The 114,450-nt window shown below is 59.1% G+C and carries 106 protein-coding genes, 1 tRNA gene and 6 pseudogenes (2 of these 113 only partly in view); 64 read left to right on the top strand and 49 right to left on the bottom strand.

Annotation, left to right across the window (positions count from 1 at the left end; translation table 11 throughout):
* Positions 1–158: the 3' portion of an HD domain-containing phosphohydrolase gene (locus tag GR198_RS01315; protein WP_164067017.1), read on the top strand. It extends 904 nt beyond the left edge of the window; only the last 158 of its 1,062 coding nucleotides appear in the window; the start codon falls outside the window, past its left edge; its stop codon occupies positions 156–158.
* Positions 159–236: 78 nt separating this feature from the next.
* Here the strand turns inward: GR198_RS01315 and araD are convergent, their stop codons facing one another.
* The 6 genes from araD to chvE all read right to left on the bottom strand — a co-directional run bounded on the left by araD (position 237) and on the right by chvE (position 8,551).
* A complete protein-coding gene (gene araD, locus GR198_RS01310) occupies positions 237–1,976 on the bottom strand; it encodes an L-arabinonate dehydratase (RefSeq protein WP_138330295.1) in 1,740 nt (579 codons plus the stop codon).
* A 61-nt stretch (positions 1,977–2,037) separates the two neighbouring features.
* A complete protein-coding gene (locus tag GR198_RS01305; RefSeq protein ID WP_164067015.1) occupies positions 2,038–3,471 on the bottom strand; it encodes an aldehyde dehydrogenase family protein in 1,434 nt (477 codons plus the stop codon).
* A gap of 68 nt (positions 3,472–3,539) precedes the next feature.
* The gene (araD1, locus tag GR198_RS01300) at positions 3,540–4,535 is read right to left on the bottom strand and encodes an AraD1 family protein (RefSeq protein ID WP_164052684.1); all 996 of its coding nucleotides are present in this window, start codon (positions 4,533–4,535) and stop codon (positions 3,540–3,542) included.
* Positions 4,536–4,653: 118 nt separating this feature from the next.
* Positions 4,654–5,859 carry a multiple monosaccharide ABC transporter permease gene (gene mmsB / locus GR198_RS01295; RefSeq protein WP_011653085.1) on the bottom strand — a complete coding sequence of 402 codons (1,206 nt, stop codon included), beginning with the start codon at positions 5,857–5,859 and terminating at the stop codon, positions 4,654–4,656.
* The gene (mmsA, locus tag GR198_RS01290; protein ID WP_029872334.1) at positions 5,856–7,394 is read right to left on the bottom strand and encodes a multiple monosaccharide ABC transporter ATP-binding protein; all 1,539 of its coding nucleotides are present in this window, start codon (positions 7,392–7,394) and stop codon (positions 5,856–5,858) included. Before mmsA ends, mmsB begins: the two co-directional genes overlap by 4 nt.
* A gap of 92 nt (positions 7,395–7,486) precedes the next feature.
* Positions 7,487–8,551 carry a multiple monosaccharide ABC transporter substrate-binding protein gene (gene chvE, locus GR198_RS01285; RefSeq protein WP_029872335.1) on the bottom strand — a complete coding sequence of 355 codons (1,065 nt, stop codon included), beginning with the start codon at positions 8,549–8,551 and terminating at the stop codon, positions 7,487–7,489.
* A gap of 271 nt (positions 8,552–8,822) precedes the next feature.
* On the opposite strand from chvE, the gene GR198_RS01280 reads away from it, so the two are divergent.
* The 3 genes from GR198_RS01280 (at position 8,823) to GR198_RS01270 (ending at position 11,554) form a co-directional block, all read left to right on the top strand.
* Positions 8,823–9,827 (top strand): LysR family transcriptional regulator, encoded by a 1,005-nt coding sequence (locus GR198_RS01280; RefSeq protein ID WP_003542037.1) that lies wholly within the window; start codon positions 8,823–8,825, stop codon positions 9,825–9,827.
* 63 nt (positions 9,828–9,890) lie between these two features.
* Complete coding sequence (locus GR198_RS01275; protein WP_164067013.1) at positions 9,891–10,364, top strand: hypothetical protein; 474 nt, start codon at positions 9,891–9,893, stop codon at positions 10,362–10,364.
* A 311-nt stretch (positions 10,365–10,675) separates the two neighbouring features.
* Positions 10,676–11,554: a Hint domain-containing protein gene (locus tag GR198_RS01270; RefSeq protein WP_164067011.1), complete on the top strand. Its 879-nt coding sequence runs from the start codon at positions 10,676–10,678 to the stop codon at positions 11,552–11,554.
* A gap of 361 nt (positions 11,555–11,915) precedes the next feature.
* Here the strand turns inward: GR198_RS01270 and GR198_RS01265 are convergent, their stop codons facing one another.
* The gene (locus GR198_RS01265; protein ID WP_164067009.1) at positions 11,916–12,197 is read right to left on the bottom strand and encodes a hypothetical protein; all 282 of its coding nucleotides are present in this window, start codon (positions 12,195–12,197) and stop codon (positions 11,916–11,918) included.
* A 279-nt stretch (positions 12,198–12,476) separates the two neighbouring features.
* On the opposite strand from GR198_RS01265, the gene iolG reads away from it, so the two are divergent.
* Positions 12,477–13,469 (top strand): inositol 2-dehydrogenase, encoded by a 993-nt coding sequence (gene iolG, locus GR198_RS01260; RefSeq protein ID WP_029872339.1) that lies wholly within the window; start codon positions 12,477–12,479, stop codon positions 13,467–13,469.
* Between the two features lie 343 nt (positions 13,470–13,812).
* Here iolG and GR198_RS01255 read toward each other — a convergent pair whose 3' ends face one another.
* The gene (locus GR198_RS01255; RefSeq protein WP_029872340.1) at positions 13,813–15,063 is read right to left on the bottom strand and encodes an ROK family transcriptional regulator; all 1,251 of its coding nucleotides are present in this window, start codon (positions 15,061–15,063) and stop codon (positions 13,813–13,815) included.
* Between the two features lie 227 nt (positions 15,064–15,290).
* On the opposite strand from GR198_RS01255, the gene xylF reads away from it, so the two are divergent.
* The 4 genes from xylF (at position 15,291) to GR198_RS01235 (ending at position 18,989) form a co-directional block, all read left to right on the top strand.
* Positions 15,291–16,331 (top strand): D-xylose ABC transporter substrate-binding protein, encoded by a 1,041-nt coding sequence (gene xylF, locus GR198_RS01250; protein ID WP_003542055.1) that lies wholly within the window; start codon positions 15,291–15,293, stop codon positions 16,329–16,331.
* A gap of 265 nt (positions 16,332–16,596) precedes the next feature.
* On the top strand, positions 16,597–17,910 hold the full coding sequence (locus tag GR198_RS01245) for a sugar ABC transporter permease (protein WP_029872341.1): 1,314 nt from the start codon (positions 16,597–16,599) through the stop codon (positions 17,908–17,910).
* 14 nt (positions 17,911–17,924) lie between these two features.
* Positions 17,925–18,707 carry an ATP-binding cassette domain-containing protein gene (locus tag GR198_RS01240; protein WP_003542059.1) on the top strand — a complete coding sequence of 261 codons (783 nt, stop codon included), beginning with the start codon at positions 17,925–17,927 and terminating at the stop codon, positions 18,705–18,707.
* A gap of 205 nt (positions 18,708–18,912) precedes the next feature.
* Positions 18,913–18,989 (top strand) — tRNA-Arg (locus GR198_RS01235).
* A gap of 207 nt (positions 18,990–19,196) precedes the next feature.
* Here GR198_RS01235 and GR198_RS36325 read toward each other — a convergent pair.
* From GR198_RS36325 to GR198_RS36320, 4 pseudogenes are all read right to left on the bottom strand, one after another.
* A pseudogene (locus GR198_RS36325) lies at positions 19,197–19,283 on the bottom strand (transposase domain-containing protein); the annotation flags it as partial.
* Positions 19,284–19,693: 410 nt separating this feature from the next.
* A pseudogene (locus tag GR198_RS01230) lies at positions 19,694–19,849 on the bottom strand (transposase domain-containing protein); the annotation flags it as partial.
* Positions 19,850–19,910: 61 nt separating this feature from the next.
* Positions 19,911–20,361: pseudogene (locus GR198_RS01225) on the bottom strand (hypothetical protein).
* Between the two features lie 162 nt (positions 20,362–20,523).
* Positions 20,524–20,751 (bottom strand): annotated as a pseudogene (locus tag GR198_RS36320) (IS481 family transposase); the annotation flags it as partial.
* A 190-nt stretch (positions 20,752–20,941) separates the two neighbouring features.
* Between GR198_RS36320 and GR198_RS01215 the strand changes: the two are divergent.
* From GR198_RS01215 to GR198_RS01180, 8 genes are all read left to right on the top strand, one after another.
* The gene (locus GR198_RS01215) at positions 20,942–22,312 is read left to right on the top strand and encodes a DUF882 domain-containing protein (RefSeq protein ID WP_029872345.1); all 1,371 of its coding nucleotides are present in this window, start codon (positions 20,942–20,944) and stop codon (positions 22,310–22,312) included.
* Between the two features lie 796 nt (positions 22,313–23,108).
* A complete protein-coding gene (locus GR198_RS01210; protein ID WP_029872346.1) occupies positions 23,109–24,062 on the top strand; it encodes an NAD-dependent epimerase/dehydratase family protein in 954 nt (317 codons plus the stop codon).
* Between the two features lie 30 nt (positions 24,063–24,092).
* On the top strand, positions 24,093–25,313 hold the full coding sequence (locus tag GR198_RS01205) for a glycosyltransferase family 2 protein (protein WP_164046876.1): 1,221 nt from the start codon (positions 24,093–24,095) through the stop codon (positions 25,311–25,313).
* Positions 25,307–28,309, top strand: coding sequence for a trifunctional glycosyltransferase/class I SAM-dependent methyltransferase/polysaccharide deacetylase (locus GR198_RS01200; protein WP_029872348.1), 3,003 nt, complete (start codon positions 25,307–25,309; stop codon positions 28,307–28,309). Before GR198_RS01205 ends, GR198_RS01200 begins: the two co-directional genes overlap by 7 nt.
* A gap of 7 nt (positions 28,310–28,316) precedes the next feature.
* A complete protein-coding gene (locus GR198_RS01195; RefSeq protein ID WP_029872349.1) occupies positions 28,317–29,393 on the top strand; it encodes a glycosyltransferase family 2 protein in 1,077 nt (358 codons plus the stop codon).
* A complete protein-coding gene (locus GR198_RS01190; protein WP_164067007.1) occupies positions 29,386–31,140 on the top strand; it encodes an ABC transporter ATP-binding protein in 1,755 nt (584 codons plus the stop codon). Before GR198_RS01195 ends, GR198_RS01190 begins: the two co-directional genes overlap by 8 nt.
* Positions 31,137–32,261, top strand: coding sequence for a glycosyltransferase family 2 protein (locus GR198_RS01185; RefSeq protein ID WP_029872351.1), 1,125 nt, complete (start codon positions 31,137–31,139; stop codon positions 32,259–32,261). The genes GR198_RS01190 and GR198_RS01185 overlap by 4 nt, the downstream gene beginning before the upstream one ends.
* A 1,315-nt stretch (positions 32,262–33,576) precedes the next feature.
* Positions 33,577–33,783, top strand: a complete 207-nt coding sequence (locus tag GR198_RS01180; protein ID WP_003542083.1) for a hypothetical protein — start codon at positions 33,577–33,579, stop codon at positions 33,781–33,783.
* A 471-nt stretch (positions 33,784–34,254) separates the two neighbouring features.
* Here GR198_RS01180 and GR198_RS01175 read toward each other — a convergent pair whose 3' ends face one another.
* From GR198_RS01175 to GR198_RS01145, 7 genes and pseudogenes are all read right to left on the bottom strand, one after another.
* On the bottom strand, positions 34,255–34,503 hold the full coding sequence (locus GR198_RS01175) for a hypothetical protein (RefSeq protein WP_003542090.1): 249 nt from the start codon (positions 34,501–34,503) through the stop codon (positions 34,255–34,257).
* Positions 34,504–34,606: 103 nt separating this feature from the next.
* Positions 34,607–35,314 (bottom strand): TfuA-like protein, encoded by a 708-nt coding sequence (locus GR198_RS01170; protein WP_029872352.1) that lies wholly within the window; start codon positions 35,312–35,314, stop codon positions 34,607–34,609.
* Positions 35,311–36,519 carry a YcaO-like family protein gene (locus tag GR198_RS01165; protein ID WP_164067005.1) on the bottom strand — a complete coding sequence of 403 codons (1,209 nt, stop codon included), beginning with the start codon at positions 36,517–36,519 and terminating at the stop codon, positions 35,311–35,313. Before GR198_RS01165 ends, GR198_RS01170 begins: the two co-directional genes overlap by 4 nt.
* 42 nt (positions 36,520–36,561) lie before the next feature.
* Complete coding sequence (locus tag GR198_RS01160; protein WP_029872354.1) at positions 36,562–36,774, bottom strand: hypothetical protein; 213 nt, start codon at positions 36,772–36,774, stop codon at positions 36,562–36,564.
* Positions 36,775–36,794: 20 nt separating this feature from the next.
* A complete protein-coding gene (locus tag GR198_RS01155) occupies positions 36,795–38,642 on the bottom strand; it encodes a peptide antibiotic resistance protein (protein WP_164067003.1) in 1,848 nt (615 codons plus the stop codon).
* Between the two features lie 9 nt (positions 38,643–38,651).
* Entirely contained in the window at positions 38,652–39,077 is a 426-nt protein-coding gene (locus tag GR198_RS01150) for a helix-turn-helix domain-containing protein (RefSeq protein WP_003542102.1), read from the bottom strand.
* Positions 39,078–39,248: 171 nt separating this feature from the next.
* A pseudogene (locus tag GR198_RS01145) lies at positions 39,249–39,449 on the bottom strand (class I SAM-dependent methyltransferase); the annotation flags it as partial.
* 124 nt (positions 39,450–39,573) lie between these two features.
* Here GR198_RS01145 and GR198_RS01140 point away from each other — a divergent pair.
* On the top strand, positions 39,574–40,464 hold the full coding sequence (locus tag GR198_RS01140; protein ID WP_029872357.1) for a DUF6030 family protein: 891 nt from the start codon (positions 39,574–39,576) through the stop codon (positions 40,462–40,464).
* Positions 40,465–40,494: 30 nt separating this feature from the next.
* On the opposite strand, the gene GR198_RS01135 is transcribed toward GR198_RS01140, so the two are convergent.
* Entirely contained in the window at positions 40,495–40,935 is a 441-nt protein-coding gene (locus GR198_RS01135) for a hypothetical protein (RefSeq protein WP_029872358.1), read from the bottom strand.
* A 139-nt stretch (positions 40,936–41,074) separates the two neighbouring features.
* Between GR198_RS01135 and GR198_RS01130 the strand changes: the two genes are divergently transcribed.
* The 14 genes from GR198_RS01130 (at position 41,075) to GR198_RS01065 (ending at position 54,523) form a co-directional block, all read left to right on the top strand.
* Positions 41,075–42,148 carry an endo-1,4-beta-xylanase gene (locus GR198_RS01130; protein ID WP_029872359.1) on the top strand — a complete coding sequence of 358 codons (1,074 nt, stop codon included), beginning with the start codon at positions 41,075–41,077 and terminating at the stop codon, positions 42,146–42,148.
* Positions 42,149–42,179: 31 nt separating this feature from the next.
* A complete protein-coding gene (locus GR198_RS01125; protein WP_029872360.1) occupies positions 42,180–43,331 on the top strand; it encodes a glycosyltransferase in 1,152 nt (383 codons plus the stop codon).
* A complete protein-coding gene (locus GR198_RS01120) occupies positions 43,331–43,837 on the top strand; it encodes an acyltransferase (protein WP_003542119.1) in 507 nt (168 codons plus the stop codon). Before GR198_RS01125 ends, GR198_RS01120 begins: the two co-directional genes overlap by 1 nt.
* Positions 43,834–44,736 (top strand): exopolysaccharide glucosyl ketal-pyruvate-transferase, encoded by a 903-nt coding sequence (gene pssM / locus GR198_RS01115; RefSeq protein ID WP_011653111.1) that lies wholly within the window; start codon positions 43,834–43,836, stop codon positions 44,734–44,736. The genes GR198_RS01120 and pssM overlap by 4 nt, the downstream gene beginning before the upstream one ends.
* Positions 44,737–44,887: 151 nt before the next feature.
* Complete coding sequence (locus GR198_RS01110) at positions 44,888–46,390, top strand: lipopolysaccharide biosynthesis protein (RefSeq protein ID WP_029872361.1); 1,503 nt, start codon at positions 44,888–44,890, stop codon at positions 46,388–46,390.
* Between the two features lie 32 nt (positions 46,391–46,422).
* On the top strand, positions 46,423–47,427 hold the full coding sequence (locus GR198_RS01105; protein ID WP_003542122.1) for a polysaccharide pyruvyl transferase family protein: 1,005 nt from the start codon (positions 46,423–46,425) through the stop codon (positions 47,425–47,427).
* Positions 47,428–47,466: 39 nt separating this feature from the next.
* The gene (locus tag GR198_RS01100; protein ID WP_029872362.1) at positions 47,467–48,288 is read left to right on the top strand and encodes a hypothetical protein; all 822 of its coding nucleotides are present in this window, start codon (positions 47,467–47,469) and stop codon (positions 48,286–48,288) included.
* 83 nt (positions 48,289–48,371) lie between these two features.
* Positions 48,372–49,316 carry a glycosyltransferase gene (locus GR198_RS01095; protein ID WP_003542124.1) on the top strand — a complete coding sequence of 315 codons (945 nt, stop codon included), beginning with the start codon at positions 48,372–48,374 and terminating at the stop codon, positions 49,314–49,316.
* A 171-nt stretch (positions 49,317–49,487) separates the two neighbouring features.
* Positions 49,488–50,456 (top strand): glycosyltransferase, encoded by a 969-nt coding sequence (locus GR198_RS01090; RefSeq protein WP_029872363.1) that lies wholly within the window; start codon positions 49,488–49,490, stop codon positions 50,454–50,456.
* Positions 50,457–50,547: 91 nt separating this feature from the next.
* Positions 50,548–51,522: a glycosyltransferase gene (locus tag GR198_RS01085; protein WP_029872364.1), complete on the top strand. Its 975-nt coding sequence runs from the start codon at positions 50,548–50,550 to the stop codon at positions 51,520–51,522.
* On the top strand, positions 51,519–52,403 hold the full coding sequence (locus GR198_RS01080) for a glycosyltransferase family 2 protein (RefSeq protein WP_029872365.1): 885 nt from the start codon (positions 51,519–51,521) through the stop codon (positions 52,401–52,403). The genes GR198_RS01085 and GR198_RS01080 overlap by 4 nt, the downstream gene beginning before the upstream one ends.
* Positions 52,400–53,380, top strand: a complete 981-nt coding sequence (locus GR198_RS01075) for a glycosyltransferase family A protein (RefSeq protein ID WP_029872366.1) — start codon at positions 52,400–52,402, stop codon at positions 53,378–53,380. Before GR198_RS01080 ends, GR198_RS01075 begins: the two co-directional genes overlap by 4 nt.
* 211 nt (positions 53,381–53,591) lie before the next feature.
* A complete protein-coding gene (locus GR198_RS01070; protein WP_011653119.1) occupies positions 53,592–54,050 on the top strand; it encodes a glucuronosyltransferase in 459 nt (152 codons plus the stop codon).
* On the top strand, positions 54,047–54,523 hold the full coding sequence (locus GR198_RS01065) for a glycosyltransferase (protein WP_029872367.1): 477 nt from the start codon (positions 54,047–54,049) through the stop codon (positions 54,521–54,523). The genes GR198_RS01070 and GR198_RS01065 overlap by 4 nt, the downstream gene beginning before the upstream one ends.
* A gap of 41 nt (positions 54,524–54,564) precedes the next feature.
* On the opposite strand, the gene GR198_RS01060 is transcribed toward GR198_RS01065, so the two are convergent.
* The 4 genes from GR198_RS01060 to GR198_RS01045 all read right to left on the bottom strand — a co-directional run bounded on the left by GR198_RS01060 (position 54,565) and on the right by GR198_RS01045 (position 60,591).
* The gene (locus GR198_RS01060) at positions 54,565–55,260 is read right to left on the bottom strand and encodes an SGNH/GDSL hydrolase family protein (protein WP_029872368.1); all 696 of its coding nucleotides are present in this window, start codon (positions 55,258–55,260) and stop codon (positions 54,565–54,567) included.
* A 150-nt stretch (positions 55,261–55,410) separates the two neighbouring features.
* Positions 55,411–56,718, bottom strand: a complete 1,308-nt coding sequence (locus GR198_RS01055) for an HlyD family type I secretion periplasmic adaptor subunit (protein ID WP_029872369.1) — start codon at positions 56,716–56,718, stop codon at positions 55,411–55,413.
* Between the two features lie 15 nt (positions 56,719–56,733).
* On the bottom strand, positions 56,734–58,500 hold the full coding sequence (locus tag GR198_RS01050) for a type I secretion system permease/ATPase (protein ID WP_029872370.1): 1,767 nt from the start codon (positions 58,498–58,500) through the stop codon (positions 56,734–56,736).
* Between the two features lie 477 nt (positions 58,501–58,977).
* Positions 58,978–60,591 carry a right-handed parallel beta-helix repeat-containing protein gene (locus GR198_RS01045; RefSeq protein WP_029872371.1) on the bottom strand — a complete coding sequence of 538 codons (1,614 nt, stop codon included), beginning with the start codon at positions 60,589–60,591 and terminating at the stop codon, positions 58,978–58,980.
* 688 nt (positions 60,592–61,279) lie between these two features.
* Between GR198_RS01045 and GR198_RS01040 the strand changes: the two genes are divergently transcribed.
* Positions 61,280–61,978 (top strand): Ig-like domain-containing protein, encoded by a 699-nt coding sequence (locus GR198_RS01040; protein WP_029872372.1) that lies wholly within the window; start codon positions 61,280–61,282, stop codon positions 61,976–61,978.
* A gap of 144 nt (positions 61,979–62,122) precedes the next feature.
* On the opposite strand, the gene GR198_RS01035 is transcribed toward GR198_RS01040, so the two are convergent.
* From GR198_RS01035 to GR198_RS01015, 5 genes are all read right to left on the bottom strand, one after another.
* A complete protein-coding gene (locus GR198_RS01035; RefSeq protein WP_029872373.1) occupies positions 62,123–62,827 on the bottom strand; it encodes a hypothetical protein in 705 nt (234 codons plus the stop codon).
* Positions 62,827–65,103, bottom strand: a complete 2,277-nt coding sequence (locus GR198_RS01030; RefSeq protein ID WP_029872374.1) for a polysaccharide biosynthesis tyrosine autokinase — start codon at positions 65,101–65,103, stop codon at positions 62,827–62,829. The genes GR198_RS01035 and GR198_RS01030 overlap by 1 nt, the downstream gene beginning before the upstream one ends.
* 51 nt (positions 65,104–65,154) lie before the next feature.
* Entirely contained in the window at positions 65,155–65,868 is a 714-nt protein-coding gene (locus tag GR198_RS01025; RefSeq protein WP_029872375.1) for a hypothetical protein, read from the bottom strand.
* 74 nt (positions 65,869–65,942) lie between these two features.
* Positions 65,943–67,154 carry a polysaccharide biosynthesis/export family protein gene (locus GR198_RS01020; protein ID WP_050573674.1) on the bottom strand — a complete coding sequence of 404 codons (1,212 nt, stop codon included), beginning with the start codon at positions 67,152–67,154 and terminating at the stop codon, positions 65,943–65,945.
* Positions 67,155–67,443: 289 nt separating this feature from the next.
* A complete protein-coding gene (locus GR198_RS01015; protein ID WP_029872377.1) occupies positions 67,444–68,868 on the bottom strand; it encodes an O-antigen ligase family protein in 1,425 nt (474 codons plus the stop codon).
* Positions 68,869–69,172: 304 nt separating this feature from the next.
* On the opposite strand from GR198_RS01015, the gene GR198_RS01010 reads away from it, so the two are divergent.
* Both GR198_RS01010 and GR198_RS01005 read left to right on the top strand, forming a co-directional pair.
* Positions 69,173–69,772 (top strand): transglutaminase-like cysteine peptidase, encoded by a 600-nt coding sequence (locus GR198_RS01010; RefSeq protein WP_029872378.1) that lies wholly within the window; start codon positions 69,173–69,175, stop codon positions 69,770–69,772.
* Positions 69,773–70,040: 268 nt separating this feature from the next.
* Entirely contained in the window at positions 70,041–71,369 is a 1,329-nt protein-coding gene (locus tag GR198_RS01005; RefSeq protein WP_029872379.1) for a UDP-glucose dehydrogenase family protein, read from the top strand.
* Positions 71,370–71,485: 116 nt separating this feature from the next.
* On the opposite strand, the gene GR198_RS01000 is transcribed toward GR198_RS01005, so the two are convergent.
* On the bottom strand, positions 71,486–72,277 hold the full coding sequence (locus tag GR198_RS01000) for a metallophosphoesterase family protein (protein WP_029872380.1): 792 nt from the start codon (positions 72,275–72,277) through the stop codon (positions 71,486–71,488).
* Positions 72,278–72,350: 73 nt separating this feature from the next.
* Positions 72,351–72,593: pseudogene (locus tag GR198_RS35625) on the bottom strand (TolC family protein); the annotation flags it as partial.
* Positions 72,594–72,951: 358 nt separating this feature from the next.
* On the opposite strand from GR198_RS35625, the gene GR198_RS00990 reads away from it, so the two are divergent.
* Complete coding sequence (locus tag GR198_RS00990; RefSeq protein ID WP_003542164.1) at positions 72,952–73,194, top strand: KTSC domain-containing protein; 243 nt, start codon at positions 72,952–72,954, stop codon at positions 73,192–73,194.
* Positions 73,195–73,298: 104 nt separating this feature from the next.
* Here GR198_RS00990 and GR198_RS00985 read toward each other — a convergent pair whose 3' ends face one another.
* From GR198_RS00985 to ung, 3 genes are all read right to left on the bottom strand, one after another.
* Entirely contained in the window at positions 73,299–73,904 is a 606-nt protein-coding gene (locus tag GR198_RS00985; RefSeq protein ID WP_029872381.1) for an alpha/beta hydrolase, read from the bottom strand.
* An 11-nt stretch (positions 73,905–73,915) separates the two neighbouring features.
* Positions 73,916–74,848, bottom strand: coding sequence for a VOC family protein (locus GR198_RS00980; protein WP_029872382.1), 933 nt, complete (start codon positions 74,846–74,848; stop codon positions 73,916–73,918).
* A 237-nt stretch (positions 74,849–75,085) separates the two neighbouring features.
* A complete protein-coding gene (gene ung / locus GR198_RS00975) occupies positions 75,086–75,787 on the bottom strand; it encodes a uracil-DNA glycosylase (protein ID WP_029872383.1) in 702 nt (233 codons plus the stop codon).
* A 239-nt stretch (positions 75,788–76,026) separates the two neighbouring features.
* Between ung and GR198_RS35250 the strand changes: the two genes are divergently transcribed.
* The 3 genes from GR198_RS35250 to GR198_RS00965 all read left to right on the top strand — a co-directional run bounded on the left by GR198_RS35250 (position 76,027) and on the right by GR198_RS00965 (position 79,343).
* Positions 76,027–77,451: a phosphomannomutase gene (locus GR198_RS35250; protein ID WP_029872384.1), complete on the top strand. Its 1,425-nt coding sequence runs from the start codon at positions 76,027–76,029 to the stop codon at positions 77,449–77,451.
* Between the two features lie 39 nt (positions 77,452–77,490).
* A complete protein-coding gene (locus GR198_RS35245) occupies positions 77,491–78,918 on the top strand; it encodes a mannose-1-phosphate guanylyltransferase/mannose-6-phosphate isomerase (protein WP_062943550.1) in 1,428 nt (475 codons plus the stop codon).
* Between the two features lie 119 nt (positions 78,919–79,037).
* A complete protein-coding gene (locus GR198_RS00965; RefSeq protein ID WP_029872386.1) occupies positions 79,038–79,343 on the top strand; it encodes a hypothetical protein in 306 nt (101 codons plus the stop codon).
* 38 nt (positions 79,344–79,381) lie between these two features.
* Here the strand turns inward: GR198_RS00965 and GR198_RS00960 are convergent, their stop codons facing one another.
* The gene (locus GR198_RS00960) at positions 79,382–80,338 is read right to left on the bottom strand and encodes an endonuclease/exonuclease/phosphatase family protein (protein WP_029872387.1); all 957 of its coding nucleotides are present in this window, start codon (positions 80,336–80,338) and stop codon (positions 79,382–79,384) included.
* Between the two features lie 281 nt (positions 80,339–80,619).
* On the opposite strand from GR198_RS00960, the gene GR198_RS00955 reads away from it, so the two are divergent.
* Positions 80,620–81,636 (top strand): NAD-dependent epimerase, encoded by a 1,017-nt coding sequence (locus tag GR198_RS00955; RefSeq protein WP_029872388.1) that lies wholly within the window; start codon positions 80,620–80,622, stop codon positions 81,634–81,636.
* Positions 81,637–81,681: 45 nt separating this feature from the next.
* Here GR198_RS00955 and GR198_RS00950 read toward each other — a convergent pair whose 3' ends face one another.
* A complete protein-coding gene (locus GR198_RS00950; RefSeq protein WP_029872389.1) occupies positions 81,682–81,996 on the bottom strand; it encodes a hypothetical protein in 315 nt (104 codons plus the stop codon).
* A gap of 229 nt (positions 81,997–82,225) precedes the next feature.
* Here GR198_RS00950 and GR198_RS00945 point away from each other — a divergent pair, with 229 nt between their 5' ends.
* From GR198_RS00945 to GR198_RS00915, 7 genes are all read left to right on the top strand, one after another.
* A complete protein-coding gene (locus GR198_RS00945; protein ID WP_164066927.1) occupies positions 82,226–82,555 on the top strand; it encodes a hypothetical protein in 330 nt (109 codons plus the stop codon).
* Between the two features lie 285 nt (positions 82,556–82,840).
* Positions 82,841–83,542, top strand: a complete 702-nt coding sequence (locus tag GR198_RS00940) for a CerR family C-terminal domain-containing protein (RefSeq protein WP_029872390.1) — start codon at positions 82,841–82,843, stop codon at positions 83,540–83,542.
* Positions 83,539–84,552: a secretion protein HlyD gene (gene hlyD, locus GR198_RS00935; RefSeq protein WP_029872391.1), complete on the top strand. Its 1,014-nt coding sequence runs from the start codon at positions 83,539–83,541 to the stop codon at positions 84,550–84,552. Before GR198_RS00940 ends, hlyD begins: the two co-directional genes overlap by 4 nt.
* Complete coding sequence (locus GR198_RS00930) at positions 84,549–86,294, top strand: ATP-binding cassette domain-containing protein (RefSeq protein WP_164067001.1); 1,746 nt, start codon at positions 84,549–84,551, stop codon at positions 86,292–86,294. The genes hlyD and GR198_RS00930 overlap by 4 nt, the downstream gene beginning before the upstream one ends.
* Positions 86,291–87,418 carry an ABC transporter permease gene (locus GR198_RS00925; protein ID WP_164066999.1) on the top strand — a complete coding sequence of 376 codons (1,128 nt, stop codon included), beginning with the start codon at positions 86,291–86,293 and terminating at the stop codon, positions 87,416–87,418. The genes GR198_RS00930 and GR198_RS00925 overlap by 4 nt, the downstream gene beginning before the upstream one ends.
* A 1-nt stretch (position 87,419) precedes the next feature.
* Positions 87,420–88,529, top strand: coding sequence for an ABC transporter permease (locus tag GR198_RS00920; RefSeq protein ID WP_029872393.1), 1,110 nt, complete (start codon positions 87,420–87,422; stop codon positions 88,527–88,529).
* Between the two features lie 120 nt (positions 88,530–88,649).
* On the top strand, positions 88,650–89,045 hold the full coding sequence (locus tag GR198_RS00915; protein ID WP_003542187.1) for a DUF1236 domain-containing protein: 396 nt from the start codon (positions 88,650–88,652) through the stop codon (positions 89,043–89,045).
* A gap of 93 nt (positions 89,046–89,138) precedes the next feature.
* Here GR198_RS00915 and GR198_RS00910 read toward each other — a convergent pair whose 3' ends face one another.
* From GR198_RS00910 to GR198_RS00895, 4 genes are all read right to left on the bottom strand, one after another.
* Positions 89,139–90,182 (bottom strand): Gfo/Idh/MocA family protein, encoded by a 1,044-nt coding sequence (locus GR198_RS00910; protein ID WP_003542190.1) that lies wholly within the window; start codon positions 90,180–90,182, stop codon positions 89,139–89,141.
* A gap of 9 nt (positions 90,183–90,191) precedes the next feature.
* Positions 90,192–90,977, bottom strand: a complete 786-nt coding sequence (locus tag GR198_RS00905; protein ID WP_029872394.1) for a ThuA domain-containing protein — start codon at positions 90,975–90,977, stop codon at positions 90,192–90,194.
* A gap of 191 nt (positions 90,978–91,168) precedes the next feature.
* On the bottom strand, positions 91,169–91,510 hold the full coding sequence (locus tag GR198_RS00900; RefSeq protein WP_003542195.1) for an SMR family transporter: 342 nt from the start codon (positions 91,508–91,510) through the stop codon (positions 91,169–91,171).
* A gap of 18 nt (positions 91,511–91,528) precedes the next feature.
* Positions 91,529–92,092 carry a TetR/AcrR family transcriptional regulator gene (locus GR198_RS00895; RefSeq protein WP_029872395.1) on the bottom strand — a complete coding sequence of 188 codons (564 nt, stop codon included), beginning with the start codon at positions 92,090–92,092 and terminating at the stop codon, positions 91,529–91,531.
* Between the two features lie 167 nt (positions 92,093–92,259).
* On the opposite strand from GR198_RS00895, the gene GR198_RS00890 reads away from it, so the two are divergent.
* Both GR198_RS00890 and GR198_RS00885 read left to right on the top strand, forming a co-directional pair.
* Positions 92,260–92,670, top strand: coding sequence for a group II truncated hemoglobin (locus GR198_RS00890; RefSeq protein WP_029872396.1), 411 nt, complete (start codon positions 92,260–92,262; stop codon positions 92,668–92,670).
* Complete coding sequence (locus tag GR198_RS00885) at positions 92,667–93,038, top strand: DUF423 domain-containing protein (RefSeq protein ID WP_012758644.1); 372 nt, start codon at positions 92,667–92,669, stop codon at positions 93,036–93,038. Before GR198_RS00890 ends, GR198_RS00885 begins: the two co-directional genes overlap by 4 nt.
* Positions 93,039–93,374: 336 nt before the next feature.
* Here GR198_RS00885 and GR198_RS00880 read toward each other — a convergent pair whose 3' ends face one another.
* The 5 genes from GR198_RS00880 to GR198_RS00860 all read right to left on the bottom strand — a co-directional run bounded on the left by GR198_RS00880 (position 93,375) and on the right by GR198_RS00860 (position 96,305).
* On the bottom strand, positions 93,375–93,689 hold the full coding sequence (locus GR198_RS00880) for an antibiotic biosynthesis monooxygenase family protein (protein ID WP_029872397.1): 315 nt from the start codon (positions 93,687–93,689) through the stop codon (positions 93,375–93,377).
* Between the two features lie 9 nt (positions 93,690–93,698).
* Positions 93,699–93,971 carry a hypothetical protein gene (locus GR198_RS00875; protein ID WP_003542206.1) on the bottom strand — a complete coding sequence of 91 codons (273 nt, stop codon included), beginning with the start codon at positions 93,969–93,971 and terminating at the stop codon, positions 93,699–93,701.
* The gene (locus tag GR198_RS00870; protein WP_029872398.1) at positions 93,968–94,375 is read right to left on the bottom strand and encodes a DUF2325 domain-containing protein; all 408 of its coding nucleotides are present in this window, start codon (positions 94,373–94,375) and stop codon (positions 93,968–93,970) included. The genes GR198_RS00875 and GR198_RS00870 overlap by 4 nt, the downstream gene beginning before the upstream one ends.
* Before the next feature lie 109 nt (positions 94,376–94,484).
* The gene (locus GR198_RS00865) at positions 94,485–95,828 is read right to left on the bottom strand and encodes an energy transducer TonB family protein (protein WP_003542210.1); all 1,344 of its coding nucleotides are present in this window, start codon (positions 95,826–95,828) and stop codon (positions 94,485–94,487) included.
* Positions 95,829–95,882: 54 nt separating this feature from the next.
* Positions 95,883–96,305, bottom strand: coding sequence for a hypothetical protein (locus GR198_RS00860; RefSeq protein WP_164053733.1), 423 nt, complete (start codon positions 96,303–96,305; stop codon positions 95,883–95,885).
* Positions 96,306–96,481: 176 nt separating this feature from the next.
* Here GR198_RS00860 and hemP point away from each other — a divergent pair, with 176 nt between their 5' ends.
* From hemP to GR198_RS00825, 7 genes are all read left to right on the top strand, one after another.
* Positions 96,482–96,664, top strand: coding sequence for a hemin uptake protein HemP (hemP, locus tag GR198_RS00855; RefSeq protein ID WP_012758649.1), 183 nt, complete (start codon positions 96,482–96,484; stop codon positions 96,662–96,664).
* Positions 96,665–96,672: 8 nt separating this feature from the next.
* Entirely contained in the window at positions 96,673–97,722 is a 1,050-nt protein-coding gene (locus GR198_RS00850; RefSeq protein ID WP_130750152.1) for a hemin-degrading factor, read from the top strand.
* Between the two features lie 11 nt (positions 97,723–97,733).
* The gene (locus GR198_RS00845; protein ID WP_062943527.1) at positions 97,734–98,663 is read left to right on the top strand and encodes a heme/hemin ABC transporter substrate-binding protein; all 930 of its coding nucleotides are present in this window, start codon (positions 97,734–97,736) and stop codon (positions 98,661–98,663) included.
* Positions 98,664–98,665: 2 nt separating this feature from the next.
* Complete coding sequence (locus GR198_RS00840) at positions 98,666–99,778, top strand: FecCD family ABC transporter permease (protein WP_164066997.1); 1,113 nt, start codon at positions 98,666–98,668, stop codon at positions 99,776–99,778.
* 37 nt (positions 99,779–99,815) lie between these two features.
* Complete coding sequence (locus tag GR198_RS00835; protein WP_164067618.1) at positions 99,816–100,610, top strand: heme ABC transporter ATP-binding protein; 795 nt, start codon at positions 99,816–99,818, stop codon at positions 100,608–100,610.
* Between the two features lie 147 nt (positions 100,611–100,757).
* Positions 100,758–101,102 (top strand): DUF883 family protein, encoded by a 345-nt coding sequence (locus GR198_RS00830; RefSeq protein WP_012758654.1) that lies wholly within the window; start codon positions 100,758–100,760, stop codon positions 101,100–101,102.
* 9 nt (positions 101,103–101,111) lie between these two features.
* A complete protein-coding gene (locus GR198_RS00825) occupies positions 101,112–101,513 on the top strand; it encodes a hypothetical protein (protein WP_164066995.1) in 402 nt (133 codons plus the stop codon).
* Positions 101,514–101,771: 258 nt separating this feature from the next.
* Here the strand turns inward: GR198_RS00825 and GR198_RS00820 are convergent, their stop codons facing one another.
* On the bottom strand, positions 101,772–102,329 hold the full coding sequence (locus GR198_RS00820) for an RNA polymerase sigma factor (protein WP_003542247.1): 558 nt from the start codon (positions 102,327–102,329) through the stop codon (positions 101,772–101,774).
* Positions 102,330–102,338: 9 nt separating this feature from the next.
* Positions 102,339–102,545: a NepR family anti-sigma factor gene (locus tag GR198_RS00815; RefSeq protein WP_003542250.1), complete on the bottom strand. Its 207-nt coding sequence runs from the start codon at positions 102,543–102,545 to the stop codon at positions 102,339–102,341.
* Between the two features lie 257 nt (positions 102,546–102,802).
* On the opposite strand from GR198_RS00815, the gene GR198_RS00810 reads away from it, so the two are divergent.
* From GR198_RS00810 to preA, 4 genes are all read left to right on the top strand, one after another.
* The gene (locus GR198_RS00810; RefSeq protein ID WP_003542253.1) at positions 102,803–103,597 is read left to right on the top strand and encodes a response regulator; all 795 of its coding nucleotides are present in this window, start codon (positions 102,803–102,805) and stop codon (positions 103,595–103,597) included.
* A gap of 192 nt (positions 103,598–103,789) precedes the next feature.
* Positions 103,790–104,785, top strand: a complete 996-nt coding sequence (locus tag GR198_RS00805; protein WP_029872405.1) for a sensor histidine kinase — start codon at positions 103,790–103,792, stop codon at positions 104,783–104,785.
* A gap of 407 nt (positions 104,786–105,192) precedes the next feature.
* Positions 105,193–106,554: an NAD(P)-dependent oxidoreductase gene (locus GR198_RS00800; RefSeq protein ID WP_029872406.1), complete on the top strand. Its 1,362-nt coding sequence runs from the start codon at positions 105,193–105,195 to the stop codon at positions 106,552–106,554.
* 15 nt (positions 106,555–106,569) lie between these two features.
* Complete coding sequence (preA, locus tag GR198_RS00795) at positions 106,570–107,883, top strand: NAD-dependent dihydropyrimidine dehydrogenase subunit PreA (RefSeq protein WP_003542260.1); 1,314 nt, start codon at positions 106,570–106,572, stop codon at positions 107,881–107,883.
* Between the two features lie 75 nt (positions 107,884–107,958).
* Here the strand turns inward: preA and ftrA are convergent, their stop codons facing one another.
* Positions 107,959–108,960: a transcriptional regulator FtrA gene (gene ftrA, locus GR198_RS00790; RefSeq protein WP_164066993.1), complete on the bottom strand. Its 1,002-nt coding sequence runs from the start codon at positions 108,958–108,960 to the stop codon at positions 107,959–107,961.
* A 68-nt stretch (positions 108,961–109,028) separates the two neighbouring features.
* Here ftrA and GR198_RS00785 point away from each other — a divergent pair, with 68 nt between their 5' ends.
* Positions 109,029–109,439 carry a rhodanese-like domain-containing protein gene (locus GR198_RS00785; RefSeq protein ID WP_029872408.1) on the top strand — a complete coding sequence of 137 codons (411 nt, stop codon included), beginning with the start codon at positions 109,029–109,031 and terminating at the stop codon, positions 109,437–109,439.
* 58 nt (positions 109,440–109,497) lie between these two features.
* Here GR198_RS00785 and GR198_RS00780 read toward each other — a convergent pair whose 3' ends face one another.
* The gene (locus tag GR198_RS00780; protein WP_029872409.1) at positions 109,498–110,520 is read right to left on the bottom strand and encodes a zinc-dependent alcohol dehydrogenase family protein; all 1,023 of its coding nucleotides are present in this window, start codon (positions 110,518–110,520) and stop codon (positions 109,498–109,500) included.
* Between the two features lie 101 nt (positions 110,521–110,621).
* Between GR198_RS00780 and GR198_RS00775 the strand changes: the two genes are divergently transcribed.
* The 3 genes from GR198_RS00775 to GR198_RS00765 all read left to right on the top strand — a co-directional run.
* Positions 110,622–111,521, top strand: a complete 900-nt coding sequence (locus tag GR198_RS00775) for a LysR family transcriptional regulator (RefSeq protein WP_164066991.1) — start codon at positions 110,622–110,624, stop codon at positions 111,519–111,521.
* A gap of 140 nt (positions 111,522–111,661) precedes the next feature.
* Positions 111,662–112,198, top strand: a complete 537-nt coding sequence (locus GR198_RS00770; protein WP_164066989.1) for a biliverdin-producing heme oxygenase — start codon at positions 111,662–111,664, stop codon at positions 112,196–112,198.
* Positions 112,195–114,450, top strand: partial view of an HWE histidine kinase domain-containing protein gene (locus GR198_RS00765; RefSeq protein ID WP_164066987.1) — the 5' portion only. 312 nt of this gene lie beyond the right edge of the window; 2,256 of the gene's 2,568 nt are visible here — the first part of the coding sequence; it begins with the start codon at positions 112,195–112,197; its stop codon lies off the right edge, out of view. The genes GR198_RS00770 and GR198_RS00765 overlap by 4 nt, the downstream gene beginning before the upstream one ends.

Below are 114,450 nucleotides of genomic sequence, written 5' to 3'. Positions count from 1 at the left end.
GGCCTATCGAACAGGCCTACGAGGAAATCATCGCCTGCAGCGGATCGCATTTCGACCCCGCCTGCGTCGCCGCGTTCCGCCGCAAATGGCCGGCGATCCGCGCACTCTTCGAACATGACGCCGGCGAGGATCACAGCATGGCGGTCTCAAACGGCTGATTGGCGTTAGTCCAAAAAGCCGGCGGACAAGAAAAAAGCGGGGTGATGCCCCGCCTTTTCCAATCTTGGCTAACCCTGTTAGTGGCTGTCCTTGCCGACGGCGTTTCCACGACATCCCTTGAGGAAGTCGAGATCGGCGCCGGTATCTGCCCCTTCGACATGCTGCTGATGCAAGAAGGCATAGCCGGATTTGGGCAGATCATGGTTCGGCTGCCATTCGGCGAGCCGCCTTGCCAGTTCTTCCTCGGAAATGTCGAGATGCAGACGACGGTTCGGCACATCCAGCTCGATCATGTCGCCGTTTTTCACGACCGCCAGCGGCCCGCCGACCGCCGCTTCCGGCGATGTGTGCAGCACGACGGTACCGTAGGCCGTTCCGGACATGCGGGCGTCGGAAATGCGCACCATATCGAGGATGCCCTTCTTCAGCACCTTCGGCGGCAGCCCCATATTGCCGACCTCGGCCATCCCGGGATAACCCTTCGGCCCACAGTTCTTCATGACCATGATGCAGGTTTCGTCGATGTCGAGGTTATCGTCGTTGATCTTGGCCTTGTAGTCGTCGATGTCCTCGAAGACAACAGCCCTGCCCTTGTGCACCAGCAGATGCGGCGAAGCCGCCGAAGGCTTCAACACCGCGCCCTTCGGCGCGAGATTGCCGCGCAGCACGACGATGCCGCCCGAAGCTGTCAGCGCCTTTTCGGCCGGCAGGATAACGTCTTCGTTCCAGTTGACGACGTCCTTGACCTCGTCCCAGACGGTTTCGCCGGATACCGTCAGCGCATCCTTGTGCAGGAGGCCAGCTTCGCCGAGGCGCTTCAGCACGACAGGCAGGCCACCAGCATAGAAGAACTCCTCCATCAGGTACTTGCCCGACGGCATCAGGTTGACGATGGTCGGGACATCACGGCCACAGCGATCCCAGTCGTCAAGCGAAAGATCGATGCCGACACGGCCGGCGATGGCGAGCAGGTGGATGACGGCGTTGGTCGATCCACCTATGGCCGCGTTGGTGCGGATGGCATTCTCGAAGGCTTGCTTCGTCATGATCTCGGAGGGCTTCAGGTCATCCTTGACCATCTGCACGATACGCCGGCCGGTCAGCTGCGCCATGACCTTGCGGCGGGAATCGACGCCCGGGATCGCGGCGTTGCCGGAGAGCGCCATGCCGAGCGCCTCGGCCATGGAAGCCATGGTGGAGGCGGTGCCCATGGTGTTGCAGGTGCCCGACGAACGGCTCATCGAGGCTTCTGCCTCGAGGAATTCGGCCTGCGTCATCTCGCCGGCCTTTACCATTTCGGAAAACTTCCACAGATGCGTGCCCGAGCCGACGCGTTCACCGCGGAAATAACCGTTCAGCATCGGGCCGCCTGTGACGACGATCGAAGGCAAGTCGCACGAAGCTGCCCCCATGATAAGCGACGGCGTGGTCTTGTCGCAGCCCACCAGCAATACGCAGCCATCCATCGGCTGGCCGCGGATCGCCTCTTCCACCGCCAGCGCGGCAAGGTTGCGGTACATCATCGCGGTCGGGCGGAAGGTGTTTTCGGATGCCGAGAACACCGGCACCTCAAGCGGGAAGCCGCCGGCTTCCCATACGCCCGCCTTCACCTTCTCGGCTAGCTCTCTGAGATGACCGTTGCACGGGGTCATATCCGACCAGGTGTTGAGGATGCCGATCACCGGGCGGCCGTCGAACAGGTCGTGCGGATAACCCTGGTTTTTAAGCCAGCCGCGGTGATAAATCACGTCGCGGCTCGTACCGCCGTACCATTCCTGCGACCTCAGCCTGCGCGGCCATTCCGCTTTCTTTTTCATCGTCTCTATCCTTCAGGATATCGCCGGACCGCCTCGTACGGCCCGGGTTATCGCACTTGTCTCAAGCCAGGGTGTAGGCGGTCTTGACGGTTGTGTAGAATTCGGCGGCGTACTTGCCCTGCTCGCGCGGGCCGTAGGACGAGCCTTTGCGGCCGCCGAACGGCACGTGGAAATCGACACCTGCCGTCGGCAGGTTGACCATCACCATGCCGGCCTCGGAATTGCGCTTGAAGTGCGTGGCATGCTTCAGGCTGGTCGTGGCGATGCCGGCCGAAAGGCCGAACGGCGTGTCGTTGGCGATGGCAAGCGCCTCGTCGTAATCCTTCGCCCGGATCACCGAGACCACAGGCCCGAAGATCTCCTCGCGCGAAATGCGCATCTGGTTGGTCGCTTCGGTAAACAGCGTCGGCTGCAGGTAGAAGCCGGGCGTGTCGCGCGAGATAACCTCGCCGCCGAAGGCGAGCTTGGCGCCTTCCGACTTGCCGATCTCGATATAGTCAGTATCGGTCTTCAACTGCCGCTCATCGACGACGGGGCCGATATGAGTGCCGGCCTTCAGCGCGTTGTCGACGACCAGCGTCTTCAGCTTGTCGGTGAGTGCTGCGACGAACTTGTCGTGAATGCCTTCGGTAACGATCAGTCGCGAGGAGGCGGTGCAGCGCTGGCCGGTCGAGAAGAAGCCGGAATTGGCCGCGGCCTCGATGGCGACGTTGAGATCGGCATCATCAAGCACGACCATCGGGTTCTTACCGCCCATTTCCAGCTGGAACTTGCGGTTATGCTCGATGGAGGCGGCGGCGACACGTCTGCCGGTACCGGTGGAACCAGTGAAGGTGATGCCGTGAACGTCGGGGCTTTCGAGCATGGCCTGGCCGACGACCGAGCCTTTGCCCATGACGAGGTTCAGCACGCCCTTCGGCAGGCCGGCGCGGTTGAGGATATCGACGATCGCCCAGGAACAGGCGGGCACCAGTTCGGCGGGCTTGAAGACGATGGTGTTGCCGTAGCAGAGCGCCGGCGCGATCTTCCAGGCGGGAATGGCGATCGGGAAGTTCCACGGCGTGATGATGCCGATGACACCGAGGGCCTCGCGGGTGATCTCGACGCCGATATTCGGGCGAACCGACGGAATGACTTCACCGGCCAGCCTCAGCGCCTCACCGGCGAAGAATTCGAAAATCTGCGACGCGCGGATCACCTCGCCGGTGGCTTCCGGCAGCGTCTTGCCCTCTTCGCGGGCAAGCAGCGCGCCCAGTTCGTCCTTGCGCGCCATGATCTCGTCGCCCGTCTTCTTCAGGATGACGTGGCGCTCCCAGATGCCGGAGCGCGACCAGGCCGGGAAGGCGGCCTTGGCGGCGGCAATGGCGTTTCTCGTGTCATCAGCGCTGCCGTCGGCATAGAGGCCAACGACTTCATTCGTATCCGACGGGTTGATGTTCTTCGTTGCGTTCGAGCCGACCCATTCGCCGGCGATCAGGTTTTGATAAATGGTCATGGGCTTAAAAGCCTCCTTTACCGTTTACGAGCAAAGAGCCGGCCGCCGAATGCGGCCAGGTCTTGAATTCAGAGCTGCCTGACGGCGATCTCTTCCTCGGCGGCGACCTTCAGCGGGTTGCGGAGCGCCAGGCCGAATTCGGCAACTTCGATCTCGAAGACGTCGCCCTCTTCGGTCTTGACGCCGTCGGCAAAGGAAAGGGTCGCCGTGCCGAACATATGGACATGCACATCGCCTGGAGCACGGAAGAGGCCATATTTGAAATGGTGATATTCCAGATTGGCGAAGGTGTGCGACATGTTCGCCTCACCTGATAGGAACGGCTTTTCGAAGATCACCTTGTCGCCGCGCTTGATGCGCGAGGTGCCGCGAATATCGTCAGGCGCCGCGCCGACGCGGATTTCCGGGCCGAAGCTCGCCGGGCGCAGCTTCGAATGGGCGAGATAGAGATAGTTGATCCGCTCGGTGACGTGATCGGAAAATTCGTTCGACAGCGCAAAGCCGATGCGGAAGGGCGAGCCGTCCTTGGCAATCACGTAGATGCCGGCCATCTCCGGCTCTTCGCCGCCGTCGAGCGCGAAGGAGGGCGAGATGAGCGGGGCGCCGGGGGCTGCGGCGCCATGGCCGTTGCCCTTGTAGAACCATTCGGGCTGGACGCCCTTTTCGCCGGCCTTCGGCTTGCCGTTCTCAAGGCCCATCTTGAACATCTTCATCGAGTCCGTCAGGGTTTCCTCGGCGGCTTCGGTGGTCTTCTTGTGCATGGAGTCGCGCGTTGCCGCCGAGCCCAAATGCGTCAGGCCGGTGCCGGTCAGATGCAGGTGCGCGGCATCTGGATGGGTGATCGGCGAAAGGAAGCGGCCTTCCGCATAGGCCTTTTCAAGATCGACGGCATCGCCGTAGCCATGCGCTTCGATGACCGAGGCAAGAGACTTGCCGCCGTCTGCGGCTTCCATCGCCAGCGCATAGACGCTGACGGCGTTTTTGACCGACCTTGCAGCGCCGCCCTGCTCACGCACGGCGACGATGATCTCTCCGTTTGCACCCTTGATCTGTGAAATAAGCACGTCTTCGATCCTTCTCGTTTCGGCGAAGACAGGAAAAAGCTCCGCCTGTCCGGCTCCATCAGGAGCCGGAATCAATCATTCATAGGACTGCGAATGCCTGGCTGGCGCCTTGAGGCGCTCAGCCCTTGTTCTTGTTGTAAACGTCGAAGAACACTGCGGCGAGAAGCACGAGGCCCTTCACCATCTGCTGGAAGTCGATGCCGAGCCCGACGATCGACATACCGTTATTCATGACGCCCATGATGAACGCGCCGATGACCGCACCGGTGATCTTGCCGACGCCGCCGGACGCCGAGGCGCCGCCGATGAAGCAGGCCGCAATGACGTCGAGTTCGAAACCGACGCCGGCCTTCGGCGTTGCCGAGTTCAGACGCAGCGCGATGATCATGCCGGCAAGGCCTGCAAGCACGCCCATATTGACGAAGGTGTAGAAGCTCAACCGCTCGGTATTGATGCCCGAAAGCTTGGTCGCCTTCGAATTGCCGCCCATCGCATAAATGCGACGGCCGATCGTCGTCCGGCGGGTGATGAAGGCGTAGATCGCAATCAGCACCAGCATGACGACGAGAACGTTCGGCAGGCCCTTATAGGTGGAGAGCAGATAGCCGATCCACAGGATGGCGAGCGAAACGACCAGGTTCTGGACGATGAAGAAGCCCATCGGTTCGACATCGATCCCGTGGTCTTCGTTCACCTTGCGGCGGCGCCAGGCGAGGTAGAAGAGGATGACAGGCAGGATCACGGTCAGGATCAGCGAGGTCGACTGCACGGGTGTGCCGGCAATGTCGATCATATCGCCCGGCAGGAAGCCGGTGCTGATAACCTGGAACTCCTTCGGGAACGGACCGATATTCTTGCCGTTCAGAACCGTCAGCGTCAGGCCGCGGAAAACAAGCATGCCGGCAAGCGTCACGATGAACGACGGAATGCGGTGATAGGCGATGAAATAGCCCTGCGCCGCGCCGATGATGCCGCCCACGATCAGGCAGATCAGGCCGGCAAGCCAGAAGTTCATGCCCCATGACACGGTGAAGATCGCCGCGAGCGCGCCGACGAAGGCGACGATCGAGCCCACCGACAGGTCGATATGGCCGGCGACGATGACGAGCAGCATGCCGAGCGCCATGATGACGATGAAGGAGTTCTGCAGAACAAGGTTCGTCAGATTGACCGGCTTGAAGAGAATGCCGCCGGTATAGAACTGGAAGAACACCATGATCGCGACGAGTGCGATGAGCATGCCGTATTCACGAATATTGCCGCGGATATAATCGGCAACGGAAACGACGTTGCTATGCTCGGTTGTCGGGTTGACCGGAGTCATTGTCTCTTCTCCCCTGAGCGCATGATAGCGCGCATGATAGTTTCCTGGCTTGCTTCTCCCTTCGGCAGTTCCGCGACGATGCGTCCTTCGTTCATCACGTAGATGCGGTCACATGTGCCAAGCAGTTCGGGCATTTCCGATGAGATCATCAGAACGCCCTTTCCATCGGCGGCAAGCTGGTTGATGATAGTATAGATTTCGTACTTTGCGCCAACGTCGATGCCGCGGGTCGGCTCGTCGAGGATCAAAATATCGGGATCGGAAAACAGCCACTTCGACAGCACGACCTTCTGCTGGTTGCCGCCCGAAAGATTGACCGTTTCCTGGAAGACGCCAGAGGAGCGGATGCGCAGCTTCGACCGGTAATCGGTCGCGACCCTCATCTCCTTGATGTCGTCGATGACGCTATTGCTGGAAATCCCATTGAGGTTGGCAAGCGTCGTATTGTGCAGGATGCTGTCGCTGAGCACGAGACCGAGTTGCTTGCGGTCCTCGGTGACATAGGCAAGACCGGCGTCGATCGCCTTGCGCACAGTGCTGACATCGACAGCCTTGCCATTGACGAAGACCTCGCCGCTGACTTTGTGGCCATAGGATTTGCCGAAAACGCTCATGGCGAATTCGGTGCGGCCAGCCCCCATGAGACCGGCAATGCCGACGACCTCGCCCTTGCGGACGTTTACGTTGATGTCGTGCAGCACTTGGCGGTCGCGGTGCTGCTGGTGATAGGCGTTCCAGTTCTTCACTTCGAAGATCGTCTCGCCGATCGGCACGGAGCGCGGCGGATAACGGTCGGCGAGATCTCGGCCCACCATGTTCTTGATGATGATGTCTTCGCTGATCTCGTCCGTGTGACAGTCGAGCGTCTTGACGGTCATGCCGTCGCGCAGGACCGTGATCTGGTCGGCGACCTTACGGATCTCGTTCAGCTTGTGGGAAATGATGATCGAAGTGATGCCCTGGTTGCGGAACTCGATCAGCAGATTGAGCAGCGCGTCCGAGTCCTTTTCATTGAGCGAGGCGGTAGGCTCGTCGAGGATGAGCAGCTTGACGCTCTTCGACAGTGCCTTGGCGATCTCGACGAGCTGCTGCTTGCCGACGCCGATGTCGGTGACCAGCGTGTTCGGAGATTCCCGCAGGCCCACCTTGGTGAGCAGCTTCTTCGTGCGGTTGAACGTCTCTTCCCAGCTGATGACGCCGTTCTTGGCATTCTCGTTACCGAGGAAGATGTTTTCGCCGATCGACAGCAGCGGCACGAGCGCCAGCTCCTGGTGGATGATGACGATGCCGATTTCTTCGGAGTCCTTCAGGACCTTGAAGTTGCGCGTCTCGCCTTCATAGACGATGTCGCCTTCATAGCTTCCTGTCGGATAGACGCCCGATAGCACTTTCATCAGGGTCGATTTGCCGGCCCCGTTTTCGCCCACCAATGCGTGGATCTCACCCTGGCGAACCTTGAGGTTCACATTCTCCAGCGCCTTGACGCCCGGGAACGTCTTGGTGATGCTCCGCATTTCGAGGATGGTATTGTCCATAGTCAAAGTTCCAGCGCCTCCAGCCGTCGTGCGGCTAGGCGATCATAAAATCGAAGACCGGAACCCGCAAGCGCGGGTTCCGGTCCCTCTCATTACTTCAGCTTGTCTTCGGTGTAGTAACCGCCGTCGACGAGGATCTGCTTGTAGTTGGTCTTGTCGACAGCAACCGGCTTCAGCAGATAGGACGGAACGATCTTGACGCCGTTGTCGTAGGTCTTCGTGTCGTTGACCTCGGGCTCCTTGCCGGACATGACGGCATCGACCATGGCAACGGTGACCTTGGCGAGTTCGCGGGTGTCCTTGAAGACCGTCGAGTGCTGTTCGCCAGCGATGATCGACTTGACCGACGGAACTTCAGCGTCCTGACCGGAAACAACCGGAAGCGGCTGGTCCGGAGTGCCGTAGCCGACGCCCTTCAGCGACGAAATGATACCGATCGACAGACCGTCATAGGGAGACAGGACGGCATTGACCTTGGCGTCGGTGTAGTTCGCCGAGAGCAGGTTGTCCATGCGGGCCTGGGCCGTTGCAGCGTCCCAACGCAGCGTGCCGACCTTGTCCATGCCGGTCTGGCCGGACTTCACGACAAGCTTGCCGCTGTCGATGTAGGGCTGCAGGACCGACATTGCGCCGTCATAAAAGAAGAAAGCGTTGTTGTCGTCCGGCGAGCCGCCGAATAGTTCGATGTTGAACGGGCCCTTGCCGTCCTTGACGCCGAGGGCGTCAACGATGGAACCAGCCTGCAGAACGCCGACCTGGAAGTTGTCGAAGGTTGCGTAGTAGTCGACGTTGGCCGAGTCGCGGATCAGACGGTCATAGGCGATGACCTTGATGTTGGCGTCATGAGCCTTCTGGAGAACGTCGGAAAGCGTCGTGCCGTCGATCGAAGCGATGACGAGAACCTTGGCACCCTTGGTGACCATGTTTTCGATCTGCGAAAGCTGGTTCGGAATATCGTCGTCAGCATACTGCAGGTCGGTCTTGTAGCCAGCGGCCTCGAGCTGCTTGACGATGTTGTTACCGTCGTCGATCCAGCGAGCCGAAGACTTCGTCGGCATTGCGATACCGACAAGCCCCTTGTCCTGCGCCATTGCCGGCATAACGAACGAAGCGACGCCGAAGGCAGCCGCAGCCATCAATGAGATAATGGATTTCATTTCTCTCTCCCTTGTTAATAGAGCAGCGGACGAAAAATCGCCCGCCCCGAAACTGTGGCAGGTTCCGTATTGGATAGTTACTTCAGATGGTGAGAAACGAAGTAGGTCTCCTCCACGATCTCACACGTGTTGAGTGCCAACCAGCACACGGCGGCAAACTGGTATGGATTCCTATAACTGTCAAATAGAATAAGTGGTAATATGCATAACAATTTTGGTATATCGTTAAAAAGTATTACTTTTGATGGAACGCAGTGAGGAGGCTGCAACCATGACGATTGTTTCCGAGCCATTTTCGATGGATCATGTCGATATCCACAGCGATAATTTCGGCGATGACAGCCTTTTACGTGCAGGACTTAAGCTGAATCACCTGCGCATGATCGTCGCAATCGAAGATAGCGGACAGATTTCCGCCGCAGCCGAGGTTCTGAACATTTCGCAGCCCGCCGCATCGCGGATGTTGTCCGAAATGGAATCGATTACCAAGACGTCGCTCTATGAGCGGGTGGCGCGCGGCGTGGTGCTGACGACCTTCGGCGCAGCGCTTGCCCGCAGGGCTCGGAAGATCCTCCTGGAGCTGCGCGAGGCGAGCCGCGAGATCGGTGAATTGAAAAGCGGCAAGGGCGGCTCGGTCTTCATCGGCGCGGTGACGGCGCCGGCCATGAGCCTCGTCGTGCCGGCGATCAACAAGGTGCGCAAGGCCTATCCCGGCATCGAGATCAACATCCAGGTGGAGACGAGCAACGTGCTTGCCCGCGAGCTGCTCGCCGCCCGCCATGACTTCATCATCGGCCGCATTCCCGATGATCTTAATCCGCGCCTGTTCGAGGTGACGGAGATCGGCATCGAGCGTGCTTGCCTGATCGTGCGCAGCAGCCATCCGCTTATGAAGCAGAAGACGAGCAGCCTCGCCGACGTCAGGGATTACGACTGGGTGTTCCAGCCGCCGGGCACGCTGCTGCGCCGCACGATCGAGGACGTTTTCCTGTCGCGTGGCGTGGCGCTGCCCGAAAACATCGTCAACACCTCCTCGCTGTTGCTCACCTGCGCCATCATCTGCGAAACCGATGCGATCGCTCCCGTCGCCGTCGACGTCGCCCAGTTCCTTGCCAGCCAGGGCTCGAATGCCTCTGATGTGCGCATGCTGCCGATCGATTTCGACATCAACGTCAAGCCCTACAGCATGATCACGGCCAGGGAACGGGCGCTGCCGCCGAGTGCAAGGCTGCTCTACGACATCATCCTCGAGGAGAGCCGCAAGCAGGCCGGCTGACGACAGCCGCAAGCCCTGCGCCATCTTGCTCTCTTTTAATGCGCGTTTCGAAAGGAAGGCGGGATGCTGTTCGGGCAGTCGGTATTTCAATCGGTCCTCGAGCGACTGAAGGCGGAGGACGAGACGGACGAAGACGCCGAGGCGCGGGCGGCCCATCGGGTGCCCGGCCTTGCCACCGGGCTTGCCTTTGATGTCATGGAAGGTGTCTCGGCCGCCTCACAACGCGTCGGCCAGGCCTATTTCGACAATCTGGAACTCGATCCCGCCGCCGCGATCGCGGAGGAACCGACGGCTGCGCCTCCACCCGAGCCCGTCATGCCGGACCATCTCGCCCGCATCGCTCCGGAAGAGATCGCTGCGGAACTGGCGATCGCTGCCGCCGATACCCAACAGACGCTGAACGAGAAGCGGCGCGCCTTTGCCAAGGCCAATCATCCTGATGGCGTCGCGGAGCTTTTCCGCGACAATGCCAACAGGCGCATGATGATCGCCAATCTGCTGATCGACGAGGCGATGCGCCGCCTGCCGCATAGCTGAAGCTTTCTCGCGAATGCAGGCAAACGTTCCAAAGCTTTGGAAGAGCCGCCGTTTCCGGCTCGATTCGCGAGCTCCATATGGGCTGTTTTTTCGGCGTTTCAACCGGTGATCATGGTGCTCAGTCTGATTTTTTCGCGCTCGGGTAGCAGAGAAATATGCTGCTTTTTACTACCGACAATAGCGTATTTCGGGACCCCCGTAGACCCTGCCTACGCCCTTGTCGGTAGGACCTAGCGCAATTTAGCGAAATTGAATGCGATGCAACCCAGTGTAACATAGGGCGGTGTAAATGTTTTCAGGAGAGCGCCGACATGTCATCTACGGAAGATCCGAAGCTACCACGCAACACTGCGCGCAGACATTTTCTAGGTGTAGCCGCAGCCGCCGGAGCTCGTCTTGCCGCCGTGGCCGCCTTGGCCACAGCAATTACCACCTCTCCGGCCAACGCGCTGGGGCGGCTTTGGGGACGGGGCGGCTCCGATGGAGGCTCTGGCGGGAGCGGTGGCTCAGGCGGAAGTGGTGGCTCCAGTGGCGGTGGCGGCAGCGGGAGCGGCCCACAATGTTTCCTGCGGGGAACGGCGATCCTCACGGATTGCGGTGAGAAGCCTGTCGAGGATCTGCGCATCGGCGATCGCGTTGCCCTTCCTGACGGTAGCACCCGTCCGGTAAAGTGGGTCGGCCGCCAAAGCTTCAAGAAGAGCGGCGCGCGCTGGCAGAAGGACGTCGTGCCTATCCGGGTTTCACGCCACGCACTCGACGGGCACACACCCCATTCGGATCTCTATCTCTCGCCTGGCCATGCGCTGTACCTGAACGGCATTCTGATCCAGGTGAAGGACCTCGTGAACGGCAAGACGATTGCATCGGTCACTCCCGCCGCCGACGTATCGATCGAGTACTATGCCGTCATGCTCGATACGCACGAAGCTATCCTTGCCGAAGGCGCTAAGGCCGAGTCCTTCCATCTGAAGAACAGCAATCACGAGAACTTCTGCAATTTTCCAGAGTACGAGCGTCTCTATGGCAAGGAACGCATCGTGATGACATCCTTTGCGCCGTTGCTGGGAGGTGGCTGGTCACATTTGAAAGCGCTTCTCCTGCTCGGTGTTTCGCCGCTGGTACCGATGCACGATCCATTCGGGGATGCCTGCGAAAAGATCGACGCGAAAGCCAAGGAACTGTCACTTTGACAGGACGGGAATGCGCCGGGGATCGGGCTGGCTGCACGCGAAGCCGTGCGTCGGTTTTGCGATAGTATCAAACAAAAACGTCAAGCGTGGCGCGCATCGGAAAGATCGCGCCACGCTTCGACTATTCGGCCCTCTTCTCTTCGTCACCTGCCGGCTCGTCCCCGTCATCGGGGCTGACGACTGCCGCCGTCTCCGGCGGCTTCGGATCGAAGGCCCAGATCAGCATATAGCCAGATCAGCATATTGAAGGAATAGACACCCGCATCGCCGGCCAGCACGCCCGCGCCAATCCCCCCGACAGTGTTGCCCTGCCTGCCCTTCGCGACAATGCGACGAAGCGCTGCGGCGAATCGCCCGCTAATTATTCCGCCTGCCCGTCCTTGGAAGGCTTTTCAGCGGTCGCCGCAGGCCCCTCTTCTTCCTCGGCGTCAGGCTGCGCAGCCGGCTCGGTGGCCGGCGGCTGCGGCTTGAAGGTCCAGAACAATATATAGAAGGAATAGGCACCCGCCCCGCCCGCGAGCACGCCCCAGAACGGATCGCCGGTGACGAACTCGACCAAGGCCCAGCCGAAGCAAACGGCAACGATGACAACTCGCACCCAGAGGCGCCGGTATGCCGGATGGTTCGGATCGATCAGCTGCATCTTTACCCCGCGGTCGGATATGTCGCACTGCCCTCGGCCTGTGCCGCGCTTGTCTCTAAAGCCTTTCCTGGCCAGATTAAAGTATTCTGTTGGCTCAAACGGTATCGAATGTTCGAGAAGCCGGCTCCAGCAGAACGCTTCAATCCGAGCCGGATGCTCTGGTTCGAATCTTGCAAATGTGAAAGATCCGAGGCCTTGACGCGACGCAGAGAAGGTGGAATGAAAATTCCAGAAATTTGACAATTCGGTTTATTTGTTCCGAATTCAAGGGAGGTTGGAATGACAGTGAGATTTGGTCTTCTCGGCGCCGGCCGCATCGGCAAGGTTCATGCGAAGGCTGTCAGCGGCGACGCCAATGCAAAGCTCGTCGCGGTCGCCGACGCCTTTCCGCAGGCAGCCGAAGCCATCGCCTCCGGCTATGGCTGCGAGGTCCGCACCATCGAGGCGATCGAGGCAGCCAAGGATATCGACGCCGTCGTCATCTGCACGCCGACGGATACCCATGCCGATCTGATCGAGCGCTTCGCCCGCGCCGGCAAGGCGATCTTCTGCGAAAAGCCGATCGATCTCGACGTCGCCCGCGTCAAGGCCTGCATCAAGGTGGTGGAAGAGACCGGCGCCAAGCTGATGGTCGGCTTCAACCGCCGCTTCGATCCGCATTTCATGGCTGTCCGCAAGGTCATCGACGACGGCAAGATCGGCGATGTCGAGATGGTGACGATCACCTCGCGCGATCCCGGCGCCCCGCCGGTGGATTACATCAAGCGCTCGGGCGGTATCTTCCGCGACATGACGATTCACGATTTCGATATGGCCCGCTTCCTGCTCGGCGAGGAGCCGGTCTCGGTGCTGGCGACCGCCGCCGTCCTCGTCGACAAGGCGATCGGCGAAGCCGGCGACTATGACAGCGTCTCGGTGATCCTGCAGACGAAATCCGGCAAGCAGGCCGTCATCTCGAACTCCCGCCGCGCCACCTATGGCTATGACCAGCGCATCGAGGTGCATGGTTCCAGGGGCCTCGTCTCGGCCGAGAACCAACGTCCTCTTTCGATCGAAGTCGCAAACGGCGACGGCTATACCCGCCCGCCGCTGCATGATTTCTTCATGACCCGCTACACCGAAGCCTATGCCAACGAGATTGCCGGCTTCATCGCAGCGATCGAGAAGGGCTCGAAGATCTCTCCATCAGGCGCCGATGGTCTCGCAGCGCTGGCACTCGCCGATGCCGCGGTTCAGTCCGTCAAGGAAGGCAAGCTCATCAAGATCGGCTGACGGCCCTCTCCCGACCGGAAGCCATGCATGAGATGGCCGGGCGCCCGCCCGGCCATTTCGCGTTTGAGAGATCTTTTGGTGAACGGCGTGCCGCGGTCGCCCTGCCGGGCATCTCCCCCACAGGTGGGGAGATTGGCTGGCTGCACCGGCTTCCCCAAACAATCAGCGTCGCAACACAGCAAAACGATAGATGAGCAGGAAGGTAGGCCACTTGTGATCTCCCCACCCGTGGGGGAGATGGCCGGCAGGCCAGAGGGGGCTGGCACGGCACACCCCTCAAAGTCGTATACTACCGGCTGGCCCGTTGCTGCTGCAATCACCACACGTCGGTTGAAAGAAACCCTCAACCCGATTCCTGAATAATCGCCGATGCCTGGATTCCCTGAACGCCCGAGAGAACGATATCCTCGTCGATGACAGACAGCGCCCGGTTCAGATGTCCTTCGAAGACGAGGATCTGCTCGTCGGCCACCACCCTGATCTCGGGCATGCCTTCCATGCGCACGACATGCGACTGCCCCAGACCCTCTTCGATCCCTTGCCGGAGAAGGTCGTAATAACGCGTGCCCGGCCCGGTGATGGCGATCGGCATGCGCTCCGTCAGGCTCAGCATGCGCGACAGCCCGTTGCCGAGCGCCAGTCCCGCCTGGCGGAAGGCGAAGGCGGGGACGCGGTGGCCCTGGCGCGCCTTTGCGGCGATCTTGTCCAGCTCCGCCACCGGCACGAACTTTGCCGGGATAGTATCGAGCGGCACCTCGAAGGCGCTGCGCAGGATCGCGTAGAAACCGGCATAGGCCTCGATGCAGCCGCGGGTACCGCAGCGGCAGAGCCCGCCATTGGCCATGTGCAGCATGTGCCCGAAATTGGGCGCCGATATCTCCTGGCCCGTCTGGTTCCCGCGCCTGACGATGCCGAGCCCGACGCTATGGCCGAGCGAAAGGGCGGCGAGCGAGCGGAAATCGGCGCCCTTCACCATCTCCTCACGCGCGCCGAGTGCCGCCGCGACCAGCAGCGTCTCGTTATCGAGGATCACCTTGGCCTGCCATTCCGGCCGGAGTGCTGATTCGAAATCGATCTGCTCGCTGCCGAAGATCGGCGACCAGACGAGAACCGGTTCGGTGGAATTGACCAGCCCCTTGCTGCTGATCGAGATCAGCAGCACCTTTTCTTGGCTGATCTTCGAGCGATCGAGAATGCGCAAAAGCCCGGCCCGCACCGCCGCGACAAAACGGACGGCGCCTGCCGGATCATGCGAACGTTCCTCGCTGAAGCGGTCGATCAGCTTGCCGCCATAATCGACCAGCGAATATTGCACCGCATCCGAGGAGATGATGACGACGATGAGATAGCCGCAATCGCGCCGCTGGCGCAGCAGCACGCGCGGCCGGCCGCGGCCGCTTGCCGGTTGCTGTTCCGATTTTTCGATGATCTGGGCTTTTTCCAGCTCAGTGGTGATCGCCGAGATGGTGGCCGATGACAGCCCGGTGGAATCGGATATTTCGGTATGCGCAAGCGCACCGTGGCGGCGCAGCATGGACAGCACGAGCACGCTGTTTCTCTGCCGGACCAGCTCCGTGCTCGACTTGGTCAGCATGAATGCCGCCCTCTCCTCCTGCTTGCTCTTCCCATGGTTTCCACTGCATCTCCAGCCGATGTTTCGCAAGGAAATTAAGCTGGCAGTGCAGTGTTGACAGTTGAAAAAATCTCTGACACTAAATTTCTCGACTGTCGAGAAAAAAATCCGAACCTTTCTCGACAGCTATTCGCGGTGGCCGGAGGAAGCATGGGCTGGGCCGGTCGCAATCCACTCGGGAGGACATTATGAAGTCTATTTTGAAATTGATGGCAGGTGCTGCCATCCTCGTTTCCGTGCATACCGCGGCCATGGCTGCCGATCTCGTCGTCGGTGTTTCCTGGTCGAATTTCCAGGAAGAACGTTGGAAGACGGACGAAGCCGCCATCAAGAAGGCTCTCGAAGCCAAGGGCGCCAAGTATATTTCCGCTGACGCGCAGTCTTCTGCCGCAAAGCAGCTTACCGACGTCGAATCGCTGATCTCGCAGGGCGCCAACGCGCTGATCATTCTCGCCCAGGACTCCGATGCGATCGGCCCGGCCATCGAGAAGGCCGCCGCTGAAGGCATCCCCGTCGTCGGCTATGACCGCCTGATCGAAAACCCGGCTGCCTTCTACATCACCTTCGACAACAAGGAAGTCGGCCGTCTCCAGGCTGAAGGCGTTTTCAAGGCCAAGCCGGAAGGCAATTACGTCTTCATCAAGGGCTCGTCTTCTGATCCGAATGCCGACTTCCTGTTCTCGGGCCAGCAGGAAGTCCTGAAGGCCGCCATCGACGCCGGCAAGATCAAGAATGTCGGCGAGGCCTATACCGACGGCTGGCTGCCGGAGAACGCTCAGCGCAACATGGAGCAGTTCCTGACCGCCAACAACAACAAGGTCGACGCCGTCGTCGCCTCGAATGACGGCACCGCCGGTGGCGCGATCGCTGCTCTCGACGCACAGGGTCTCGCCGGCTCCGTTCCGGTTTCCGGCCAGGACGGTGACAAGGCAGCGCTCAACCGTATCGCTCTCGGCACGCAGACAGTTTCCGTCTGGAAGGACAGCCGCGAACTCGGCCAGCGCGCCGCTGAAATCGCTCTCGACCTCGCCGGCGGCAAGGACATGAGCAAGATCGACGGCGCCCAGGCTTTCAAGGGCGGCCCGAAGGGCGTCGAAATGCAGTCGGTCTTCCTGAAGCCGCTTGCGATCACCAAGGACAATCTGAACGTCGTCATCGACGCCGGCTGGATCTCCAAGGCGGAAGCGTGCCAGGGCGTCAAGGCCGACAGCGTCGCTGCCTGCAAGTAAGCCAGGGCTTGTAAACTAAAATTGCCGGCGCCGCAGCGGAACACCGTTGCGGCGCCGGATGCGGATGAGAATTCCAACGACGAAGTTTTCTCCGCCTCGCCGCACCATCGCGGGTTTTCATTCCCTGCCGGAAGGGTGTCGCGACGCCACGCGACCGGCTTCCGGAAGCATCGCGATGGTGAGTTGAAGAACAGACGCATGACGCCGATGGCAGCCTCAGCACGCCGGCGCATCCGTCCAAACAAAGTGGGGGAACGGCAAACCCATGGCCGAAATGGTAAAATCCACAACATCAAGCGGACCGCGAGCGGCGGAAGCCAGTCTGGTGACCCGCTTCTTCCGCGCCACCGAGATCGACACGCGTCTGCTCGGCATGATCGGCGCGCTGATCATCATCTGGATCGGTTTCCACATCATCACCGGCGGCCTCTTCCTGACCCCGCGCAATCTCTGGAACCTCTCGGTCCAGACGACCGACATCGCCGTCATGACGACGGGCATGGTGCTGATCATCGTCACCCGCAACATCGACCTTTCGGTCGGTTCCGTGCTCGGCCTCTGCGGCATGATTATGGGCGTGACGCAGGCCAAGATCCTGCCGGAATATATCGGCTTCGACAGCCCCTTCACCTGGGCGATCACGCTGCTGGTCGGATTGGCGGCAGGCTGCCTGATCGGCGCCTTCCAGGGCATCATCATCGCCTTCCTCAACGTTCCCTCCTTCATCGTCACGCTTGGCGGGCTGCTCGTCTGGCGCGGCGCCACCTGGCTGGTCACCAGCGGCCAGACGGTTGCGCCGATGGACCAGACCTTCCGCATCATGGGCGGCGGTGCTGAGGGCTCGATCGGCGCCACCTGGAGCTGGATCGTCGGCATCTGCGCCTGCCTCTTCGTGATCGCAAGCATCGTCGGCTCACGCCGGCAGCGCCGGCGCTTCGGTTTCCCACGCCGGCCGATGTGGGCTGAATATTTCCTCGCCGTCCTGAGCTGCGTGCTCATCCTCGGCGCGGTCTGGATCGCCAACAGCTATTACTGGCCGATCAACATCGCCAAGAAATATGCAGAGACCAATAATATTCCCTGGCCCGAAACCGGCCTGGATATCCCCTACGGCATCGCCGTGCCGGTGCTGATCGCCATCGTCGTCGGCATCATCATGACCTTCATCGCGACAAGGCTGCGCTTCGGCCGCTACGTCTTCGCGATTGGCGGCAACCCCGAAGCGGCCGAGCTCGCCGGCATCAAGACGCGCTGGGTCACCGTGCGCATCTTCGCGCTGATGGGCATTCTCGCAGCCATAGCAGCGGCGATCTCCACCGCCCGCCTCAACGCCGCCACGAACTCGCAGGGTACGCTCGACGAGCTCTACACCATCGCCGCCGCCGTCATCGGCGGAACGTCGCTGGCAGGCGGCACCGGCACCATCGCCGGCGCCATGCTCGGCGCGCTCGTCATGCAGTCGCTGCAGTCGGGCATGGTGCTTGCGCATGTCGATACGCCGCTGCAGAGCGTCGTCGTCGGCACCGTCCTTGTCGTGGCGGTCTGGCTCGACACCGTCTACCGCGCCCGTGCCAAGTGAGAGGAGCCCTAGACATGGCTGATCAACGCACTCCCCTCGTGGAACTGAAAAACATCTCGATCTCCTTCGGCGGCATTCACGCCGTGGACAATGCCTCGGTCGATCTCTACCCCGGCGAAGTGGTCGCCTTGCTCGGCCATAACGGCGCCGGCAAGTCGACGCTCATCAAGATCCTCTCCGGCGCCTACAAACGTGACGGCGGCGAGATCCTGATCAACGGAGAGCCTGCCGACATCCGCAATCCGCGCGATGCCAAGAAATACGGCATCGAGACGATCTACCAGACGCTGGCCGTTGCCGACAATGTCGACGCCGCCGCCAACCTCTATCTCGGCCGCGAGCTGAAGACGCGCTGGGGCACGCTCGACGACGTCGCGATGGAAGCCTCGGCCCGCGAGGTGATGGGGCGGCTCAACCCCAACTTCAAGCGCTTCAAGGAGCCGGTGAAGGCGCTTTCGGGCGGCCAGCGGCAATCGGTGGCGATCGCCCGTGCGATCCTCTTCAACGCCCGCATCCTGATAATGGATGAGCCGACGGCGGCCCTTGGCCCCCAGGAGACGGCGCAGGTCGGCGAGCTGATCAAGCAGCTGAAAAAGGAAGGCATCGGCATCTTCCTCATCAGCCACGACATCCACGACGTCTTCGACCTCGCCGACCGTGTCTCGGTGATGAAGAACGGTCAGGTCGTTGGCCACGCCCGCACCGAGGACGTGACCAAGGACGAAGTCCTCGGCATGATCATCCTCGGCAAGGTACCGCCAAAGGCGATCCCCGGCCCCGGCGCCATGCAGATCTGATCGCCACAAGGCGACAGTCCGCGACAACAACACTCCGCCGCCCGCAAGGCCGGCGGAGTTTTCATGCAACGGTTCCCAGGTTGATGGATAAAAACACCCGCCAAACCGCAAGCACCGGTAATTCTGACAATTTCGCGATTGAAGCCAGCCGCAAGCTAGGCTAAGAACCACCCATCGGACAGGCGATTCAAACCGCCTTCGGCATGCACCCGTAGCTCAGCTGGATAGAGTGTTGGATTCCGATTCCAAAGGTCACAGGTTCGAATCCTGTCGGGTGCGCCACCGTTTTGAAGACTGCCCCATAGCCATAAAATGCACCCGGCAAGAGCCGAGGTGAGCACGCCCGTTCCTACAGAGGCAAGAAATCGCCGAACCGACGCTTCATCCCGATGCATCAGCTATTGATTGCCTCGAGGGGTTGTAGCCTTTTCACCTGGTCGAGGGTCCATGGCCGACGAGGAGACGCATGCGTTACTCCACCGGATAATTCTACGGTAAGAGCTCCTCGATTCGGCTCTGCTTGTGGCCGTTGACGATAGCAGTGAGCGTGGCGGTCAGATAGGCAGACGCATCGAGGGACGCATTGATTGATGGAGTCACCTCGGCTGATGACATCGACGAATTATTGCGAGTGAGTCGGACTTCGGTCCGATGGTAGACAGCAATCTCTCTGCTAATTTCCGTTCCGCTGAGACTGCAAAACTCAGCACGAAAAGGGTGTCTGCCCCTGATCCGGAGCACCCTTTTCAAACTCGTTTTCGGGAATCCCCCTTAACCCTCGGCACCGACGGTTCGCGGGCGGTCAACCTCCCGATTGATCATGGGCATAGGTAATCTGTCGGAGCATCTTGCGTGCGATGGTGTTGCCAGTTCCATCGCATCTTAAGGGGGCCGTCGTCAAAGTCGAAGTCTGTCATTTCCTCGGCTTCCTCGCGAATTTGAACGCCCAGACCGCCAGGATTTGACCAGCCCGTGGTCGGCTCTTCAACCGGACAGTTCCACGGCAATAGCTCATCGATACGGCTCTGCTTGTGACCATTGGCGATGGCAGTGAGCGTGGCGGTCAGATAGGTCGCCGGATCGACGGCATTGAGTTTGCAGGTCTCCATGAGCGAAGCGATGGTCGCCCAGTTCTCCTGCCCCTGCCCTCGCCTTCAAATCGAACGTAGAACGGTCGCGCGCGCAACACGTCTTCGAGCAAGATCAATCCTGGTTTGGTAACGGCTTACCCTCGTAGCGCACGCGAAAATTCCTCCTGTGAAAATCCTGCTCGAAGCAGACGAAGACGAGTTCCAGGTCATTGGCGCTGTCGCGCTTCCCAAGGAGACTGAGCGTGACAACGATAACGCCGCTGTTATCCGCGCGTCAGGCGGAAAGCCGCGTTGCGGATGTCAGTCCCTTCTGGATCCTTCCGGTCTTCGCGGCGCTCATAGATGACCCAGAAGCGGGCAGCATCCCAAGTCTGCTGTAGGATTTGGCTGACCTCTGCCTTGAACTCTTCGGCATGCATCGCCGGCCCCCAAGACAGTGCCGTCTCGCCCGCATCGCTAACGACATTGAGGTAACCGTCATATTGGTAAACGCCTGACAGTGACCGTTCGATCATCTCGAATGCGGTGTTTTCGCTGATTGTTGTTTTGAAGAGAATTGCCATGGAATCGATGCGTTTCACTAACGACCTGTCGGTGAGACGACGAGACTACAGGGCGTCGCCTGGGCGAGCAATGGTGACTTAATTGTCGGGTATCCGAGTCCGCCGCATCGTTCCGGAAATCCGCCTGTACATACCGGAGACATAGGTAACAGAACGTCCCAAAGACATGGGTGACAACCTCGTGCCGAACGGGATGTCGATGGTTTGCAAAGTCCTCTGCTCCAGATCGATATATCCGAGATCGTAGCGCATGAAGCTGACGAGCCAAACGCCGTCATCAACCTCCTCGATGTCGAGCCTCTGGCCGGCCATGACTGTGAAGATATTGATCTTCTTGCCGTACATGCAGATGCGGCCGCAATTGGTCACCAGTACGTCACGCTCGTGGAAGCGGATTTGTGTTTGGCTCCGATGAATGGGCGCAGGGGCGCGCAATTCGCCTCGGGTGGTGGCCCGCATCCTCAACTCACCAACCTTCCGCATCCGCTCGTTAGCAATTTATTGACCATAAGCTGGCTTTACTGAGCGTGATGGATGCGGAGATTCCCGCACACCGTCGAGTGTTTGGTGTAGGACGGAATTGTTCGTGTTGAAGTATCCAGTGCAAGGATTATCGGGCGGAGCCTTGGGCGGAATTGCCACGCTCCTGTCGCGCGCGGAACGGTTTGTCGCGAAGACCATTCTGCCGGCTCTGTTTGCGCTTCCGGCACTTGTCGGCTCCGCATCATTTGCCTCGGCGGAAGATCGCGCCCTGAAGCTGTTCTTTACCCATACGGGCGAGAGGGCCACGATCACCTACAAGCGGGACGGAAAGTTCGATCCAAAGGGCCTCGCCCAGATCAATCGGTTTCTGCGCGACTGGCGAAGGAACGAGCCGACCCGGATGGATCCCCGGCTGCTCGACCTGGTCTGGGAGGTGTACAAGCGCAGCGGCGGCAAGGACTACATCCACATCGTCTCCGCCTATCGTTCGCCCACCACCAACAACATGCTCCGCAACCGCTCGCGCAGCACGGGCGTCGCCAAGAAGAGCCAGCACATGCTGGGCAAGGCGATGGATTTCTACGTTCCCGGCGTGAAGCTTTCGACGCTGCGTGCGCTGGCAATGCAGATGCAGGTCGGCGGTGTCGGATATTATCCGACCTCGGGATCGCCCTTCGTGCATCTCGACGTCGGCAACGTCAGGGCCTGGCCCCGCATGTCCCGGCAAGAACTCGCTCGAATATTCCCGAATGGGCAGACGGTGCATCTCCCGGCCGATGGCCGGCCGCTGCCAGGATACAATCAGGCGGTTGCGAACCACAGGAAGCGCGGCAGCACTACCTCGATCCAGATCGCCAGCACCGCGGGCGAAGACGAAGACGTGAGCGCGTCGACCAGGTCGAGCGGCGATACCAAAGACAATAAACTCGTGACGGCGCTTCTGCCCACGCCCCGAAGCCGGGCATTGAATGCGCTCGCGCTGCAGACCGGCGCGGTCGAGCGCGATGACAAACGGTCCGCTCCGGATCTTTCGTCTTTGCCGATTCCGGTACCAGCGATGCGCCCGCCCGCCCTCGAGCACGACGTGGGCCTGGATGACAAAATAGAGACTGCGTCGATCGGCCCAATTGATGTCCTTCCGGATAGGCCGGCGCCGGCGTTGCCGGCCTACGCCCGCTTCGAACCCCGCCCTGTTGCACACCAGGCCTCCAAGCAGGGCACGAACATGATCGCCTCCCTGCCCATGACCGCTTCCTGGGAAGAAGCAAATTTCTTTGGATCGACGTCCGACGCGGCGCTGATGAAATGGGCGCTGCATTCTCCTGGCGAGATGATTGAATTGAGTGCGCCTCGCGTTTCCCCGCGCACGGTTCATCGTCAGCCGAATGTCGCGACCTCAGGTGAGGATATGATTCCGGTCGCCGCCCAGTTCGATGCCAACCGGCTTGCGTCGTCCCCGGAGGGCTGAACTCGATCGTCAAGGCTTGATGCGCAGCATGAAGCCTGTCGGAAACGTCAGAACGGCCATGGTGAGAACCAGGCTGGCGGTCCCGAGAAACCAGGCGCCGCCGCCCAGTGCCAGAAGCCTGTGCGGCCGACTGGCACTTTTTTAGCACCTCCTAAACAATTGTCACGCGTTACGGGCGGTGCTCGCGCATCGGCCCTAAAATCGGAATCTATCCTCGGGAAAAATGAGGTAGATCCAATGTGTTAAAGCTTTATCCAGGCGCTTGAAAAGACGCGCAGGCGCCATAGTTTCGATTTTCGAACGGCGACGACGATCGTTTCCGCGCTCGGGAAATTCAGACCAAAGTCCTACCCACCCCCGGACTTCGTGCCCATACTAAACTTTCAATCGCTGTAATAACAATAATATATCGTTAAGTAACGAGGCGCGTTGATGTGAGAAGCGTATCAATTTCCGGCAGGGCCGGCTTCATTGGATCGCATGTGACCAACTTTTACTTAGGAAGCGACTTCCAGAAACCGGTTGTTGTTAACAATCTTTGCACCGGATCTTTCGAAAATATAGCGCACATCAAGCCCCCGTTGCCGCCGAGCGACATGCTTTTGGACCAGCAACCTCCGGTCCGGCGCGGCCGCTCGTCATCGAGCGCGGCATCGGCAGAGACACCTTAAAGTAGGTAAATTTAACGATTAACATTAACAGGCGAGTATTTCTTAGAATTCCTCTAAGTAATTGTCACGCATTACAGGTGGTGCTAATAAACAGGCACCTTTCTCAAGTCACGAGGCACAATGCAATGAAAAGCGTATTGATTTCTGGCGGAGCTGGCTTCATCGGATCCCACTTGTGTGATCGACTTTTGCTTAGGACGGACATTCAGAAGCTGGTCGTTGTTGACAACCTCTGGACCGGGCTTTTCGAAAATATCGCGCACATCAGGGACCCCCGTTTCCACTTCGTGAAGTCGGACGTCGAGACGCTGCAGACCTCGGAGAAATTCGATGAAGTCTATCATCTCGCATCCCCCGCATCGCCGCCGTGGTACATGAAGGAGCCGAAGAGGACGATTTCCGCGAACCTTCTCGGTGCGTTCCGGCTTCTCGATGTGCTGAAGAAGGGCGGGCGTTTCTGTTTTACCTCTTCCTCCGAAGTCTATGGAGACCCTTTGGTCTCGCCGCAGCCGGAATCCTATAAGGGCCAGGTGGACTGTACCGGACCGCGCTCGTCCTACGACGAGAGCAAAAGATGCACGGAGTCGCTGCTGTTCGAGATGCAGCGCACCCAAGGGCTCGACGTCAAGATCGTTCGTCCCTTCAACATCTATGGCCCGCGGACACGGTCCGACGATGGTCGCGCGGTCTCCAACTTCATCACCCAGGCGCTCTCGGGCCGCCCGATTACCGTATTCGGCGACGGCCTTCAGTCTCGCAGCTGGGGCTATGTCGATGATGTTGTCGACGGTTTCGCGCGATATTTCTGGATGAATGAAACCGACTATAAGGGGCCTCTGAACGTCGGCAACGATCGGGAGATTTCGGTTCTCGAGGTCGCGCAATATGTCTCCAGGCTCGTTGGCGGCGTGCCGATCGTCTTCGAGCCATCACCGCCGCAGGACCCCACGAACAGGCGGCCGGACTTGACCAATGCGCATTATGTCATGCCCGAATGGTCGTGCAAAATCACCTACGAACAGGGCGTGGCGATGACTCTCGATTGGTTCAGGGACCAAATGAGGCACGCCGCGGAATAAACATGTCGGCTTTCGAGACTCGCGTCTTGGATGCGCGTGGCGTATATTCACGGTGCGATTGAGAGAGTGATGATGCGAGAACCAATTCCGTCCGATCTGAAGGATATGAGTTTTCCCGTACCGATTCACTATCTCGATCTCGCCTCCTCTCGCCTCGATGCCGTTTCGCCCCCGATCTCCGATGGGCTCGTGGTCTTTCTGTCGGATGGCCTTCCCGTCGGGCAGACCTATATCGAAAGGCCCGAGACGGCTGCGGCACTCGCCGAGCGTGTCGTGCGGCCCGAGACCCTCGAGCATGCGCGTCATGTCGCGCAAACCCCTGTGCGCAACCGCGACGTCAGCATTCTGATTTGCACCAAGGACCGGCCGGAGGAGCTACGTCGGTGCCTGGCCTCGATCCCCAAACAGTCGCTCGGCCCCATCGAGATCATCGTGGTGGATAATGCCTCCGCCGGTGATGCGACGCGTCGTGTGGTGGAGGAATCGGGCGCAACCTATGTCCGTGAAGATCAGGTCGGGCTGGATTATGCGCGCAACGCTGCGGTTCGTGCGGCGAGAACCGAATTCGTTGCGTTTACGGATGATGACGTCGTTCTCCACGAGCGGTGGCTGGAAAACCTGATGAAGGGGTTCGATCTGCCGGAGATCGCCTGCGTAACCGGGTTGGTTCTTCCCGGAGAACTTGCAACGCCTGCACAGTTTATCTTCGAAAAGCATTGGAGTTTCGGCAGGGGTTATCTGCGGCAGGATTTCAATCAGGACTTCTATCGTCTGCATAGACGCTACGGCGCTCCGGTCTGGACGATCGGGGCCGGCGCAAGTCAGGCCTTCCGCCGCAAGGTCTTCGAGGAGATCGGCCTGTTCGATGTCCGCCTGGATATGGGCGCTGCCGGATGCTCCGGCGATTCCGAATACTGGAACCGGCTGCTCCATCATGGCCATGTCTGCCGCTACGAGCCGACAGCCGTATCCTGGCACTTTCACCGCAAGGATATGAAAGGCCTCGCCAAACAGATCTACCAATATATGAGCGGCCATATCGCGGCGCTGCTCGTCCAGTATCAGAATACCGGAAACGGCGGTAACCTCAGGCGCATCCTCATCTCCTTTCCGAAATATTATGCCGGACGGCTCCGCAAACGCCTGCGCAAAGGCGCGACGTCGCACGACTTCTTTCTGAAGCAAGAGATGCTCGGAAGCGTAAACGGCGCTCTATACGTTCTGCGGCGATGGAAGAGGCGCGCATGGTGATCGCCGCGACGCCTGACATTTCATTCCTCATCCCCGCCTACAATGCAGCCGATACGCTTGCCGAATGTCTTGCCAGCCTGCAGCAGCAGTCGCGATCGAGCTGGCAGGCGGTCGTGGTCGATGACGGTTCGACCGACCGCACCTGGGAGGTTCTCGAGGCCATCGCAAAAAAGGACAGCCGCGTTCTCCCCGCCCGTCAGCCGAATGCGGGTGCGGCCGCGGCGCGAAACCACGCCGCACGCCTCGCGGTCGCTCCCCTGCTCTGCATGCTGGATGCCGACGACTGGCTGGATCCGACTTTCATCGAAAACATGCAGCCGGTGGCGGAGGATGCATCTCCACCAGTGATCTCCTATTGCGCCTACCGCCGTGTCGCCCCAGACGGCAGGCTGATGCAGGTCGAACAGGCTCCCATCCTGACGGGAAACGCCGCCAAGCGCGAGTTCTCCTCCTTTTGTGCACTCGCCATCCATACGGTTGTCTTTCCCCGAAGCCTTTTTGAGCTTTTGGGAGGCATGGATGAAACCTTGCAGACCTGCGAGGACTGGGATCTTTGGCTTCGCATGGCCTTTGCAGGCGCCGAATTTCGTCGTGTCGACAAGTGCCTGGCTTTCTATCGCATGAAGTCGGGCTCTTTATCCGGGGATCCGACCAAAATGATGCGTGACGCCATTCGCGTGACAACGAAGGCGCAAGCGCTGCAGATGCAGCAAGGCTTGGCGGCCGAGGGGCCGGAGACAGGTTGGATCACGCCCGCCGTCAGCCAGTTGCGTATGCTCGCCTGGGTCATCGCGGCCAAGTGCGATCCAACTTTGGATGTCGCAGCCCTCGCCGCACTGCTGCCGGAGATGCCGGACGCCGCGGGCTACGAGAACCTCCTTGCCGGTGTAATCCTGCATGGCCTGCAGACAGGGCTCTTTATCGATCGGGCCGACGATCTCATTGATGTCAGCGATAAATGGCAGCCGACTTTCCTTTTGCTCATTCAGCTGATTCAGAAACATTCCTTCCCCGGCACCGGGCGCAAGATCATTGAGGCCGCTTCCTGGCATATATCCGCCGCAAACCCTTTGCGGTCATTCACGCTTGGCAATGTTCAGGTGGTCAGCGTCGCGCTCGAGACGCTTTCGCGAATCCCCAAGGCCGAACCATCAGACACGCTCATCATGCACGCCTTGTCAGGCGGACAGCATGTCGGCTCTTTTGTCGGGCCATTCTGGGGCGATCTTTCGATCCGGGCGCAGATCAGGCTGATCATGCATGAGATGCAGGCAGACGAGCATCTGCAGACGCCGCCCACGCTCGCCTATATCAGTTCCTGGTCAAAGGAGGCCTTACGCGGGTACAGAGCCTTCGGCGGCCTCATCATACGAAATGGCCGGCGGCGAGGACGCCTCGAACGGCTTTTGGTGCGGATCGGACGCAACGCCCTTCTTGCCTGCGCGCCAAGCGACAAACAAGACAACGACGCCCGGCTGTCCGACATCTTGCGGAATCTCCGGCGCGATCCGACTCCACCGCTTCCAAATCCTTCTGGCTCGCGGCCGGAGGAAAAAAACGCGACTGCTCCTATTCGGTCGGAGGAAGAGTATTGGGAGCATATCTTCGAACGCCCCGATCCATGGAATTACGTCTCGGTCTACGAGCAGGTTAAATATGCGCAGACGTTGAGCCTGATCCCGGAAGGGATCGAGAAGGCCCTCGAGCTCGCCTGCGCCGAGGGGATTTTTACCGAGAAGCTGGCGCGAAAGGTCGGTCAGCTGACGGCCACGGATATTTCCCAGCGAGCCGTCGACAGGGCCGTCGAGCGGTGCCACGACCACCGCAACGTCGAGCTTCGCGTTCTCGACTTCGTCAGACAAGATCTTCCGCCCGAACAGGACCTCATCATCTGCTCCGAAGTGCTTTACTACATGAAGGATGAGGAGATGCTTGCGGCCGTCTGCCGCAAGATGGCCGCAGCGTTGAAGCCGAACGGCTACCTGATCACTGCCCACGCGCATATCCGTCAGGACGAATCTGCCCGGACCGGTTTCGACTGGGGCAATCCCTTCGGTGTCGGGACGATCAAACAGGTTTTGGCCGCACAGCCTGGGCTGGCCCTGGAAGACACGATCGAAACCGAACTTTACGCCATCCACCGGTTCCGGAAGGGCCCTGTGGCCAATCCCGTCCTGCGGATCGAGGATCATGGGACCCCATTGGACGCGGATGTGGCAAAGCACATCATCTGGGGACCGGCCGGCGTTGAGCGTGAGGCGGCATGGACGACGGAAATCACGACCTCGGTTCCCATCCTCATGTATCACAGGATCGCGGACGAAGGACCCGCGGCACTCCGACGCTTCCGCACGCCGCCCGAGATTTTCCGCAAGCAGATGCAGTTCCTTCGGCGCCAGGGTTATTACACGGTGACGGCGCAGACCCTGGCGGAGCTTCTGCGCAGCGGCAAGCCGATCCAGGGCCGGCCTGTCATGCTGACCTTCGACGATGCCTATGTGGATTTCCTTACGGACGCCTTCCCGATCCTTGCCGAGAATGATTTCGGCGCCGACGTGTTCGTCGTGACCGATAAAGTCGGCGGTCGATCAGATTGGGATTCTGCCTATGGAGAGCCTGCACCGCTGATGTCGTGGTCGAATATTCAGGAGTTGCATCAAAAGGGCATCAGCTTCGGCTCCCACCTCGTATCCCACACACCAGCCAGTGCGATTGATAACGAAGCCCTGCTGGCCGAAGCCACACTTTCGCGCAATACACTGCAAAGCCGACTGGGCAGCTCCGTGGAATCCATCGCACTCCCCTATGGCGCGACGGACTTCAGGGTCCCGAGCATTCTGGCACATGCCGGCTATGGGGTCGGCTTCACGACACGGCCGGAGAAAGCCACCTTTTCCGACAATTTCTTCGGTCTGCCACGCCTCGAAGTCCGCGGCGATCGTCCTCTTGAAGCCTTCCCTGAACTGATGGGCCTGCCGGGAGCTTACATCGGATGACAATACCATGACTGGCGCAACGGCCCCTCTCATCACCGTCGTCATACCGGCCTACAACGCCGAGAAGACGCTTGCCGAAACATTGCAAAGCGTCTCCAACCAATCCTATGACAAGCTCGAAATCCTTGTGGTCGACGACGGGTCACGGGACGGCACCTTCGATCTTGCGAGCGACCACAGCCTGACCGATCGTCGCGTTCGTGTTCTCCGCCAGGAGAATGGTGGGGTTGCGCGCGCGCGCAATCACGGCATCAAGGACGCACGCGGCCTTTATATAGCCCCCGTCGATGCCGATGATTTGTGGCACCCTCACAAAATCGAACTCCAGCTCGAGGCACTAGGGAAATTTCCGGACGGACGTGGGGTCGCCTACAATTGGTATGCGGCAATCGACGAAAACGGCATCATTTTCGGTAATTCGCGACCAGTCCTGCATCAAGGGACTATCTTCGAACCTCTGTTGCGGGAAAATTTCATCGGCAACGGCAGCACACCCTTGATGCCGCGGGCGGACATTCTTCGCTGCGGCGGCTATGACGCCAGCCTGCGCGACAACGGCGCCGAAGGGTGTGAGGATCTGAAACTTTATCTGGCCTTGGCCGAATCCCTGCCCTTTGCGTTGGTTCCCGATTTCCTGACCGGTTATCGCTTTACCAAGGGAAATATGTCCAGCAATGCCTACAGGATGCTCAAGTCCCACGCTCTGGTCATGGCCCCGATCATCACGCGCTATCCGCATTTTACGCGCGACATCCAGACAGCCGAATTCAACACCGCACGCTGGTATTTCAAAAAGGCGTTTCTCGGCAGGGACGTTGCCCAGGTCAAACAGCTGGCGCCGATGATGGTCAGAAAATATTCCTCGCGCCTCGTCGTCCATGGAGTGCAGCAGGGCTGGCGCCAAGCAAAACGCGTCCTGCGGACGGCAAAGCGCGTCCTCGGCAAATCTTCGGCGCGGCCGAAAATCCGCCTCGGGAGCGCGCCCCTGCCGCAACCCGGAACAGCATTCAGCGATCGTTTCGCCGCCACGCCTGCCAGGGAGGCAATAAGCCTGACCTCTTCGCGGATGGTCGACAATGAATAGGTTTCGAAAGCCGCCATCCGCTATGCCTGCAAGAGCCTACAACCTGGTCGTTGCGTCTCGGTTTCGCGAGCTTCGGCAACTCGTACCGGCGCTAAGGCTCAAGATGACGGCGATGATCATCCTGGGAATTCTTACAGGGTTCTCGGAAATGGTCGGCATCACCTTTCTGGTCAGCCTCGTCTTTCTTCTCGGGCAGCAAGGTCCCGTTTCCGGCTCCGCCGTCGCATGGCTTCCAGCATTTTTTGGCGGCATCGACCTCAGTCTTTCGAAGCCTGTCCTGATCGGCATTCTCATCGGCTCCATCCTGTTCCGGATTTTTTTGGGATGCGCCAATTCGCTCATTGCAAGCGCAGTGAACCACCGGATTAGCGACCGCATGCGAGACCGCCTCTACGCCAAGGTCTTGACCATGCCCTTCCAGCGCTTTCAGGACTATGAGCGCAGCGACCTGATCAACGTCATCGCGACCGAATCCTATGCGGTGTCGTCGGCGCATGCCAGCCTGGTACGCCTGGGTGTGAATTTCGGTACGATTGTGATTTTCGGCGTCGGCATGCTGGTCATGGCCTGGCCGATCGCCTTGCTCGCGCTCGCCTTCGGCTTCATCCATAATTTTGTATTGGGTTTCTTTGCCGGTGCCTACCGCCGTCTCGGTGCCTCTGCACTGGCTGCCGTCGAAGCCTTGACACAGTTGAGCTGGACAACGCTACAGACTTTGAAGGCCGTGAAAAGCTTCGGCATGGAAAAGCGCCACCAACAACTCTTCGAGGCGCTTTCCAACGACGTCGGCCAGACCTGGCGCCGGTCGGACTGGATGGGAGCGATAACCTCGCTTCTCAGCGAAATCCTGACCTTCGGGGTCATCCTGACGATCATTCTGTCCTCGGAATTCCTGCCGGTCGATTTCAAGGCGGCGCTCTCGGCCACGATCCTGCTTTACAGGCTTCAGCCGCATATCAAGGGATTTGATTCCCAGATTCTCAGCCTTTACGAGATGGAAGCGTCCCTGCAAAACGTCCTGGCGCTGCTTTCAGAGAAGGATGACATCAAGCAGGCCTCGCAAGGGGAGAAGGTAAGCCGCCTGGCGGAAGCAATTGTCTTCCACAACGTCTCGTTCGCCTATGAGCGATCGAACGCGCCGGCAGTTCACGATCTCAGCTTCGCAATCAGAGCAGGCGAGACGACGGCTGTGACGGGGCCAAGCGGCTCCGGCAAAACCACAATCCTCAACATGATTCTCGATCTCAACCCGCCGACCCAGGGCCGGATCACGGTCGACGGCAGGGATCTGACAACCATCGACCGTTCCAGCTGGCTGCAACTGCTCTCCGTGTCGGGCCAGGACGTTGAACTGATGGAGGGCACGGTCCTCGACAACATCCGGTTTCGCCGCGATATCTCGGAGCAGGATATCCGCTGGGCGGCCGATGTGGCCTGCGCAACGGAGTTCATCAACGATCTGCCGTATGGCTTCGATGAATGGCTGGGCGACGAGGCGATCCGGCTTTCGGGCGGGCAAAGGCAGCGCATAGGTCTGGCGCGCGCGCTCGCCAGCCGGCCTCAAATCCTGCTGTTGGACGAAGCGACAAGCGCGCTCGACGAAGATACCGAGATGCGGGTGTTTTCGGCGATGAAAGAAGACGCCGGCAGAACGCTGATTGTCGTTAGCCATCGGCCCGCCGTGGCCAGGCTGATGAAGAACCGGATCGATCTCCGCCCCTCTGCCCCCACGTCGAAGCTCGGGTGACGGAGATGGATATGTCAACGATGTCCGGGATTCGGGTGGCCGTCGTGATCCCCGCCTATAACGCCAGAAACTACCTTGCCCAGACGCTCCAGTCCGTCATCGACCAGACCCACAGGGCGCTGGAGATCGTCATCGTCGACGACGGCTCGACGGACGAGACAGCCTCGATCTGTCGCCATTTTGCCGCGAGTGATCCAAGGATCCGGATTGTCTCGACTGAAAACCGTGGCGTCGCCGCAGCCCGCAACACCGGGATTGAAGCATCGAAATCCGACTATATCGCCTTCCTCGATGCCGACGACCTATGGCATCCGACCTATATCGAAAGAATGCTTTCGGCTCTCCACCCTCTGCCGGATACCTGGGGCGCGGTCTATGCTCTTCACCGTCTCATCGATCCCGAGGGATATTGCACGAGATCCGGTTCGTCACTGAATGCCAGGGACACCATTTTCACCCGTCATCTCGTATTTCGCTTCGTCGGCAATGGCAGCGGCTTCATGGTTCGCCGCACTGTCATTGAGAAGATCGGTGGCTACGATTCAACTTATGCCAGGCAGGGTATCGGAGGATGCGAGGATTTCGACTTCGAACTTCGTACAGCTGAGCATTTCAAGATCGAGGCGGTGCCGTTGGGTCTAGTGGGATATCGTATTCATTCAGCAGCCATGTCTTCCGACAGGTCGCAAATGGCGCTATCGCTTCTGGCTGTGACCGAGCAATGTATCGCCCGCAATCCACAGCTTCCGACTTTTGTCGCCAACTGCGCCCGCGCGTCGGCACATCTTTATGCATTTTCAAAATTTGCCGCTTTGAAAGATTGGCGCCGCGCCGCGACCTCGCTCAAGCACATTTATCATCATAGCCCAATGCTTGCTTCCGACATCCTATTCAAATTGATCCTTTCAAAAGCCGACAGAGCCGCACGCAGGACATTGTCCAAAGTCTGCCCGGTCAGGGAACAAAAGGGAAAGAACTTCAGGAAATTCGAAGAGATAGACCCGCTTGTCCCATTGGTTGGGGGTTGGTCACGCTTCAGGACGAAGGCATTGTTCAGGCGCTTGTCGGAGATCGATCGGTCCGGCGAATGCTCTGCTGCGACCTCGTCTCAGGAGGCTTGAGCCTGCCGGCTACACGTCTGTCGGTGGCGCCAGCGCTGAGGGCAGCTTTTCGCTCGGCTGCTCAAAAATCTAAAGGTTTAACAACCCATCACTTCAATCGGCGTGGCGACTACCTTGCTACTTTCTATTACGAACTTTGATAGTTAGGCAGAATAGCAATTAGTAAAAAAGCGAACGAGTTATGAAAAAAGCAATCGCCCCAATAATGATCTGTGACAATGCCGAGTTTTACTGTAATAATGCTTACGTACGTGCAAGCATTCCTACCGGAGGACCCGTCACCCACCCCGGCGGGTCCTCGACTTTGCTTTTTGGCTGGTTGCCACAAATGCGACAGCCGTTATCGCTGCATCAGCATAAATAGATTCTACCTCGGATGGCGATAGTATGCTGTTGAGTTCGGTTTGATCAGAAAAACCCCCATCATCGGCAAGTGAAGAGCAAAATTCGGGTTCTCTTCTGTCAATATTTCGACCGTCGCCTCAATTCATCTCGTGGATGCTTTCGGATCCGCAATGAAATTGCGGAGACTGAAAGATCGTCATCAAGTCGAGATTATTATCAGATAGAACTACATAAGTATCGCTGCCGCAGTGAAGAATAACAAAGCCAATGATCGCTATCCTATTAAAATTTAATCGTCTTATAATTGATTTTTAAATACAACCATTGTCTGAAATTAATAATTTTACCTTTTGATAAATTTTTACTTGCTGCACTTAATTATCGATCTCAAATTATTGTGCATACATTTTCAAAAGCATCGGCAGTACCTTTGACGCAGGAACAGAAGATCTACGGAAAGCTACCTCCCGCGCCGAGTTCTCAACGACCCAGCAAATGCCTGCATCATTGGTGATGATTGTCACAGCCGATGGCCCCCAACAATCCTGAGACGGTGGCAAGGAGAAAAGTTGCCGGCGCCAAACAAGACTGCTGGATTAAAGTATAATACATTGATAAATAAAGGGTATTTCTTAGCTAACTGTGACCCGCACCGACCAATTCGGCCAACAACATTCGGTCTGTCTTTTCAAAAGTCGGCATACGAGCCTAGGCTCGCCAATTGAAATACCGACACAAAACTCAACGATGTAAGACATGCCTGTCCTCTTTGACGAGCCTCCCGATACGATACAAGCGATTGCTCCGGGCGCGGTTGACCCGTCCTGATTCAACACGCGGAGGCCAGTGAGATGGCTGACCTGTGTCGAAATGGTCGCACCCGTAAACGAATTAACCCTTCATAAAGCATTTGCTTGCTCAACTTATAATTTGTGTCATGGTCACTGTAAGTAGTGAGGGAGCCGACCTGATGAGTGATATAGCATCGCAGATTCCGGAATTTGGTTACGATGAGCGCGTGATGATCTGCCGGAAGCAGATCGAGAAGGCGGTCTATCAGTTCATTGCAAATACGAAGGTCGAGGGATGCGATCCGGCGGAAGTTGCAATGGCCATCGCAGACATTGCCGACGATTACATTCTGTTGCTGGCCCAGAAGCGCAACCTGACCCATTAAGATGAAGGGTCGGTCGTTAATCGGCTGGTCGTGCAGAAGACATTGAGTGCGAAATCGCGCCGCCTCCCTGCCGGGAGGCAACGTCAGCAAAGCCGCTTACCCATCGCTTGAAACCATCCGTGAGACGGATTTCGAACAGCTTCTGAATAAGGCGCCCGCGGCCGGAAACGAGCCGGGCTTCCCTAGAGCCTTTCCGGGTTAGATTGAAGCATTCTGTTGGCTCAAACGGAGTCGGATGGTCGATTAGGCGGCCCGTTTCAGCCAACCCGAAGCGCCGAAGCATGGGCACATACCAAGCGTGCGTTTCAGCGCGTATCTCACAGCGATTGAAACAAACGGCTCCGTTCGATTGACGACTGCTCGGCTGCGCGCAACCACACGAATAACCCTGAAAATCGAAGCTGATTTTCAGAGTTATCGCGGGTTTAAAGTGATGGAGCGTTCTCGGCGCGGCCTATCGGACGCGCCGTACTAATGACTTCTCACACTCACTTGCGGAACCGGGGAGCTCAATTCAGCCAATTCCCTGGTCAAGCCCTCCCCAACCTCCTGCTTCACTGCCTCAAGCGCAAGGTCGAGGCAATTCGTCGCGAACGGCAGTTTGACGTCCTGAGCGACCTGTCGCGCATAGGCGATCATCCGCGCCAACGCGACGAGCTCTTCCAGACCGTCTTCCGCCCCTTGGTCTGCATCTATCTTGACAACCGATGTCACGCCCATGCCCCATTTCTCCAATGAATTGAAGAAATGATACGCGTGTGGAGGTGAACCAGCCCGTGAAAAAAGCGTGACACAACTCTCGGTGACTATTGCCGGTTTCGGTTCACAATGCAGGGCGCGTGGGGAATGAGGTGTCGTTCAGTTTCCAGGGCAGATCGGCAGTCGAGCGAATGTCGCGGACGTCCTGCACCACCTTCAATAATTCCAAGGCATCGATGCGTTTTTGATCGACGGCATTCGACAGAAGTGCCGCCAGCAGATCCGCACAATCCGGTTCGGCCAGCCCTGCACATTGCTCGACGACCGCCCGCCACGTTCGCTTCTTGAAGAATATCGTGGCTGCGGCATCTTCCAGCTGTTGGCGCAACCGACTTTCCAGCAGTCCGCGATCCTCCATCGTATCGAGCGTTGCGCTGACATTGACGAGCGGTACCGTCAGCGGCTTGCTGCCCAGCGCGCTCGGCGCGTGCGTGAGCGCTACGGCGGCATCGTCGACCAGCCGGCCGGTGCGATAGTCTTCGAAAATGCGGCCGATCCCGATCATGCCGAACGGATGGCATTCGGCAGCGCGCAACGCGCCCATGCTTGCCGCCCCGAGAACCGCGACGCCGAGCGACAAAGCATGGAGAATTTCCTTGTGCCAGACCGGTGCGGCATATTCGAAGCCGCCGTCGATAAGGCCGATGACATTGGCACCCTGCTCCACCGCCGCCAGGACATCGCCTTGCGTGGCGGGCGGCAAGACGCGTATCCCCTCGCCGGCAAGCGACGCCGCATCGGGAAGACTGGGACCTGCGAAAATGAGCTTCAAAACCCTATTGCCCTGGCAAGCGCCCTCGTTCCAAACCGCCGGGCGCGCTCCCCCTCCGGATTTTCGAGCTCGGGAATGACAATCTTGACAACACTGAACGGAAGCGTGTCCTCGCTGAGGCGCACGGCGATCACCGAAACGATCTGTCTGTTTCTGAGTGCGTCGAGCACATACGGCAGCAACTGCGCCAGATCCTGTTGCCGATGTCCTGCCACCCCGTCACTCCAGATAGTGGCAGCGGGCGCTGCGGCAACCGCATCGAAGGCCTGCCGCAGCAGCGGCGGCAGGCGTCGTGAGAAAGTTACGGGAGAAATATCGTCCCTGGCTCCGCTGATGTAGGTCAGACGGGATTGCACGGCTTCCGTCACCGCCCGAATGGCCGCGCGGACGGGAGACGGATGAGCCCCGGTACCGCCGGTCACCTCGACGAGGCGAATGTCCCCAAGCCTAATATCCCCGGCGCCGTGAAGATCCCGGGAGCCCAGAAGGAGGTCCCCAGGACCCAGCATGGCGGTGAAACAGGGGATCCCGATGTCGCTGGTGATATCGAAGAGCCTGAGCGCCAATCCCGAGGTTTCGATCTTGTCGATCAACCCGTTCAGAGCGCCATCCTGAAAGCTGCGGGGATCGGTGCAGCCGGCATAACGATCCGCTTCCGCGCCCACCTGCCACAACACATGGGCGTCACGCTCGATACGCTCCAGGACGCCGTGAAAGATCGCCTCCTCGACATTGTTTCCCGAGGCCAGGCCATCTGACGACATCCAGTATCGCGCGTCACGTGTGCGGTCGAGCACCACCGCTTCAAAGGGGATATAGACCTCCTCGCCGGTGAGGATATTGACGCCGGCGACCCATTCCGTCTCCTCGTCCGGTCCGAGATCGGGTTTATGAAGAGCGGTCAGGCAGTTCAGCGCGTCGGTCGTGTGCCCGATTGCCTGCAGACGGGAAGAGGTGCCGTGGACGAGATCGACGGAGGGTTCCCCGGCGACCGCCCGTTCGAGGGCTTCCATGACGGTGGATACTTTGGCATCGAGATCGGTCAGGCCCTTTCCCTGGGCAATCACGATCGAGCGGGAATTCGGGGCGTATGCGCACCAGACGGGGATTCCGATATCGTCCAGTCCGGTATGTCGCGCAACCCTGGTGATGCCGAACCCGGCCAAAAGAGGTTCGACGCGGGAAAGGGTTTCCCGCGGCGACATGATCCTGTCGGAATATATGGACCGATGCGTCAGAATGCCGGCTCAGCCGTCGACGTGACCGGAAAGGGCAACCTGCGCCGAGGAAACCGCGACGGCGAAGTCGACGCCCTTCACGAATGTGCCGCCGGCCTTGCGCAGGCCGTTTGCAGTCGCCAATTCCCCCGTTGGATTGAGAGGCTTGACCGTACCCGCGTCGAGATCGGCAAGCCAGAGACCCGCCTCACCAGGTATACCTATAATGACAGCTTTCGCCATGTAATGCCCCTCAGCTATTGTTAAAAACCGGCCTTCAGCAGGCCCTCACGATAAAGCTCTTTTTGCCAATCTTCCTTGAAGGGAACGATGGCGAGCCACTTCTCGACGTCGAAGACCGGGTTGATGCTTTCGGCTCGTTGCCGATGGAATAGCGCCCGTTTTCGATCGCCGATCATTGCGCAACTGGCCGCGGCGATGCGATGGGCCGGCGCTTTGTCTTTCATCGCCTCAACATAGGCGATGGCCTCCTCGTACTGCTCCAGGAAGAAGCTCGCTCCCGCAGCGCACCAGAGGTAGGCGTCAGGCGCGATCGGATTGAGCGAAATCGCTCTTCTGATCTTGGCGAGCGCGTCGCCGGGGCGGGATGCATGCACGAGCGTGTCGGCATGGCTGTAGATGACATCGGCAAAATGCGGGCTGAGTTGTTCGGCCAGATCAAGTGCGGCGACACTGGCATCGACATCGCCGAGATAGAGTTTGGTGACGCCGAGCTCGCGATGGCCGGCCGCCGATGCCGGATCCCGCTCGATGGCCCGAAGCGCGTTCTGCTCCGCCAGATGCAGCAGCTCATTGTTTCCCTGCGCTGTCACGAGCCACTCGCTGGTGAAGGTTCTTGCCAGCCCGGTAAATGACGGAGAGAAATCCGCCTTGTGCGACAGCGACTGCTTGAAAGCTTTTCGGGCCCGGCGGATATGCGGCAATGTCAATTTGCTCATCAGGCTCGAGCCGACCAGATAGGCGTGATAGGCCTCAGGATTGGCTTCGAAGCGTAAGCGCTCTTCCTCGTTTTCAGCCAGCTCGCGGGCCACAGACATGGTCAACTGCTGCGCGATCAGCCGTCTCTGACGCGGCAATATATCGGGCGTCATCGTAAAGCGATTGGCCCAGATGATCTCGTCCGTGGGGAAATAAACCAGCTGGGCGAACAATCCCTCTTCGGAAAGCCGTGTATCCAGAAGATAGGCGATCGAGTGACGGGCGACCACGGCAGCCTTCTCGGAGTCGCGGCGGATCTGGCCGGCCGTATGGGGCGCTACGATGGAAATGTTTCTGAGCGCGCAGAGTTCGATCGTCACGTCTTCGATCAGGGCGTTGGCAAGCGCAAGCCCGGCATCGGCATGTTTCGATGTCGGGGGAAGCAGCACCAGCCGAGGTAGGATCAGCGGCGCCTGCGATACGCGTTCGATGTCGGCAGTTGTCTCACCGCCGGCCTCGGAACGCTTCACCTGCACCCTGGCATGGCCGTCGCCGTTCGGCAATCTCTCGCTGAGGGACGAACCGCCGGATAGCCGGTGCAGCAAGGCTCTGACCTGCTCGTCATTCGGATCCCGTTCGAGGATCTGCAGGGCGGCGCCGGAAATGGAGCGCGCAGCGCCGGGCTTTTGCGCATCCGGCAACGCATCCAGCAATGCCTGCCGCAATTGCAGCGCCTGAGCGTCCCGTTGCGCTCTGATCCAGGCGTCTATCAGCTTTGTCGCTGGTTTGATATTTCCGATGAACCCACGCTGGGTCAGTTCGGTGATCGCGTTCAGCCGCTCCAGCGGCGAACCGCCGGCGCGAAAAATATCGAGATCGCTGGAAACCGCCTGCGTGTTGAGACGAACCGTGGTGGCGGTGAAATCGAAGGGAATTTCGGCGCGTCCGCCGTCTGTCTCGCGGATGCGGGAAAGCAGTTTGCGCAGATTGAGCCGCGCCAGCTCGGATTCGACGTCATTCCATAGAAACTGAGCCAATTCATAACGGCTGAGTTCATGGCTCGCGCCGGCATAGAGATGGGCCATCATCAACAGGCCCTTGATCGGATAGCGAACCGGGTCGCCATTCGCCTCGATCAACCGCAGATCGCCGAATGTCTGCAGGTGGAGCACGATCCGTCCTCAGCTGTTCACAACCGAATCCTGCAGCTCACTGTCGCTGTCAGGCAATCCCGCGACGGCCAGGCTTTTGGCCAACGCCACCAGCTTTTGCCTGATATTCGGGTCTTCGATGGCGATGAATGCCTTGTTGAGCGCCAGCCCCTCCTTCGAGGACAAAAAGCTGTTCAATTCATTCGTCGCGCCGTCGATCGGTCCGGCGCCGCCGTTCTCGAAGAAAAAGCCGACGGGAACGCGAAGAATCTCGGATATGCGCTGAAGACGGCTGGCGCCTATTCTATTCGTTCCCTTTTCGTATTTCTGGATCTGCTGGAAGGTAATGCCCAGAAGTTCGGCCAAGCCGTTCTGAGTCATCCCGAGCGTCTTTCGCCGAACGCGCACGCGGTTGCCAACATAGACATCAATGGAATTCGGCGATTTAGCCTTCATGTGAATAAGTCTCCCGCTTTATCAGCACGCCCGGCTGTATAATGGAGAGTTTAAGCAAGAATGCAACTAAAAGTAAATATTTCGTAAGGATTTTTTCAGCAGCTCACACAGTAAAAAACAACCTGTGGATTATCGAAGCGGCGCCATTTGGTGCGGGTGCACCCGCGCGCGCTATCGCGCACTTCGCAGCGGATGAATGCTATCCAAAATCACTACCGCTCCAACACCCTCTCTGAGAGGTTTTTGCGCAACGGCGATCATCGACTTGGCGAAAACGGGAATTCTTCCGACATACTCAAAACGAACATTGTCGAAGCCGGCATCCAGCAGCAGCGTGCTCAGCGTGTTTTTCGACCAGAACTTGATATGCCCAATGACAAGGCACAAAGGTGCCCAATTGCCGACAAGAAGCCAAAGATATTTAACGGATAAATGTATACTGCTGGATTTAGACAGCCCGATCGAAACCCCTTCTCGCGCGCCGGAGAAGACAAGCTTGCCCGATAATTCGTCGTCCGCATATGCGAAACAGCCGGTGGGGAAACCGCGGGTTCCCGTGGTCTTCTGGTTGCTGCTGACGATTTCGCTCTCGCTGGTCATGGGAACGGTCCTGCTTTCCAACAACATGAAACACTTAAAGACGGTTAGCCATTATTTTGGCTTCGATCTCTTTCCCCAGGAGGTCAGACCGCCTCCCCCCAAAGCCCTTCCGCGCCCCACACCATCGGCCACCTTCACGCTTCCACTGCATATCATCGAACCGCCGATGGTACAGACCGCGTCGACTTTCCTGCGGACATGGCGGATATCCGGCGCGGCAATGTGTGCGGCGCTGCGCAATGCCGGCATCGAAACCAGCGATTGGGCGGCGGCGAGTTTCAACGCCGATACATTTGAATGCTTTTTCGAGCAGAGCGGCAAGCGGGAGAAGGATCAGCTCCCGAGCTCCATCTTCGTCATCGTTCGCGGTGACGCCGCCGGCACGATCAACAATATGCGCGTGAAAATCATCAATCCCGAGACCGATGAAAATGGCCAGCTCGATCCCGGCATTCTGCGAATTTTCGAAATCATGCTGCAGCAACCGCAATGGCTCGATTTTCACCAGACCCTGAACGCGATCAAGAATCTGAAGGACATCAAGGAAGACGGCTTCGGAGCCAGTATCGGCTTCACCCGCGAGGTACTCAATCCCGGGAATTACAACTTCACGCTCTCGCTGGATGCGACTTCAGGACCTCAGAAAAGTACCAGAAATTATTTTTCCGGCAGAAGATGGCTGCCGTTGCCGGACCCCGCAGTCGAGATCGACAGCGCGCAACCGGAATCAGTCTCCAAACCTCCCCATACCGAAGCGCCGGCTGAAAGTCAGGAACATCGGCATTAGGTCTTCGGCTTCATGCCACGCACGGGCTGATCACGCCATGTGACTCGCATCGTCGTGATGTCTGGCCATTATCTTGTAGAGCTCTTTCAAACTGTCCGCACTCGGCCGTTCGGTGCTGTCCCCACCCGCCAGACGCCAGACACGCTCGACATTGAGGTCCTGCGTGACTTGCGCAAGGTCTTCGTTCAGCGAGCGAATGACGACCTCCGATCGGCGCAACCGCCACGACATTCTGACCAGCGCTGCGAAGGGGAGGAAAATGATGCCGATGATGCCGAGAACAAGGGCTGCGAACTGCCAGTCATCGAGGAGAGACAGACCGTTTCGAACGGTCGCCATAAAAAAAACGGCATTTTGAAATGCCATGTGAAAATAGCTCATCAGATAGCTGGACCAATCTTCCATCACGAGCGCCCTCCCCGAGCGGTTTATATCTTGGAATATGCTGAAAAGTCTAGCAGACACCAACAATATCCCCTGCCGGGAAAGTATATTTTAGGTTGCATTACTCTGCTGAATTGAACGCGAATCTCGTGATGGATCGGTGCCGACGAGTCCGGCCTTTCAAATTCCACCGCGGACATTAAAAAAGCTAACAGTGAGAGATAGAATGAATAGAAGACGTTTCCTCGCCTCGGTTCCGCTCGCTCTGTTGTATGTCCGTACGGGCCAGGCCCTGGCACAAGTGCCTGCCGCTGCAGGGCTGCGTGTCCTTGCCGACAGGAAGTCGTTCCGATTCGGATCGGCAATCGACCTGCAAAACATCAACGATCCAATCGCCGCCGAGATCTACATCGACAACGTCAATTCAATAACGCCGCGAAACGAACTGAAGTGGAGTGCGACGGAAAAGAGACCGGGTGTTTTCAGCTTCGGCAGCGCCGACCGTATGGTTGCATTTGCGCGCAAAAACAACATGAGGGTTTATGGCCATACGCTGATCTGGTATCGCGTCCCAGGCTGGGTGTCTGATATCACCGACGCAAAGACCATTCAGGCGACCATGAACCGTCATATAAAACAGGTTGTCACTCGCTATAAGAACTCGATCGATGCTTGGGATGTGGTAAACGAACCGTTGGAGTATGATGCACCGGATCTGCGGGATTGTGTTTTCCGACGCCTTCTTGGCGACGATTATATTCGTATGAGTTTCGACATGGCGCACCAGGCCAATCCGGGCGCGACGCTGGTGCTCAACGAAACGCATCTGGAAAAAAAATCCGACGTGTTCGAACAGAAGCGCGCGCGCATCCTGAAAATCGTCGAGGATCTCATCGCCAAAAAAACGCCGATCAATGCAGTGGGTCTGCAGGCGCATTTCCGCCCCGGCCTCGACCGGATCGATCCGGAAGGAATGGGGCGCTTCTGCGCGGCGCTGAAGGACATGGGTGTCGGCGTTTTCATCACCGAACTGGATGCGTCCTGTCACTTCCTGAACCGCGACAAAGCCTTCACGCCGGCATCCTACGCCGACATTTTCAGCGAGGTGATCACCGTCGCGGCCGAACATGGCGACTTGAAAGGCGTGACGGTATGGGGCATGTCGGAAAAGTACGGCGAGCCCGATGAGAAGGCGACCGATCCCGCTGCGGCTTGCACGAAGCGCGTTAATCTCTACGACGAAAACAATGCGCCAAGAAGTGCAGTTGATGGGATCCGGCGGGCAATAGAGGCGATGTGATGCGCAAGACAACGGAGACGCGAACAGATTCATGAAAAAAGCCGTTATTTATGTGGAAAAATTTTTGCCTGCCAGCCAGGCATTTGTTCTCAACCAGGCGGTAGCGTTTCGTTCTTTCGAAGCTGAAATCCTTGCTGGCTCGCGAATTTCTTCGGCCCACACAAAAAAATCCACTGTTCCGGTTCATGACATCCGTCGGTCGCCCGTTGCACGGGCCGGTGAACTGCTTCTGAAAATCCCGCAGATCGGCCTTCCCTTCCTCTTTCCCGCGATCGGCAAAGCCGATCTCGTTCACGCTCATTTTGGCAAGAACGGCTATGTCATCGGTCCATTGGCGCGCGCTGCCGGCAAGCCGCTGGTCACAACGTTCCACGGCTTCGATGCCACCTATCGCGGCGACCCGAAAAAGCCGGGCGGCTTCAATCAGGTGCGTTTCTTCGCCAAGGGCCGGAGCGAGATGGCCGGCTGGAACAGCTGGAACATCGCCGTTTCCGATTTCATCCGCGACCGGCTGCTGGCGCTCGGCTTTCGTGCCGAACGTGTCTATCGCCATCACATCGGCATCGATCTCGATCTCTTCAAAATGGAGCCCCGTCCCCGAAAAAAAGGGCTCGTGGTTTCAATTGCCCGCTTCGTCGACTATAAGGGCCATCGTTTCATGATCGATGCGCTTTCGCGTGTGGCTGCTGCCGGCACCGCGGTCGAATTCGTCATGGTCGGCCAGGGTCCCTTGAAGGAGGAAATCGAAGCACTGGCGCGTCGTTCCTTGCCAAGCGTCACGATCCATGAAAATCTGTCGCAGACTGAGATAAGAGACCTGCTCGCCAGTGCGGAGCTTTATCTCCATGGAAGCGTGACCCTCGACAATGGTCACGCCGAAGCTTTCGGCCTCGCCAATCTCGAGGCGGAAGCCGTCGGTACCCCGGTCGTCGCATTTCGCTCGGGAGGCGTGGGCGAAGCGATCGAAGAGGGGAAAACTGGTTATCTCGTGGAGGAGCGGGATGTCGCGGGAATGGCCGAGGCAGTCGGAAGGCTGCTCAACGACCAGGATCTGTGGACAGCCTTTAGCGCGCGGGCACCGCTTCTGGTGGCCGAGCGTTTCGACTTACGTCGCCAAACGGGGATGCTCGAGGACTATTACAGTTCCGTGCTAGACGAATTTTCCAGCCGGGGTCGGACTTGATGGTGCAGACAGGAAAAAAGCCGAAGTGGGGACTGAATGTATTTCGGCCGCTGCGGAACAGCATTGTGACGGCCAAATGGCTCTACTATACGAAGTTCTGGGGAATGGACATCGATCCGACGGCAAGCTTTTCCTTGAGCGTTCGTTTCGACAAGACCAACCCGAAGGGATTGCATATCGGCGCGGAAACTTACGTCGCCTTTGAGGCTGCGATTCTCACCCACGATCTCACACGCGGGCTCTACCTCCACACGAGGATCGGCAAGCGCTGCTTCATCGGCGCCCGCAGCATCATTCTGCCCGGCGTCGAGATCGGCGACGAATGTGTCATCGGCTCGGGCTCGGTGGTGACCAAGAACGTGCCGCCGCGCTCGCTCGTGGCGGGCAATCCGGCAAAGATTATCCGCAGCGACATCAAGATCATTTCGCGTTACGGACGCATGGCACGCGAAGACGAGACGGTCTCGCAGATCGTGACGCACTTGCCGACTGGAGAAGCACGATGAAGATGTTTGCCTACCGGGGGAAACACGAGAATTTTGGCGACGAACTGAACCATTGGCTCTGGGAGCGTCTGCTGCCCGGCTTCTTCGATGAGGACGAAAGCCAGCTCTTTCTCGGCATCGGCTCGATCCTCTACGACAATTTCGACCCGAACATGCAGAAGATCGTCTTCGGCTCGGGTTACGGCGGCTACACCAACCCGCCGAAAGTCGACGGCAACTGGACCTTCTATTTCGTGCGCGGAAAGAAGACCGCCGAGGTCCTCGGCATCGACCCAAGCTACGCCATCGGCGATTCGGGCATCCTGACGCGCAGCTGCTGGGATGCGAAAAGCATCGAAAAGCGTTACCCGGTCTCCTTCATGCCGCACTACGAAAGCGCCATGTACGGCAGTTGGGATAAGGTCTGCGAGCTCGCCGGCATTCACTATATCGATCCGCGCTGGCCGGTGGAAAAGGTTCTGACCGAAATCAGCGCATCGCATAAAGTGGTCTCCGAGGCGATGCATGGCTGCATTATCTCAGACGCGCTGCGCGTTCCCTGGCGGGCGATCCGGCCGATCGCGCCGGGGAACCGAGCCAAGTGGTACGATTGGGCAAGTGCGCTTGATCTGGAGATCGACTTCGACCCGATCGGCCCGTCAAACGTCGTCGAAGCAGGCGCATCACTGGTACGGAATAACACCTATCTTTTGAAGAACATAACGTTCCGCCACCGCCGCATCCGGCAGCTCACCGGCAATTATGTCTTCGGGTCGACGGTCAAGACGCTGCAGCGGGTAGCAGAGAAGCCGGGACAACTGAGTTCCGACGAGTCCATGGTAAATGCGCACAACAGAATGCTGCTGGAACTGGATCGGCTGAAGCAGGATTTTTCCAAGAAAACGGCAAGCGTCCTGTGACCCTGCAAACGCGATTCGTGACGAGGCGATAAGGCATGATCCTTTCTAACTTCATCAACACCCTCTCTTCCCGCAAGGGGGAGAAGTACTTTGGATGGGCGCTCGGCCCGCTTCAACGGTCAATGTCCTTGACGTGCGGAGCCGTTCGACCATGAGCAGTGTTACCGACCGGCTGATCCAGGGCAGCATGTGGCTGAGCCTGTCCCGCGCCATCGTCAACGCGCTTTCGGCGCTCAGCACCTTCGTTCTCGCCTGGTACCTCGCACCGTCCGATTTCGGTCTCGTTGCCATTGCAACGACGATCCAGGTCATCTTGAGTTCCGTCACCGAACTCTCGCTCAATCAGGCGCTCATCCGCCACGAGGACCCGAGCGAGGTTCATTTCAGCGCGGTTTGGACGCTGAGCGTGACAAGGAGCGCGATCCTGGCTTTGCTGTTTGCCGCCAGTGCCTTTCCAATTGCCGAATTTTATAACGAGCCCCGGCTGACAAGCGTCATGCTTGCTTTGAGTTTCAGCCTGCTCCTGAGCGGCCTGGCCAATCCACGTCGCGTCATGCTCCAGCGTGATCTGATCTTCTGGCAGGAATTCGTTCTCAACGTATCGCAAAAGCTGGTCGGCTTCGTCGTGACGGTGGCAATCGCTGCGATCTACCAGAGCTATTGGGCTCTCGTTCTCGGCACCCTCGCCTATCAGATTACCAATATCATCGTTTCCTATACCGTCTTGCCGTTCTGGCCGCGCGTAACCTTCCGGCATGCGCGGGAATTGTTTTCGTTCTCGCTTTGGCTGACGGCAGGACAGATCGTCAACACGCTGAACTGGCGGATCGAGTATCTGCTGATCGGCAAGATGTTGGGCGCCACGCAGCTAGGCCACTATACCGTCGGCAACACCCTTTCGACGCTGCCGACCCGTGAGGCCACGGCACCGTTGAACCAGACGATTTATCCGGGCTTTTCCAGAGTACGCAACGACCCGGTCCGGCTGATCGCAGCCTATCAGCGCGCGCAGGCGCTTTTGGCTGCAGTGGCGCTTCCGGCTGGAATCGGCATGGCGGTCGTGGCTGATCCGATGATGCGGCTCGCCTTGGGAGAGAAATGGATTCCCGCCATCTTTATCGTCCAGGCGCTCGCATCGGTCTTTGCTCTGCAGACGCTCGGTTCACTCGTCCAGCCGTTGGGCATGGCAAAGGGTCATACCAAGTTGCTGTTCATCCGCGACGCCCAGATGCTGGTGGTCCGCGTTCCCATCATCATCGTCGGCCTGATGATTGCCGGACTTCCAGGCGTCGTCTATGCGCGTGTGTTGACGGGTTTGATTTCCACCGCGGTCAATATGCTTCTCGTCAAGCGATTGATCGGCCTGCCGTTCTTCCAGCAACTCGGGGCCAACTTCCGCGCGCTTGCCAGCGTCGCATTGATGGCCGCCGGCGTCTGGGGACTGTCGCATGTCCTGAACATGCCGACCGATAAGCTGGGCCTGGCTCTCCATCTGGCCATACTGGTCATCAGCGGCGGTATTCTCTATGTCGGTTCCAGCTTTGTCCTTTGGCTCGCGATGAAGAAGCCAAATGGGCCGGAAACCGAAGTTCAGCGTATCTTTGTCAAGTTCCTGTCAAAAGCCAAACGTATGGCCTTACCCAAGTCGGCCTAAAAGCTAAAACGAACATAAACAAGAGAGGCAGAATGACCAGCCAATCCAGAACGGAGCTGATCGCAAAACTTAATGGTATGATCCATGATTGCCTGAAAGACTATGTCTCACGCGATGAACCGCTTGCAATCCTCGATTTCCCCGACATCCGCAATTGCGGCGACTCCGCAATCTGGCTGGGTGAAATGGCCTATCTGAAGGATCGCTTCGGCAAACGCCCGGATTATGTTTGCAGAACGGCGGACTTCTCCGCGGATGAGCTGAAAAAACGTGTACCGACCGGTCCGATTTTCATTCATGGCGGCGGCAATTTCGGCGACATCTGGGTTTCCCATCAGGATTTCCGCGAAGCCATCATGGAGCGTTTCCCGGATCGGCAGATCGTCCAGTTTCCGCAGTCTATCCACTACAGTTCACCTGAGCGCATCGAGCAATCCGCACGCGCCATCGCGCGTCATAAGAATTTCGTTCTGCTCGTGCGCGATGAAGAATCGAAGGAATTTTCCGAGAAACACTTCGACTGCACCGTCCGGCTATGCCCCGACATGGCCTTCGCCATCGGGCCGCTGCCGGACAGGGCAACGCAAATTTCCGTCCTCGCCATGCTGCGAGAGGATGCGGAACGGGTTGGCGGCACCGATCGCAAGATCCCTTCCGATATTCCGGTGGAAGATTGGATCACCGAGTCGAAACGCAAGGTTGATATCGCCAAGAAGTTGGGGGCAGCTTCGGCTTTCCTGGCACTGAAGCCGAGCGAAGTGGCATTGCGCAAGCTGGACGCCGCAGCGCACAACCGCTTCGAGCGTGGCATCAGCCAGATTTCACGCGCCCGCGCCATCGTCACCGATCGCCTGCATGTCCACATCTGCTCGCTGCTGCTTGGCCGGCCGCATGCCGTATTGGACAACAGCTACGGAAAGATCCGCCGCTTCATGAATGCCTTCTCCGGCGGGACCGACCTTTCATACAAGGCAACGTCGCTTGAAGATGGAATCGAGTGGGCGCGTCACCAGGCCGGGCAAGGAGCGCGCGGATGACAGAGACGCTGCGCGTTTGCAGGATCAGGAGGTAATCCGATGACACTTGTCACCTTCATTATCCCGGTCCGACATCAGGACAATGCCCGCGACTGGAGCAGGCTGAAGGCAAATCTGACCCAGACCGTGGCTTCCATTTCCAACCAGACCAATGGGGACTGGCGCGGCATCATCGTGGCAAACGAAGGCGCCGATCTGCCTGAGCTGCCGGAAAAATTCTCCGCCGTGCGTGTCACCTTTCCGCCGAACGACCTGCATGAGCTTGGAAAGGGCAGCAAGGAAGACTTCCTTGATGCCTTCCGGGCAGACAAAGGCCGGCGCGTTCTGAGCGGCATGTTGACCGCCAGGGACAGTCGCTTCTTCATGATTGTCGATGACGACGATTTCGTCAGTTCGCGAATCGTTCAACACGCGTCCGAAAATCGGGACGCCAACGGATGGACGATCGACCATGGTTATATCTGGGACGATGGCGGCAACTTCCTGTTTGGCCACGACGACTTCAGCCATCTCTGCGGCACCTCGTTGATCATTCGTGCCGATCTCTACGAACTGCCGCAACGCTTTGAGGATGCTTCGCTCGACTGGATCAAGTCGATGCTGGGCAGCCATGTCCGCATAGCGGATATTCTTGCGCAACGGGGAGCGCCGCTCACGAAGCTTCCCTTTCGCGGGGCGGTCTATCGGGTCGCCCACGGGGGATCGCATAGTCAGGCACCGAGCCTGCTGCGACAGTATTTCCTGAACCGCGGCGTACTCACCAAACCGCGGCGGTGGTTGCGCAATCTTCGTAAGCTGAGAATGGTCGGCGAGGGTCACAGGCGCGAGTTTTTCGGTAAGACACGGTCGAACCCCGCGTAAGCGCCGATCCCATTCGAACATCGCACAGGCAGTCAAAATATGAAGCTTTTCTCTTTCGACTTCACCAAGAGGGTTGATAACTGATGTCGGATCTATTGGTCAGCGTGCTCTTTTCATCCTACAATGGTGCCAGCCGCCGGCTGCGCCATACTTTGGATTCCTTGGTGCGCCAGGAGCTTCCCCATGATCGATGGGAATTGATTGCTGTCGACAACAATAGCAATGACGATACGTTTGATCTTTTGGAAACCTATAGCGACAAGCTTCCCATCACCATCCTGCAACAGCGCAAGCCGGGAAAGTCCGGCGCGCTGAATTTGGCCTTGGATCGGGTGAAGGGGGATCTCGTCGTCTTTACGGACGACGATGTTCGTGCCGAACCGAACTGGCTGAAAGCGATCGTCGACTGCGCCGCAGCCCATCCGAGTTATGGCGTCTTCGGCGGCAGAATCGTCCCTGAATGGGAGAAAGAACCAAAAGACAGGTTTATCGAATGGATTCCGATGGGATCCACCTTTGCGATAGTCGATGACACCCAAAGCGGACCGTGTGACCCGACGAAAGTCTGGGGCCCGAATACGATCGTCCGGCGAGAGCTGCTCGGAACAAGCGTGCGCTACCGCGAAGATATCGGCCCTCTTCCCGGAAAGATTTTTGCCATGGGTGAAGATGCGGAAATTATCATTCGCCTGGCGGCCAATGGCGCCAAGTCCTATCGATGCGCCGAGGCCGTGGTCCATCATTGGATTCCGGCATCGAGCGTGACGGAGGATTGGGTACAGAAAAGAGGCGAGCGGCTTGGCTACGGCATGCCGGCGCTCTTTCCCGACGAGGTGCCTGGAGGGGTAAGGTTAAGCGGAGTTCCGCTTCCGACCTGGATCGAAAGCGCACAATGGGCCTTCCGGGCAGCAATGCTTTATCTCCTGCCGCGATCGAAGAAACGTTTCTGGGCGATCTGGAAATATTATTACATGCGTGGCTATCGCGCCGGAATTCGCCGATACGTTTCTCAGACGATGACGCAGTAATCGATTGCATAGGAGGCAGTAATTTGAAACTCTCGGTGCTCATCAAAAATTTATGGCAGTATTTGCGCCCACGCATCGACAGCGTTCTATCGCAGGCCCAAGGCATCGGTAAAGGCGTGACCCGAATCGCACAGGGAAGCGATCCGACCGAAATGAGGTCCGGAGCATCAAATGAGCAAAGTCAAGGTTACAATACTGTTCTCAACTTATAACGGCGAGAAGACTTTGCCAACGATGCTTGACGCACTGTGCGCTTCAACCCTACCGAAGGAAGAATGGAAAATCGTTGCGGTCGACAACAACAGCAGCGACGACACTGCAGCAGTCTTGAATTCCTATAAGGAGCGGCTTCCGCTGGAAGTTTATTTTGAGCCAAAACAAGGTAAGCAGTACGCATTGACTTTGGGCTTCCGCCATCTGGAGGGCGAACTCGTCATTTTAACCGATGACGACGTCATTCCCGCGCCGGATTGGATCGAGCAGTTTCTCACCTTGGCAGATCAGCAGCCACAGTTTGCCATATTCGGCGGCTTAATCACGCCCGAATGGGAGGAAAGGCCTGCACCGTGGTTAGTCAAGTATGGGCATCTGGGGATTCTTTATGCGCTAAATGGCGGTCTACCCGAGGGGCCGATTTCAGCGGCATTGATATCGGGGCCGAATTCGGCCTTCCGTCGTTCCATTTTAGGATCCAGCTATATCGTTCACGACGGCCTCGGCCCCGATGCCACTGTCGCTCAGTTCCCCATGGGTGAGGATACTGCTTTCGCTCTCAGGTTGGAGAAGAATGGAGCCAAGGCTTTTCACTCGCGGCATCCCGGGGTTCGGCACATTGTCAGGAAGGGCTATGTGAACGAAGGCTGGGTTTTGCGCCGCGGCGAGCGTTATGGCATGGGCTTGGTTATCGTTCGGCCGGACCTCTTCGACAGAAAAACGAAAATTGGCGGTCTGCCCATCGCTAGCGCCTTGAGATGGCTTCTAATGGTGCCGGCCAGCGTCGTCGTCAAGAGATTTCCGCCAAGCGGGGTTCGCTTCAAATTGCTCTGGGCGCAGTCGGTAAGACAGGGGATCCTGCGCCAATTTCTCAAGCAGCGATCTACGATGAATAAAACGATCTACTCTCAGGTCGGTGCCAAATGACGAAAGTACTAAACCGCGGCATCGACAGGAAGTGCTCCACCTGCGGAGGCAGCGGGCAGGATTTTCGCACGTCAGGAGGCGAGTGGTTTTGATGACGGATCCGAGAATTAGTGTCATCTTTTCGTCCTTCAACGGCGCCAGCAGACGGCTTCAACAGATGCTGGATTCGATGTTGGGGCAAAACCTTCCAGTCGAACAATGGGAACTGATTGCCGTCAACAACAACAGTAAAGACGAAACACAGGAGCTTCTCGATCAATATGCAAAGAAGCTTCCAATTGTTGTTGTTAATCATACCCGCCCAGGCAAATCAGGAGCTATGAACGCAGCTCTGGCGATAGCTCGAGGAGCGCTGATCGTTTTTACGGACGACGACGTCGAGGCAGATGCGAACTGGTTGAGTTCGATCGCTGCATGCGCGGAGGCGAACCCGGATTTCGGCGTTATCGGCGGCCGAATTCTTCCAAATTGGGAGCATTATCCCCATGGGGATCCGCTGTTAGACTGGATTCCCATGGGATCAACCTTCGCCATATCCGACCAGGAATCCAGTGGCCCATGCGATCCGACAAAAATTTGGGGTCCGAACACGACCGTGCGTCGCGAATTGCTTGGCAGCAATGTTCGATTCCGCGAAGATATCGGGCCGCTTCCAGGAGGTCTTTTCGCAATGGGAGAGGATACGGAAATTGTCAGCCGCCTATCCCGAAGCGGCGTGAAAACCTATCGGTGCGCCGAGGCCATTGTTCATCATTGGATTCCAGCCTCTAGCGTGACAGAGGCTTGGGTACAGAAGCGTGGGGAACGTCTTGGCTATGGAATGCCAGCGCTCTTCGCCGAGGATATTCCAAAAGGTATAAGGATCGCGGGAATCCCCTTAAGAACCTGGATCGAGAGCGCCAACTGGGCGGTTCGGGCAACCCTCCTTTATCCGTTGCCGCGATCAAAGAAGCGGTTCTGGGCCATCTGGAAGTGCTATTACATGCGTGGCTACCGCGCCGGACTTCGCCGATACGCACCGGCAGTAAATCATTCTGGTCGACTAGCGCAGGAGGTCGTGCATTGAAATTATCGGTGCTTATCAACAATTTCAATTACGGCCAGTATTTGCGCCCATGCATCGACAGTGTTCTGTCGCAGGTCTATCCCGACTTCGAAGTGATCGTGGTCGACGATGGCTCCACCGATGATTCCCAAGAGATTCTTGCCTCCTATGGCGATCGGATCCTGACCGTGTTGAAGGAAAATGGTGGCCAGGCCTCGAGCTTCAATGCGGGTTTTGCGGCCGCAAGCGGTAATATCCTTTTTCTCCTCGATGCCGATGATGCGTTTCTGCCCGGCAAACTCGCCCGCATCGCCGAGATCTACGATCGCAACGAGATCGACTGGTGCTTCGACCGCGTGACGACCGAGGAAAGCGACCAGCCTCCTGCGGAGCTGCAGGTGACGCTGTTCGACAAGCGGGATACGCTGCGCAGAGGCGGCTTTCCCTCGCTTCCTGTGCCGACCTCCGGCTTGAGCTTCCGCCGCGATCTGCTGTCTCAGATCCTGCCAATGTCTGTCGCGAAAGACGTCGTCCTCAGCGACAATTACATCAAGTTTGCAGCCGCTTATCTGGGTCGCGGCGCCATAGTCGAAACACCGCTGACGTTTCAGCGCATTCATGGGTCGAACCGGTACACGGGCACAAGCAGGGCAAAGACGCTGCGCCCGCGGATCATGATCGCGACTGGGCTCGAACTGGCACGCCGCTATGACGGGCTGCAGGCACTCGGCAAGAGCCTCGTGGCCGGCGGAATTGCCGAAACGACATCGCTTCTGAAGCTCCGGGGCGAAGCTCGCAACACGGTGGCCGGCGGTCCGTTCGGCGATGCTGCCGCGACCGAAGTGGCCTTGATGGCGGCGCGCAAGCGTTTGGGAAATATGCTGCGGAGAGGACAGTCATGAATCAGCAAGAGACTTTTCCGCATTCATCCGTCGGCACAGAAGCAGGCGCCGTACCGCTGAAGATTGCCGTCGGTGTGCTGACCTATCGGCGCCTCGACGGGATCGCCAAGCTGCTTGACGTCATGACGCGCCAGGTCAGGCATCCGGCTCGCCCCTATCATCTCACCATGGTGATCGTGGATAATGATGCGGCGGGCAGCGCGAGGACCACGGTAGAGAGCTTTGGCCAAACAGGTGCCTACGACCTGATCTACGTCATCGAACAAAACCAGGGCATACCCTTTGCACGCAATCGCGCACTGGATTCGGCACCTCCAGGCACTGACCTCCTCTGCTTTCTCGACGATGACGAATGGCCGGTCGACGGCTGGCTGGATGCGATGCTGGAGACACGGGAGAAAAACCGCGCCGATTGCGTCTATGGCCCCGTCCAACCGGTCTATCCCGAAAACCCGCCGGAATATTTCATCAAGGCAAGGGTGTTCGAGCGCAAGAAGAACAAGGACGGTCAACGCATTTCTTATGCGGCATCGAACAACGTCATGTTCGACTATCCCCTGATCCGTTCATGGAATCTGCGTTTTGAAGAGAAGATGCGCTTCACCGGGGGCACGGATTATCTTTTCTTCAACCAAGCCATCCGCCGTGGCATGCAGGTCTTCTGGGCTGACAAAGCGCTTGTCCATGATATCGTTCCGGCCAGCCGGATGACCTGGAAATGGGTATTGCAAAGACAATACCGGCTTGGCAATACCTTCGCAGTCAGCGAGGTCCTGCATGGCAACCTCAAGCGCCGGATCTATCGCGCCGCCTATGGCGCCACGAGAGTTGTGCTTGGGCTGGTCATGCTGCCGGCGATCTTGATTTCACCCTATTGGGGCATGCGAGCCCTCACCCACGTTCTGCGCGGCGCGGGCATGGTTAATGGGATTCTCGGACATGCATACCAGGAATACAAGCCTAATGCCGCTCTCTGATATTGTTTGCGCGAGCGCCCTTGGAAGAGTTCGGACCCCTATTATGTTCCAGTTGAAAACATCACAAGTGATTGGCTGTCTATGAACTTCAAGGCTTCAATCAACCGGGCCAAAAATGGTACACTTCTGCTGAACTATCGTGACACAATCGCTGTTCGAACAGAACGGTTTTCGCCCTTATCCATCGGTCAAATATAGGAGATGCCTGTCTATGACTGAGAAAAAATTGAAGGTTCTCGCTGCCTCGTCAGGAGGCGGCCACTGGGAACAGCTGATGGCCATGCGCGGCGCATTCGAGGGCTGCGATATCGTCTTTGCAACGACCATCCCGGGACTGCTTGCAAAATACGACATTCGGGGCGGACTAGTCCTTCCCGATTGCAGCCGCGACTCGATTACAATGTCGATTCGGTGCTTTTTCACCGCCTTCTCCATCGTCATCAAGCACAGGCCCGACGTCATCATCTCGACCGGTGCCGCACCCGGCCTTTTTTGCCTGCTGGCCGGCAAATTGACGGGCAAGCGGACGATCTGGATCGATAGCGTCGCCAATGTCGAGAAACTGTCTCTATCGGGTAAACTGGCCGGCCATATTGCGACGCTCTGGCTCACGCAATGGCAACATCTGTCGAGGCCGGATGGCCCCCATTACGCAGGAGCTGTCCTTTGATCCTTGTCACCGTCGGAACGCAGCTGCCGTTTGATCGCCTCGTCAAGGCTGTCGACACCTTCGCAAACGAACTGTCGAAACCGGTTCTGGCGCAGATCGGCAAGGGCACTTACACGCCACAGAATATGAAATGGATCAAGAATATCGAGCCCAAGGACTTTGACAAAGTCTTTCGCGATGCAAGTGTCATCGTCTCTCATGCGGGAATTGGCACTGTGCTTACGGCCAAGCGTTTTGGGAAGCCGATCATTCTCGTTCCCCGACAGGCGGCTCTCGGTGAGCACCGAAACGATCATCAGCTCGCCACCGTGAGCCAGCTCGTGGGCCGGCCGGGCATCTATGTCGCACACACCGATGACGATCTCCGGAACTATCTGCTCGAAGAGCTGGATAGCCCATCTCACGAAGATTCGTCGGAGGCCGGCCGGGCTTCACTGGTGACCTACCTGAAAAACTATATTACGGCAGTCTGACCCCGAGAGCCGTCATAGACTCTGACGCTTACGAGCGAATTTCATTCTCCGCAATTGTTGCCGGCGATACGTTTGACAAGCTCAGGCGCAATGATTTTGGAGGCTATGTCGGGCAGAGGATGCACGCCATCAGGAATTGCCGTGGCCAGGTCATCCGGCGTCAGACGCTCCCAGTTGGGCCGGTGGTCGACAAACTCCAGACCACGTTTTTGCGCCTCCGCCTGATGTGCGGAGACATAACTGTCGACAAAGGGACGGATTAGCCCACGCAATCCTGAAAACGGATTCATGGCCATGACGATGATCCGCGCTTGCGGCAGGCGCTGATGGAGCTGGTCGAGGATGTCGCCGATATTCTTTCGGCTTTGCGCAAGCGACACGAACCGATGCAATGTCGCATCATTGGCATAGAGCTCAATCAGGATGATATCCGGCTGCTCGGCAACGACGCGATCAATCTGGTTCAGAGCCCACAGTGACGTTTCACCGCTTTTTGCAACGCTCTCGACCTTCACCGGCTTCTGCAGGCAGGCTGCAAGCTCTGTCTCAAGGGCAGGCTGCCATCCCCCACGCGCCGTCAAGGATGTTCCGAAGGCCACTATTTTCAGCGGCAGAGGACTATCGGCATAGCCGTTCCTGACCGCCGAAAGCATTACCAGACACACCAGAAACAGCACCAGTCCATGGGCCGGTCGCCTCTCAGTCGGCACCGCTCGCCAAAACTGCAAACATATCATGAGGAGACCTTGCAGCAGGCTTGAGACAATTTCGTGAAATGGTCGCGCATGCCTGTTCGAGCAATGCGAAACCATCCAATCCCCATCCTGGTAGATGACAACGGCTGCTTTGAAACGTCGAGGCTCTTAACGACGTGAAACAGCCGCCAATCACTCCTGGCGAAATACGTGCTGCATCTGATCGGTCAGCGGCTTCGTCAGATAGGATATCACGGTCCGGTCGCCGATCTTGATGAAGACCTCCGCCGGCATGCCGGGATAGAGCTTTATCGTCTTCATCCTGGCAATGCTTTCAGCTTTCGGCTTGACGCGCAGGGGATAGTAGCTGATGCCGGTGCGCTCATCCTTGACGATATCGGGCGCGATCGAGGTAATCTCGCCGCTCACATCAGGCGTCGTGCGTTGATCGAAAGCGCTGAAACGCACATCGACGGACTGGCCGACGTGAACCTGGTCAATATCGCGGGTGGCGACTTTCGCCTCGACCGTAAGCTCGTTATTTTCGGGAACGACGAGCATCAACGTCTGACCGGGATCGATGACACCATTGACGGTGTGAACCGAAAGTTCGTGAACTCGCCCAGTCAACGGTGCGGTAATGTCGAGACGGTGCAGCTGATCGACTGCGGTTCCGCGGCGCTCTTCATATTCGGCGATCTGCGCCTCGACGTCGGTCAGGTCCTTTGCAATCTCCGAACGACGATCCTCATCCAGCTGGATCGACTGGCGATCGATCTCGATTGCCTTACCCTCGGCCTCCGCCTTAGCTGCGATTTCCTGGCCGCTGTTGCCCTGAAGATCGGCGCGGGCGCGCTTGAGCGTATTCAAACGCTGAAGCGTGACGAGGCCCTTCTTGTAGAGCGTATCAATGCCCTCGAGCTCCTGTTCGATCAAGCCCAAGGCATCGTTGGTGGCATTGATCTGAACGACCAACCCCTTTACCTGCTCGCCCAGTTGGTCCTTGCGCGATGCCAACTGGCTCTTCATTCCGATAAGCGCCGTCCTGCGACTGTCGAACAGCTTCTGCTCGCCATCGAGAAGCTTCTCTGCGGAGGTGCTGGATGTCAGATCCCTGATGTTTTCCTCGACCTCGAACGAATCTGCCCCGATTCGTTCCGCCTTCAGACGGGCGCGGCGCGCATAAAGCTGCGCGAGCGTGCTTTCCACAATCGAGAGATTCGCTCTTGTCGTCGTCCCATCGAGCCGTATCAGCACCTGCCCGGCTGTCACATGGTCGTTTTCGGAAACCAGCAATTCCGACACGATACCACCTGTTAGGTGCTGGACCTTCTTGACATCGCCGTCGACGACGATCACGCCCTCGCCGATGACGGCGCTCGAAAGCTCTGTCGTCGCCGCCCAACCGCCAATGCCGCAAACGAGGGCTATCGACAACACACCGACAACGGCAACATGCCGATTGAGGGAGCGTTTCGATTCACTGATAACTTTGCTCACAATCTTCCCTCTGGCCTATTCGGCCGCATTCATGCCGTCGACCACGACTTTAAGCTGAGCCACGCGCTCGGCAATCGGCGTGCGCGCCGCTTCCGGCCGGCTGACTCTCGCCAGAACTTCCTCTTTGGGACCGAACGCGATCATGCGGCCGTCCTGCATCATCAGCACGAAGTCGCAGACCGCCAGAACGCCGGACCGATGCGCGATGACAACGACAATGCCGCCGCGCGCCCGCACGCTCATGATCGCAGCACTCAGCGCCCGCTCGCCTTCTTCATCGAGATTGGAGTTTGGTTCATCGAGCACGACGAGGAATGGTTCGCCGTAAAGCGCTCTTGCAAGCGCGATACGCTGTCTCTGGCCAGCCGAAAGCGCAGCACCGCCTTCGCCGATTTCGGTTTCGTAACCGTTCGGCAGACGAAGAATGAGATCGTGGACACGCGCCGCCCTCGCCGCGGCAACCACCGCCTCAGGCGACATCTCCTTCGCGAAACGGCAGATATTCTGGGCAACAGTCCCCGAGAAAAGCTCCACATCCTGCGGCAGATAACCGATATGCCGGCCGAGTGCGTCACCGTCCCACTGGTCGAGTGCTGCGCCATCGAGGCGAATGGATCCTCTGACGGTCGGCCAGATGCCCATCATCGCCCGTGCCAAGGACGACTTACCCGAGGCACTGTAACCAATGACGCCAAGCGCGCTCCCTGCCCTTAGGCCGAAGCTGACATCGGAAATGACCAGGCGCTGACCCGCCGGCGGCCCGCTCGCCAGTCCTTCGACAGTGACTTGCTTGGTAGGAGCCGCGAGCGCAAGGGGGGCTGGAATCTCAGGAATGGTTTTCAGCAGGCTCGAAAGCCGCGCCCAGCTCTGCTGAGCAGAAACGAAACCACGCCAATTTCCGATCGCCGCTTCGACAGGCGCCAGGGCGCGAGAGGTCAATATCGAGCCGGCGATGATAATTCCCGACGAGGCCTGTCCCTGAATGACCAGAATCGCGCCGGTCGCGAGCGTTCCCGATTGCAAAGCAATACGGAAAATCTTCGACAAGGTCGCATATCCGTTGCCGACATCCGATGCCTGCCGGGTGATTGTCCGGTATTCACTGTTCTTGCGGTCCCAGATTTCGGCCATCGTCCCCGCCATGCCCATGGCGTGAATAACTTCGGAGTTGCGGATCGAGGTCTGCGCGAAGGCATTTCTCATATTGGCGGAGTCAGACTGCTTTTTTGAGAGCGTACGCGTTCCCTGATTGGTCATGAACGTCAGGATGGCGAGAACCAGCGCTCCACCGATCGCGATATATCCGATCGCCGGATGAAAGAGGAAGCAGATCACAATATAAAACGGCAACCAGGGCAGATCGAACATCGCTGTCGGGCCCATGCCGGACAGGAAGGTTCTGATCTGGTCGAAGTCGCGCAACGGCTGAAGCCCGTCGCCGCCGATTTTGACCTTCAACGGAGCCTTGATCAGCGCGCGGAACACACGCCCGTTCACCATCTCGTCAAGCGCACCAGCAACGCGCACAAGCATCCTGCTTCGCAGAACCTCGAACGCTCCTTGAAAGGCGTAAAGCATTAACGCAAGCATTGCCAGGACAGCCAGCGAGGGTATGCTTTTGCTAGGGATGACCCGGTCATACACCTCAAGCATAAAAAATGAACTTGTAAGGTATAGGATATTGATAAGCGCGCTTGCTATTCCAATGAAAACAAGCCCCCCCTTGCATTTCCTTAATGCTTTGGACGGCTCGCTGACATCAGCTGCTGAACTCTGAAACACGAAGTAATCCCTCTCTTACCGCATCGCACGAAAGCAAATATGCCCGCGCACACTCCAGTTCCGGGTCCATCACGCCCGATCAATGACACGACTGCCTTGGACCCCGACACCGGCGCCGGACCCGCTTGCAAGTCCACGACCTATTACATGAATCCAACCAAAAAGTGACCAAAAATTCCAATTTATAACGAGCGGTTTCAGGGATTCTGACTTGACGCTACGCTAAATATACCAACCTAAGCAAGTGAAAATCGCAAATTGCCCAACAACGGCGCAGAGGAATGAACGCGTCGCGCGCATATGCGCGACGTTTACTGAGGCATTAACTATAAATTCAATCTATAGTTCATTTTTCCTCTGAACGGCGGAAATATTTTTTTATCCGCATGTCCCCGGCCTTCGACCGCCGACACCCCTTCATCATCAAGCTTTCAAGTGTTGAACAGCGGGGCCGGCGCTCTCTAAATTTGGCGCGATTCAAACCAGCAGGTGCGACGCTTGGCTGCTATGGAACGCGTCCACATTGATATACACGCCGAGCGAGTCGGTATCGATGTGAGAAGCGCCGTCAGAAATCTTGTATTGGAAGGATTCACTGACCTTTCCGCTGAGACCGGCGATTTTCACCGCATCCACGGTATAGGTGTAATCACCATCGCTCTCCACGTGGATGACGCCGTATTTCCCGGTCACCGTCAGGCCATGCTTATCCACTGCACTGTCACCGAAGCGACGAAGCAGCACGGTTCCATTGATTGCGCTATCGTTTTCGATAAGGTTGCCATGATAGGCGCTGCCCGTGTCCGTGGAGATTTTCAGGCTGTCATGGGCTGCGACAATCCTGGGAACGGCGACGGTGGGTGCGGTCGGAACCTGCGCTTCGGCCGCGGGCGCCGGAGTGCTTGTCTGCGTCGGTGTTGACGGTTCGACATACGGCTCCACAACCGGCGTGGTAGGCGTCTGCTCATTGTTGGATTGGGTGTTGCCAGTCGCGGCGTCGACTTCGGCCTGCGCTTGCTCCAGCGTCTTATTGTCGTTGATCGAGAAGGTGCTCTGGAGGACAATTGCGACGGGCATCGTCAACGTCGACACCGCGCTGTCGATGATATTATCATAGAAAGAGCCGGATGCAGGCCTGTCGACCTTCAGCGCCGAGGACGACAGGTCGTCAAAGACATTACCATAAATATCGATATCGGTGCGTGTATAACTTGGGTAACCTGCAGCGCTGATCGACACGCCCCAGACGCCGTCATGAATATAGTTTCCACTGATATCGTAATTTGTCGCATTGCCCTGATCGCCAAGGCCGATACCGTAGGACCAGCTATATCCGCCGTATCCCGAGATGTCGTTGTCGTGGATAGCGATATTCGTACCCGCCTGGGCACTCAATCCAAAGCCGCCGCCGACCAGCGTGTTGCCCTCGACCACGGCATTGACAGCCCGGACCAGCACGAGGACACCCTTGGCGCTGTTGGTCTCCGTCTGCTCCAGATGATTGTCTTTCACCAGAATATTGCTGCTGTTGTTGAGTTGGATGGAGTCCGCCGCTGCACCCTGGCTGTTGCTGACTGTATTGTTGATCAGGGTCACACCGTTGACCTTGTCCATCCAAATGCCATCGGCATGAACCCCGGTCAGCTTGCTGTTCTCAATTGTGATGTTCTGGCTGCTTTGAAAGCTGACCGAACCGGGCTTTCCCGCAAGGCCTGTATTTATCACCTCGACGTTACGAACCGTCCAGTTCGACACATTTCCTGCATATATCGCGTTGGCGCCGGTTTCGGAGATCTTGATGTTCTCGATAACGATGTTCGAAGCCTTGGAACCGTGGATGCCGTCATTGCTGCTGTGAATGACTGGCGCATCGCCAACGCCATAACTGCCGATCGTGATCGGAGCGGCGACGCTGCCGGAGTATTTCAAATCTAACTGTTCGTTGAAAACGCTTCCGGCAGCCAGGAGCACGCTATCACCGGGATTGAGTTTAAGCGCTTCAACAGCGGAAAGTGTCGCGAAAGCCGACTGCTCGCTCACTCCACTGTTCTGATTGGATCCTGTTGCGGAATTTACATAGTAGACGGTCACGCCCGTGATCTCCCAAAGATACTGGAAAATCTTTTACCCGCGGACCTCTCTCTGCCTGCTAAAATGGAACACTAAAATGCGTTCTATCTCGCGATAATTCTTACGCTCCTCGCAAAACATCTTCATTTCTTGAATATTTTGCATTGCAGCAAAAATTGCGTCGCACCGTTATGACGATGTTACCCAATATCTGTAGTGTAAATAAGATTATCTTCCCCGTATCGTATATTAGTTTGCGCCAATTACGTCGCGACATAAACATTACACGATAAACAATGTTACAAAATCATGACACCAGTTACTTCGTCGAAAAGCAGACGCCGGCGCGGGAGCCGAAGCAAGACTGAGTTTTCAGGCTGTAACCCGTAGTGATTATATCAACATCTCATCTGCGCATAAGCACCTCGGCGTATTCTTATAAATTGCCCCTGAATAAACATTCTTCTCCTCTGAAGAAACAGAGGTCCGTATCTATCATTTGGTACTTTCACTTATTATTAACGCAATAATTACCATGCGTTTCATCGCCTTATGCGTGCTACAGGTGTGTCATTATTGTACTATACACCCGAAAATGTTCACTTGCTGTTAACTGCACCCTTGACTCTCTGTATTAAGATATCCTTAATCGACCAGCTCGCTAAAGGTCAGAATTGACTTAGCAAAGAATAATTCAAGGAGAGAACTGATGGCTGTTCACGCAACCGACGATAGTGCAACATTCCTGGAAACCGACGCCATTTCAGGAAATCTGCTTTCCAACGATTCATCCGATAACGGACACTTGTTCCTGCGCGCCTTCGACGGCGCGAGCGTAGGCGCCAAGAGCGGCAATAGCCAGATCACAGAGATCCAGGGCGACTACGGCACCTTCTTCGTCAAGCCCGATGGCAGCTACACCTATGTGCTAAGCGATGCTGCCAAGGTCAACTTCACCAATGGTGAGTTGCTCCAGGAGAAAGTCGCGTACAAGATCTCCGACGGCAGCGGTCATACCGATGTCGGCCTGTTCACCCTGAATATCCAAGGCGTAACCCAGGTAAAGCCGATCGCTGTCGACGACAACTACAGCTTCACCGAAGGCGACGCCATCAGCGGCAACGCGTTGGACAACGACATTGCCGGCGACAATGGTCATCTCTTCCTTCGTCAGTTCGCCAACACGACCGTAAACGGTGATCCAAGCGCAACAACCGACGTCGCCGGCACGTATGGTACGTTCCATGTAAAAGCGGATGGAACATTCACCTATGATCTGACAGCAGATATCGCTCCGGGCGACCAGGTCACGGAAACCATCCAGTTCTACAAGATCTCCGACGGCGAAGGGCACACCGACGTCGGCGTCCTGACACTCAATATCACTGGCGCGGACGCAGAAGTCTGATCGTCAATAGCCAATCAAAAACAACGCCCGCCGCACAGACTGCGGGCGTTGTTTTATGCAAATTGAGTTCGGCCAAGAGAAAGAGCCGCAAGTGCTCAGCCTGTTCGCAACGAGCTCGGAACTTTGAAAAACCCGCCTCGATGATTACTTGCTGCAACGCTGTCGGAACCGCGCCGTCGCGGCCTCTCCGACGCTCGTCCAGCTTCGATCGAAGATTGGGCGAAGCTGTGGGCTGATCTCTCTTATCGTGGCATTGACCCTGCAACGATCGCCCCGTTTCAGCATGGTCATGAGATCGTTGTCGAGCGCGCGCTCTGCCGCGGCGAGTGTTGCATCAGTGAAATCGTTCCAGAAATAAAATCGCGTCAGGATCATCACCTGGTCGTGGGGCGCGAGCGCAACCGAACGCTTCATCATTCCCGCGATCGAGACCGGCTCTTCCGCAATTGTCGACTGCACCGCCGCAAGACGAAGCCAAAAATTGCTGTTCGTCGGCATGCACGAAAGCGCATGCCGCAGATACTGGCGCGCACTCGAGGCCGCAGCGGCCCAGCCGTCGTAATTGACATTGACATTCTGCCGATCGAGTTGCGCCAGAACGAGGGTTACGCCAGCAGCCACGATGTCGGATCGACAATAGTGTCCGTCAACGACATCGACACTGCGCGACGCATATTTGGTCACGACATCATCCGCAACAGTCTCGCCACGCTCGATCCTTTCGGCGACGATCGAGATGCTGGCCGTTCTTATCGAAGCGTAGAGCTCTCGACCGGCCAGCACCACCAAGACGACGGTGACGATAACGAAGGAGATCCTGGTAATCGAAACGGACTGACTGCGGAACATCAGCTTTCGGTATAGTATCGCGAATAACGCTTATAATAATATTCGCTCGAACCGAATGTCCGGTAGAGCTTCATCTGCGACGGGTCGACCTTGGTCAATATGGTACCGACGCATTTCGCATAGAGTTCCGGCTCGGACAGCAGGGTCGACTGCACGACCTTACGCGATGTTTTTCCCCACTCGATAACGAAAACCACCGCATCGAGCTTCGAATTGATAGCGCGCGCATCCACAACCGGCGCCAAGGGCGGCAGGTCGACGATAATATAATCGAAGCTTTGACGCGCCGTTTCAAGAAGCTGATCCATGCCGCGTGACGCAAGCAGCTCCGACGAATGTGGAACACGATAGCGTGCCACCGTCGGTAAAAATGCGAGCTTAGTTTTTGGATCGAGAAGGATCAGATCCTTGAGCGGACGGCTGTCGACGATCGCCTCGAGCAAGCCGGCCTCGGCATGGCGACCGATCGCCCGGGTGGCACCGGGATTGCGCATATCGCCATCGATAAGCAGGCAACGCGCACCCTGCATTGCCAGGAGCTTGGCAAAATTGATGGATGTCGTCGACTTGCCCTCGCCGGGCAAGCTCGACACGACGCCAATGACCTTGCAACGCTGATCGGCAGCACTGAGGTCGATGGCAATCTTGGCGCTTCGAAGCGTCTCAGCAAATGCCGATAGCGGATGCTCCTCGACATAGGTCGTCGTCTTTCCACCCCTGGCGATACTTCGCGGATTGCTGGGATCAACGAGCGTCGGATCGTCGACGTTGTTTTCAATCAGCGGCATGACACCGAGAGACTCGACATCGAGCACGTCCCGGACATCATCGCCGGTGCGGAAGAACCGATCCCGGAATTCGCGGAAGGCAGCTATACCACTTCCAAATGCACATCCCACGAACATCGCGAAAGCAACGACGAGAGCTCTCTTCGGAGCGCTCGGCTTCGTCGGCGTCTCCGCCGTCGTGATGATGCGCGCAGCGGTAATCGGAAAGCTCTGCTGCTGAATTGCTTCCTGGTAGCGCGTCAAGAAGCTCTGATAGAGATTCTTATAGGTATCGCGCGTGCGCTCGAGTTCGCGAAGCTGCACCTGCGTTTCGCCAGCCGTTGCGGCTACGCCGGTCGCCTGCGTGACACTGTCGCGCAAAGAGTTTTCCCGCGACTTTGCGACCTGCAGCTCGCTTTGGTAGCTCTCGGCGATGCGGTTCAACTCATCGAACATGAGCCTTTTATATTCTTCCATTTCCGCACGAAGCCGAACCGCCTGGACGTGATCGGGACCGAGCCGCGCCTCGATTTCGGTCTCGAGCTTGGAAGCCTCCAGATATTTCTTGCGCAGCTCGTTCGAAATGGAGCTATCGAGCACATCCGTGACGATCGCATCGGTCTGCTTGGCGTCGATGATCGACTTGACGCGCGCATATCTTGCCTCGGCCTTCGCTGTCTCGGCCTGCGCATTGATCAATTGGGTATTGATCTCGGAAAGCTGCTGCTCGCTGATCAGCGTACCGGATCCGGCCTCGACAAGCCCATGCTCGCCGCGGAATTTCTGAACCGCAAGGTCGGTATCCAGCGCCTGCTGCCGGAGCTCTTCGATGCGCTCCTGCAGCCATTGGCCGGCCCGGCGCGTCGCCTCGTATTTGGAATTGAGCTTGTCGACCAGATAGACGTCGGCGATCCCAGCCGCGATATCACGCGCCAGATCCGGTGACTGCGAGGTATAGCTGACATCGAGAACGTATGATTTGCCGACGCGTTCGACATCGATATTGCCCGCGACGGTCTCCGCAGCGCTGCGCCGCTTCATTTCCGGATCGGGTGCGACGGCTACGTCATCGGCAAACCACGACCGAAAATTCATGAAGGATTTCAGCGTTGAGACAGAAAAAAGCGAGCTTTTCGGTGCCGTGAACACCGGATTGTCGACGAGTTTCAGTTTGTCGACAACAGCATAGGCGATAGTGTCGGACTTCAATAGCTCGACCTGACTGAGGACAGTACCTTCGTCATCGTCCATCTGGCCAAAAGCCGCCAGCTGGTTGATCACCTGACTATCGCTGCGGTCGATCAGCACGCTCGTGTCGGCGGTGTAGACAGGCACCGAAGTCAACACATACACAATGCCGAGAATGGCAAAGGCGAAACCGCACGCCGCAACCATCCGCCACTGTCGGCGGGCGATTGCGATGAGCTTGTCGAAATCGATGAAATCAGCATCATTTCCGGTATCGCGGGAGGGGTCGATACGCGGTGTAAGTTTATCTGGCGATAGCAATTTCGATCTCCAACAAAGGCGTCAAGCGCTAAGATCTAAGGGCAATTCCAGCTATTGTATGACCGGGACACTCTGACTCGTCGACTCCGTCGGATCGGTAGACGACTGCCCTCCCGCTCCGGCGCTAAGGATCGTCGTCGTTGAAGTCGACGATGAATCATCTGCGCCGGCATTCGAAACCTTCAGCGTACCCGCTGTTGTCGCAGCGCCGTCGAACGGCGTCCCGTCGTCCGCTCCAGGCCCGGTTTGTCCAACTTGCCCGTCATTGCCGATGCCGGATGCGGCGGCGGCAGCACTTGCACCTGGGCCGAGCGCCGCAGTCCCGCCTTCGGCAAGGACCTTTGCAAAGGCTGCAAGCAGCGGCGCCAGGTTCGGATCGGCGCTCGCCGCCTCGGCAACAGCCTTTTCGATCGCCAGCTTGAATTGCGGATCCGTCACCTGGCAGCTGTTTGCAGCCCGTCCGAGACCGGAGCCGATAGCAGCCATCTGTGCGGCACTGGCCTTCTTGGCCTGCTCGATCACTGGCGACAGCGCATCATTGCTGCTTCCAACCAGCGCGCGAACACGCGATGACAAAACCAACGGATCGGACATGTCGAGCAGAACGGCCGGGCTAGCCGTAAATCCGCTGACATCGACGGAAGTCAGATTTGCCGGACCCAAGCAAGCTGCCGCAAAAGCACTTGAATTCATGCCGGCAAACATCGCGACGACAATTCCGCTATATGCAAGCTTGCGATAAACACCTGACCTTGCCATAACCATAGTCCTTCATCAAATCCGCTATATAGGCCGCCGGCATTGATCATCCGTGATCGATGCCGGCCCGCCTATTGCAATCAATTTCCAAGATCCTGTACCGCGTTACGGGTATCATTCGCATCGTCGGCCACTCCGGAAACAGTGGATGATACCGAGTTCACGATGTCAAGGAACTTGACCAGTTCGACAGAGTCCGAATTGGAAATATAGATAATATCCTTGTCTTCCATCTTGAATTGCTGAACGGCAAACAGGGTTGCCGGGTCGCGCATATTCGCACGAATGATCACCGGAACCATTTCACCCGCAAATCTCGTCGTGTCCACATGCATCGCTTGAACCGTTTTCTTCGGAACAAGGCGATAGAGCAGGACCTGAGCCGGGTCGGCGCGGTCGTCGCGCAGGCCGCCCGCCTTGGCGATTGCCTCTCCAAGGGTCAGGTTGGACTCTTCGAAATCGAAGCGACCGCTGGTGCCTGCGGCACCCAGCGCAAGATAGGTGCGGCGCTCATGATCGATCGAGACCGTATCATCTGGCGCAACATAGATATTTTCCGCCGGGTTCTTCAACAGCGTAGTGTAGGCGACGGTTGCCGTCTTGCCGCGACGCTGCAGCGTCACATTCGTCTCGATATTGTTGGTCGTCAAACCGCCCGCAGCGGAAATGATATCGAGAACACGCTCACCGGCCGGGCTGATCTCGACGCGCTGGGGATTGTTGACATCACCGAGCACAGCAACCTGACTGGAGCGGCTTGTCGTTGTCGTGATAACCACCTGCGGTTCGATCGCGCGGCTCGCCAGGCGATCCTCGACGTCCTGCTCTACGGTCTCCTTCAGGCGACCGGCAGCCGGAACCCGACCCGCATAGGGAATTGTGATCGTTCCGTTTCTATCGATGGTCTGCTCTGGCAGCGAGATGTAATTGCCGGGTCGGCTACCTGCATCGGACGGAATGAAGAGACCGCCGGACTGAGCTTCAAAGATGGCAACCGAAACGACATCGCCGTAACCGAGCGGAATTTCGGGCGCCCCGCCTCGACCACCACCAAAACCTTTGAACGAGGTCGGCTGGGGAGCGGTAAAATACGACAGGACGTTCTTGCTGAGATCAACCAGGGCGTAGTCGATACCGACCCGACGTTCCTTCGTTGTCACTTTCACCGCTGCATCTCGATCAACGTCTTTGTGATCGGGACCGGATCTTGGCAACGAGGTGCAGCTTGCCAATATAGTCGTAAGCGCTACAACAATGGCGACGCGTGTACTACCGATACGAGAACAACCCATAGAATACCCTGCGTTTACGCCCCTGAAGCTACTGCCCCGCGATCTGACAAAATACAAGACAATCCCCGATCAATAACACTTAAAGCCGATTAACATTCCCCTAACTGTGGCAGGCTGGCAACGCCGAGCCCCTTAGGAAGCGAAAAACGACTTCGGTCCGACTTTTCTTGCGTCGCAACAATCCGAAGGCTGCACCCGCTATAAAATTTCTTGGGTTTCAGAGTCAACCGTTCGCACCTGCACAATCGATCTTTTCCGAAAATCTTATTAAAATCCATCCATTTAAACTTTACGTGGTTAACGGCCGCTCATATGCCATGTCCGCGTTTCCATTGCTACGTCCGAGGCATATCGCGACAACCGCACTCAGGAAGGCGGAGTAAAACACCGCAAAACCCGGTATCTGCAGCGAAAAATCGACCGCCGCATGAAGGGCGACCAAAACGGTCGCCGCCAAGCCAAGAAGAACATAGTGCCTGAGACGCCGTCGTTGGACGAGCCCGCGCCGGAACACTCTGGCAAGCACCGAAAAGGCAAGGACTGTCGCAATCGGGAACAATATTCCGAGGCCCAGAAATCCTTCGAGATAGAAATTATGCGCACGGTCGAAGACCCCGAAAATTCCGCAAGCCGGATCGCGGTAGGCGGAAAACACCGTCCGGAAGGTTCCGAGCCCCGTTCCCGTCAACCAATGATCCGAAATGGCACGCCATATGCCCGGCAGAATGCAAAACCGATCATCATCCTCGAGTCGCCGCTCTTGCGCGCGCAAAATCGCCTGGCCCGCAAACACCGTCAGCAGCAGCACGACGAAACCAATCGCCGAGAGGAGTTTCAGCAACGAACGCCATCTTGGCGCCGGTCTCAGATGACGCCTTGAGCCGTTCCAATTGATGACAAGCCATGGAAAATAGATGAGAGCGGCAACAAAGGTCGCAAATATCCCGGCGCGCGAGCGGCTCAGCATCAGCGCGGTGAAGCATGCGCATAAGAGCAGGATATAGATCCACGATCTCAAGAGAAGCGCGTTTCGGCCCGGCTCGCCGGGCGGATAGTTCGAATAGGCTCGGGTAATGTCCCTGACCAGGGTCAGCATCAGCAGCGTTCCAAGCCCGAGGAAGGTCGCGGCGGTATTGCGATTGACGAAGACCGCAGTCAGGCTGTCGAGGTAGGCGCGTTTCTCCACGACGATCAGGATATTGGGAAACAGCAAAAACTGCAGCAGGCCGAAAACAGCGATGATGCCCGCCGTAAGCCCGAGCCCGGTGAGCACTTTCCGCGCACTCTGATCGGTATCGCATAAGAGCAGCCCGGTCAGAAACGTGACGAAAGGCAGGGCAACCCAGAGGATCGACGCCAGCGTGTCGGCCGGTTCGACCGAGATCGCCGCGGACTGCGCACCTGCCAGGTCACGCGCGGCATTCCAGGCGGGGTTCGCCAGCCAATTGGAGGGCAGTTCGATGGTTTGGATGAACGTCCAGCCCGCCAGTACGACGAGTAGAAACAAAGCGATACTGAAAACCCATCTGCTTTGTCTCGGCTCTCCGAACAGCAGTCCCGAAATGATGGCGAGGGCAAACATCCCGATCGCAGCGAAGGCGAAGGGAAAGGGCGTGACGCTCCCGAACGGTATGAGAGTCAATATAACGAGGCCGATGAAGGCAAAAAGCAAAACCTCTCGCAAGACCCGCTTATTGATGAGGTTGGAGAACATGTGAATTCGTTTACCAGAGTAGGCGGCGACCAATTGCAACCGAAGAGATTAATTTACTCGTACTAACATAAGTTGAACATCAAGCGCTTGCGTGCTAAAGTGTAACAGAATTCCACATCGTTTAAAATTGTCGCGAAAGGTTTAAGCCAATCGAGACAAGGCCCGGCTATGCTCCTTCCAAGCAGCAGAAACGGGACAGATATTCTGCGCCCAATACTTGGCAGATCATCAGATCGCCATGCCATTGACCGAGAAAAAAGGCAAGCCTGATCTCAATCGGTTGCCCTGAACGGGGATTTAAGAGATGAAGAAAACAGTCGTTACACTTCTGGCACTGGCCTTTACAGCAGGCAATGCATGCTCGGCATTTGCCGCCGGTCCCGCTGGTTTTGCCCGCGGCCTGACCGGTAGTTCGGCGGTCAGTTATATCTCTGAAAAAGGCAAGATCATTCCGCCTTTCGCCCAGGTGCTGTTCTGCGCCCAGAACCCGACCGAATGCCGCGACAACAATGGTTTGGCGGTCGTTGCGATGACGGACAAGCAAATGCTGCAACTGAAGGACGTCAACACCGCCGTCAATCGTACGATGATCGGCCGGAACGACTCCCGCAACGAACTGAATGGTGACGTCTGGAAGGTGAATGTGCGCAGCGGCGACTGCGAAGATTTCGCTTTGACCAAACGCAGCCGGCTGATCGCGATGGGCTGGTCGTCGCGCGCTTTGCGGATCGCGACGGCATATACGCCCTCCGGTGAAGGACATGCGGTCCTCGTCGTCAGAACCGACAAGGGCGATCTCGTCCTCGACAACAGGAAAAGCAGCATCAAGAACTGGCACGATACCGATCTGCGCTGGGACAAGATTCAATCGGGAACAGACCCCTACGTCTGGTACCGGCTATAACAGCCGAGGCAGCGACATAGACTGATTGATCCTGTTTCCGGATTGAAGTCGAGCCGGCTCTGACGAGCCGCTCGACTTGTCATATCGCCCACACAAACCTATGTTTTGGCTATCGACGGGGCAGCGCGCGGCAAGCTGCGGTGCCCGGAGTTCGATTTTCGATGTGGGTTTCAGGCGATCTTCGGTATTGTCTTTTCGTCCAGATTAACTATGACGAACTCATGCTGCGACGCAGCATGACGTTCTACTCTAATGATTTGAGGGAAATATGCGCATCACGATGATTGGATCAGGCTATGTCGGCCTCGTTTCAGGCGTTTGCTTTGCGGATTTCGGCCACGACGTCATCTGCGTCGACAAGGATCTGAGTAAGATCGAAGCCCTTCGCGAAGGCCGCATTCCGATCTACGAGCCGGGCCTGGAGCAATTGGTGGCGGAAAATACCAGCACCGGCCGGCTGTCGTTTTCGACGGATGTCGGCGAAAGCGTCCGCAGCGCCGATGTCGTGTTCATCGCAGTCGGCACGCCGTCCAGGCGCGGCGACGGCCACGCAGACCTTTCCTATGTCTACGCCGCGGCACGCGAGATTGCCACCTATGTGGAAGGCTTCACCGTTATCGTCACCAAGTCGACGGTGCCGGTCGGCACGGGAGACGAGGTCGAGCGCATCATGCGCGAAACCAATCCTGCGGCGGATGTCGCTGTCGTTTCCAACCCCGAATTCCTGCGCGAAGGTGCGGCGATCGAAGATTTCAAGCGCCCCGACCGTATCGTCATCGGCCTGAACGACGACCGGGCGCGCGAAACCATGACCGAGGTCTATCGTCCGCTTTACCTCAACCAGGCACCCTTGGTCTTTACCGACCGCCGCACGTCGGAACTCATCAAATATGCGGCCAATGCATTCCTTGCGATGAAGATCACCTTCATCAACGAGATTGCCGATCTCTGCGAACGGGTCGACGCAAACGTCCAGGACGTTTCGCGCGGAATCGGTCTCGACGGCCGTATCGGCTCCAAGTTCCTGCATGCCGGCCCCGGCTACGGCGGTTCGTGCTTCCCCAAGGATACGCTTGCCCTTGCCAAGACGGCGCAGGATTACGACGCGCCGATGCGTCTCATCGAGACGACGATCTCGATCAACGACAACCGCAAGCGGGCGATGGGACGCAAAGTCATTTCGGCCGTCGGCGGAGACATTCGCGGCAAGAAGATCGCGATCCTCGGCCTGACCTTCAAGCCGAACACCGACGATATGCGCGACAGCCCGGCGATCGCAGTCATCCAGACCTTGCAGGACAACGGCGCTCAAGTGGTCGGCTACGATCCCGAGGGCATGGAGAACGCCCGCAAAGTAATCGAGAACATCGAATATGCGAGCGGTCCCTATGAAGCGGCCGCCGGTGCGGATGCGCTTGTCATCGTCACCGAATGGAACCAGTTCCGCGCGCTCGATTTCAGTCGCCTGAAGCAGTCGATGCGCGCTCCGATCCTGGTCGATCTGCGCAATATCTACCGCAGCGACGAAATCCGCAAACACGGCTTTACCTATACCGGCATCGGCACCAACCTTTATCAGGAAGCGACCGGCGCCTGAGATAGCCCGTGAACTTTTATTGTCCTGACGCCGCGGAGCGCAAGTTCCGCGGCGTTTGGTTTTGAGGATGACGCCGGAAAGAGTAGGCGTTTTCGGACGACACCATGCTTGCCGATTTACAGGATCCCGACCCGCGTTCCCTTTATTGTCAGCACAGTCAGCCGGCCCGTCGCCGAAACCGCAGTGTCGATACCGATGCGTTGCGGACCGAATGTCGGGATTCGCGCCGGGGTATGGCCGTGGATCACCAGGACAGGAAGCTGCGGCCCTTCATCCAGGAAGGGCTGACGGATCCACATGAGGTCGCTGTCTTTCTGCCTCTTGAGGTCGATGCCCGGCCTGATGCCCGCATGAACGAAGAGGATCCTTCCCATCCGCAGCATGACCGGCAGCGATTCCAGAAATTGGATATGCCGCTCGGGTATCATGTTGCGAATGACTCGGGCGATTGTTTCGCTTCCAGCCGCCGACTGCAGCAGATGCTCGATATCGATACCGTATGAGTGCAGCGTCTCCGTTCCGGCAAAGCCAAGCCATTCAAGAATGCGCGCCGGTTTGCGATAGAGATTCACCAGCTCCGCGTCATGATTGCCGCACAGGACGAAACGTTGAAACCCCGGCGGCGGGGTCCTGCTCAGGAATTCCAGCACCGCGCTCGAATCCGGCCCGCGATCGACATAATCGCCGAGCATGACGATGAGCTTCGGCCCCGGAATGCGCGCGGCATCCTCCTCGATGCGGCGATGTGCCTCGACGAGTTCTTTATAACATCCGTGAACATCGCTCATCGCGTAGACCGCAGCGAATTCGCCTTCGGCAAACGTCAGCCGAGCGCGTCCTTTACGGTTGCCAGCCAGTATCGGTATCTGTTGTCGCCATGGCGCTAGATAGTTAAACATGGAAACCATTTATGAGACCCGACCGAATGGCGGGTTGTCCGAAACAATCCATCTCTTATCCATCGCTGCAACGGCATGAGGCTCAGTGTTCATAAGAATTTGGCCTGATCGCGGCTCCATTGAAGTTGTAACCCGAACCAATTGCCGCATTCAGAGCGACATAGTCCTTCGCCATTTGCTGCACCGCCTGCGCCAGCTTCGCCTGACTGGTCGCGACCGAACGCTGCGCATCCAGCACATCAAGCAAGGAGGATTGTCCATCCTTGTAGCTCCCGATTGAAAGCGCAAGAGTCTCCCGCGTGGTCTTCACCTCAGCGCGCAGCGCCCGCGACTCGGCAACGCCGATATTGGCCGTTGCAGCGGCGAGGTCACGCCCCGCCTTGCGGATGTAATCATTCATACTTGGGAGGGTGCCGCGGTTAATATTACGCTATAATTTGCTATATGATGGTTAATCCGGCGTTAAACCGGCGATTATTGCGTTTCTCGCGACGTTATCGGCTAATATTCCCCAAATGGAGGAGCCACAGCTATCGGATTTCCACAGGCCACACCTTCGAAAAAGCTGTAAAAATCAACCATAACGATAGCCATTAGGAAAAAATGAACGTTAAAGAAGATGATGCTTGACGCCCCCTCGGCGCAGCATAATGATGGCGCGTTGCGAGTGTGAATGACATTTCTTGATCAGGAATCTCAGATCCAAAATTGCGGGGTGCAAAGTGGAAACTGCGGTTGATTCGAAACTTATCGAGGCGATCACCTACGACGAAGACAGCCGGCATCTACGGGTCTATCTGACCAACGGTCAGAGGCGAGAATATGAAGGCGTTCCCAAGGGCGTCGTCGTCGGGTTGACGATGGCGGAATCACCGGGAAATTTCTACATGAAGGCAATCAGGGGCAAATATCCTCCTCGCCCCTAATGTCCTATCGATCACGACGATAGGATCCTTGTTTCAGCTAAGATGCGGGACCGGCATTCGCCGGTCCCGCAAACCAGTCTCCCGCCGACCGACGGTGCATGCCGTCAATAACCGCCGAGAAAATCGCGGACCGCATTGATCTCGAGCGGCGCAATCTCGTGACCGCCGGGATGCCAGACCACCCTGATCTCCGCCCCTCGGTTTTTCAGATGTTCGGACAGCGCCTCGGTCATGGAGACGGGCGCGATAGGATCCCGTTGCCCGGCCGTCATCAGCACCTTTCTTCCCGCGAGCGTCGACTGGGCTTCGGGTTGAAACGGAATGAGCGGGTGCATCAGAACCGCGGCATCGAAGATACCCTTCTCGATCAGGACATTGGCAAGAATATTTGCGCCGTTCGAAAAACCCAGGCCGAGAATATGGGAAGCCTGGTACTCGTCAGCGAATGCCTTGACGTAGGCGGCCATCTTCTCCGTCGCGTGTGAGAGATCGGGCATGTCGTAGACCCCCTCCCCGGTGCGGCGAAAGAAGCGCGCCGCGCCATGTTCGGAAACATCGCCGCGCGGCGAGAGAATCGTCGCTTCAGGCAGCAGGCGCCGGCCGAAGTCGAAGAACTGGTTCTCGTCGCCGCCGGTGCCGTGCAGCACCAGCAAGATGGGTTTATCAGGTGCACCGGCATGCAGCCGGTGCACATATCCGGTTTCGGTCATATCGCCTATCCTCACACTTCGAGCGGCTGCAGATGCTGCTCGAGCAGCGCGCGAAGATGGGTGTGCTGTTGCGGCAGTTTCAGGGCTTCGCCAAGATGGGCCGTATGCTCGTCGCGGTCGAAGCCGGGCTCATTGGTCGCGACCTCGAACAGCACGCCGCCCGGCGTGCGGAAATAGATCGCCCAGAAATAATCGCGGTCGATCACCGGCGTGACCTGATAACCGGTGTCCATCAGCGCCTTGCGCACTTCGAGTTGCTTCTCACGGTTTTCGACGGCGAAGGCGACATGGTGGACGGAGCCGGCACCCGGAAGGGCGCGGGCAATGTTCGGCATGGTCTCGAGATCGATGAGATGCGCGCCATTGCCGGAAGGCTTGATCAGCCGCTTGACGCCGTCCCTTTCCTCGGCGACCTCGTAACCCATGAACTTCAAGAGTTCGGCCGTAGCGCCTTCGTCCCTCAGCCGCATGGCGACGGAGTGGAAGCCGTAAATGGCATGGTCTTCGCTGATGCCGCCATGTGTCCAGGCCTGGCGGGCGTCATCCTTGACCTCGACGAGCGCGAAGCCATCGCCATCCGGACCGGAGAAGTTCAGCCGTTTTTCGCCGAAACTTTCCTCGGCTTTCAGGCCGCCGACACCAAGCGCGGCAAAGCGATCGCTCCAGAAGCCGAGCGAGCCCTGCGGAACGGAAAACACCGTCGTGCCGACTTCGCCGGTACCGGGACGGCCCTGCGCCATCTTCGGGAACGGGAAATAAGTCATGACCGTGCCGGGCGCACCGGTCTCGTCACCATAATAGAGGTGATAGACATCGGGCGCGTCGAAATTCACCGTCTTCTTGACGCGTCGCAGGCCGAGCGCATTGGTGAAAAACTGGTTGTTGGTGCGGGCATCCTGCGCCATCGACGTGACGTGGTGCAGACCCTTGATCTGATCGAGCATGTCAAACCCCTTTCATGCCCGCCGTTGCGGGCTTTCGATGAAGCTAAGATGCGCGCTGAAACTCCCGTCGAACAGACCCGTAGACCAAAACGCATTGTCTTCTTTTAGTGAACGAACGACAAAGTCCGTTCACACTAAAGCATGTCGCGCAAAAGTGTGCAGCGGTTTTGCGATAACGACATGCGTAAAACAAGGATCTAAAGCGCGAGGAGCGAATCTGAAAGATTGCGTCGCGCTTTAGGCCCCATGGGGATCCGCCGGCAATTGCCAGTCGATCGGGGCACGTCCGCGCGACTGCAGGAAGGCATTCGCCTTCGAAAAATGCCCGCAGCCAAAAAAACCGTTATGGGCCGAAAGCGGCGAGGGATGCGGCGCCCGGAGCACGAGATGCCGCGCCGTATCGACAAAGGCGGCCTTGCGTTGAGCATAGGAACCCCACAGCATGAAGACCACGGATTCGCATTCATCGTTGACCTTGCGGATGACGGCGTCGGTGAAGCGTTCCCACCCCTTGCCCTGATGAGCAGCCGCCTGCCCTTCCTCGACAGTCAGCACGCTGTTCAGCAGGAGTACGCCCTGCTTTGCCCAATGTTCGAGAAAACCGTGACGTGCCGGCGCTATGCCAAGATCCGTCTCCATCTCCTTGTAGATATTGACCAGGGAGGGCGGTATGCGCACGCCCGGGCGGACACTGAAACACAGCCCATGGGCTTGCCCGACTCCATGATACGGGTCCTGGCCGAGGATGACGGCCTTGACGTTGGAGATCGGCGTCAGATCGAGGGCGCGGAAATATTCGCTGCCCTTGGGGAAAATCCGCTTGCCGACCTGCTTCTGCGCGACGAGGAAGGATTTGAGCTGTTGCATGTAGGGGCTTGAAAACTCCCCCTCCAGCGCGGCTTTCCAGCTCTCCTCGAGACTGACGGATGTATCGCTCATCTAGGAAAATCCTTCGCATATGACGAAACAACGGACACACGGTTCTAACAAAATCGATCTACGCTGCAATGCCTGCCGGCGCGGCAATGGGTCTACACCTCCAGAATTCGGTGAGAGTAGATTGCGAGAGGCTGTCCGAGGCACCGCCGTCCGTATTTAACTATATGATGGCTTTGGTATTTACGCCGGCAGGCGGCCTGAGTAGAACTTTGATCGTGAAATCGGAGCCATGTCTTCCCATGAAATTCGGCACGAGCGGCCTTCGCGGACTTTCAGTCGACCTCAAGGGACGCGCCTCCGCCCTCTACGCCACCGCGTTCGGCAAATATCTGCTGCAGACCGGCAAGGCGCGGGCCGGCGACGTCATTCTGATCGGCCGCGATTTTCGCGATTCAAGCCCTGAAATCTCGGGGAATTGTGGCAGTGCGCTTGCCGCGCTTGGCTTCCGGATCTTCGACTGCGGCACCGTCCCCACACCCGCCCTTGCCCTCTATGGCCTCGAGAGCAACGCCGCATGCCTGATGGTTACGGGCTCGCATATTCCGGCGGATCGCAACGGCATCAAGTTTTATCGCCCGGATGGTGAGATCGACAAATCGGACGAGGCTGCTATCACCGCATTGGCGGCCGAGATCGAGCGAACCGGTGAAACCGTGACGCAGGCGCCAGCTGAGACGGAGGAGCATGAAGCGATCTGCCGTCAGCTCTTTTTCGAACGCAATACAGCCCTGCTTCCGCAAGGCGCGCTGTCCGGCATGAAGATCGGCGTCTACCAGCACAGCAGCGTCGCCCGCGACCTGTTGGTTGATGTTCTCGCCCATTACGGCGCCGAGATCACCGCTCTTAGACGTTCGGAGAGTTTCATTCCCGTCGACACCGAAGCCGTTTCAGACGAGACGATCACGCTGATGAAGCGCTGGGTGTCCGAGCACAAGTTCGATGCGATCGTCTCGACCGATGGCGACGGCGACCGCCCGCTGGTCGCAGACGAAACCGGCACGCCGTTGCGCGGTGACCTTCTCGGCCTTGTGGCAGCCAATTTCCTCGGCGCCGGCACTGTGGTGACACCGGTTACCTCCAATTCCGGCATCGAGGCCGCGGGCTCTTTCGCCGTCCGGCGCACCCGCGTCGGCTCACCCTTCGTCATATCAGCCATGGAAGAGGCGGTAGCGGCCGGCGAAGATCATGTCATGGGCTTTGAAGCCAATGGCGGGCTGCTGACCGCAACCGCCTTTGATATCAACGGCCGGAACGTGCGTGCCTTGCCGACACGCGATTGTTTTATCCCGATGCTCGCGATCCTGTCGCTCGCCGCCACCCGCAGACAGCCGCTTTCGGCCGTTGCCGCCTCCTATCATCTGCCATTTGCCGCCGCCGACCGCCTGGAGAATTTTCCGCTGGAAACGAGTGCCGCGCTGATGGAGCATCTGCGCGCTTCGGACGAAAATCTCTCGGCTTTCCTGCAGCCGATCGGCGAGGTAGCGACGAAATCCGACATCGACGGACTTCGGGTGACGCTGAGGGATGGCGGCATCATTCATTTCCGCCCCTCCGGCAATGCCCCGGAAATGCGCTGCTACACGGAGGCCGGCAGCGAAGCAGCAGCCCTGGAGCTGCTGGATACAGGGCTCAATCGAATAACAGACTGGGCAGGCGCCCGCTAACATGCGACGAACAAGCCGTTTATTTCAAGGAACCCGCCTATGACGCAGAAAATCGTTCCCGTGATCATGGCCGGCGGCAAAGGCACGCGGCTCTGGCCGCTTTCCCGTGCCACCGCACCGAAACAATTCATCCAGTTCGTCGGCGACAAGACGCTGTTTCAGGAAACTCTCGAACGCGTTTCCGATCCCGAGCTCTATGAAGCCCCAATCGTCGTCACCAATGAGGAATTCCGCTTCCTGGTCGCCGAGCAGGCCCGCGCGCTCGCCGTCCCTCTCGCTGCCGTGCTGCTCGAACCGGTCGCCCGCAACACTGCCGCGGCAGTGGCCGCCGCCGCAACGCTCGCTGGTGAGCTGTTCGGCAAGGGCACCATCATCCAGATGCTCGCCTCGGATCACGAGATCCTTGCCGATGAGAGCTATTTCGATTGCATCCGCATCGCCCGCGATGCCGCTGCCGAAGGCAGCCTCGTCACTTTCGGCATCAACCCGACGGAGCCGGCGACAGGCTACGGCTATATCGAGATCGGCGACGCGCTCAAAAACGGTGCGCACAAGGTCAAGCGCTTTATCGAAAAGCCGGCACTCGAGAAGGCCGAGCAGATGCTCGCCGATGGCGGCTTCTACTGGAACTCGGGCATCTTCATGTTCCCGGTGACGGAACTCATCGCCGAACTGCAGGAATATGCACCCGATGTGCTGAAGGCGGCCAGCAAGGCCGTTTCGAAGGCAAGCCGCGACCTTGATTTCACCCGCCTCGACGCCGACCATTTCGCCAAGAGCCCCGATATCTCTATCGACTACGCGATCATGGAAAAGACCTCCAAGGCCGCCGTCGTCCCCTCGCCGTTCAAATGGTCGGACATGGGAAGCTGGGATGCCGTCTGGAAATCAGGCGCACGCGACGACAACGGCAATGTCGCCGCTGCAAACACCACCGTCGTCAATACCCGCAACTCGCTCGTCATGACCCATGGCGTGCATCTTGCCGTCCAGGGCATGGAGGATGTCGCCGTCATCGCCAGCGAGGACGCCGTCTATGTCGGGCCGCTCAAAGACAGCCAGAATGTCGGGCAACTGGTCAAAATGCTGGCCTCGTCTTCCGCCACGGCGAAATTCGCCGAAACCCATCCTACATCCTATCGCCCCTGGGGCGGCTATACCTCCATCTTCAACGGCGATCGCTTCCAGGTGAAGCGCATCTTCGTCACGCCGGGCAAGAAGCTTTCGCTACAAAAACACCACCATCGCTCCGAACACTGGATCGTCGTCAAGGGAACGGCTGAGGTGACGGTCGGCGAGAACGTGCGTATGCTGCGCGAGAACGAAAGCGTCTACATTCCGCTTGGCGAAGTCCACCGCCTCGCCAACCCCGGAAAGATTCTTCTCGAACTCATCGAGGTTCAGACGGGCTCCTATCTCGGCGAAGACGACATCATCCGTATCGTCGATGAGTTTGGAAGAACGTAAAATCGCAGCCGGAGCGATGGTCGAGCTTTTTCCGGCGCGACCATCCTCGCTGTTGAATTTCCTCTTGGGGTTCTCGTAGAATGGATGTACCGACAGACATGACCGGAGATATCCCCCTGATGCGTACCTTGCCCGTCCTCGCCGGATTTCTTGCAATCATGTTGCCGGGAATGGCGTTTGCCGAAACGGCAAGCATGCGAACCGCAAACGAGTCGGAAATTCGCCAGCACCTGCCCGGTACGTCCGAACTGAAAGAAGCCAAGAACGGCTACGAATATCGCGACGGCAATAAGAATGGCTACAAGATAACCAATGGCCAAGTGTGCGTCCTGTTCCCCAGCAAGAAGACCGATTGCGTCAACGTGAAGACCGACGGCAAGACCTTTCAGATGATCGACAAAAAAGGCGGCCGAACCAGATTCTGATGTGTAGCCCCGGCAAGCTTATCTTGCCCCAGGCAAAGTCATTTTGCCGAAGGCGCTTCGCCATCCTTGTCGAGAACGAAGTCGGCGATCAGACCCGAATGGTTCGAGCCGAGGTTGTCATCGAGACGTTTCAGCGATGTCAGATGAAGCGGCGCGCGCGCAAATATGTGGTCGATGGCGATCCCGAGCGCGCCGGCGCCGATCGGCCATGTTGCCGGTTCTGGCGTGATCGTCTTCAGTTGCTGCTCGCGCAGGAAACCCTGGATGCTCGGGGCAATCGCCGAGGAGTTGAAATCACCTGACAGCACCAGAGGGCCGTCGATTGAGCCAAGCGCTTTGCCGAGATCTTCCAATTCAGCCATCTGGAAATCGTCGAAGTATGGTTTTGTCAGGTGCGCCGAAACCAGATTGATGGTCTCGCCGCCGAAGTCGACGCTTGCTACGACCAGCCTGTTTTTTCGAAGACTGCCCATGCTCGCGACCTGCCGGCTGACGAACGGGCGTTTGGACAGCACCAGCGTATCGCATGTATCCTTCCCGGCATCGCAACCGATATGATAGGGATAGGCCTTGAACAATTGCTGCAGGTGAAACGTCAGCGGCTTGGCTTCGAGCAGATTGACGACGTCGGCATTCGACGCGATCACCATGTCGGTGATTTCAGTCGAGTTTTTCCAGTTGTCGATCGCGATGTTGAACGACATCAGACGAAAAAGCGGCCGCCTGTCGGTGCCTCTGTCGCCCTCCGAGAACTCGCGCAGCATGATAACGCCGTGAGCGACGAGAAGAAGCGAGGCAAGCAGAAGGATGAAGCCGTAAATCTGTCTCTTGATGGCCAGAATAATGAGGCTGGCGGCGACGAACACGACGCCGAGGTGAACCTGAAAGCTGTAGACAAAGGACAGAAGCCAGAAGTTCGTGACATAGCGTAACGACACGATCGCGATGGCAACGGTCAGAAACGCGCAGAGAATCCAATAAATTATATCTCTCATCGATCCTGACCTGCTTGCAGACGACCGGCCGGCCATAACATGCAAGCAATCATGTTGCAATGCAGCATAACGGCCGAGAGTTGCGGCTGACCGGCAGCCGATATCGATAGTCTCGCCCTCATCCGGCAAGGCAGCGGCGGACAGGCCGGCGACAGTAGGGACGGTGCTGTGGCCTTCTCGTTCAAAGACCTATCGACTCGGCCTCTTTTTATCTTGTAAGTGGGGTCACTTGATACGGAATCGGCTCTTTGCCATCGGCAGGAAGTCGAGAAAAGGTGGGAATGCGCTACTTCATTACAGGGACTGCCGGCTTTATCGGTTTTCATCTGGCCAGGCGCCTGCTGCAAGAGGGGCATGACGTCACAGGTTTCGACGGCCTGACCCCCTATTACAACGTCAAACTCAAGGAGATGCGCCATGCAGCGCTCTCCCAGTTTCCAACCTTCAAGCCCGTAATATCAATGCTCGAGGACCGCAAGGCGCTGGAGAAGGCTGTTCTCGCCGCCAAGCCCGACATCCTGATTCACCTCGCCGCACAGGCCGGTGTGCGCTACAGCCTTGAAAATCCCGAAGCCTATCTCCGCTCGAATGTCGAAGGCTCGTGGAACATCCTGGAAATCGCACGACACGTCGAGATCCGCCATCTGATGCTGGCTTCCACCTCGTCGATCTACGGCGCCAATCCGACCGTGCCCTTTCACGAGACCGATCGTGCCGATGAGCCGTTGACCATCTATGCCGCGACGAAGAAGTCGATGGAACTGATGGCGCACAGCTATGCCCATCTTCACAAGATTCCGACCACGGCCTTTCGTTTTTTCACCGTCTATGGCCCGTGGGGCCGCCCTGACATGGCGCTGTTCAAATTCACCAAGAACATGCTTGAAGGCCAGCCGATCGAGATCTACGGCGAAGGAAACATGAGCCGTGACTTCACCTATATAGACGATCTCATCGAGGCGATCGTCAGGCTATCGGCGGTCGTCCCGTCCGAGGAAAATCGCCTCGAAAACACGGCTGTCGAAACGCTCTCGCGCCAAGCGCCCTTCCGTGTGGTCAATATTGGCGGAGGCCAGCCGGTCAGCCTGATGGATTTCGTCGAAACGGTGGAAAAGGCGCTCGGCCGTCCTGCCATTCGCAAGATGCTGGCAATGCAGAAGGGTGATGTGCCGCGCACCTTCGCAGCTCCCGATCTGTTGGTCGCGCTGACCGGATACAAGCCGGATACGACCCTGGATGTCGGCGTCAAGGCCTTCGTCGACTGGTATCTCGACGTACGCAGCGAACTCGGCGCATAGATCAGGATGATTCTAGGTCGGATCGACCTAGAATCTAGTCAGGTGTCAGCGCAGAAACGCAACCGCTTGTACGGCATCGACCGCCGTCGAAAACACATAGTCGACGACAACGGTGAGGCTCCGCGAATAGGTCTTGAGCCGGTAGCCCTCGCCCTCGATCGCAGCGGGGCTGCGCAGGACGAACGGAACGCCAGGGCGCACGAAACCGGCGCGGGTCGTCAACGGAACCTCGGGCGAATGGCCGATGGCGGAGGTGTACATCAGGTCGCGGGCGAGGCTGGCTGGGCCGATGGCGAATGCCGGCTCGGCAGCCGCAGTGATGGTCAGGCTCAAGGCGATGGCGGCAAGAGTTCTGTGCATGTTGAAGTCCCCGTTTGCGGATCGGCGGGCTTTCGGTTTGCCCGGCTCCAAACGATCGATGCGTCTGTCCACGCTTCGGTCGCTTTCATGAGACCACTCTACACATCAGTATTTTCAGGGCTTTTAAGCGGATCGGTCAAATTTTACGAAATTTGATTTTCTGTCCGGAAGGGCTCGGAACGCAGAAGGAAATAGGTCCCGGCCGCGAGCCGGGAATGCAACATCGGCAATGACCTGGACGCTGTATCGCAGTCTACAAAATGCGATCCAGCTTCTTGTTGATATGAAGGTTCGGCATCACTCCCGCGCTTTGCGCGGCATGATAGGATTCGCGGGCCGCATCGAACGAGATCGACCACATGATGGCGCTAAGCAGCAGCGCGATGATATAAATCTGAATACGCATCGAACCGGCGATACGGAACGAGCAAGGCAGTTTTGTGTCAAAACATGGTCACAGGAATCACGAAAAAGTGGCGGGCTTTTTGTTTCGCAGTCGGTTGGCACCAGACACATTAGTGTCTTGAAAATTAGCGATACTGTATCGCTACCTGTTTAGCAGCCGACCCCGAGGCTTGGTTCCTCTTCCCACCCCGAGAACCCTGAGAGACCCGTTTCCAACGGGTCTCTTTGCCTTGTTTCCAGAACAGCAGAGATCACCCTGATCCGAATTGACGCTGAACCGCTGAACGGCACATCTCGATCCCCAATCAGGCCACGCATCCAGCTATGAGCGATGTCACGTTTCTTGCCCTTGCATCAGCAAAGGCATCGGTCGATAACATCTGCCTTCAAAATATATCAATCGATTGACTTATTTCTCTGCCGGCGTTATAAATCTGTCATGACCCAAGAACACGACAGCCAGCCACCGTCCTCCGCCCGTGCCGAGATCGCGCGTCAGAAGATGCTGTCCGCCGCCCTCGATGTCTTCGGCCGTTATGGCTTCGACGGCGCGTCGACGCGCCAGCTCACGGAAGCGGCCGGCGTCAACCTCCAGGCAATCCCCTATTATTTCGGCAGCAAGGAAGGTCTCTACATCGCCACCGCCGAATATCTGATGATGCGGATCAATACGCATGTCGGTGACATGAGGGCGCGCGTCGGCGCGCATCTGCTGGCGCTCGACGCTGCAGGCAAACCGCTTGGTGAAGCGGAGGCTCGCCATTTCCTGACCGAGATTTTGCAGACCATGGTGACGTTGTTCGTCGGCAAGGAATCCGAATCCTGGGCGCGCTTCCTGATCCGCGAGCAGATGGAGCCGACAGAAGCCTTCACACGGGTCTATCAGGGCCTCATGCGGCCGATGATCGAGATGGGCCGGCGGCTGATCGGCGCTATCCTTCATGAGGATCCCGCCTCGGAACATGTGCGCCTGCGCACCTTCACCCTTCTCGGCAGCATCCTCGTCTTTCGCGTCGCCCATGCAGCCGTGCTCGCCCAGATGGAGTGGGACGGCGTCGGCCCGGAACAGGTGGAAACCGTGCGCGGCCTCGCCGCAGAGCTGGTCGATGCCATCGGCGCATCGAAAGGAAGTGCAGCATGAAACGCATCCTTGCCATCGCCATCCTTCTTCTCGTTGCGGCGGGTGCCACCGCCTGGTGGTACGCCCTGCCCCAAAAGCTCGGCTGGTTGCCTGAGGCCAGCCACGAGTTCGTCCTTTACGGCAATGTCGATATCCGCCAGGTCTCGCTCGGGTTCCGTGTCAGCGGCCGTCTCGCCGAACTCCATGCCGACGAAGGCGATGTCGTCAAAACTGGAACGGTTCTGGCAAAGCTCGATGCAGCACCCTATGAATTCGCGGTCCGCTCGGGCGAAGCCAATGTCGCAGCCCTCCAGGCAACGCTGGACAAGCTGAAGGCCGGTCCGCGGCCGACAGAGATTGCCCAGGCGCGCGCCGCCTATGACGAAAGTATCGCCGATCTCCGCAATGCCAACCTCGCCTACGACCGCGCCCGCCAGTTGCGCCCGCAGGGCACGATCTCCGAGGCCAGCCTTGATCAGGCGACCGCTGCAAGGGCCATGGCCGCCGCACGCTCCGACTCCGCCAACGAGGCGTTGAAACTGCTGCTGGAAGGCTCCCGTGTCGAGGATATCGCCGTAGCCGCCGCCCAGTTGAAGGCGGCGCAGGCAACGCTTGCCTCCGCCCGCACCTCGCGTGATGATACCGAACTGCGCGCGCCGAACGACGGCGTCATCCTCTCCCGCGTCAGAGAGAATGGCGCGATCGTCTCGCCGGCAGACACCGTCTTCGTGTTGTCGCTGACAGAACCCGTCTGGGTGCGCACCTATGTCGCTGAACCCGATCTCGGCCGCATCCATCCCGGCATGAAGGTTGCGGTCACCTCCGATACGGCGCCCGACAAACCCTATGAAGGCACGATCGGCTTCATCTCGCCGGTTGCCGAATTCACTCCGAAATCGGTGGAAACGCCGGAGCTGAGGACAGACCTCGTCTATCGCCTCAGGATCGTCATCGACAAGCCCGGCCCGGATCTGCGCCAGGGCATGCCGGTTACCGTGCGTTTTCCCACGCCGACGGCGGGCGGACAATGACCGCCGCCGAGACCGGCCGGGGCGACAAGCCGCTCGTCCGGATCGACGGTGTCACCAAGCGCTTCGGCGATGCGCCAGCCGCCCTTGACGCCGTCTCCGGCATGATCGGCGGCGGCGCAATCACCGGTCTCGTCGGCCCTGACGGCGCCGGCAAGACGACGCTGATCCGCCTGATGACCGGCCTGATGCTGCCCGATACGGGAACGATGGAGGTTCTCGGCTTCGACACGCGCAAAAACGCCGCCGGCATCCAGGCGGCGATCGGCTATATGCCGCAGCGCTTCGGTCTCTATGAGGACCTTTCGGTGCAGGAGAACCTCGATCTCTATGCCGATCTGCGGGGCCTGCCGAAGGGTGAGCGTGCCGAGGCGTTCGACGAGCTGCTGACCTTCACCGATCTCAAGCGTTTCACCGGCAGGCTCGCCGGAAAGCTCTCCGGCGGCATGAAGCAAAAGCTTGGCCTTGCCTGCGCGCTTTTGAAGAAACCGCGCCTGCTGCTGCTCGACGAGCCTGGCGTCGGCGTCGATCCGATCTCGCGCCGCGACCTCTGGAAGATGGTCGAGAACCTGACGAAGGAAGGCATCGGCGTCCTTTGGTCGACCGCCTATCTCGACGAGGCTGAAGCCTGCGACCATGTGCTGCTCTTGAACCAGGGAAAGCTGCTGTTTTCGGGAAAACCTGATGACATGACCGGCCGTGTTAGCGACCGGGTTTTCCGCGTCTCGGGCATGACAGGGCGCCGCCGGCAGGTGCTCGCCCGGCTTCTGCAGGCCGATGGCGTCATCGACGGCGTGATCCAGGGCGAAGCGATCCGCCTCGTCGCCGCCAAGGACAGGAAACCGGATATCGGCTCGGCCGGCGATGGCGCAACGCTCACCCCTGCCCCGCCCCGCTTCGAGGATGCCTTTATCGACATGCTGGGTGGTGGCCCTGGCGGCCGATCGAGACTGGCCGAGGCGCAACAGCCGACGAAAGGCGACGACATCAGGCCGGTGATCGAGGCCAAGGGGCTGACCAAGCGCTTCGGCGATTTCACCGCTGCCGACAATATCAGCTTCGATATCCGCCGCGGCGAAATCTTCGGCCTGCTCGGCCCGAACGGCGCGGGCAAATCCACCACCTTCAAGATGCTCTGCGGCCTGCTGAAGCCGACCGGCGGCGAAGGCCGCGTTGCCGGTTTCGACCTTCGCCGCGATGCCGCCGAGGCCCGCAACCAGCTTGGCTATATGGCGCAGAAATTCTCGCTCTACGGCGATCTGACCGTCATGCAGAACCTCGAATTCTTCTCCGGCGTCTATGGCCTTCGCGGAAGACACCGGCGCGAGCGCATTGACCTGATGGCCGGCATCTTCGATTTCGGCCGCCATATCAGCCAGCCGGCCAAGGACCTGCCGCTTGGCCTGAAGCAGCGCCTGGCGCTTGCCTGCGCCGTCATACACGAGCCACGCGCCCTCTTCCTCGACGAACCGACCTCCGGCGTCGATCCGATCACCCGGCGCGAATTCTGGACGCATATCAACGCGCTGGTCGAAAAGGGCGTTACCGTGCTCGTCACCACCCATTTCATGGACGAGGCGGAATATTGCGACCGCATCTCGCTGATCTATCGCGGCCGCTCGATCGCGCTTGGTTCGCCCGATGAATTGAAGGCCCGCGTCGCGACCAAGGAGCTGCCTGACCCGACAATGGAGGATGCCTTCATCGCCCTGGTGCAGCAATCCGAGAAGGAGGATGCAGCATGAGCACCTCTTCCGGCCGGATGCGACGTCTCTTGGCCCTCGTGCGCAAGGAAAGCTTCCAGGCGATCCGCGATCCGAGCAGCATCCTCATCGCCTTCGTGCTGCCGCTGATCCTGCTCTTTCTCTTCGGCTACGGCGTCTCGCTCGATACCACCCGCACCCGCATCGGCCTCGTGACCGAGGAGATGACGCCGCTGACGCAGGATCTCTCGGCCAGTTTCCAGGCCTCGCGCTATTTCGATGTGGCCATCGGCCGCGACCGGCGTCTGTTCGAGGAAGACCTCGTGCTCGGCAAGCTGCGCGGCATCGTCGTCATCCCCGCCGACTTCACCACGCGCTACACCGCCGGCAACCGCCCCGATATCCAGGTGATCGTCGATGGCTCCGAACCGAACACGGCGAATTTCGTGCAGAACTATGCCCAAGGCACCGTTGCCAACTGGGAGCGGCAGAGGCAGGCGGACGTCGCCTCCCACAGTCCCGCCATTTCGGTCGAACAGCGCTTCTGGTTCAATCCTGAACTGACCAGCCGCAATTTCCTCGTGCCCGGCTCGATCGCCATCGTCATGACGCTGGTCGGCACGCTTTTGACCTCGCTCGTCGTCGCCCGCGAATGGGAGCGGGGTACGATGGAAGCGATGATGGCGACACCGGTGACAGCGGTCGAACTGCTCGCCGGCAAGATCCTGCCCTATTTTCTGCTCGGCCTCACCTCGATGACGCTCTGCGTGCTGCTTGCGGTCTTTCTCTTCGGCGTGCCGTTCCGCGGCTCCGTCGCTGCTCTTTATGCGCTGTCGGCCGCTTTCCTGATCCCGGCGCTTGGCCAGGGCCTGTTGATATCGACGGCCACGAAGAACCAGTTCCTTGCCTCGCAGCTGGCGCTGATCTCGGCCTTTCTCCCTGCTTTCCTGCTGTCTGGCTTCCTCTTCGAGATCAATTCCATGCCGACCGTGATCCAGTGGATCACCTTCATCGTGCCGGCGCGCTACCTGATCCCCAGCCTGCAGACGGTGTTCCTGGCCGGCGATATCTGGCCGATGTTTCAGCAGGCGATCGGCGTGATGCTGACGATCGGCGCCATCATGTTCGTGCTTGCAGCCCGCAGCACCAGAAAGAGGATCGGTTGAGATGTGGACAAGGCTCTACGCCCTGATCGTCAAGGAACTGCTCGCCGTCCTGCGTGATCCCAAGGGCCGCGCCATCCTGATCGGCCCGCCGATCGTCCAGCTTCTCGTCTTCTCCTATGCGGCGACGCTCGAAGTCCGCAATGTCGACGTGATGATCCTCAACCGCGACAACGGTCACTGGGGCCAGGAACTGATCGAGCGCATCGATGGCTCGCCAACCTTCCGGAAAATCGAGATTGCAGGAAGCCAGGCGAAGGTCCGGGTGGCGATCGACAACCAGACGGCCATTGCGGCCGTTGAGATCGGCCCGGACTTTTCCCGCAATATTGAGGCGGGAGCGCCGGCCGACCTGCAGGTGGTGCTCGACGGCCGCCGCTCCAACGCCTCGCAGATCGTCGCGGGCTATCTCTCGCAGATCGGCGCCGCCCTCGCCGCCGAGACGCCAGCCGGCAAACGTGCCGGCGCCGACATCGTCTCGACAGTGCCGCGCAACTGGTTCAACCCGAACCTGACCTATCAATGGTTCATGGTGCCGAACCTGATCGCCAGCATCGCGCTGCTGATCGGTCTCATCGTCACGGCGCTGTCGATCGCCCGCGAGCGCGAACTCGGCACCTTCGACCAGTTGATGGTCTCGCCGCTGCGCATCCACGAGATCCTGATCGGCAAACTGATCCCGCCGATGATGATCGGCCTCTTCCACATCACCGTCTATATCCTCGCCGCCGTCTTCCTCTTCGAGGTGCCGCTGCGCGGCTCGCTCTTCCTGCTGTACGGCAGCGCAATCTTCTATCTCGGTTCGGTCGCCGGCCTTGGCCTGTTCATCTCGGCGCTGTCGATGACGCAGCAGCAGGCGATCCTCGGCGCCTTCCTGTTCATGGTCCCCGCCATGCTGCTCTCCGGCTTTGCGACGCCGATCGAGAACATGCCGGGCTGGTTGCAACCGGTGACCCTGATCAATCCGCTGCGCTATTTCCTGGTGATCGTCAAAGGCGTCTTCCTCAAGGATATTCCGCTGAGCGAGGTGGTGAACCAGACGATTCCGCTGGCGCTGATCGCCACTGTTACGCTCAGCGCCGCCGCCTGGCTCTTCCGCCGGCGGCTGGAATAACCAATGCTTCGGCCGCCTCACAGAATGTGAACCGGCCTTCCAAAGCGTGACTCTCTCCTGCCGGAACCTCGGATTGGCGCGGTCGTTACCCAAACGCAACCCCAGCAAAGGAGAAGCAAAATGTACAAGATCCTACTTGTCTCCAGCGCCCTTGCGCTGTCGTCGCTCGCCACCAATGCGCTGGCTGACGGAGCCGTCACCGGTGCAGCCGGTGGCGCCATCACCGGCGCAATCGTCGGCGGCCCCGTGGGTGCTGCCATTGGCGGCGTGGCCGGCGGTGTCGCCGGTGCCGTTGTCGATCCGCCGCCGCGCGAGGTCGTCACCTATGTCCAGCAGCAGCCGGCCCCGACCGCCTCCGTGGTGGTCCAGGAACCGATCGTCGTCGGCAAGCCGCTTCCGGCGGATGTCGTCGTGACGCCGGTGCCTGACAATCCGAAATATGCTTATACGGTCATCAACAATCAACACGTGATTGTCGAACCGCGCACCCACCGCGTGGTGCAGGTGATTGAATAAACAAGAAGAAAGGGTCCGCCTCCGGCCCCTTTCTTCTCTAAGCGAAAACCGCCGCCCCGAAAGGACGGCGGTCGTGCTGTTTGATCGGGCGGATCAGACCTTCAGCTCGCGCCGCTCGCGCTCGGTCACCATCGCAAGGTCGAGCACCTTCTGCAGGTTGGCGGCGTGGCGGAAGTTCGGGTCCGGCTGGATGCCGCTTGCGACGGCCTCGGCAAAACGTTGGTAGTTGGTCGCCACCGGTTCAACCTCGATCTTCGTCCAGGTGGCGGTTTCGACATCCTCGCCGAGGCAGCCATGCAGCTCGGAACCACTGGGACGATGGATGACCTCAAGGCTGCCCCTCTCGCCATAAATGCGCAGCTTCAACTCGTTCAGATGCCCTGTCGCCCAGCGACTGGCATGGATGACGCCGAGCGCGCCGTTGGCAAAATCGACGGACATGGTGAAGCTGTCATTGGCATCGAGCAGATATTCGCCGATCTGGCCGCCCGGCGCCTTGTTGAATGTCTTCAACCGGGCAAAGACGTGATCGATGTCGGTCGCCGCGCCATAGGCGGCGAAATCGAGAATATGGATGCCGACGTCGCCAAGCACGCCGTTCGAACCGTGGCCGGTGGAAAGCCGCCACAGCCAGGTCGATTCCGTGCGCCAGTCGCCCCAGGCACGCGACACCAGCCAGCTCTGGAGATAGGAGGCTTCCACATGTCTGATCGTGCCGAGCTCGCCGGCGAGCACCATCTCGCGGGCGCGCTGCAGCGGCGCGACGTTGCGATAGGTGAGATTGACCATGTTGATGACGCCGGCCTTTTCGGCCGCCTCCGTCATCTCCAGCGCCTTCGCATAGTTCTCCGCCAGCGGCTTTTCGCAGAACACATGCTTGCCTGCAGCAATCAGCGCCATCGTCGTCGGGTGATGGATGCGGTCGGGCGTGACATTTGTCGCCGCATCGAATTCACCCCAGGCGATCGCCTCCTCCAGCGAGAGAAACCGCTTTTCGATGTTGAACTTGTCGGCGAAGGCCGAAAGCCGCTCGGGATCGGTGTCGACGGCGCCGACCACCGTCACGCCGTCGATGAGAGGGAAGCGGGCGAGCTGGTTTTTCGCCATCACGCCCGTGCCAAGAACGAGTAGTCGCATGGGTGCTCCTCAGCGGTAACCGGCTTCGCCGGCCTGGTGCAGTCTCGGGCCGCGTTCGACGATCGGCTCCAGTGCTTTTTCTACCGGGACATTTGGAGCATCGGTAATGCTCGTCAACGACCCCTCAGGGTTATAGGCCCACTTCACGCCGTTGATCAGCACCTTCTGGACATTGACGTCGTGATAGGTCGGATAGGTCTCGTGGCCGGGGCGGAAATAAAAGATGTTGCCGGCGCCACGGCGCCAGGTCAGGCCCGAGCGGAACACTTCGCCGCCCTGGAACCAGGAGATGAACACCGTTTCGAGCGGTTCCGGCACCGAGAACTGCTCGCCGTACATTTCCTCGTTCTCAAGCTCGAAATGTTCACCGATGCCGGCGGCAATCGGATGGCGCTGGTTGATCGTCCACAGACGCTCGCGCTCACCCGCCTCGCGCCATTTCAGCGCGCAGGGCGTGCCCATCAGCCGCTTGAAGATCTTGGAGAAATGGCCGGAATGCAGCACCAGCAGGCCCATGCCTTCCCAGACGCGCTTGGCGATACGCTCGACAACGACATCGGAAACTGCGCCGTGATCCTTGTGGCCCCACCAGGTCAAGACGTCGGTCTCAGTAAGGCGGGCTTCGCTGAGGCCGTGTTCCGGCTCCTGCAACGTCGCTGTCGTCGCCGAGATACTTGGATCGGTGTTCAGCGCATTGGCGATCGTCGTGTGCATGCCCTCGGGATAGATCCCCCGGACGATCTCATTGGTATTCTCGTGGATATTCTCTCCCCAGACGACGGTGCGAATGGCCATGCTGTGCTCCTGTAGAACCTGGAAGTATCGATAGGCGGGAAGGCAGGATTCAAAGCGCTTTGGAAAACGGCGTTGGCTGCGCCTCGTCTCCTCCACGTCCAAGGAACACATAGACCTTTGTCAGTATTTTGACAAAGGGGAAAATTTATCGGCCGAAGGCGGACAAGCCACCTGCCAATATCACAGCAATATCAATGCGAAACGGATTTCGAGAACAGATTGACGACCATAACGCCCGATATGATCAGCCCAAGGCCGACGATTGCCGGCAGGTCGAGGCGCTGCTTGAAGAACACCAGGCCGACCGAGGAAATCAGCACGATTCCCAAAGCGCTCCAAATTGCATAGGCGATACCGACCGGGATGCTTTTCAGAGTCAACGACAGGCAATAGAAGGCGGCCGCATAACAGGCGACGACGAGTGCCGTCGGTCCGATGCGGGTAAACTGCTGCGACAGCTGCAGCGCGGTCGTGCCGATGACCTCGAGCACGATGGCTGCAAACAGCAGCCCGTAGACGGCGGCCTGGCTCATGGCGAATTCCTTTTCGAATTACTTGCCGGTCAGTTCGACAAGGCGATCGATGAGATCCCGCCTCAGAACGCCGTTGATATCATGGCTTTCCAACGTATCTGCGAACCAAAGTCCGTCGGCGGCGAAGCGCACGACTTGTGCGTCGAGGGAGGAATCAGTGCCGATATATTCCTCGGCCCGCGCCTGCACCCATTGGCGCCAGCGAAGACGCAGCCGGGGCTCGGCAAGAAGCGCGATCGTTACCTGCGTCCAACTCCTGGAATCGTCGGGACGTTCCTTGAGACCGGATACTGCCCTCAGATACGCGCGGGTGAAGCGCCCCTGCGGCAGCGGATCGCCGCGCATCAGGTCCTCTATATCGGCGTCGAACTTTTCGAGCAGGCTCTCAAACAGCGCATCGAGCAGCGCATTCTTCGTCGGGAAGTGATGCAGCAGCCCGCCCTTGCTGACGCTGGACGCGGCGGAAACCGCATCGAGCGTGACGCCCGCCATGCCGTCGCTGGCAGCAAGGCGCGCGGCGACCTCCAGCAACTGCTGGCGCACGAGCACGGGTTGCTTCTTGCGATGATGAGCGTTCGACATGCAGATAAAAGATACCGTCTGGACGGTTTTGTCAAGGATAATCGACGCTACCCCTGCCGTCCCGGCATTATGCGCGAAATGCCGCGGCACCTTGATGACAGTTGCGATCATTTTCCGCCCGGTGCATGAAGAGGCCGGGGAATGGTTGAGGCAATGGGGATGGTTTCGTGACGGAGAAGGTCACCACCTTATATCAGGCGATCGGCGGCGATCCTATCGTGCGGGCGCTGACGCACCGCTTCTACGAACTGATGGACAGGCTGCCGGAGGCGAGCAACGTGCGGGCCGTGCACCCACCGAGCCTTGAGGGCAGCGAAGAGAAATTCTTCGAATATATGACCGGTTATCTCGGCGGCCCGCCGCTCTATACCGACAAGCGCGGCCATCCGCGTCTGCGCAGCCGCCATTTCGTCGCCGAGATCGGCCCTGTCGAGCGCGACGAATGGCTGCTCTGCTTCCGCCGCGCCCTGGACGAGACGATATCGAGCCAGGCGTTGCGCGATCTCATCTGGGCGCCGGTGGAACGGCTCGCCTATCACATGCAGAACAAGGCTCCCGACAACAAGGAACAGCCATGAGCTTGAACGCGCGTCTGGAGCCGGTGCTCTATCTCTTTGCCGGCCTGTTTGGCGTAGCCGGCGTGGCGCTTGCCGCCCTTGCTGCCCATGGCGGCGGCGAGGCCAATCTTGCGGCATCCGCATCTGCCATGTGCCTTGCCCACGCCCCTGCCCTGCTGGCATTGGCTCTCGGCAACGTCAGGCTCAGAACCGCCTGGCTGGCCGGTTTGCTGATGATTGTCGGAACGCTGCTTTTTGCGGGAGATCTCGTCACCCTGCGCTTTTCCGGCTCCGGCCTCTTCCCCTATGCCGCGCCGACCGGCGGCTGGGCGATGATGCTTGGCTGGCTGGCCGTTGCGGCAGGCGCTGTCTTCCGCGTCAGGACTTGAGACGACGGTTCGGAGCGTTGCTCAACGAACAGCTCCGATCTTCTCACTCGACGGAGAAGGAGGGCGAAGACGCCGCCACACGTCTCTTCTCCCCAGCGGGGGTCCGAAGGACGGGTCGAGACCCGTGGCTCGACCCCGGTCGGTGCCGGCAGGCGGTTGAGGGGGCGAGCGGCAAAGCCGCGAATGCGCTGAGCGCAGCGAAGGGCAATGAATGGCGTGCCGTGTGGCCCCCTCATCCGACCCTTCGGGCCACCTTCTCCCCGCTGGGGAGAAGAGGAGGCCAAGCCTCACACGCCTTCGGCACCCACCCGAAAGGCGAAACCGTATCGACCGCAGTTAAATGCCGTCGACCACGTTGAAGCCCTCGAAGACCGGCGGCCCCTTGTAGATCGCCTTGTGATCGCCGGCATTGCGGTGCGCCGCGCGAAAGCTCTCGGACTTCGTCCAGTTCTGAAAATCAGCTTCGCTTTTCCAGACCGTGTGCGAAGAATAGAGCGTATAGCTCTCCTCTTCGTTGACCTTGCCGCGCAGCAGGCGGAATTCGACGAAACCGGGCACCGCGGCTAGGCTGGAATCGCGATTGCGCCAGACCGTCTCGAAATCACCTGCGCTCCCGGTTGCAACCTTGAAGCGGTTCATTGCGATATACATGAAATCTCCTTACGCCTTCCTCTTGCCCGCCCTGGCAGAACGCAAGGGAAAGGCGAGAACATTATCGCCGTTTGCCGCCGCTGGGCCAAGCGGTCTTGTTGTCGCTTCCCCGGGCATGCGCGCTTCCCAGGTCGGGAACAGCGTCACATTCTGGTAGATCTGCTGGCGTTCGGCATGCTGCTGGAAAAGTTCGTAAAGTTCGGGCACGAGGCCCTCGCCTGTCTGCGCGGCGAGCTTATGCAGGCCGATCATGGTGAAGCCGTCGGGACGCTGGTCGTTCATCGGGAATTGTCTCGTTCGTTCATCGTCTGCAGTGCACGCTCCAGGCTGGACTTGCTGCCGTTGCGAAGCGGGATGAAGGTCTTGCTGAACTTCTTGCAGCCGGTCTTCACACGTAGGCAGGCATCGTGGCTGATACAGTCGATGGGGCAGAAGACGCAGTCGACCGAGGGAAGCAGAGTATCGATGCGGGAAACCGCTTCGCGCAGACCGCCATCATGGTGGATGAGCTCAGCGCCGAAATTGCTGCAGATCTGGCGAAGATGCGCCACCTGGCAGTCACGGCCACCGACATAGAGGAAACTGCGGCCATCCAGTTTGGATCGCCCGTAGGAGGCCTGACCGGCGTCCTCGCCAGCGCTATCACGGACCTCCCGGTTCGAACCCTTCTTGCCCTTGCGAGCCATATGCCACCCGTTCGCTCGTTGATCGTCACACGATTCCTGCGTGTGCGGGTGGACCTTATTAAACTTGATTTTTAGAGTAAAGTATAAAGTTGATTGCTTTTATCATATTTTACCGAGAGGTGACCTGAACCTCCTGAGTGAAGCTCCAGCTAGCCTTGCCCCACTGGGGGGGCAATGGCGGAAACGGCGCGGCGCGGCGCACTCCGTCAAGAGCAGCCTTGTCCAAATCCGGAATACCTGAACTGCCGGCAACGGAGACTGAGGACAGCCTACCCGTTCCATCAATCGTCAATCTGACGCGCACGGAAATGGCCTCGCCCATTCTCTTGTATTCGTTAGGCACTCGAATTGCGCGGCGAATACGCTTCTGCACCTTGCCAGGATAATTCGCTACTGCCGCGCTTCCAATGCCGTCGCCTCTGCCCGCTGTCGTCGCCATGCCATTAAACTCTGGCGCGTCCTGACCGGTCGCTACGCCCCTCGTCGTGTCTTTGCGATCCGTGCCATTTTTTCCACCCGTAGGTTCCACCTTCTTCCGAGGCGGTTTCTTTTCCTCCGGTTTCGGCTTTTCAATCTTCGACTTCGGTTGCGGTTCAGGCCTTTCTTCGGGTTCCGGCGAGACTTCGGCAGCCTCGACTGGCTTCACTTCCTCTGGCTGAACTTCGGTCGGCTGCACCGCCACCACCTGTTCTGGTACTGTAGTCGGCATGATATCAGGCACGGGCTGCTCCGGCACTGCCGTTGCCATCGGCTGTGCGACGAAAGTTTCGGCAGGATTCTGAGAAACAAGAATCTCTGGCTCCGCGGCTACAACTGTCTCGGGCGAAACACGTGTCACCTCCTGCGAAGGCGACACAGCTTCCACAGATTCGGCCTCAACTGGTTGTGCCTGCTCGGGCTGCATCTCTGTTGGTTGAACTTCGTCAGTCTCAGTGGTCGATTGGACCGTATCCGGCTTAACCTCCTCAGCGGCAATTTCTTCCGGCTTCACTTCTAGCTCGGGATCACCTGCCGACGTCTGGTCAACATCGAAGTCACCAAATACGACGACGCTGACGGCCTCCCCGGCATCTTCAATCACTTCGTTCGGTGGTTTCGGCACAAACAGAGTAAGAGCGACCACCAAACCTGCATGGAAAAGGAATGAACCGACACAAGTCAGCGCCACCCGTCGCCGCACCGGTGCCTTCTCGTCCTCCTGCTTTTCCACCGCTGCATCCATCGGCGGCGCAGGGACAGAGGCTGTCGGTTCGGTTTCCGGATGATCGGGAAAGGAGGAGATCTGTGCAAAGCGCGCGTAGTGGACCACCGCCTCACCGGCCGGCTGCCGCTGCACATTGCGCAGGTCGGAAAGCTCGTGGCCGGGATGCATGTTGTTATCGTTCAGACCGCCGTCAGCGTCCGGCTCCCCGATGAGCACCTGTCTCGATCTGGTCTTCGCTGAAATTGCCATCTTATGCCTCGGACAGTCTGGACATGCCCGCCGGGGTTCATTCCCGGCGTGTTCTTAGCCCTCGAAGGGAACCGAAATCTGCGAGCGGGTGACGAGACCCTTCATGCATTCGCCCGCCGCCGGACCGTCGCAGACCGGCGTGTCGTTGATGATGATGCGGGTGACCGTCTCGCACTTCACATTCGGCATATCGAACTGGCGCACGCGCTTCTTGCCCTGCGGTAGATCGCGGAAGTCGAGCACGGTGATGCGGTCGACGGCATTCTTGTCGTTGAAAAAGGCAAGCTCGAAGGAGATCTTGCTGATCGGGGTCTGGAGATTGTTCTCGGCGACGAAAGTCATCATGCAGCCCTTTTGCGATGGCGCCAGAGCGTTGAGTTCGACATCCAGCTTGGCGGTTGCCGCATCCTGAGCCTGGCATATGCCTGAAACCGCCATCACCATGCCGGCTGCAACAGCCGCAAACCTACCCGTCATCATCTTCTCCGCCATTGTCGCGAACCGCCGCCAGGCGGCCTCATATCAGCAATCTCAAAAACTTGACTGCATTAGTCTCCTATTGCGTCTTTAAAAAACTATGAGTAATAAAGTCAAGATAATTGTCATCACAACCGGGGACCCTGATCACCGGCCTCACGGAATTGCCAACCGAAATGATGGTTGAAAAGCCAGATAACTTTAAGCATGTGCCGCTGCAGAGCGAGCCTGCGGCGCAGCACCGGATCGTCGAAAGCGCGGATCTTTTCCGCGGCACGAACGAGATCATGATAAGACATGACGGCTTGGTCTATCGCCTGAAGATCACCCGTCAGGGCAAGCTCATTCTCAATAAGTAGGGTAGGACATGACCGAACAGACAAGACCGGCGCCAGCCGAAATCCGTGCGTTTCGCGCCGAGAATCCGAAAATGCGCGAGCGTGATATCGCCGCCCAGCTGAAGATTTCCGAGGCAGCCCTCGTCGCCGCCGAAACCGGCATCAGCGTGACCCGAATCGATGGCAGTGCGCTGAAGCTTCTCGAGCGCGTGGCCGGCCTCGGCGAAGTGATGGCGCTGTCGCGCAACGAAAGTGCCGTTCACGAGAAGATCGGTGTCTTCGAAAACATCAAGAGCGGCGCGCAGGCCGCGATCGTTCTCGGCGAGAATATCGATCTGCGCATCTTCCCGAGCCGCTGGGAGCATGGTTTCGCCGTATCCAAGAAGGATGGTGACCAGGAGCGCCTCAGCCTGCAATATTTCGATAAGGCGGGCAACGCGGTGCACAAGGTGCACCTGCGCCCGAGCTCGAATGTCGAGGCCTATCACGCGATCGTCGCCGAGTTGAAGCTGGAAGACCAGTCGCAGGAATTTGTCGAGGCTGAGACCTTAAATGCCGTCGATGAAACCGCCGACGTCAACCGCGACGAACTGCGCGACAACTGGAGCAAGCTCACCGATACGCATGAGTTCTTCGGCATGCTGAAGCGCCTGAAGATCGGCCGCCAGGCGGCCGTGCGCACCGTCGGCGACGACTATGCCTGGAAGCTCGACAACAGCGCGACGGCAGACATGATGCATGCCTCGGTGAAATCCGGCCTGCCGATCATGTGCTTCGTCGCCAATAACGGCATCGTCCAGATCCATTCCGGCCCGATCTTCAACGTGCAGCCGATGGGTCCGTGGATCAATATCATGGACCCGACCTTTCACCTGCATCTGCGCCAGGATCACATCGCCGAGACCTGGGCCGTACGCAAGCCGACCACGGACGGCCACGTCACCTCGCTGGAGGCCTACAATGCCGAAGGCGAGATGATCATCCAGTTCTTCGGCAAGCGGAAGGAAGGCTCCGACGAACGCGCCGAGTGGCGCGAGATCATGGAAAACCTGCCGCGGGCAGCGAGCGTGGCCGCATAAGGATCGCAACGATGACGATGCGTAACAATCTGCGCCGGATCCGCCCTTGGGAACTGGCCCTCACGGCGGCCATCATGGCGCTGCCGCTGATCCCGACGGCGCCGACCGTCGAAGGCTTCGCCTTCATCCGCGCCGCCCACGCCGAGGAAAAGAAGCTCGACACGTCGCGCCTGGTTTCGGTCGGCGGCGACATCACCGAAATCGTCTATGCGCTCGGCGAGGAAAGCCGGCTGATCGCCCGCGACACGACGAGCATGTATCCGGAGGCTGCGCTGAAGCTGCCGAACGTCGGCTACATGCGTGCGCTCTCGCCGGAAGGCATCCTCGCCATGAACCCGACGGCGATCATCGCCGTCGAGGGTTCGGGCCCGCAGGAAGCGCTGGCCGTGCTGAAGAATGCCAGCGTACCCTTCGAGACCGTGCCGAGCGCCTTTACCCGCGACGGCATCATCGCCAAGATCGACCGTGTCGGCACGCTGCTGGGCGTGCCCGACAAGGCGAAGGCGCTTGAAGAAAAGGTCGCGGCCGACCTCGACGCGGCGATCGCCGATGCCGAAAAGCGCCCGGAGGTCGAGCGCAAGCGCGTTCTCTTCATCCTCAGCGCCCAGAACGGCCGGATCATGGCATCGGGGACCGGCACAGCCGCCGATGGCATCGTCAAGCTCGCCGGCGCCATCAACGCCGTCGGCGCATTCCCGGGCTACAAGCCGTTGACGGACGAGGCGATCATCGAAGCCAAGCCCGACATCATCCTGATGATGAATCGCGGCGACGGCGCCGGCACCAAGAACGAGGACCTGCTGGCTCAGCCGGCGATCGCGCTGACGCCGGCAGGCGAGAAAAAAGCGATCATCCGAATGGATGGCGTCTACCTGCTCGGCTTCGGCCCGCGCACCGCAGCCGCCGCGCGCGAGCTCAACACGGCGATCTACGGGGGCTGATCATGGCCCTGCCGCAAGCCATGATGGAACAAAGGCGACGATTCCCGATGGCGGACATCCGCGAAATCAGGCAGGCGGGCGACAGGACGCGGCTCGCCTTGCTGGCGATCGCGCTGCTCGTCGTCGGCTCGGTCTTTTCGATGCTGTTTTCGGTAACGACCGGCGCCTCGGATGCCTCGATCCTCGACGTCATCAGCAACATGGCCGGCTCCGAGGCGGCGCTCAGCACACGTGACCGGATCATCATCTTCGATATCCGCCTGCCGAGGGCGATCCTCGGTTTCCTGATCGGCGCCTCGCTGGCCGTTTCCGGCACGGTGATGCAGGGCCTGTTCCGCAATCCGCTGGCCGATCCCGGCCTCGTCGGCGTCTCCTCCGGCGCAAGCCTCGGCGCGGTCGCGATGATCGTGCTCGGCGGCGGAATCGCAGCTCCGCTCGAGGCGCTTCTCGGTATCTACGCTTTGCCGACGGCGGCCTTCGGCGGCGGCCTCGTCACGACGCTGCTGCTCTACAGGATCGCCACCCGTCACGGACAGACCTCGGTGGCGACGATGCTGCTTGCCGGCATCGCGCTCGGCGCACTCGCCCTCGCCATCACGGGACTGCTGATCTACATGGCCAACGACCAGCAGCTGCGCGACCTGACCTTCTGGAGCATGGGCTCGCTTGCCGGCGCCACATGGACGAAGATCGCCGCCGCCAGCCCGATCATCCTGTTGTCCTTCGCCGCTCTGCCCTTCATGGCGCGCGGCCTCAATGCCATCACGCTCGGCGAGGCGGCCGCCTTTCATATGGGCGTTCCGGTGCAGCGGCTGAAAAATGTCGCGATCGTCGGTGTCGCTGCGGCGACCGGCGCGTCCGTCGCCGTCAGCGGCGGCATCGGTTTCATCGGGATCGTCGTGCCGCATATCCTGCGTATGGCGATCGGCCCCGACCATCGTTTCCTGCTGCCGGCCGCAGCTCTTCTCGGCGGCTCTTTGCTGATCTTCGCGGATGTCCTGGCGCGCACCCTGGTCGCCCCCGCCGAACTGCCGATCGGCATCATCACCGCGGCGGTCGGCGGACCGTTCTTCCTGTGGATCCTGCTGCGGCAGCGTTCGCGCCTTGCCCTGTGAGTGACACTTGTGAGTGACCCCCGTGAGTGACATTGAGATGATCGAAGTTTCCGGCGTCTCCGTGCGCCTATCCGGCAAAACCATCATCAGCGACGTCACTTTTACGGCAAAGGCCGGCGAACTGACGGCGATTGCCGGGCCGAACGGCTCCGGCAAGACGACGACGATGAAAGCCATCTCCGGCGAACTTGCCTATGGCGGCTCGGTGCGCATCGGCGCCGACGAGGTGAAGGGGCTGAAACCCTGGCAGCTTGCCGCCATTCGTGGCGTACTGCCGCAGGCAAGCACCATCTCCTTTCCCTTTACCGTGCGCGAGATCGTCCGTATGGGCCTGACGTCAGGTCTCAACCTGCATCCCGACAAGGCCGAGCAGACGGCGGCAGCAGCGCTTGCCTCCGTCGACTTGACCGGCTTCGAAGGCCGTTTCTATCAGGAACTCTCCGGAGGCGAGCAGCAGCGTGTGCAGCTTGCCCGCGTGCTCTGCCAGATCGCCGAGCCCATCATCGACGGCAAGCCCTGCTGGCTGCTGCTCGACGAGCCGGTCTCGAGCCTCGACATCAGCCACCAGTTGACCATCATGACGCTCGCCCGCAATTTCTGCCAACGCGGCGGCGGTGTCATCGCCGTCATGCACGATCTCAACCTGACGGCGCTCTTTGCCGACCGCATCGTGCTGATGAAATCCGGCCGCCTCGCCGCCGCCGGCAGCATCGGCGAAGTGCTGACAAACGAAACGATGCTCTCGGTGTTCGGCTGCGCGCTGCGCATCAACCAGCTGCCGGCCGATGGCACGCCCTTCGTGCTCGCCCACAGCGCCATTTCCCGCCCCTGAGCACTGCGCGAGCGGAACTTTTGATCGCCCGGCACGTTGTCGGCAGTGATCTGGGTCAATGCCGGGCGATATCATTCATGCAACGGACGGTGGTGACCTCGTGCGAAATAGGCGGGCTTGCGCGCGCCCCAGCCAATGGAGACAGCCATGAGCTATTCTATCTTCCAGTCCGGCCGCAGCCGCCGCAACGGCACCTTCCACAATCTGGAATCCGGGATCGAGGAGCAGATCGAGGCACTGCGCGGCGAACTCGCGGAACTGACGCGCCTCGTCGGCAAGAGCTCACGCCATCAAGGCGAGAAAATCCGTAGCCAGGCCGGTGCCGGCTATGAGGAACTGCTCGGCCGCAGCGAGGATCTGCTGCGCGAATTGCAGCACGGCTATGAGCGTGGAACGACGGAAATGCGCGAGACCGTGCGCAAGCACCCACTGGCAACCATCGGCGCCGCGGCCGCTTTCGGCCTTGCCATCGCCTTCCTCGCCCGGCGCTGAGGAAGCGCGATGCTCTTACCGATCCTCAGCCTGCTGACGGGCGCAAGCGTGCATCGGACCGTTGCGCGCGCCAAGCGCAACGGCATCTTCATTGCGCTTGCCGTGCTCTTCCTTCTTACCGCCTACGCGCTGGCTGTCACCGCCGGCGCCATCTGGCTCGCCGGCATCTACGGCCCGGTCGGCGCTGCTCTCTTCCTGGCCGCCTGCGCGCTGCTGGTCGCCATCATAGCCCTGGTGGCGATGTCGATCATCAACGCCCGGGAAGCACGCCGCGCCCGTGAACGCCGTGCGTCGCTCGAATCGCTGGCAACGGTGGGGCTCGGTCTTATCCGCGCCCAGCCGCTCCTGACCGCCGGTGTTCTGGCAGCAATCGTCGCGGCCAATCTGGTAGGGTCAAAGCGCGAGGATTGATTGAGGAGACGTGCAGCAAACGGCTGCCCCTCACCCTAACCCTCTCCCCGTAAAAACGGGGAGAGGGGACGTGCCCTGCGAGAGCGAGGTGGGAACGGTGAGGGTGCGACACATGTCCCTTCGCCCCGCTTGCGGGGAGAAGGTGGCGGCAGCCGGATGAGGGGCGAATACACCAAATCATATCAATGGCATAACCGAAAAACGCAAAAAGCCGGCGCCCCGAGGGGCGGCCGGCTTTCCTCCCAAATATGACTCTTGTCAGAACGCGAAAGCCTTCGATGTCAGCGGCGCCGAGGTGGCGTCGGGGCCGAAATCAGCCTCGCCTGAGATCTGCAGCAACTCCTGCAGCCGCTGACGAGCCCGGTTGACGCGGCTCTTGATGGTGCCCACGGCGCAGCCACAGATTTCGGCCGCCTCCTCATAGGAAAAACCCGAGGCGCCGACGAGGATGATCGCCTCGCGTTGATCCGGCGGCAGCTGGTCGAGCGCCTTCTTGAAGTCCTGCAGATCGAGCGCGCCATATTGCGAGGGGTGCATCGCCATAGATTCGGTGAACAGCCCGTCGCTGTCCTGCACTTCGCGGCCGCTCTTGCGCATCTGGCTGTAGAGTTCGTTGCGCAGGATCGTAAAGAGCCAGGCCTTCATATTGGTGCCCATCTCGAAATGATCCTGCTTGGCCCATGCTTTCATGATGGTGTCCTGGACGAGATCGTCGGCACGGTCGTGCCGCCCGATGAGCGAGATTGCGAAAGCGCGAAGGCTTGGGAGTGCCGCCAGCAGTTCCCGCTTGAAGCTGGGTTGCGATTTGTCTTCCATGCGGCGATCCTATTCGGCCATCTTGGCAGAAGCCATCATTTCAGCATGGTCGAGCTTTTCGAGAAGGTCGAGAAAACGATCGGGAATCGCCTCATCCTGTGCGGCCGAATAAAGCGACCGGAGCCTGACGCCGATCTGGTTGTTCGGGTCCAGGATGTCGCTTGCCCGCAGCTCCAGCTTTCGCTGATCGGCTGCTTCTTTCTTGCGTGTAGTCATCAATTCGTCTTCTCGCCGGTTGTCTGTTCGAGGGGCGTGGATGGGATCAAAAACGATTTCAACCATCGACATCGAACGTTCCATTGTCGATGTCGCTGGCATTTGCCGTTGCATGGGTCAAAACGCTACGCCCTTTCTTCGTCGGCTGGAATAATGCGGCGCGACGAAAAAAGTTCCTGCCGTTCCGGAACTTTTTTATCAAGGCGACGTTAACCGCTCATTGAAGCCAATGCCGGCCTGTATGCAGGAGCCCATTAATGACACTTTCTACTCGGATTGCGCCGCACCTTCCTTATCTGCGCCGCTATTCCCGCGCCCTTACCGGCACTCAGACTTCGGGCGACGCTTATGTCGCCGCCGTTCTCGAAGCCATCATCGCCGATCTGTCGATTTTCCCGGATACGGCGAATGACCGGGTCGCACTCTACAAACTGTTCACGCAACTGTTTGGTTCCACCGCAGTCCAGATTCCAGAGCCGACCTCGCCCTATGCCTGGGAGCAGCGTGCCACGCTGAACCTTTCCAAGGTTTCGCCGCGCGCCCGTCAGGCCTTCCTGCTCGCCTCCGTGGAGAATTTCCGCGTCGCCGAAATCGCCGAAATTCTGGAAACCGAAGAACAGGATGTCATGCATCTGCTCGACGTCGCGTCGCAGGAGATTTCCCGTCAGGTCGCAACCGATATCATGATCATCGAGGACGAACCGCTGATCGCCATGGATATCGAGCAGATGGTCGAGAGCCTCGGCCATCGCGTCACCGGCATTGCCCGTACGCATGCCGAGGCCGTGGCGCTCTACAATAAGACCAAGCCGAGCATGGTGCTGGCCGACATCCAGCTTGCCGATGGCAGCTCCGGTATCGACGCAGTCAACGACATCCTCAAGACGTCGAGCGTACCGGTGATCTTCATCACCGCCTTCCCGGAACGGCTTCTGACCGGCGAGCGTCCGGAACCGACTTTCCTTGTCACCAAGCCGTTCAATCCCGACATGGTCAAGGCATTGATCAGCCAAGCTCTTTTCTTCAATGAATCGACCAGAGTAGCCGCCTGAGACGCAATTTTCCGGCCTTCGGAACCAAATCGCCAAAGCAGGCGTTCCGGTGCTACCGGGACGCTCCGGTGGCTTTAACGGTTTTTGCAGCGCTTTGTTCTAGAGTTGGCAGGCGGTGTCTGGAAGGGCGCTCCCTTCAGCGACGTTCAAGATGTCACAAGGAAAGGCGGCCGAGTGAATACGACTGAACCATTGTCCGGCATGCCTTTTACCTTCGAAGGCAAAGCCGCAATGATGGAACGCGCGCTCGGCAGCGCCGGGATTTCGATCCTTTGCCAGGACGCCCGACTGTCGATTTTCTACGCCGAAAATCTGCCGCCGCATTTTGCAGCGCTCTTTGCGCCCGGCAGCAGCGACGCTGTCCTCTTTGGCGATGCGCACGGCCGATATTTGACGGCGCTGAAGCACAAGGTGCTGGAAACCGGCATCCCCACCAATGCCGAGGTCGAGATCGACGTCGACGGCGAAAGACGCACTTATGAACTGAAGATCCAGCGCACCGGCGAACGCGGCGCATATGGACTTCTGTCCGTCATGGCTGAAGTCACCGAAAGCCGGCATCGCGAAAAAGTTCTGAAATCGCTGCTGCGCGAACTCTCACACCGCTCGAAGAACCTTCTCGCCATAATCCAGGGCATTGCCACCCAGACGGCGCGCAACACGCTCTCTCTCGACAGCTTCCTCCTCAAATTCCGGGGACGGCTGCAATCGCTTTCCAACTCGCAGGACCTGATCACGGATTCGAGCTGGCGCGGCGCCTATCTCTTCGAACTCGCCGAAAAGCAGTTTGCTCCCTATTGGCCGGAGACGGCCGGCTCCATGCCGATCTATGGCATCAACGCTCACCTGACACCGAATGCCGCCGTGCATCTCGGGCTCGCCCTCCATGAACTCATCGTCAACTCCGCCTCCTTCGGCGCGATTGCTGGCGGTGCCGCCTCTATCACGCTGAATTGCCGCGAAGCCATGATCAACGACAGAAAGGCGATCGAAGTCGCCTGGGCGGAAGTTCTGCATGATCAGGCAGAAGTCCACGAATTCAGCGACAACAGCTTCGGCCGCACCGTATTGGAGCGTGTCGTGCCTTCGTCGGTCAACGGCAAGGCGGAGTTGAACCTCGTTCCCGGCCGAATCGAGTACCGTCTGACAATTCCGGAAACCGAATTCGAGATCTTCAAGCGAGTGTGAAAGCCCTGGAGACAGCCGAAAACGGAAAAACAGCCGGTGCGAGGGCGGCGCACCGGCTGTCTTCACTCACCGGGAGGGGACCGTGAGTACGTCCGGATAGTGGGTTGGGGGCGCGCATGTTGGGTCGATGCGATCACCATCCGGATATCGCAATAACGACGACATCAAACTTTGGTTCCCTGCCATCCAAAAAAATTCGGCTTTTTTGCATCTTTTTTCGGATGCCCTTCCCTCGTCGCGCGCTCAGCCGTTTCAACGATGCAGGTCGATTAAATTCTTCCAGCAAAAACAATTGATTACTTGCGGGACCACACGCAAAAATCGTCAAAATTTTACCGTTTGATAAATTTTTAAACCTGAGTTACGCTTTCCCTCACAGGCCGTTTACCAATAATGAGGGAACTTCAATGGAACGACTGGAAACCGGGATCCATGCCGGCCGGCTTTCGCCCGCCGAGTATGATGCTAATTTTTCCGATCTGCATCCACGCCTCGACAATCATGAGGCGCTGGTCGCCGCCGACCGCTGTTATTTCTGTTACGACGCGCCGTGCATGACGGCCTGTCCCACCTCGATCGACATTCCGCTGTTCATCCGCCAGATTTCGACCGGCAATCCGATCGGCTCGGCAAAGACGATCTTCGATCAGAACATTCTCGGCGGCATGTGCGCGCGCGTCTGTCCCACCGAGGAACTCTGCGAGCAGGCCTGCGTGCGCAACACCGCCGAAGAGCGGCCCGTCGAGATCGGCCGCCTGCAGCGCTACGCCACCGATGCCGCCATGCAGGCCGACAAGCAATTCTATGCCCGGGCCGAACCGACCGGCAAGACGATCGCCGTTGTCGGCGCAGGCCCGGCCGGCCTTGCCGCCGCCCATCGCCTGGCCGTGAACGGCCATTCCGTCGTCATCTATGATGCCAGGGAAAAGTCCGGCGGCCTCAACGAATACGGGATCGCCACTTACAAGACGGTCGACGACTTCGCCCAGAAGGAAGTCGATTACGTCCTTTCGATCGGCGGCATCGAAGTCCGGCATGGCCGGCGTCTCGGCCAGGAGTTCTCGCTCACCGATCTGCAGGCGCAATATGACGGCGTCTTCCTCGGTATCGGCCTTGCCGGCGTCAACGCGCTGCGCATCGAGGGCGAAAACCTTGCAGGCGTCGACGACGCCGTCGATTTCATCGCGGCACTCCGCCAGGCCGAAGACAAGGGTGCGATCGCCATCGGCCGCCGCGTCGTCGTCCTTGGCGGCGGCATGACGGCAATCGACGCTGCCGTGCAGGCAAAGCTGCTCGGCGCCGAAGAGGTGACGATCTGTTACCGTCGTGGCAAGGAGCACATGAACGCGTCGGAATTCGAGCAGGATCTGGCAAGCTCCAAGGGCGTCATCATCCGCCACTGGCTGGGGCCGAAATCGATCCTGGCGCAGGACGGCAAGGTCGCCGCCATCGAAGTGGAATATACCAAAATCCTCGATGGCCGCCTCGTCGGCACCGGCGAGACCGGTGTGATTGCCGCCGACCAGATCTTCAAGGCGATCGGCCAGACCTTTGACGCCTCTGCTCTCGGTTCGCTGCGCATGGAATCCGGCCGCATCGCTGTCGATGGCGAAGGCCATACCTCGCTCGACGGCGTCTGGGCAGGAGGCGACTGCGTCTTCGGCGGTGACGATCTCACGGTTTCGGCCGTCGCCCACGGTCGCGACGCGGCTGAATCCATCCATCGTGCCCTCACCGCAGCAGCCGCTCCGGCTGTCGCGGTTGCTTGAAGGGGAGAATGAACAATGGCTGATCTCCGTAATAATTTCGTCGGCATCAAGTCCCCCAACCCGTTCTGGCTGGCGTCTGCGCCGCCGACCGACAAGGCCTACAATGTCGAGCGCGCCTTCAAGGCCGGCTGGGGCGGCGTGGTCTGGAAGACGCTGGGCGAGGAAGGCCCGCCCGTCGTCAACGTCAACGGCCCGCGCTACGGCGCGATCTGGGGCGCCGACCGCCGCCTGCTCGGTCTGAACAATATCGAGCTCATCACCGACCGCGACCTCTATACCAACCTGCGGGAAATGAAGCAGGTGAAGATGAACTGGCCGGACCGGGCACTGATCGCTTCGATCATGGTTCCCTGCGAGGAAGAGGCCTGGAAGGCGATCCTGCCGTTGGTGGAAGAAACCGGCGCCGACGGCATCGAGCTCAACTTCGGCTGTCCGCACGGCATGTCCGAGCGCGGCATGGGCTCGGCCGTCGGCCAGGTGCCTGAGTATATCGAGATGGTGGTGCGCTGGTGCAAGCAGTACACCCGCATGCCCGTCATCACCAAGCTGACGCCCAACATTAGCGATATCCGCCGCCCGGCCCGCGCCGCCAAGGCCGGCGGTACCGATGCCGTGTCGCTGATCAACACGATCAATTCGATCGTCTCCGTCGATCTCGATAACTTCGCCCCCAACCCGACGGTCGGCGGCAAGGGTAGCCATGGCGGTTATTGCGGCCCGGCGGTGAAGCCGATTGCGCTCAACATGGTGGCCGAGATCGCTCGTGATCCCGAAACTTACGGTCTGCCGATCTCGGGCATCGGCGGCATCACCACCTGGCGGGACGCTGCTGAATTCCTCGTTCTCGGCGCCGGCAACGTCCAGGTCTGCACGGCGGCGATGACCTACGGCTTCAAGATCGTCCAGGAGATGATCACGGGCCTTTCCGACTGGATGGACGAAAAGGGCCACCGTAGTCTCGACGACATTACCGGCCGCGCCGTGCCCAACGTCACCGACTGGCAATATCTGAACCTCAACTACATCGCCAAGGCGAAGATCGACCAGGACGCCTGCATCAAATGCGGCCGCTGCTACATCGCCTGCGAGGACACCTCGCATCAGGCGATCACCAACTTCGTCGACGGCGCTCGCCATTTCGAAGTGATGGACGAGGAATGCGTCGGCTGCAATCTCTGCGTCAGCGTCTGCCCGGTCGAGAACTGCATCACCATGGAGCAGCTTCCTGCCGGCACCCTCGACAAACGCACCGGCCGCGTCGTCGACCCGAACTATGCCAACTGGACCACACACCCGAACAACCCGATGGCCCGCCAGGCGGCAGAATAAGAATTCGCAACGCCGCGGAGAAGATCGATCCGCGGCGTTGCATTCTGCCGGCAACGTTCGAAGCGCCAAGTCAGCCTAATCACCGAATGACTTCCGATAGGCGCTCGGGCTCGTCCCGAGCCGCCTGCGGAAATGATGCCGCATCGTCGCCAGTGTTCCAAAGCCGCTGGCGGCGGCGATGTCGTCGAGCGAAACAGCAAGTTCCTTTTCCAGCAGATCGCGGGCATGCCGCAGCCGCACCTTCAACAGCCATTCGCCGACGCTGAGGCCCGTCGTCGCTTCGAAGCGCCGCTGGAAGGTGCGCATGCTCATGCCCGCTCTTTTGGCAAGCAGGCTGATCGGCTGGTCGTCGGAAAGGCTTTCGCGCATCCATTCGATCAGCGGCCCCAAGCGGATGCCCTCGCGTTCCTCGGGAACCGGCGCGTGAATGAACTGCGCCTGTCCGCCTTCGCGGTGCGGCGGAACGACGAGGCGGCGGGCGACGCTGTTTGCGGCCTCCGAACCGAAATCGCCGCGCACCACATGCAGGCAGAGATCGATACCGGCGGCACTGCCTGCCGCTGTCAGCAGGCTGCCTTCGTCCATGTAGAGAACGTCGGCATCGAGTGCGATATCGGGATAACGCGCGGCGATCGAGGCGACATAGCGCCAATGTGTCGTCGCCCTGCGGTTGGCAAGCAGCCCCGATCCGGCAAGAACCGCAACACCCGAGCAAAGCGACATGATCCGTGCGCCGCGTTCATGCGCTGCCTTGAGCGCTGAAACCAGCGACTCGGGAACGGCGGCATCGATCGACCGCCAACCCGGCACGACGATCAGGTCCGCTTCGTCAAGCAGCTCCAGTCCCTCGTCGACTGCGACCGTCAGCCCTCCCGCAGCGCGAAGCGGACCCGGTTCGATGCCGCAGACCGAGAAGCGATACCAGCCTTCGCCCATCTCCGGGCGTGGCAGGCCGAAGACCTCGTAGGCGATTCCGAATTCGAAGGTGCAGAGCCCGTCATAGGCAAGTGCTGCGACCAGCGGTCCTTTGGTCTGCTGCGGCGATGAATTTGGCATGATCTTTACGCTGTCGGTCATGATGGCCAATTTCGCAAAGCTCTAGCATCGGCGATACCAGGCGGCAACTTCAGAAAAAGGAAAAACCGATGCCAAGCCCCGTTTCCCAAATACCTGCTGCAGCTCCGGATGCCGCTGTCGCTCACTTTGCCGCCAAGCTCGCTTTCGAAACCGATTGCTCGGACGTGCATGCCACCTTTGCGGCCGCGAAAGTCGATTTCGTTCTCCTCGACGTGCGCTCGCCGCAGCTCTTCGCAGAGTCCCACATTCCCGGAGCGATCAACCTGCCGCACGGCAAGATGACGGCGCACCGCATGTCGACATGGGCAAGCGATGCACTCTTCGTCGTCTATTGCGCCGGCCCGCACTGCAACGGCGCCGACAAGGCTGCCTTCCGCCTCGCCAATCTCGGCCTCCAGGCCAAGCTGATGATCGGCGGCATGACCGGCTGGGCCGATGAAGGCTTCACCTTCGAACAGGGCGTTCCCGCTGCCGCCTGATGGCCTCCCTTCTCTTCCCGACAATTATTGCAGCGAGGAGAAGGGAAATTCGCCGCCGTCAGAACTCGACGACCACCTTGCCGAAAGGCCCGCGATAGAGATGATCGAGCGCCTCAGGGAATTCGTCGAAGGCATAACGCTTGTCGACCACAGGCTTCAGCCCGGTCTGGTCGATTGCCCGCACCAGATCTTCAAGCGCGCGGCGATGGCCGACGGAAATGCCCTGCACGACAGGCGCCTTGAGCAGCAGCGGGCCGGCCGGGCCGGAAACCTCGAACCCCTCGAACACGCCGATGACGGAAATGCGGCCATTGATCGCCACCGCCTTCAGCGCCTGGCCGAGATGCGGGCCGCCGACGATCTCGAGCACGTGATCGGCGCCATAGCCGCCGGTCAACTGATAGAGTTGCTCAACCCAGTCGCCCTCATGTCGGTTGATCGCGTGATCGGCGCCGAGAGCAATGGCGCGTTCGAGCTTCTCGGCGCTGCCTGATGTGATGAAGACCTCCGCGCCATGCGCCTTGGCGATCTGCAGACCGAGGAGCGCAACACCGCCGGTGCCTTGCACCAGCACCTTGTCGCCGGCCTTCAGGCCGCCGCGTTCGATCAGTGCGAACCAGGCAGTCAGCCCGGCGCAGGGCAAGGTGCTCGCCTGCGCCGCATCGAGCGTATCAGGCGCGCGTGAATACCATTCCTCGGAAAGCACAGTGTATTGGGAGAGGACACCGGGATAGAAGCCGCCGCGTGTCTTGTAAGGTGGCGTGCGCGCATCGCCCAAGCCGCGTCCGTCGATCCAGTCGGGCGAAAACGTCGAGATGACTCGATCTCCCGGCTTGAAACGGCTGACATCGGGTCCGACTGCCTCCACGACACCCGCCATATCGGAAGCCGGCACGAAGGGAAATTGCAGCGGCAACCCCATGCCGCTCTCCATCACCAACCGATCGCGGAAATTGAGCGAGACGGCTTCCGTCCGCACCAGAACCCTGTTTCCCGAAACCGGTTCGAGCTTCCGCTCGCCGATCGTCAGCTGGCGCTCCGGCCCAACCGCGTCGATCTGCCATTGCCGTGTTGTCTGCATTGTCTTGCTCCTTGTCCATTGCAGGGAGCGCAAACATATCGTTGAATATTTCGCACCAGTTGCGATATTAATTCAACAGAATGGTTCCAAAGAGGAAACAAATGGAACAGCTGAAGGGTATCTCGATCTTTGTCGAAGCCGTCGAGGCAGGTGGTTTTTCGGCTGCCGCCGAGCGGCTCCATCTCACGCGTTCGGCGGTCGGCAAGACGATCGCACGTCTGGAACAGCGTCTCGGCGTGCGCCTCTTCAACCGTACGACACGCATGCAGAGCCTCACCGAGGAAGGCCGCTTCTTCTACGAGCGCTGCCTGCGGGCGGTCGAGGAAATCCGCCTCGGGGAAGCCATGCTGGAATCCGGCCGACGGGATGTGCGCGGCCGCCTGCGCATCTCGATGCCCGTGCTTTTCGGCCGCCATTGCATCGCGCCGACCCTCGCACGCCTGCTCGATGAACATCCGAACCTCGAACTCGACCTTTCCTTCAACGACCGTATCGTCGACCTGCTCGAAGACGGCTTCGATCTTGTCATTCGCAACGGACCGTTGAAGGACAATCCGGATCTGATGGCCCGGGCGATCGCCCGGCAGCGAATGACCGTCTGCGCATCGCCCGCCTATCTGGAAATACATGGCGCGCCGCAGACAGTCTTCGATATTCCCCAGCATGAAGGCATCGTCTACAGGCGGGGCGATGACGACAAGGGTTGGATATTTCCGACCGCAGCCGATCCCGGGCGGCGGTTGGCGCCAAAGGCGCGCCTGCGGCTCGACGACCTCGCATCGATTTCCGATGCGGCCGTCGCTGGGCGCGGTCTTGCCTGGCTCCCCTGCTGGCTGGTTCGCGAGGAGGTGCTGGCAGGCCGGCTCATTCAGGTATTGAAGCAGGAACCGGCCAATGTCTTCGATGCCCATGCCGTTTGGCTGCGCTCTCCGGTCATGCTACCGAAGGTGCGGCTCGCGATCGATACGCTCGCCGCCGGACTGCCGGCAATGATGGGCTGAAGCGCTTGCAGCGCGTCTGCGAGCGACGAGAAACCCATGTTATTCTTCGGCTTTCTCTAGAAATAACGCGATACCGCAGTATATCCGCTCATTCACCGTCCGTTGTGGGCGGCCGCCATATCACTCGGAAAAACGTCAGCATGTCACTTCGCAGCGCCCTCCGCGCACAAACTGCAGATTGCCACGCCGCGGTCGACACCCTCTTCGGCAGTTTCAACCTCTCACGCACCCAGGATTACAAGGCTTTCTTGCGCGCGCATGCGCGGGTCGTACCATCAGTCGAACATGCGCTTGAGAATGGAGGAATCGGCCGTCTGCTGCCGGACTGGCCGGACCGAAGGCGCGCGCATCTATTGGCTGCCGACATAAGGGAACTCGATGATCGATTGCCGGTACTGCTTCCGCAACCGGTATTGCGCAGCGAAGCAGCGGTCTGGGGCGCAGCCTATGTCCTTGAAGGCTCCAAGCTCGGCGGAGCGTTGCTCGCCAAGGCGGTGCCCGACCACTTGCCCAGCAGCTACCTGAGCCCGCAAGGCCCAAAGGGCGCCATGCGGCTTTTCATGGATCGTCTTGACGCGAGCACGGTGGACGACCCCAGCCTTGCCGCCGCCGCAGCCCGCGATGTCTTCGAGCTCTTCCTCAAAGCGGGGCAAGTCGAACTGGAAGCGGTCCCATGAGCGGCACGCACGAACCCGTCGATCTCACCAACTGCGACCGTGAGCCGATCCACCAGCTCGGCTCGGTCCAGCCCTTCGGCTTTCTCATGGCGGTATCCTCAGACTGGATCGTCATGCGCGCCTCCGCAAATCTGGCGGAGTTTCTCGGAGTGACACAGGCCGACGCGCTCGGCCGTCCCGTTATCTCTGTGATCACACCCGAAGCACTCCACGCAATCCGCAACAAGCTTACCACGCTGCGTGGTTCCGACGTCGTCGAGCGCATTTTCGGCATCGCCCTGATGCCCGATCAAAACAGGTTCGACCTTGCCGTGCACCTGAACGGAGGTGAGGTCATCATCGAAGGCGAGCGCTGCCAGGAAGACAGGCACGACGCCGCGTCGCTCTCCATGCGCAGCATGATGTCGCGCCTCGACCACACGGAAACACTGGAAGCATTCTTCCGCGAAGGTGCAAGACAAGCGCGCGCGCTCACCGGTTTCGATCGGGTCATGGTCTATCGTTTCGACGCAGGCGGTTCTGGCGAAGTGGTGGCGGAAGCCGCCCGGGCCGGCATCGGCTCATTCCTCGGGCTGCACTATCCGGCTTCCGACATTCCGGTACAGGCGCGCGCGCTTTATCTGCGCAACCTGTTCCGCATCATTGCCGATGTCGACGCCGTCCCGGTCCCGATCCTGCCGCAGCTCGACGAGCACGGCCGGCCGCTCGATCTCTCCATGTCGGTATTGCGTTCGGTCTCGCCGATCCACATCGAATATTTGAAAAACATGGGCGTTGGCGCTTCGCTCTCCATATCGATCGTTGTGGATGGCAGGCTCTGGGGCCTGTTTGCCTGCCATCACTATGGCTCGCGTCTGCCTTCGGCCCAAAGCCGCTCCACTGCCGAACTCTTCGGCCAGATGTTTGCGTCCCGCCTTGAAAGCCGCGAACGGCGACTGGCTCTCGACTACGAGACCAAGGCGCGCCGCATTGCCGACCGGCTTCTCACCTCCGTCGCAGACAATGCGAGCCTGCTCGACGATCCGGCCTGGCTGATCGAGGCGCTCGCCGACGCCATTCCTGCCGACGGGATCGGCGTCTGGATCAACGGCCGCCTGGCCCTTGCCGGCATCGGGCCGAATGAGCGAGGCTTCGCGGCCCTCGTCCGCCACCTCAACCGCAACGCCGCCGGCCGCATCTATGCCGTGGACAGGCTCGCGGAAGCCTATCCGGATCTTGAGGTCGACGATGCTGTGGCAGGCATGCTCGCCATCCCGATCTCGCGTTCGCCGCGCGATTATGTCGTGCTTTTCCGTCAGGAATTGGTGCGCACCGTCCGCTGGGGCGGCGACCCGCACAAGCCGGTGGAATACGGCCCGAACGGCCCGCGGCTAACGCCGCGCAAGAGTTTCGAGGCCTGGTCGGAACTGGTGCGTGGTCGCTCCCTCCCCTTCACGGAGGCCGAGCACCGTGTCGCCGAAACGATCCGCGTCACACTGATTGAGGTGGTATTGCGCCTCACCGACGAGGTCAGCATGGCGCGCCAGACGGCAAACGAGCGCCAGGAACTGCTGATTGCCGAGCTGAACCACCGCGTCCGCAACATATTGAGCCTCATCACCGGCATCATCCGGCAGTCGCAGGCAACGTCGGTCGGCCTTGGCGACTACATCCGCCAGCTCGAGGGCCGCATCCAGTCGCTCGCCCGCGCCCATGACCAGATCACCCGCGATCACTGGGCGCCCGCTTCGCTTCGGCAATTGCTGCTGGCAGAGACCGCCGCCTATCTCGGGAAAAACGCGCAACGCATCCAGATGAGCGGCGAGGACATGCTGCTGGAACCGCAGGCCTTTTCCACCGCCGCCCTGGTTTTCCATGAGCTGATGACCAACAGCGCCAAATACGGCAGCCTTTCCGGCACCGGCAGCGGCACGGTCCAACTTGGCTGGCACCGCGACGACGAGGGCAATCTGCGCATTGGCTGGCGCGAAAAGGATGGTCCGCCCGTCCTCGAACCCAAACGCCATGGCTTCGGTTCGACCATCATCCGCCGCTCGATCCCCTATGACCTCGGCGGCAAGGCGGAGGTCCGCTACCTCAGGGATGGGCTCGAGGCCGATTTCTGTATTCCGGCGCGATATGTCGTCGGCCCGACCAGCGAACGGTCAAATCCGGTTCCGATCGGAGCAACCGAACCCAAGACCAATCCCGACGATCAACCGCTTTCCGGCCTGAACGTGCTGCTGGTGGAAAACAATCTGATCATCGCCATG

The organism is Rhizobium leguminosarum, from assembly GCF_010668065.1.
GTDB classification, from domain to species: Bacteria; Pseudomonadota; Alphaproteobacteria; order Rhizobiales; family Rhizobiaceae; genus Rhizobium; species Rhizobium leguminosarum_S.
Note: the sequence above shows the minus strand (reverse complement) of the source record. Positions and strands in the feature narration are given on the sequence as shown.

What these genes read in the sequence shown, in the direction of transcription:
- GR198_RS01280 (WP_003542037.1), top strand. Translation starts at nt 8,823, where the DNA reads ATGACGATTGTTTCCGAGCCATTTTCGATGGATCATGTCGATATCCAC.
- GR198_RS00955 (WP_029872388.1), top strand. Translation starts at nt 80,620, where the DNA reads ATGCGCTACTTCATTACAGGGACTGCCGGCTTTATCGGTTTTCATCTG.
- GR198_RS00910 (WP_003542190.1), bottom strand. Translation starts at nt 90,182, where the DNA reads ATGCGACTACTCGTTCTTGGCACGGGCGTGATGGCGAAAAACCAGCTC.
- GR198_RS01120 (WP_003542119.1), top strand. Translation starts at nt 43,331, where the DNA reads ATGGTGCAGACAGGAAAAAAGCCGAAGTGGGGACTGAATGTATTTCGG.
- GR198_RS01025 (WP_029872375.1), bottom strand. Translation starts at nt 65,868, where the DNA reads ATGGTTATGGCAAGGTCAGGTGTTTATCGCAAGCTTGCATATAGCGGA.
- GR198_RS00980 (WP_029872382.1), bottom strand. Translation starts at nt 74,848, where the DNA reads ATGCTCGATCAGATCAAGGGTCTGCACCACGTCACGTCGATGGCGCAG.
- GR198_RS00840 (WP_164066997.1), top strand. Translation starts at nt 98,666, where the DNA reads ATGGCCCTGCCGCAAGCCATGATGGAACAAAGGCGACGATTCCCGATG.
- GR198_RS01265 (WP_164067009.1), bottom strand. Translation starts at nt 12,197, where the DNA reads ATGCAGCTGATCGATCCGAACCATCCGGCATACCGGCGCCTCTGGGTG.
- GR198_RS01100 (WP_029872362.1), top strand. Translation starts at nt 47,467, where the DNA reads ATGACACTTGTCACCTTCATTATCCCGGTCCGACATCAGGACAATGCC.
- GR198_RS00815 (WP_003542250.1), bottom strand. Translation starts at nt 102,545, where the DNA reads ATGACTACACGCAAGAAAGAAGCAGCCGATCAGCGAAAGCTGGAGCTG.
- GR198_RS01110 (WP_029872361.1), top strand. Translation starts at nt 44,888, where the DNA reads ATGAGCAGTGTTACCGACCGGCTGATCCAGGGCAGCATGTGGCTGAGC.
- GR198_RS00900 (WP_003542195.1), bottom strand. Translation starts at nt 91,510, where the DNA reads ATGAGCCAGGCCGCCGTCTACGGGCTGCTGTTTGCAGCCATCGTGCTC.
- GR198_RS01180 (WP_003542083.1), top strand. Translation starts at nt 33,577, where the DNA reads ATGAGTGATATAGCATCGCAGATTCCGGAATTTGGTTACGATGAGCGC.
- GR198_RS01305 (WP_164067015.1), bottom strand. Translation starts at nt 3,471, where the DNA reads ATGACCATTTATCAAAACCTGATCGCCGGCGAATGGGTCGGCTCGAAC.
- GR198_RS01245 (WP_029872341.1), top strand. Translation starts at nt 16,597, where the DNA reads ATGGCCGAAATGGTAAAATCCACAACATCAAGCGGACCGCGAGCGGCG.
- GR198_RS00905 (WP_029872394.1), bottom strand. Translation starts at nt 90,977, where the DNA reads ATGGCCATTCGCACCGTCGTCTGGGGAGAGAATATCCACGAGAATACC.
- GR198_RS00950 (WP_029872389.1), bottom strand. Translation starts at nt 81,996, where the DNA reads ATGCACAGAACTCTTGCCGCCATCGCCTTGAGCCTGACCATCACTGCG.
- GR198_RS00960 (WP_029872387.1), bottom strand. Translation starts at nt 80,338, where the DNA reads ATGAGAGATATAATTTATTGGATTCTCTGCGCGTTTCTGACCGTTGCC.
- GR198_RS01130 (WP_029872359.1), top strand. Translation starts at nt 41,075, where the DNA reads ATGAATAGAAGACGTTTCCTCGCCTCGGTTCCGCTCGCTCTGTTGTAT.
- GR198_RS01275 (WP_164067013.1), top strand. Translation starts at nt 9,891, where the DNA reads ATGCTGTTCGGGCAGTCGGTATTTCAATCGGTCCTCGAGCGACTGAAG.
- mmsA (WP_029872334.1), bottom strand. Translation starts at nt 7,394, where the DNA reads ATGGACAATACCATCCTCGAAATGCGGAGCATCACCAAGACGTTCCCG.
- GR198_RS00940 (WP_029872390.1), top strand. Translation starts at nt 82,841, where the DNA reads ATGACCCAAGAACACGACAGCCAGCCACCGTCCTCCGCCCGTGCCGAG.
- GR198_RS01240 (WP_003542059.1), top strand. Translation starts at nt 17,925, where the DNA reads ATGGCTGATCAACGCACTCCCCTCGTGGAACTGAAAAACATCTCGATC.
- ftrA (WP_164066993.1), bottom strand. Translation starts at nt 108,960, where the DNA reads ATGACCGACAGCGTAAAGATCATGCCAAATTCATCGCCGCAGCAGACC.
- GR198_RS00885 (WP_012758644.1), top strand. Translation starts at nt 92,667, where the DNA reads ATGAGCTTGAACGCGCGTCTGGAGCCGGTGCTCTATCTCTTTGCCGGC.
- GR198_RS00780 (WP_029872409.1), bottom strand. Translation starts at nt 110,520, where the DNA reads ATGCAGACAACACGGCAATGGCAGATCGACGCGGTTGGGCCGGAGCGC.
- GR198_RS00800 (WP_029872406.1), top strand. Translation starts at nt 105,193, where the DNA reads ATGGAACGACTGGAAACCGGGATCCATGCCGGCCGGCTTTCGCCCGCC.
- GR198_RS01005 (WP_029872379.1), top strand. Translation starts at nt 70,041, where the DNA reads ATGCGCATCACGATGATTGGATCAGGCTATGTCGGCCTCGTTTCAGGC.
- GR198_RS00810 (WP_003542253.1), top strand. Translation starts at nt 102,803, where the DNA reads ATGACACTTTCTACTCGGATTGCGCCGCACCTTCCTTATCTGCGCCGC.
- xylF (WP_003542055.1), top strand. Translation starts at nt 15,291, where the DNA reads ATGAAGTCTATTTTGAAATTGATGGCAGGTGCTGCCATCCTCGTTTCC.
- GR198_RS00915 (WP_003542187.1), top strand. Translation starts at nt 88,650, where the DNA reads ATGTACAAGATCCTACTTGTCTCCAGCGCCCTTGCGCTGTCGTCGCTC.
- iolG (WP_029872339.1), top strand. Translation starts at nt 12,477, where the DNA reads ATGACAGTGAGATTTGGTCTTCTCGGCGCCGGCCGCATCGGCAAGGTT.
- GR198_RS00920 (WP_029872393.1), top strand. Translation starts at nt 87,420, where the DNA reads ATGTGGACAAGGCTCTACGCCCTGATCGTCAAGGAACTGCTCGCCGTC.
- ung (WP_029872383.1), bottom strand. Translation starts at nt 75,787, where the DNA reads ATGAGCGATACATCCGTCAGTCTCGAGGAGAGCTGGAAAGCCGCGCTG.
- GR198_RS01200 (WP_029872348.1), top strand. Translation starts at nt 25,307, where the DNA reads ATGGTGATCGCCGCGACGCCTGACATTTCATTCCTCATCCCCGCCTAC.
- GR198_RS01070 (WP_011653119.1), top strand. Translation starts at nt 53,592, where the DNA reads ATGACTGAGAAAAAATTGAAGGTTCTCGCTGCCTCGTCAGGAGGCGGC.
- GR198_RS01210 (WP_029872346.1), top strand. Translation starts at nt 23,109, where the DNA reads ATGAAAAGCGTATTGATTTCTGGCGGAGCTGGCTTCATCGGATCCCAC.
- GR198_RS01125 (WP_029872360.1), top strand. Translation starts at nt 42,180, where the DNA reads ATGAAAAAAGCCGTTATTTATGTGGAAAAATTTTTGCCTGCCAGCCAG.
- araD (WP_138330295.1), bottom strand. Translation starts at nt 1,976, where the DNA reads ATGAAAAAGAAAGCGGAATGGCCGCGCAGGCTGAGGTCGCAGGAATGG.
- GR198_RS01020 (WP_050573674.1), bottom strand. Translation starts at nt 67,154, where the DNA reads ATGGGTTGTTCTCGTATCGGTAGTACACGCGTCGCCATTGTTGTAGCG.
- GR198_RS00870 (WP_029872398.1), bottom strand. Translation starts at nt 94,375, where the DNA reads ATGGCTCGCAAGGGCAAGAAGGGTTCGAACCGGGAGGTCCGTGATAGC.
- GR198_RS00835 (WP_164067618.1), top strand. Translation starts at nt 99,816, where the DNA reads ATGATCGAAGTTTCCGGCGTCTCCGTGCGCCTATCCGGCAAAACCATC.
- GR198_RS01040 (WP_029872372.1), top strand. Translation starts at nt 61,280, where the DNA reads ATGGCTGTTCACGCAACCGACGATAGTGCAACATTCCTGGAAACCGAC.
- GR198_RS01165 (WP_164067005.1), bottom strand. Translation starts at nt 36,519, where the DNA reads ATGTCGCCGCGGGAAACCCTTTCCCGCGTCGAACCTCTTTTGGCCGGG.
- GR198_RS00895 (WP_029872395.1), bottom strand. Translation starts at nt 92,092, where the DNA reads ATGTCGAACGCTCATCATCGCAAGAAGCAACCCGTGCTCGTGCGCCAG.
- preA (WP_003542260.1), top strand. Translation starts at nt 106,570, where the DNA reads ATGGCTGATCTCCGTAATAATTTCGTCGGCATCAAGTCCCCCAACCCG.
- GR198_RS01205 (WP_164046876.1), top strand. Translation starts at nt 24,093, where the DNA reads ATGCGCGTGGCGTATATTCACGGTGCGATTGAGAGAGTGATGATGCGA.
- GR198_RS00875 (WP_003542206.1), bottom strand. Translation starts at nt 93,971, where the DNA reads ATGAACGACCAGCGTCCCGACGGCTTCACCATGATCGGCCTGCATAAG.
- chvE (WP_029872335.1), bottom strand. Translation starts at nt 8,551, where the DNA reads ATGAAATCCATTATCTCATTGATGGCTGCGGCTGCCTTCGGCGTCGCT.
- GR198_RS00880 (WP_029872397.1), bottom strand. Translation starts at nt 93,689, where the DNA reads ATGTATATCGCAATGAACCGCTTCAAGGTTGCAACCGGGAGCGCAGGT.
- GR198_RS00925 (WP_164066999.1), top strand. Translation starts at nt 86,291, where the DNA reads ATGAGCACCTCTTCCGGCCGGATGCGACGTCTCTTGGCCCTCGTGCGC.
- GR198_RS00825 (WP_164066995.1), top strand. Translation starts at nt 101,112, where the DNA reads ATGCTCTTACCGATCCTCAGCCTGCTGACGGGCGCAAGCGTGCATCGG.
- GR198_RS01015 (WP_029872377.1), bottom strand. Translation starts at nt 68,868, where the DNA reads ATGTTCTCCAACCTCATCAATAAGCGGGTCTTGCGAGAGGTTTTGCTT.
- GR198_RS01090 (WP_029872363.1), top strand. Translation starts at nt 49,488, where the DNA reads ATGAGCAAAGTCAAGGTTACAATACTGTTCTCAACTTATAACGGCGAG.
- GR198_RS00865 (WP_003542210.1), bottom strand. Translation starts at nt 95,828, where the DNA reads ATGGCAATTTCAGCGAAGACCAGATCGAGACAGGTGCTCATCGGGGAG.
- GR198_RS00850 (WP_130750152.1), top strand. Translation starts at nt 96,673, where the DNA reads ATGACCGAACAGACAAGACCGGCGCCAGCCGAAATCCGTGCGTTTCGC.
- GR198_RS01000 (WP_029872380.1), bottom strand. Translation starts at nt 72,277, where the DNA reads ATGGTTTCCATGTTTAACTATCTAGCGCCATGGCGACAACAGATACCG.
- GR198_RS01190 (WP_164067007.1), top strand. Translation starts at nt 29,386, where the DNA reads ATGAATAGGTTTCGAAAGCCGCCATCCGCTATGCCTGCAAGAGCCTAC.
- GR198_RS00845 (WP_062943527.1), top strand. Translation starts at nt 97,734, where the DNA reads ATGACGATGCGTAACAATCTGCGCCGGATCCGCCCTTGGGAACTGGCC.
- GR198_RS01175 (WP_003542090.1), bottom strand. Translation starts at nt 34,503, where the DNA reads ATGGGCGTGACATCGGTTGTCAAGATAGATGCAGACCAAGGGGCGGAA.
- GR198_RS00985 (WP_029872381.1), bottom strand. Translation starts at nt 73,904, where the DNA reads ATGACCGAAACCGGATATGTGCACCGGCTGCATGCCGGTGCACCTGAT.
- hemP (WP_012758649.1), top strand. Translation starts at nt 96,482, where the DNA reads ATGATGGTTGAAAAGCCAGATAACTTTAAGCATGTGCCGCTGCAGAGC.
- GR198_RS35245 (WP_062943550.1), top strand. Translation starts at nt 77,491, where the DNA reads ATGACGCAGAAAATCGTTCCCGTGATCATGGCCGGCGGCAAAGGCACG.
- GR198_RS00860 (WP_164053733.1), bottom strand. Translation starts at nt 96,305, where the DNA reads ATGACGGGTAGGTTTGCGGCTGTTGCAGCCGGCATGGTGATGGCGGTT.
- GR198_RS01095 (WP_003542124.1), top strand. Translation starts at nt 48,372, where the DNA reads ATGTCGGATCTATTGGTCAGCGTGCTCTTTTCATCCTACAATGGTGCC.
- GR198_RS35250 (WP_029872384.1), top strand. Translation starts at nt 76,027, where the DNA reads ATGAAATTCGGCACGAGCGGCCTTCGCGGACTTTCAGTCGACCTCAAG.
- GR198_RS01105 (WP_003542122.1), top strand. Translation starts at nt 46,423, where the DNA reads ATGACCAGCCAATCCAGAACGGAGCTGATCGCAAAACTTAATGGTATG.
- GR198_RS01195 (WP_029872349.1), top strand. Translation starts at nt 28,317, where the DNA reads ATGACTGGCGCAACGGCCCCTCTCATCACCGTCGTCATACCGGCCTAC.
- GR198_RS00830 (WP_012758654.1), top strand. Translation starts at nt 100,758, where the DNA reads ATGAGCTATTCTATCTTCCAGTCCGGCCGCAGCCGCCGCAACGGCACC.
- GR198_RS00965 (WP_029872386.1), top strand. Translation starts at nt 79,038, where the DNA reads ATGCGTACCTTGCCCGTCCTCGCCGGATTTCTTGCAATCATGTTGCCG.
- GR198_RS00770 (WP_164066989.1), top strand. Translation starts at nt 111,662, where the DNA reads ATGTCACTTCGCAGCGCCCTCCGCGCACAAACTGCAGATTGCCACGCC.
- GR198_RS01255 (WP_029872340.1), bottom strand. Translation starts at nt 15,063, where the DNA reads ATGCTGACCAAGTCGAGCACGGAGCTGGTCCGGCAGAGAAACAGCGTG.
- GR198_RS01270 (WP_164067011.1), top strand. Translation starts at nt 10,676, where the DNA reads ATGTCATCTACGGAAGATCCGAAGCTACCACGCAACACTGCGCGCAGA.
- GR198_RS01160 (WP_029872354.1), bottom strand. Translation starts at nt 36,774, where the DNA reads ATGGCGAAAGCTGTCATTATAGGTATACCTGGTGAGGCGGGTCTCTGG.
- hlyD (WP_029872391.1), top strand. Translation starts at nt 83,539, where the DNA reads ATGAAACGCATCCTTGCCATCGCCATCCTTCTTCTCGTTGCGGCGGGT.
- GR198_RS00945 (WP_164066927.1), top strand. Translation starts at nt 82,226, where the DNA reads ATGACCTGGACGCTGTATCGCAGTCTACAAAATGCGATCCAGCTTCTT.
- mmsB (WP_011653085.1), bottom strand. Translation starts at nt 5,859, where the DNA reads ATGACTCCGGTCAACCCGACAACCGAGCATAGCAACGTCGTTTCCGTT.
- GR198_RS00775 (WP_164066991.1), top strand. Translation starts at nt 110,622, where the DNA reads ATGGAACAGCTGAAGGGTATCTCGATCTTTGTCGAAGCCGTCGAGGCA.
- pssM (WP_011653111.1), top strand. Translation starts at nt 43,834, where the DNA reads ATGAAGATGTTTGCCTACCGGGGGAAACACGAGAATTTTGGCGACGAA.
- GR198_RS00785 (WP_029872408.1), top strand. Translation starts at nt 109,029, where the DNA reads ATGCCAAGCCCCGTTTCCCAAATACCTGCTGCAGCTCCGGATGCCGCT.
- GR198_RS01085 (WP_029872364.1), top strand. Translation starts at nt 50,548, where the DNA reads ATGACGGATCCGAGAATTAGTGTCATCTTTTCGTCCTTCAACGGCGCC.
- GR198_RS01035 (WP_029872373.1), bottom strand. Translation starts at nt 62,827, where the DNA reads ATGTTCCGCAGTCAGTCCGTTTCGATTACCAGGATCTCCTTCGTTATC.
- GR198_RS01150 (WP_003542102.1), bottom strand. Translation starts at nt 39,077, where the DNA reads ATGAAGGCTAAATCGCCGAATTCCATTGATGTCTATGTTGGCAACCGC.
- GR198_RS01060 (WP_029872368.1), bottom strand. Translation starts at nt 55,260, where the DNA reads ATGATATGTTTGCAGTTTTGGCGAGCGGTGCCGACTGAGAGGCGACCG.
- GR198_RS01010 (WP_029872378.1), top strand. Translation starts at nt 69,173, where the DNA reads ATGAAGAAAACAGTCGTTACACTTCTGGCACTGGCCTTTACAGCAGGC.
- GR198_RS00930 (WP_164067001.1), top strand. Translation starts at nt 84,549, where the DNA reads ATGACCGCCGCCGAGACCGGCCGGGGCGACAAGCCGCTCGTCCGGATC.
- GR198_RS00820 (WP_003542247.1), bottom strand. Translation starts at nt 102,329, where the DNA reads ATGGAAGACAAATCGCAACCCAGCTTCAAGCGGGAACTGCTGGCGGCA.
- GR198_RS01075 (WP_029872366.1), top strand. Translation starts at nt 52,400, where the DNA reads ATGAATCAGCAAGAGACTTTTCCGCATTCATCCGTCGGCACAGAAGCA.